Source organism: Streptomyces sp. NBC_01298 (assembly GCF_035978755.1).
In the GTDB taxonomy this organism is placed as follows: Bacteria; Actinomycetota; Actinomycetes; order Streptomycetales; family Streptomycetaceae; genus Streptomyces.
The window spans coordinates 1,648,018-1,760,400 of the sequence record NZ_CP108414.1; the positions used below are offsets into that span (position 1 = coordinate 1,648,018).

Consider the following 112,383-nt stretch of genomic DNA (forward strand, 5'->3'; position numbering starts at 1 on the left):
CCGGACCAAGGAGCAGATCCTGTGGGCCGCGGCCGAGGAGTTCAAGGAGAAGGGCTACCCGGTGGTGACGCTGCAGCACGTCGCCACCCGGGCCGGGCTGACCAAGGGCGCCGTCTACTTCCACTTCGCCAACAAGGAGGCCCTGGCGGTCGCCGTGGTCGAGGAGCACTACGCCCACTGGGCGCCCCTGGTGACCGAGGTGCGGGAGTCCGACCGCTCGCCGCTGGACATCATGATCACCGTGCTGGACCGCACCGCGGAACTCTTCCGCGATGACACGATGGTCCAGGCCGGCGCCCGGCTGCAGATCGAGCGCTCGCTGATCAAGGCGGACCTCCCCCAGCCGTACGTGGGCTGGCAGGAACTGCTGACCTCGCTGGCCGCCGCCGCGGTCGAGACCGGCCAGCTGCGCCCGGACACCTCCCCCGAGGCGCTGGCCCGCGTGCTCGTCGCCGCGTTCTTCGGCACCCAGCACATCTCCGACGTGCTCACCGGCCGGGCCGACCTGATGGATCGCTACACCGAGCTCCGCGACATCATCTTCGCCGGCGTCACCGTCTGAGGGCCGTCCGACCGACGGCCTGACGTCGCCGTTCGGGCCGTCGGCGGCTTCCATCGAGATTCCCGATCTTATTTGAAACCTTCGCGAAGGTTGGATTTAGTGGTGGTCGGCCCGAGAGACTCGGTTGCCATCGCGATCTCTGGAGTGCTTGCCTTATGAAGCTTGAAGCGGTCATCTCGGATGTGCTCGCCATACCCCTCGGGGAAGTCGACGACAGCCTGGGCCCTGTGCGCGACGACCGCTGGGACAGCCTGAAGCAGATGCAGCTGATCGTCACCCTGGAAGAGCAGTACAAGGTCACCTTCTCGCGGCAGGACCTGCGCGCCATGAAGTCCGTCGGCGCGGTGCGCGAGGTACTGCTGAGCAAGGGGGTGGCAGCGTGACGCTCACCGAGCAGGCCCCGTCGGGTACGGCGCCGGCCCCCCTCAGGGACGGCGACCTCACCTCCCTGCTGATGATCCGGCACTTCGAGTGGAAGTTGCTCGACCTGTTCGCGGAAGGGAAGCTCAACGGTACGACGCACACCTGCCTCGGCCAGGAGTACATCCCGGTCTCCCTGAACCCGCTGCTCTCCGCCGGCGACTTCCTCTTCAGCAACCACCGGGGCCACGGCCACTACCTCGCCCGGTTCGCCGACCCCGCCGGGCTGCTCGCCGAGATCACCGGACGCGAAGGAGCCGTCTGCGGGGGCGTGGGCGGCAGCCAGCACATCTTCCGCGACACCTACCTGTCCACCGGCATCCAGGGCGAGAGCCTGCCGGTCGCCGCGGGTGCGGCACTGCACTTCAAGCGGGCCGGCCTGCCGCACGTCGCCGTCGTCTACATCGGCGACGGGACCTGGGGCGAGGGCTCGGTGTACGAGGCCCTGAACATCGCCCGGCTGTGGGAGCTGCCGCTGCTGGTGGTGGTCGAGAACAACGGCATCTCCCAGACCACACCGGGCAGCGTCAACATGGCCGGCACGATCGCGGGCCGGGCCCGTGCCTTCGACGTCGACCACCACCGGGTGACGAGCAACGACGTGCGCCACATCCGCGCCGAACTGGCCCCGCTCATCGACCGGGTGCGCCACCAGCACATGCCGCTCGTCGTGGAGTTCGACACCGTACGGCTCGGCCCGCACAGCAAGGGCGACGACACCCGCCCGGCGCGGGAGATCGAGGCGGCCCGCGCGCGCGACTGGTACGGCGCGCTGCGCGCGGAGGACCCCGAGCGCTTCGACCGGCTCGACCAGGAGCAACGACAACTGATCGCCGGGGTGGCCGCCGATGTCCTGGCACGCCCGCTGGTGGCTGGAGAGACCGCATGAAGCGCAACGAGCGCGTGGGCGAGAACCTGAACCAGGCCCTGCACCGGGTGATGGAGTCCCACGAGGACGTCTATCTGATCGGCGAGGACGTCCTCGACCCCTACGGCGGTGCCTTCAACATCACCAAGGGGCTCTCGGACCGCTTCGCCGACCGGGTGCTGACCACGCCCATCAGCGAGAACGCCATCCTGGGCGTCGCCAACGGCCTCGCCCTCACCGGCAACAAGCCGATCGCCGAGATGATGTTCGGGGACTTCATCACGCTGGCCTTCGACCAGATCGTGAACTTCTCCGCCAAGTCCGTCTCCATGTACGGCGCCACCCACCCGATGCACCTGGTGGTGCGCTGCCCGGTCGGCGGCCGGCGCGGCTACGGCCCGACGCACAGCCAGAGCCCGCAGAAGCACTTCCTCGGCGTACCGGATCTGCACCTGTTCGAGCTGTCGCCCTTCCACGACAACGCGACGGTGCTGGAAGGGATGGTCGAACTGGGCAAGCCCTGCATCTTCTTCGAGGACAAGGTGCTCTACACCGAGCGCCGCCACCAAGGCGGCCCGGTCGGGGACCTGTTCTCGCTGGAGTTCACCGGCGAGGACCCCTTCCCGGTGGCCCGGCTGTTCATCGAGGACACCGCCCCCGAGCTCGTCATCGTCGCGCCCGGCGGCCTCGCCCAGCGCGCCGTCGACGCGGCACGCGAGCTGTTCCTGCAGCACGAGATCGCCTGCGAGATCTACGTGCCGTCCGCCCTCTACCCCTTCGACGCACAGCTGTTGGCGGAGCCCGTCGCACGAGCGGGCCGCGTCTGCGTCGTGGAGGACGCCCCGCCCGGCGGCAGTTGGGGCGCCGAAGTCGCCCACCAGCTGTACTCCACCTGCTGGGACAGCCTCCGCGCCCCCGTCCGTCTCGTCCACTCCGCGGACTCGGTGATCCCGACGGCCCTCCACCTGGAGCGCGACGTCCTGGTGAGCAGCGAGTCCCTGGAACTGGCCCTGAAAGAGCTGGCTCAATGATCGAGATCACCGTTCCCAAGCTGAACAACAACGACGCCCAGTACGACCTGGTCGAGTGGCTCGCCGAGGACGGCGCCACCGTCACGAAGGACGACGACCTTCTGACGCTGGAGACGTCCAAGGCGGCCGAGGACCTGGTCAGCGAGCACGACGGAGTGCTGCACCAGGCGGTCGAGGCCGGCGAGCAGGTGCCGCCCGGCGCCGTGATCGGCCGGATCTTCGCCGATGCGGCCGCCCGCGACGCCTTCCTGGCCGCCGCCGAGGCAGCGGCCGCGACCCGTACGGACACCTCCGGCGAGGGCGCGGACTTCGTACTCACCGCACAGGCACGCACCCAGGCCGCCGAGTTCGGCGTCACCGAGGAGGAGCTGCGCTCCCTCGGCAAGCGGATCATCAAGGGCTCCGACGTCGAAGCGCTCGTGGCGCGTCGCAGAGCTTCCGAGGAAATCCCTTCCAACCGCCTCGAGTTGAGTCAGCATCAGCGGGCCATCGGCGCGGTGGTCACCGAGTCGCACCGTACGGTCCCGGCGTCCTTCACCGTCGTACGGATGAGGGTCGACGCCGCCGAGGCGGCCACCAAGGAGCTCTCGGCACGCTCGGGGACGGCGATCGGCCTGCCCGCCGTACTGATCACCCAGCTCGCCGCGCTGCGCGCCGCATTCCCCGCCTTCTTCGCCACCTACGACGAGGACGGGTACGCACTGCTCGCTGAGCAGTCCCACGTGGGCGTGACGGTCGACCTGGGCAACGGCCTGTACATCCCGGTCGTACGGGACGCGGACCGGCTCTCCGCGGTCGAAGTCGCCGAGCAGCTCGAGGACTTCCGCTTCTCGGCGCTGCGCGGGAACTTCCGCGGCAGCGAACTCATGGGCGCGGCCATCACCCTGTCGCTCAACAACGACGAGGACGTGCTGCTGACCCAGCCCATCATCTTCCCCGGCCAGACCTGCATGGTCTCGCTGGGCGGCGTACAGACCGGGCTCGAACTGGCCGCCGACGGCGGCGTTGTCGCCGCCCGGTACGTACACGTGGGCCTGGCCTTCGACCACAGGGTCGTCAACGGCAGGGAGGCGGTCCAGTTCCTCCAGGCCCTCAAGAGCGCCCTCCAGGCGCCGGAGTTGGAGCGCACGGCGGAGCCGGCGGCGACGGCCGGCTGAGCGCGGGGACCAGGCGCGGGACGGCGGGCGGGAGCGGCGTGCCCTCGGATGCGGCGCTGCGCCTCGGGGGCATCCGGTACTACCTGCGCACCCGCGAGCAAAGCTCCCGCATTCCCTCTTCCCCGAACCCGGCGGACTGGACGAGGAGCGGAAGTTCCTGCGGTGGGGTGAGGTGGAAGGCCGGCTCATCGGCCGGCTCACCATGAAGAGCGACCCCCAGGACTGGCGGATCGCCTAGATCGAACCGGACGGCAGCTCCCTCACACACCTCGAGGAGCAGACCTTCGCCACCTTCCTGCGACGCCGGCTGCACGGCAACAACTCCCTGTTCTGAAGGGGGTTGCGCAGGGAGCGGGTATTGCCGGGAGATCTCCCCGGCAACCCGATCCGCCGGGGCCGACCACATGGTCGGCCCCAGTTCCGCGCTCGCGAGAGTCAGCCGAGCAGCGGGATGATGTCGGCGCCGTACGCGTCGATGGTCGCTTCCCGGGCATCGTGCATGTCGTAAAGCGCGAACTGGTCGACTCCGAGGGCCTCCAGGGCGCGGAGCTTCTCGATGTGGGCCTCCGCGGGGCCCAGCAGGCAGAAGCGATCGACGATCTCGTCGGGGACGAAGTCGGTGGACGGGTTCCCGGCGCGGCCGTGGTGGCTGTAGTCATAGCCCTGGCGGGACTTGACGTACTCGGTCAGCTCGTCCGGGACCATCGAGGAGTGCTCCCCGTAGCGGGAGACCAGGTCGGCGACGTGGTTGCCGACCATCCCGCCGAACCAGCGGCACTGGTCCCGGGCGTGCGCCAGGGCCTGCGCCGAGTCGTCCGCCGTGACGTACGCCGGGGCGGCCACGCAGATGGTGATCGCGGACGGGTCCCGGCCGGCCTCTACGGCAGCCTGCCGCACCGCCTTGATCATCCACTCGGTGAGGTAGAGGTCGGCGAGCTGGAGGATGAACCCGTCCGCCTTCTGCCCGGCCAGCGCGAGGGCCTTCGGCCCGTATGCCGCCACCCAGACGGGCAGCTTCCCGTCCCTGATCCACGGGATCTGGAGCGGCTTCCCGTCGACCTCGGCCTCGCGCCCCTCCGCCAGGTCCCGGATGACGTCGATGGCCTCGCCGAGGCGGGCGAGGGTGTTGGGTGCGCGGCCGGCGACCCGCATCGCCGAGTCCCCGCGGCCGATCCCGCACACCGTGCGGTTGCCGTACATGTCGTTCAGCGTCGCGAAGGTGGAGGCGGTCACCTCCCACGTGCGGGTGCCCGGGTTGGTGACCATCGGCCCGACGTGCATCCGCTGGGTGTTGGCCAGGATCTGGCTGTAGATGACGAACGGCTCCTGCCAGAGCACCGCGGAGTCGAAGGTCCAGCCGTAGCGGAAGCCATTGCGCTCGCCGCGCTTCATGAGGCTGATCACCTGGGAGGCGGGCGGATCGGTTTGCAGGACGAGGCCGAAGTCCATGGCTGGCTGCTCCTTGCTGCGTGCGGGCTTGCGGCTTACAGGTACTGACAGGTGGAGCGGGGAATGAAGGCCCCGTGGCCGGCCCGGCCCGTGAACTCCCGCCGGTCGATGACGAGTTCGCCGCGCGAGAGGACCGTGTCGACGCGTCCGGTGATCCGCTTGCCCTCGTACGCCGAGTAGTCCACGTTCATGTGGTGCGTCTCGGCGGAGATGACCTGCTCGGCGTGCGGATCGTAGAGGACGATGTCGGCGTCGGAACCCGGCGCGATGGTGCCCTTCTGCGGATAGAGGCCGAACATCCGGGCCGGGGTCGCGCAGGCGATCTCGATCCAGCGACGGCGGCTGATGTGCCCGTCCAGGACGGCCTGGTGGAGGAGGTCCATCCGGTTCTCCACGCCGGGGAGACCGTTGGGGATCTTCGAGAAGTCGCCGCGGCCCAGCTCCTTCTGGCCCCGGAAGCAGAACGGGCAGTGATCGGTGGATACCACCTGGAGATCGTTCGTCCGCAGCCCCCGCCACAGGGCCGCCTGATGCTCGCGGGGGCGCAGGGGGGTGGAGCAGACGTACTTGGCGCCCTGGAAGTCCGGCTCCTCCAGGTTGTCCGTGGACAGGAACAGGTACTGCGGGCAGGTCTCGCCGAAGACCGGCAGCCCCTTGTCCCGGGCCAGGGCCAGTTCCGCGACCGCCTCCTCCGCCGAGACGTGTACGACGTACAGCGGGGAGCCCGCGACCCGGGCGAGCTGGATGGCACGGTGGGTCGCCTCGGCTTCGAGGAGCACCTTGCGGACCTCGCCGTGGTGGCGCGGGTCCGTCTCCCCGCGCGCCAGGGCCTGCTCGACCAGCACGTCGATCGCGATGCCGTTCTCGGCGTGCATCATGATCAGCCCGCCGTTGCCCGAGGCCCGCTGCATCGCCCGCAGGATCTGGCCGTCGTCGCTGTAGAAGACCCCCGGGTAGGCCATGAACAGCTTGAAGGAGGTGACGCCCTCCCCCACCAGGTGGTCCATCTCCTTCAGGGTCCGCTCGTTGACGTCCGAGAGGATCATGTGGAAGGCGTAGTCGACGGCGCACTTGCCGTCGGCCTTGTCGTACCAGGTGTCGAGTCCCTCGCGCAGGGCGTGGCCCGGTGTCTGGACGGCGAAGTCCACGATGGTGGTGGTGCCGCCCCAGGCGGCGGCGCGGGTGCCGGTCTCGAAGGTGTCGGAGGCCGCGGTGCCGCCGAAGGGCAGCTCCATGTGGGTGTGCGCGTCGACCCCGCCGGGGATGACGTACTTCCCGCTCGCGTCGATCGTCCGGTCTGCCGTCCACGTCTCGGCGGCCGCCGTGCCGTGTGCCGCGAGGGCGGCGACGCGGCCGTCCTCGATCAGCACGTCGGCGTGCAGCTCGTCGGACGCGGTGATGACGAGGCCGCCGCGGATCAGAGTGCGGATGCTGCTCATGTACGTCTCCCCCGGTGCTAGTTGAGGATGCGGAGGGCCTCGGCGAGGATTTCGGCGCCCTCTTCCGCCTCGGCGACGGTGAGGGAGAGCGGCGGCGCGATGCGCAGCACGCTGGTGTTGTGGCCGCCGCCCTTGCCGAGCAGCAGGCCGCCCTTCCGGGCGGCCTCCAGCACGGCGGCGGCCGCGTCCGGGTCCGCCTGGTCGGTGCCGGGTTTCGTCAGCTCCAGTCCGGCCATCAGGCCCCGGCCGCGCACCTCGCGTACGGCGGGCACGGTCGCGGCGACGGCCCGCAGCCGCTCCAGCAGCAGACCGCCGACGCGGCGGGCGTTGCCCTGGAGGTCGTGTTCGAGGAGGTAGCCGAGATTGGCCACGCCCGCCGCCATGGTGACCGGTGAACCGCCGAAGGTGGAGATGGAGTTGGAGTCGAGGCAGTTCATCACCTCGGCGCGGGCCACGACTCCGCCGATGGACATGCCGTTGCCGATGCCCTTGGCGAAGGTGATGATGTCCGGCGGCCCGTTCTGGGCGTGGGCCTGCCAGCCCCAGAAGTGCTCGCCGGTCCGGCCCCACCCGGTCTGCACCTCGTCGCTGATCCAGAGGATGCCGTGCCGGTCGAGGACCTCGCGGAAGGACCCGTAGAGCCCGTCGGGAGGGGAGGTGAAGCCGCCCACGCCCTGGATCGGCTCGGCGATGAGCGCCGCGACCCCGCCGCGGGCCTGGCCCAGTACGTCTTCCAGGTCGGCGACCGCCGCGGCGGTGAAGGCGGTGTCGTCGAGGTGGGCGAAGGGGCCCCGGGTGCGGACCGCGCCGTGCACGTAGTACGTCTGGAGCGGCGAGAGGCTGGTCGGGGACCAGCCGCGGTTGCCGGTGATCGAGACGGTGGAGAAGGACCGGCCGTGGTAGCTGTTGCGCATCGCCAGGATCTGGTTGGAGCGGCGGTACGTCGTCGCGAGCAGCAGGGCGGTGTCGTTGGCCTCGGTGCCGGAGGTGGTGAAGAAGACCCGGGCGTCGGGGATGCCGGACAACGCCGAGACGCGCTCGGCCAGTTCGACCATCGGGCGGTTGAGGTAGAGGGTGGAGGAGTGGATGATCCGCCCGGCCTGTTCGGCGACGGCCTTGGTGACCTCGGGCAGGGCGTGGGCGGTCATCGTGGTGAGGATGCCGCCGAAGAAGTCGAGGTAGCGGTTGCCGTCCGCGTCCCAGACGTGGCGGCCTTCTCCGTGGGTGAGTTCGATGGGGCGGTCGTAGTAGAGCGTGAGCCAGTCGGGCAGGACGGAGCGGTGCCGGCTGTGCAGGGGGATCGGGTTGGTCACGGCTGTACGAGCCCTCCGTAGGCGTCGGGGCGGCGGTCGCGGTAGAAGGCCCACTGGTCGCGGACCTCCTTGATGAGGTCGAAGTCGAGGTCGCGGACGAGGAGTTCCTCCTCCTTGTCGCTGGCGACCTCCCCCACGAACTGGCCGCGCGGGTCGACGAAGTAGCTGGTGCCGTAGAAGTCGTTGTCGCCGTACTCCTCTTGGCCGACGCGGTTGATGGCGGCGACGAAGTATTCGTTGGCGACGGCGGAGGCGGGCTGCTCCAGCTGCCACAGGTACCCGGACAGGCCGCGGGAGGTGGCGGACGGGTTGTAGACCAACTGTGCGCCGCCCAGGCCTAGTTCGCGCCAGCCTTCCGGGAAGTGGCGGTCGTAGCAGATGTAGACGCCGACGCGGCCGACCGCGGTGTCGAAGACGGGGAAGCCGAGGTTGCCCGGGCGGAAGTAGTACTTCTCCCAGAATCCCCTGACCTGGGGGATGTGGTGCTTGCGGTACTTGCCGAGGTAGCTGCCGTCGGCGTCGATGACGGCGGCGGTGTTGTAGTAGAAGCCCTCGGACTCCAGCTCGAAGACCGGTACGACGATCACCATGCCGGTCTCGCGGGCGAGTGCCTGCATCCGCTGGACGGTGGGGCCGTCGGGGACGGCCTCGGCCCAGCGGTAGTGCTCGGGCTCCTGGACCTGGCAGAAGTAGGGGGCGTTGAAGACTTCCTGGAAGCCGATGATCTTGGCGCCCTGGGCAGCGGCCCGGCGGGCGTGCTCCTCGTGTTTGGCGATCATCGACTCGGTGTCTCCGGTCCAGGTGGCCTGGACGAGTGCGGCGCGGACGACTTGGGCCATGAGCTGCTCCTCGCGACGGGGTACGCCGGCTTCTACGCACGTAGAGGGTGTACGACGGCTGCGCGTAGGGAGTTGAAGGTAGGCCTCGGCCAGGCCCGGGGCAAGACCGCGTTGCGCGGTTGGAGTAGTGGATCACCAAACGCAGGAGTTACGTCGGCACGTGGTCGTTTCCGGTCAGGCGACGGGCAGATTCGCGACTCGAAGGGCGTGCAACAGGTCGCGGTGATGAGCCGCCGAGAGCGCTTCCGCGGCGCGGATCAGCCGGGGCGCGAACCATCGGGGGTCCCGGCGCGCGAGCCGCGCCGCCTCCTCGGCGGTGCGGACCCGGACGAAGGCGGCGAGCAGGGCGTCGGCCTCCGGGGTGTGGCCGGCCTCGGCGAGCACGAGGGCCGCCTCGGCGATCTCGGCGGCCGGGCGGGCGGCGCCCTGGCGCAGCAGGGCCTCGCGGTCGGCCGGCCCGAGGGCGGCGGCGGCCGCGGCGAACCGGGCGGGCGGCAGCGAGGCCGCCTCCCAGAGCAGGGTGGCCCAGTCCGCGGCCAGCCCGGCCCGCCTCAGCTCCTCCCCCAGCCGCACCAGCTGCTCGGTGGGCCCGACCGCGGCCTCGCAGAGCAGGGCGTGCGCCTCCCCGCTCCGCCCCTGCCCCCGCAGGGCCACGAGCCCCTCCACGAAGCCACGGGGCGCTCCGGCCCACTGGGCGGGCGCGGCATGCGGGCTGCCGCCCGGGGCGGAGCCGCCGGACGCGCCTCGCGGGCCGGCGGCGGGGTCCGGGTCGTGCCACTGGGCGGGCGCGCCTTGTGCGTCGGCGGCAGCGGTCGAGGTGTCCCACGCCCCGGCGCCACCGCGCGGGTCGGCGGCAGTGGGCGGCACGGGCCAGTGGGTGGAGCTCTCGGGAGCGCGGTCCGACCACGGGGCGGGCTCGCCCTGCGGATGCGGCCGGGGACCCGGGTCGGAGGCGGAAGCCCAGCCGGGCCCGGGAGCCCTGCCGGACGCAAGGTTGCTGCCGGGCGCGGGGCTGCCGCCGGGCGCGGGGTTGCTGCCGGGCGCGGGGTTGCTGCCGGGTGCGGGGTCGTAGCCCGTGCTCCAAGCCGGGGTGGTGGGCCGGCGGTCGCCTTGGTCCGCGGAGTCAAAGTCGCCGTCCGGCCAGGCGGCAGCCGGGCTCCAGGCCGCCTCCGGCTGCATGGCTGCGGGTCGCCCACCCGTCGGCCCGGATCCGGCGTGGCCGCCCTCGCCCGCGGCGGCGGACGGATGTCCGGAGAGCGGGCCTTCGGAGCCAGCGTGCAGGGCGGCGCCCGCCGGGTCGGCGTGCCCGGACCCCGGCTCCCCCGCCGGGGCCGGCTCCGCCGACGCGCGGGTGGGCCGTCCGAAGCGGGCGCCGCGCAGGGGTGGAGTGGACGACGGGTGCCCCGGGGGCACCGTGACGGCCTCGGCTTCGGGCACCGCCGCCCCCGCGTACCGGGCCCCGCCGCTACGCCGCGCACCGCGCAGCCACCGCCCCTCGGCCCGCCCGACCGGCTCCCCCGCCGCCGCCGACGCCGGGCCCGACGCCGGGCCGGAAGCCGGGCCGGATGCCGTGGTGGACGTCGGGGCAGGCGCCGCGTCCTCCGCCCAGCGCGCTGTCGCGTCCGAAGCCGCGTCCTGCGCGTGCGCCGGACCCCCGGTCCATTCCGCATCCCGCGACCCCGTCCGCGCGCCGGCGCCCCGCACGCCTTCCCGCGGGCCCGGCCACGCACCGGCGGGCCCCGCGCCCGGGGACGGCGCGGTGCGCTGTGCGGGTACGGAGTTCAGGGGCTCCGGCCGCGCCTGTGCCGGGTGTCCGGGCCAGGCGTCCTCCGGGCGGACGGCGGTCCCCGGGGCCACGGCCTCCAGGCGGGCCGTCAGGTCATCGTGGCGGGCCGCCGCGCGGGCGGCGTCGTCGCGGGTCCAGGAGAGTTCCCGGGACAGGGCCCGCGCCTGCGCCGGGTCCGCCGTTTCCGCGAGCAGCGCCGACAGCACGCGCAGGCCCTCCCGGGCCTGGGCCCGCTGTTCCGCGGCCGAGGCCAGCAGCGTGCGCAGTTCCTCCACGCCGCCCGGCAGCCGGTCCCAGACCCCGACCGCGGCGGCCCGCAGACCGGCCGCGTACTGCGTCTCCCGGGCGAGCGCCGTCGCGCCCGTCGATGCGGCCAAGTCGCCGAGCAGCGACTCCAGTACGTCCCAGGGCGGCATCGCGGCCCCGTCCAGACAGGCGCGCATCCCCTGCGGGTCCCGCCGCAGGAACTCCCCGTACCAGCCGGCCCCGGGATCCAGTCGCTGCGTCAACCCCCGCATGTATCCGGAGAGTTGTCCGATCACCTGCGAAGTCGCGGTCTCCATGCCCGCATTGGATCCCACCTGTGTTACGGGCGGGCTACAGGAGTCTCAAAGCTTGGCGGCGGGCGGGGCAAGCCTGACCGCGATCGCGATGTGCGGCCGCCCGCGCCGGACGATCGCGGCCGGCACGTCCAGCATCCAGAACTGCCAGGTGTACTTGCGGCCCATCAGCTTCCGCACCCGCGTGAGCCCGGCCGCGTCCAGCAGCCGCGCCTCGCCCTCGGCGACCGCGGCGCCTTCGGCCACCCGCCCGCGCACGTCGCAGGCCACCACCGTGACCCGCCCGTCGTTGCGGATCCGCTTCACCTTCCACGCGTCGTCGCGCGTCCACACGTACAGCTCGTCGCCGTCCGCCACCGCCCACACCGGCGTGGCCACCGCCGTGCCGTTCTTGCGGAAGGTGGTGAGACTGACGTACCTCGCTCTGCCCAGCTCCTCGATCGTCATGCGCCCGACCCTACGCGGCCCGGTCAGCGGGAGGTGGCGGCCCGTTCCAGCAGGCTCTTCAGCAGGCCCTGCTCCTCCGGGGCGAGCCCGGACACCGGTGAGTCCACGGAGAGGAGGTCGAGGAGCCGGGTGCGCAGGGCGGTTCCCTCGGGCGTGAGGACGAGCTGCTTGGCGCGGCGGTCGGTGGGGTGCGGATGCCGCTCGATCAGGAGCAGCTTCTCCAGTTTGTCCACGACGAAGGTGGCGTTGGAGGGCTCGCAGCTCATGCGCTCGGCGAGCTCGCGCATGGCCATCGGCCCGCTCATCTCCCGCAGCGCGGTGGCCTGGGACGCGGTGAGACCCAGAGTGGCGGCGCGCTCCCGCACGTGCTCGGCGATCCGGTGGGCCAGCCCGTCCACCAGCCCGCACAGCTGCCGCTCGGCGATGGCCCGGTGCTCGGGAGGTGTCGTCATGGCCCCAGTTTAACAAGTCCCTCAAGCCAGAATATTTATAGCTTGAATGATTCAAGCTTGATGCTTATGGTTGGCCTCACCGCTCCGGCAGACCGGCCGACGGGAATCTGGCGATCACTCACAAAGGAGCCTCCATGCCCGACTTGACGACAGCGACAGCGACAGCGACCCGCGGAGAACGCCTGCACCGCCCCTCGGGAATCCGCTCGCTGTGGCTGGGCGACACGAAGGTCTCCTACGTACCCGACGGCGACGTACGGCTCCGGCCGCTGCCGCTGCTCCCGGACACCACCGACGCGGTGTGGAGCGCCCACCCGGAGTACCTGGACCCCGCGGGCCACCTCGTGGCGAGCGTCGGCGCCCTCCTGGTGCAGCACGGCGGGCGGTCGCTGCTGATCGACGCGGGCTTCGGACCGCAGACGCACCGCGCCCCGGACGGCCCCGTCGCCGTGATCCACGGGGGCGCGCTCCCGGCCGGCCTGGCCGAACTCGGCCTCGCCCCGGGGGACATCGAGGCGGTGGCCTTCACGCACCTCCACTCCGACCACATCGGCTGGGCCGTCCATCCCGCCCCCGGCGAGGACGGGCGCCTCTTCTCCCGCGCCGAGTACCTGATCGCCGCGCCCGAGTGGGACCGGCTCGACCTCCTGGCGGCGGAGGGCACGGCCGAGCGGGTCGCCGCCCTCGCACCGCGCGTGCGCACGCTCGACGACGGACAGGAGATCTTCCCCGGGGTCCGCGTGCGGATCACCCCCGGCCACACCGTCGGGCACGCCGAGTACGTCATCACCGGGGGCGGCCGGCGCCTGATCGCCTTCGGCGACGCCGTGCATTCACCGATCCAGATCGACCACCCCGACTGGTCCTCGGCCTTCGACCACGACCTCGCCCGGACCGCCGTCCACCGCCGCCGGCTCGTGGCCGAACTGGCGGAGCCGGACACCATCGGCTTCGGCGTCCACTTCGCCGACGTGGTCTTCGGGCGCGTGCGACAGGACGGCGACAACGGGGACGCGGACGGTCCGGCCTGGCGCCCCGTCGACGCGTAGCCCGGCGGGCTACCCCCGCACCGCCTCCCCGTGGGTGAGGGTCTCCCACGCCACGAACAGGTCGTCCGTCCCGGCCGGCCGGGTCTTCTCGACCAGCTCGCGGGTGTACGGGAGTTTCGCGCCCGTCCGCACCGCGTAGTGCTGGAGGGCGACTTCCAGGTCGGGTCCCATCGTGCGCTCCAGCTTGCCGCCGCACAGCCATCCGGGAGCCTCGGCCCCCAGCTGGTACTTCGCGTGGAACTCCAGTGCCGCCCGGAGCCGCTCGCCCTGCTCCCCGTACAGGTCGACGCCCTGGTGCCAGGCCGTCTCCGCGATGTGCGCGGACGCCGCGAGCGCGTAGCCGACGTGCATGAGGTTGCGGCAGGTCTCCTGGGCGACGCCGTCCACGTACGTCCCCTGGCCGAACCAGTACGCCGTCACCTTCTCCGGCGAGTCGATGGCGGTGCGCGGCGGGGGCAGCGGGTGCGCGCCGTCCCGCTTGAGGTAGAAGTACGCCGGGACCCGCTCCCGGAACCGCTCCAGGGACTCCTGGAAGACGGCCCGGTCCTCCAGGAACACCGAAATGCCCAGGGCTGCGTCCGTCATCGCCAGCTCCCAGTTGCCGTTGTACGCCGGCACCTGCGCGCGGACGGCCGGGAGGTAGGCCGTGCGCAGCATCTCCTTGAAGCGGGCGACCCGCCCCTCCCCCCAGTTCGGGTAGTCGGCGTGGACGATCTCGGCGGCGCGCGCCCAGGTGGAGCCGGACCAGGCGGCCTGGAGGCCGGCGTTGTCCTCGGCGTGACGTTTCATCACGGCGGACCAGCCGTCCATGATCTGCACGGCCTTGCGGGCGTGGGAGGCCTTGCCGTTCACGGACCACAACAGGGCGTGGGTGTACGCGGCGATCGCGTCCTGCCGTTCGTCGAGGCAGGACTGCGGCCCCGAGTTGAAGGGGCAGGGCACCACGTCGGCCGGGTGGGGCTGGTAGTCGAGGGAGGCGTAGCGGCTCTTCAGGAGCGCCCGGTACGCCGAATTCCAGGGCTCCTTGCCGGCCGCGACCATCTGCTTCGCGTGCTGGAGCCGGGTGTGGCTGACGACGACGCCCGGGTGGCGGAAGACCACGTCGCCCGGGTCCCCGGCGTGGGCCCGGCCCTCGGGAACGGCGCATGCCGCGAGCAGCAGGCCGCCCGCGAGGAGGGCGCCCACGAGTCCGAGGCCGAGTCGCTTGGATGTGGATGCGTTCATGTCTGACACGCCTTCACGCTTGCCCCGCGCCCCGGTCCTCCCACCGCCGATTGAGCCGTTCGGCCCGCCGGGCCCGCTCTAACGGCACGCCGGAGGGAGGGTCCGGCGGCCGAACGGCCGCCACCCGCCTGCCCGCTGCGCCCGACCGCTCTCCCGGACCTCTACACGGGCACGAGGGCGCAGCGCCGCATCACTTCGTCCAGCGAGAGCCCCAGGGCCCCCGCCAGGGCGGCGACGGTGAAGAAGGCCGGGGTCGGGGCCCGGCCGGTCTCGATCTTGCGGAGGGTTTCGGCGGAGAGCCCGGCACTGGCCGCGATCTCGACCATGCTGCGGCCACCGCGGGCCGTGCGCAACAGGGCGCCGAGCCGCTCGCCGCGCTCGCGCTCTTCGGGGGTGAGGGGGGTACGGACCATGCCCTCATCCTACCCCGGAACCCAATAAGTATCCCGTTACAGTTATACCGGTATAGTTATTGGCATGGTGGAACTGAAGACAGACCGATCGATCGACCAGATGCGTGCCGCGGGCCGCGTCGTCGCCCACGCCCTCGCCGCCGTCCGGGACCGGGCCGCCGTAGGGGTCTCCCTGCTGGAGCTCGACCTGGCCGCGCGCGAGGTGCTCCGCGAGGCCGGCGCGAGCTCGCCCTTCCTCGGCTACCGGCCGCGCTTCGCCCCGGTGCCCTTCCCCGCCGTGATCTGCGCCTCCGTCAACGACGCGATCGTGCACGGCATCCCCGACGACTACCGGCTCCGCGACGGCGACCTGGTCAGCATCGACTGCGGCGCGAAACTGGACGGCTGGGTCGGCGACGCCGCCGTCAGCTTCACGGTGGGCCGGGCCCGCCCCGCCGACCTGCGGCTCATCTCGACCGCCGCGGCCGCCCTCGCGGCGGGCATCGCCGCCGCCCGGCCCGGCAACCGCGTCGGCGACATCGCCCACGCCATCGGCACCGTCTGCCGCAAGGCCGGGTACGGCATCCCCGACGGCTTCGGCGGCCACGGCATCGGACGCTCCATGCACGAGGAGCCGGGCGTGCCCAACGAGGGCCCGGCGGGACAGGGGACGAAGCTGCGCGCCGGCATGGTCATCGCGATCGAGCCCATGCTCGTCGCGGGCGGTACGGACGACTACGCCTGCGACCCGGACGGCTGGACCCTGCGGACCGTCGACGGCAGCCGTGCCGCGCACGCCGAGCACACGGTCGCGATCACCGCCGCCGGTCCGAGGATCCTCACCGCCCTGTAAGGCCTACGGCCTACGGCCTACGGCCTCCCGTACGAATACACCACCATCGCCGAGCCTCCGCCCCGCCGGCTCGTCTCGGCCGCGGCCAGCCACCGCCCGTCGGGCAGCCGCTGGACCCCGGTGGCCGCACCGATCTCCGGGTTCTGCCGGAAGCCCTGGCCGAGGGCCGCCAGCTCCGCCCGGACCGGACTGTTCCACAGCTCCGGCTCCAGCTCGGTGGTGGTCTGGTTGCGCTGGCTGGCCCGCGGCGCCGCGATGGCCTCGACCAGCGGCAGCCCGCGGTCCAGGTGCCCGGTCAGGGTCTGGAGCACCGTGGTGATGATGGTCGCCCCGCCCGGGGAGCCCAGCGCCAGCACCGCGCGCCCGTCCTCCAGCACGATGGTCGGTGACATCGACGAGCGCGGCCGCTTGCCCGGGCCCGGCAGGTTGGGGTCGGGGACGCCGGGCGCCGCCGGAGCGAAGGAGAAGTCCGTCAGCTCGTTGTTGAGCAGGAAGCCGCGCCCCGGGACGGTGATGGCGCTGCCGCCGGTCGACTCGATGGTCAGCGTGTAGGAGACCACGTTGCCCCAGCGGTCGGCGACCGTCAGGTGCGTGGTGTTCTCCCCCTCGTACGTGGTCGGGGCGACCTGCCCGGAGCCGCCGCAGGCGACCGGGTGGCGGGGGTCGCCCGGAGCCAGCGGGCTGGTCAGCGCCTTGGCCGGGTCGATGAGGCAGCCGCGCGTGTCCGCGTAGGCCTGCGAGAGCAGCTCCTTCGTGGGCACGTCCTCGGCGGCCGGGTCGCCGACCCAGCGGCCCCGGTCGGCGAAGGAGATCCGGGAGGCCTCGATGAAGCGGTGCAGGTACTGGGCTTCGGTGAGCTCGCCGAGGTCGGTGCGCTCCAGGATGTTCAGCGCCTCGCCGACGGTGGTCCCGCCGGAGGAGGACGGGGCCATGCTGTACACGTCCAGGCCCCGGTACCCGACACGCGTCGGGTCCTGCCGCTTGGTCGCGTACGCGCGCAGGTCCCCGGTGGTCAGGTCGCCGGAGCGGACCACCCGGGTGGCGTCCGGGTCCACCGGGGGCGTGCGCACGGCCCGGACGATGTCCTCGGCCAGCCGGCCCCGGTAGAGCGTGCCCGCGCCCTTGCGGCCGAGCTCGGCGTACGTGTCGGCCAGGTCGGGGTTCTTGAAGGTGGAGCCGACCACCGGGAGGGCGCCGCCGGGCAGGAAGAGCTGCCGCGTGTCGGGGAAGTCCCTGAACCGGGCCTCGTTCAGCTCGGTCTGCGCCCGGAAGGTGCTGTCCACGGTGAAGCCCCGGCGGGCCAGCCTCTCGGCGGGCTTGAGGAGTTGGCCCAGTGGAAGGGTGCCCCAGGTCTCCAGCGCGCTGTGCCAGGTCGCCGGGGTACCGGGGACTCCGACGCCGCGGCCGCTGGTCTGGCCCTCGGCGAAGGGGATCGGCTTGCCGTTCTCCTGGAACAGCCCGGCGGTGGCCGTCGCCGGGGCGGTCTCGCGGCCGTCGATGGTGCTGACCCGGCGCGACCGGGCGTCGTAGTACACGAAGTACCCGCCCCCGCCGATGCCGGCGGAGTACGGCTCGGTGACCCCGAGCGCGGCGGCCGTCGCGACGGCGGCGTCCACGGCGTTGCCGCCGTTGCGCAGGACCGCGATGCCGACCGCGCTGGCATCGGCGTCGACGCTGGCCACGGCCCCGCCGTAACCGGCGGCCACCGGGACCTTCTGCGGGGTGGCGCTCTTCGACGACGGGGCATCCGCCCCGGTCGAGACGAGCGCCCCGGCGAGCGCGAGGAGCGCTAAGTTACGTGCGGCGGGACCACGCATTCGGTTCCTCCAGTCGACTGCCTGTCAGACCTTGGAGCGGCAGCCTAACTTCCCCGCACCCACCGCGTCATGACGGCGGCGTGACGGCTACGATCCGCCGCATGAATGAGGACGTCCGCAACATCGTGCTCGGGGTGATCGCGACCGCCTTCAGCGGAGGGTTCGGCTGGTTCACCCGGACCTATCTGTGGCGCCGCGCGCTGCGCCGCAAGCAGGCCTTCTTCGGGCTGCCGACCGGCTCGGACTGCCTGTTCGTGGTCAACCGGCAGATGGGCGGCACCGATTCCTCCCTGCACCGCAACGACGCCTTCGCCCTGCTGGAGATATCCGCCCTGATCAAGGACTGCGGGGCGAACGTGCAGATCGTCACGCACGACGCGGCCCGTCAGGGCTTCGGCGAGCGGGCCGAGTTCTGCGTGGGCGGGCCCTCCTCCAACGCCCGGACCACGGCGCATCTGGCCTCCATGCTCCCCGGGGTGCGGATCATCGTCTCGAGCGAGCCGGTTCCGGACCGGGGGGCCATCACCGTCGGCGGGGAGACCTACCGCTGGGTCAAGGGCCTCACCGAGTACGTGCTGCTGGCGCGGCTGACGACCGGGCAGGGGTCCCGGCCGGTGTTCCTGCTGTGCGGGCAGACCGCGATCAGCAACCAGGCCGCGGCCCGCTACCTGGCGCGGCACCACCGGAAGTTGACCGACTCCTACGGCAACGACTCCTTCTGCCTCCTGCTCAAGGTCGTCAACTCCGACGCCTACGGACCCGATGTGACGGAACTGGTCGCCGACGTCACCGGCCCGGCCCGGACACCCGCAGCGGCAGCCGTGTGATCCCGTTGATGAAGTTCGACACCAACCGGCGCGGTGGCCCGGCCAGTTCGGGCGCCGGCATGGAGCCGATCCACTCCTCGTAGAGCACGCGCAGCTGAAGCCGCGCGAAATGGGCGCCCAGGCACACGTGCGGGCCGTCCCCGAAGGAGACGTGCGGGTTCGGCGCGCGACCGAGGACGAGGCGGCCGGGGTCGGCGAAGACGCGCTCGTCGTGGTTGGCGGAGGCGTGGAAGACCACCACCTTGTCCCCGGCCCGGATCCGCCGTCCGGCGAGCTCGGTGTCGGCGGCGGCGGTGCGGCGGAAGCTCAGCACCGGCGGGTGCACGCGCAGGAGTTCCTCGACGGCCCGGTCCGGCGGGACCCGTCCGTCGGCGAGTGCGGCGTAGGCGTCCGGGTCGCGGGCCAGGGCGAGCAGGCCGCCGGGCGCGGCGCTGCGCACGGTGTCGTTGCCCGCGACGGTGAGCAGGAAGAAGAACATCTCCAGCTCCGCGTCCTGAAGCCCGGCGAGCGCGAGGGCGGTCATCACGTCGTCGCCGGGGTGGGCCCTTTTGTACGCGGCCAGTTCGCGGGCGTACCCGAACATCTCCCCCAGCAGTGCCGGCGAGCGCGGGTTCAGCGGTTTCCCGTCCGGGCCGAGCACCGGCGCCGGCGCGTCCTCGGGATCCTGGTACCCGATGATCCGTACGGTCCACTCCAGCAGCAGCCCCCGGTCGGCGGCCGGGACGCCCAGCAGGTCGGTGAGGTTCAGCAGGGCGTACTCGTCGGTGACGGTGCGCACCAGGTCGGCGGCCCCGTCCTCGGCGCCGTCGCGGGCGGCGCGCAGCAGCGTACGGGCGCGGCCCCGGACCCGGGCGGCGAAGGCGTCGACGCGGGCCGGGGTGAAGGCGCGGGCCACGGTCCGGCGCAGGGTCCCGTGCTCGGGAGGATCCTGGTTGAGCATGGTGCGCCGCAGGAACGGCAGGTCGGCCGGGTCGGGGTCGCGGATCTGGGTGGCGCCCAGGTGCGAGGAGTACGTGCGGTGGTCGCGCAGCACCCGGACCACGTCGGCGTGCCGGGTGACGGCCCAGAAGCCGGGGCCGGCGGGCCAGCCGAGCACCTCCGGCTCCTCCTGCCGGGCCACCGGGTGGTGGTCGCGCAGCAGGCGGTAGCGCTCGTACGGGACGCCTTCGGCGTAGAGGCGCGGGTCGAAGACGTCGGGGGCCGGTCCTTGGTCCATGCGCCACACGGTGGCGGGGAGCGGCCCGGCCCGCAAGGGGGCTCCGCCACCCGTGTCCGCCGTGCGCGACGGGCAGGCGCAAGGGCGCGCGGGCCGTGACGGCGCGCGGCCGGGCCGGACGTCAGCCGTCCTGGTCCGCGGCGATCCCCGGCCGGGTTTCGCACACGGCGCGCCGTTCCTTCGACTCGGTGCCCATGAAGAGGATCTCGGGGGCCGGGGTGGTGTGCGCCGCCGCGAGGGCCGTGCACGCCAGCTGGCGCAGGGCCGCGCCGGACAGCGGCTCGACCGCGATGGGCACCACGACGCGCAGGGTCTTGCCGTCGCCGTCGGACGTGACGGCCGCCCGGACGTAGCCCGCGCCGGCCGGGGACTTGCTCGGCGGCACCGGGATCTCGGTGGTCAGACCGGCCTCCCGCGCGGCCTCGGGCGGCCCCTCCAGCAGGAGCCCGATCGTGAAGCCGAGGTCCGGCCACCGCATCCGGTCGGAAACCGGGACCGGGACGAGCGCGCCGTCGGGCGCGATGAAGTACAGCAGGCCGGGGTCCGTCGCGGTGGCCAGTTTCACGGTCCCGGCGCGGCCGCTGTCGACGACCCCGGTGGTGGCGATGCCGCAGCCGGTGGCGAGCACCAGCGGGACGGTCAGCGCGGCCGCGGCCACGGCCTTGCGCACCCGGGTCATACGCGGGCCTCCAGCGGCATGTCGAGGGTGAAGAGCGCGCCGCCGCCGGGGCCGTTGGCCGCGCCCAGGGTGCCGCCGTGCAGGCGGACGTTCTCCAGGGTGATGGCCAGGCCCAGGCCGCTGCCCGTGGAGCGGGTGCGGGCGGCGTCGGCCTTGAAGAACCGGTCGAAGATGTGCGGCAGCACCTCGGGGGCGATGCCGGGCCCGCTGTCGGCGACCTCGACGAGCAGCCGCTCGCCCTCGGGCCGGCTCTCGGTGCGCACGGCGACGTGGACCGGGCTCCCGCCGTGCTTGAGGGCGTTGCCCACGAGGTTGGCGAGGACCACGTCGAAGCGGCGCGGGTCGAGCCGGGCGCGGACGTCCGGCGGCAGATCGGTGGTGACCCGCCCGTCGGTCCAGTGGCGGCGTTCCAGGGTCTTGGTGACGATCTCGGCGACGTCGACCTCGTCGAGGTTGAGCTCGGCGGCGCGGGCGTCGAAGCGGGAGATCTCCATCAGGTCCTCGACGAGCACGGCCAGCTTCCCGGTCTCGGCGCTGATCAGGCGCAGCGCCTTGGCGGTGTCGGCGTCGAGGTCCTCGGCGCCCTCGTCGAGCACCTCGGTGACGGCGAGCATCCCGGCGAGCGGGGTGCGCAGTTCGTGGGAGACGTCGGCGGCGAAGCGGCGGGCGCGGGCCTCGGCCTCCCGGAGTTCGCTGACCGAGTGTTCGAGGGCGCGGGCCGTCTCGTTGAAGGTGCGGGCGAGCCCGGCGAGTTCGTCGGCTCCGCGCACCTCGATCCGGGTGTCGAGCCGGCCGCGCCCCAGCCGCTGCGCGGCCTTGCGCATGTCCCGTACGGGCCTCAGGACGCTGCGGGCGGCGAGCAGGGCGGGGATCAGGGCGATCGCCAGGCCCGGTACCGCGCCCATGCGGGCGGCGGCGACCAGGGCCTCGACGGTGGTCTGCTCGCTGTCCAGCGGCACGACCGCGTAGAAGACGGCGCCGGTCTTCTCGTAGTCCTCTCCGTACTTGAAGACGGCGGGCATGCCGACGACGAGGGAGAGGTTGCCGCCCCGGTCCTGCGTGCGCTGGAAGGCCCCGTGGGGATGGGCGGTCACCCGGTCGCGGAGCTGATCCGTCACCGTGGGCGAGGTGGTCGCGCCGCCCTGGTTGGAGGTCGCGCGGAGCTTTCCGTACTCCCCGTAGACGACCCAGGGGTGCGGCTGGCCGCGCTTGCCCAGTTCCCCGACGAGGCGCTGGAGTTCCGCCTGCCCCACGGGCAGTTGGGTGGTCTGGGCGTCGACCAGGTCGCGCAGGGTGCTGACGGCGGTGTCCTGGCTCTGCTTGAGGATCGCGTTGCGGGCCTGCTGGTAGGTGAGCGCGGCCGTGCTCACCGCGCAGATGGCGGCGACCAGCAGGAAGGCGGCGATCAGCCGGGTGCGCAGACCCAGCGGTGCGAAACGTCTCATGCGCGCCGCTTACAGCGGGCCGAAGCGGTAGCCGAAGCCGCGCACGGTCTGTATGTAGCGGGGGGCGCCGTCGGGGTCCTCGATCTTGTGGCGCAGGCGGCGCACGCAGGCGTCCACCAGCCGGGCGTCGGCGTGGTAGCTGTGCTCCCAGACGTATTCGAGGAGCTGCTGGCGGGAGAAGACCTGCTCGGGCGAGGCCGACAGGTGCAGCAGGAGTTTGATCTCGCTGGGGGCCAGGGGGAGGCGTTCGCCGTTCCTGGCGACGGTGAGCCCGGCGCGGTCGACGGCCAGCTCCCCGTGGAACTCCACGTCGGGGCGGCCGCCCGCGGGCTCGGTGAGGCGGCGCAGCACGGCCTTGATGCGGGCCTCGATGACCTCGGTGCGGGCGGGTTTGACGATGTAGTCGTCGGCGCCGGCCTCCAGGCCGACGACTATGTCGAAGTCGTCCCCGCGCGCGGTGAGCATGATGATCGGGACCTGGCTGGTCTCGCGGATCCGGCGGCAGACCTGGACGCCGTTGATGCCGGGCAGCATGAGGTCGAGCAGGACGAGCTCGGGGTGGAAGCTCGCCATCAGCTCGAGTCCGGCCTCGCCGGTCTCCGCGGCGCTCACGTCGTGCCCTCGGCGGCGCAGGCCGAGACCCACGCCCTCCCTGATGGAAGGGTCGTCCTCGATCAGCAGTACGCGTGGCATCGGGTCAGTATTCCAGGGTCGCGGATCGGTCCCCTCCCGCTTTCGGCCGATGTGGGCGGCCGGAAGCCGGGCCGGTCAGCGACCGGTTCTGCGCCGCACGGAGGCCAGCAGGTCGGTGATCTCCATGATCCGCAGGGGGCGGGCAAGGAGTACGACGACGAGGACGATCACCACGGTTCCCGCCGCGGCCCCGGTGATGTTCCCGAGCATCCCGGGGAGGTCCGCGAACCGGTCGGCCGAGCGCGCGGCCGCGTACCCGGCGACGGCCGCCGGGGCGCAGGCGGCGACGAGCCGCAGGTGGGTCCGTGCCGCCGTGCTCCGGCGTTCCGTACGGGTCCCCGCGCGCGGCCCGAGCCGCCGGGACAGGACGTACGCGGTGACGGCCGCGCCCACGCCGAAGGCGACCGAGCCGGCCGCGGCCATGCCCGTGACCGCCCAGCGCGGCGGCAGCAACAGGTACGCGGCGGCCGAGAGCCCGGCGTTGAGGGCGGCGATGGTGAGGTTGAGGAAGAAGGGGGTCCGGGTGTCGGAGAGGGCGTAGAAGCCGCGGGAGAGCACGTACTGCGCGGAGTAGGCGATGAGGCCCGGCGCGAAGGCGATGAGCATCCCGGCCATGACGGCCGCGTCGGAGGCGCCGGTGTTGCCGTGCTCGAACACGGCGCCGATCACCCAGGGGGCGAGGGCGGCGTAGAGCGCGGCGGCGGGGACGATCAGGGCCGCGGTGGAGCGCAGCGCGTAGGAGACGTCCTTGCGCACGGCCGCGAGGTCGCCGTCGGTGGCGGCGGCGCTCATCCGGGGCATGAGGGCGGTGACCAGGGAGACGGTGACGATGCCCTGCGGGACCATCCACAGCAGGTAGGCGTTGCTGTAGGCGAGGTAGCCGGCGCCGCCCGCGACGCCCTCGGCGACGGCGTGCCGGCCGGTGGTGGTGGAGAGCCGGGTCACGACCCAGTACGCGATCTGGTTGGTCAGCACGAGCATGACGAGCCAGCCCGCGTTGCGCAGCGGGCGGGCCAGTCCGCTGCCGCGCCAGTCGAAGCGGGGGCGCCAGCGGAAGCGGGCGGCCCGCAGCGAGGGGATCAGGCCGAGGGCCTGGACGACGATGCCCGCGGTGGTGCCGATGCCCAGCAGCCGGGTGTCGGAGGCGCTCAGCGTCCCGCTCGAGCTGTGCGAGACGGTCAGGAAGAGCGCGAAGACGGCGATGACGACGAGGTTGTTGAGGACCGGGGTCCACATCATGGCGCCGAACCGGCCGCGGGCGTTGAGCACTTGCCCGAGCAGCGTGAACAGCCCGTAGAACAGGATCTGCGGCAGGCAGTACCGGGCCAGGGCCACGGTGGTGGACCCCTGGGCGCCGCTGTAGCCGGTGTACGCCGAGACGATCAGCGGGGCGGCCAGGACGGCGGCGGCGGTGAGGACCACCAGCGCGGCCGTGCAGGCGGTGAGCAGCCGGTCGGTGTAGGCGGCGCCGCCGTCGGCGTGCTCCTTGGCGGCGCGGACCAGCTCGGGCACGAAGACGGCGTTGAGGGCGCCGCCGATGAGCAGGATGTACAGGATGTTGGGGACGGTGTTGGCGACCGCGTAGCCGTCGCCGAGCAGCGTGGTGCCGAGGGCGGCGCCGATCACGGCGGAGCGGACGAAGCCGGTGGCCCGCGAGACGATCGAGCCCGCGGCCATGAGCGCGCCGCTGCGCAGCACCGAGGTCTTCTTCGGTGCCGCGCTGTCGGTGCCGTTCTCCGGCGCCGGTCCGGTGCCGGTGTGCTCGGTGCCGGTGTGCTCGGTGCCGCTGCGCTCGGTGCCGGTGTCCTGCGCGGCCGGGACACCGGCCGCTCTGGGGTCTGCGAGGGTCACCGGCGGGCCATGTACGCCTGGAACGCCTTGTAGAGGGCCGTGTTGGCGCATCCGTCCATGGAGGTCTCCCACTCGCCGAGGGTTTCGACGACCTGCCCGCCGGTGCCGAGCTTCCAGCGCAGCAGCCCGAAGGAACGTGTCTCGGGGTCGAGGGTGGAGGGTACCCCGCGCATGTCGTATTCGTCCGCTCCGAGGGCATGTGCGTCACACATCATGCGCCACTGCAGGGCGTTGCTGGGGCGGACCTCGCGGCGGTGGTCCGCGGAGGCGCCGGTCTGGTACCAGACCCGGCTGCCGGCCACGATCATGGTGTGCGCGGCGAGGATCTCCCCCTGGTGAACGCCCAGGTAGAGGCGCATGCGGCCGGGTTCCTCGGCGTTGAGGACCTCGTACTGCTGCTGGTAGTACGCGAGCGAGCGGCCGAGGCGGAAGCCGTCGCGCTCCTCGGTGAGGCGCAACAGCCGGTAGAACTCGGGCAGCTCGGCGGCGCCGCCGATGACCGTCTCGACGCCCGCCTTCGTGGCCTTGCGCACATTGCGCCGCCACTCCTGGTTCAGGCCCGACCACAGGTCGTCGAGGGTGCGCCCGGCGAGCGGGACGCGGAAGACGTGGCGGGGCTGGGCGTCGCCGTCGTCCTCGCCGCCGCAGCGCTTCCAGCCGCGGGTGCGCAGCCGGTCGGCGAGGGCGGCGCCGACCGGGTCGACCTCGGTGGCGAGCACGTCGGAGATCTGCCGGCCCGGGCCGGTGCCGGCCTTGGCGGCGGCCGCGTCCCAGCGGCGGTAGGCGGGGGTCGGGCCGATGCGGACGGCGAAGGCGCCGGAGGCCTTGAGGTGGTTCTTGAGGGGGGTCAGCCAGCGGTCGATGTCGGGGTCGGCCCAGTCCGCGACGGGTCCTTCGGGGAGGTAGGCGAAGTATTTGCGGGTGCCGGGGAATTGACGGTAGAGCACGAGTCCGGCCCCCTCTATTTCACCGCCGGGGTAGTGCCATCCGACCCTTTCCGATCGCCAAAGGTCCTTTACGCTGCCCCAGGAAGGGTATTGGAGAAAGCTGGCCCGACCGTGCCGGGAAAGGAATGACTGGTATTCCGGAACGGACAGCGAGCGCACGGTGAGCTCCCTGTCCCGGCTTCGGGTCTGGTGCTGCTGAGTGGGGGTCACGAGCAGTGCACACACGGCTGACCGGCCTTCCTGTACGTCCTGTACGTCCTGCGCGTCCAAATCGGCTGATGCACAGGACTCTCACAGGCGCCCGTGACCGCGGTGTCCGGCGATTGTGACCGGACGATGACCGTATCGCTGCGGTCCATGTCACATAGGAAATCCTGAAGTTTTCCTGATCTCCCGCAACCTAGAGTTGTTCCGTTCGCATCTTCTTTTGCGGACGATCATTACTTCGGAGGGGTTTTCGTTGAGCCGCACACGCCGGGTCTTCTCTGTACGCAGCCGCACCGCCCTGGCGGCCGGCACCGCCCTGCTGGCCGCCTCGCTGGCGGCCTGCGGTGGCGGCTCCGCCACGGCGGGTGGCGGAGCCAAGGCTGAGATGAAGGAGAAGCCGGCCATGGCGGTCTCGGTGAACCTCGCCGGGGACCAGGTGAAGGCGGGGGCGCCGGTGACCGTGACGATCGCCGAGGGCAAGCTCGCGACGGTGAAGGTGACGGACGCCAAGGGCGGTGAACTGGCCGGGCAGATATCCGCCGACGGGAAGACCTGGGTCTCGAAGGGCAATGCCCTGCCATCCTCCGAGTACAAGGTCGAGGCCCAGAACACGGACAGCCAGAGCGCGACCACGGCCTTCAAGACCTCGGCCCCCGACAAGGTGAACAAGGTCGTGATCAACATCCCCAAGGGCAGCACCGTGGGTGTGGCCATGCCCGTGTCGATCGCCTTCGACAACAAGGTGAAGAACAAGGCCGAGGTGGAGAAGGCGCTCAAGGTCACCACCTCGAACAACACCGAGGGCTCGTGGGGCTGGATCACGGACTACTCGGGCAAGGACCGCATCGACTGGCGGCCCAAGGAGTACTGGAAGTCCGGCACCGACGTGAAGGTCGAGATGAACCTGAACGGGGTCGACTCCGGCCCCGGCGGCGGGACGTTCGTCAAGGACTACTCGACCGAGTTCAAGATCGGCAAGGACCGCGAGGTGAAGGTGAACCTCGACACGAAGAAGGCGACGGTCACCGAGAACGGCGCGGTCGTCAGCACCATCCCGATCTCGGCGGGCACGCCCGGCGGCAAGAAGGCCTCGTGGGACGGGAAGATGGTGATGATGTCGAAGGAGGGCACCATCCGGATGGACTCCCAGACGGTGGGCCTGGGCGACTCCTACGACAAGATGGTCGACTTCTCGATCCGGCTGACCTGGTCGGGCATGTACGTGCACGCGGCGCCGTGGAACACCGCCAACTTCGGTCGCGCCAACACCAGTTCAGGCTGCGTGGGGATGAGCGACGCGAACGCCAAGACGTTCTACGGCGCTGCCCAGGTGGGCGACCCGTTCGAGGTCGTGGGCGAGGGCTCCAAGGGCAACCCGGACCTCGGCAACGGCTACGGCGAGTGGAACCTGAGCTGGGAGCAGTGGCAGGCCAAGAGCGCCGTGACCGGCACCCCGCAGGTCGGCTGACCCCCGCCGACTGACCATAGTTCAATCGTTACCGGCACGTAACTTACCCACGGGTTACTACCGGTAAGCCCCTCCCGTTACCGTCGGGTCACTTTGACACCCGGCACACGCGAGGAGCGATCGATGGTCCGCACGGTCCGCACCACCAGCACCGCGGCCGCCATGGCAGCCGTACTCGCGGCAGCCGCCCTGGGCCTGGCCCCCCATCAGGCCCAGGCGGCTCCCGCACGCACGATCGCCGCCGCATCGGAAGCCGCACCGGCGGTCACCTTCCACGACATCCCCGGCTCCGGCGGCATCACCCTCAAGGGCAACGTCTTCACCCCCGCCGGCGCGGCAGCCGGCGCGAAGTATCCGCTGATCGTGCTGCCGACCAGCTGGGGCCTGCCGCAGATCGAATACATCGCCCAGGCCAAGCAGCTCGCCGACTCCGGCTACGTGGTGGTCAGTTACACCTCCCGCGGCTTCTGGCTCTCCGGCGGCGAGATCGAGACCGCCGGCCCGAAGGACGTCGCCGACGTCTCGGCCGTCATCGACTGGGCGCTCGCGAACACCCCGGCCGACGCCGCCCACATCGGCACGGGCGGGGTCTCGTACGGCGCCGGCATCAGCCTGCTGGCCTCCGCGAGCGATCCGCGCATCAAGGCCGTGGTCGCGCTCAGCGGCTGGGCCGATCTCATCGAGTCCATCTACTCCGGCCGCACCCAGCACCTCCAGGCCGCCGCCCTGCTCGGCGGCGCCGGCTTCCTCACCGGGCGCCCCGGCCCCGAACTCCAGCAGATCCTCGGCGACTTCCTCGGCTCCAGGCTGGACAGGGAACCGCAGATGATCGAGTGGGGCAAGAAGCGCTCCGCCGCCGAGAAGGTGGACGCCATCAACGCCAACGGCGCCGCGATCATGCTCGGCAACGCCTGGGGCGACACCATCTTCCCGCCCAACCAGTACGCGAAGTTCTTCGAGAAGCTGACCGGGCCCAAGCGCCTGGAGTTCCGTCCCGGCGACCACGCCACCGCCGAGCTGACCGGGCTCCTCGGACTGCCCAACGACACCTGGACCAACGCCCACCGCTGGTTCGACCACTACCTCAAGGGCGCGCCCAACGGCGTCGACGCCGAGGCCCCGGTGCAGATCAAGCCCCGCAGCGACGGCGGGTACGAGGGCTATGCCGACTGGAAGTCGGTCGGCTCCGGCGGCGCCCAGAAGCTGACGCTCTCCGACAGCGAGCACCTCTTCACGGGCATCGACTCCGGCGCCAACGGCGGGATCGTCATGCTCTCCAGCCTGCTCGACCAGATCTCCCAGGCGCCACCCACCGCCTCCATCCCGCTGCTCCCCCGCGCCTTCGCCGCCGTCTGGCAGTCCCCGCGCTACGAGGAGGAGCGCCGCGTCCGGGGCACGGTCAAGCTGCACACCACCGTCACGCCCTCGAAGTCGGACGGCACCTTCGTCGCGTACCTCTACGACGTGGGCCCGCTCGGCATCGGGAAGCTGATCAGCAACGCCCCGTACACCTTCCACGGCAAGCCGGCCGGCCAGGCCTTCGGGGTGGACCTGGAGCTCTTCTCCACGGCCTACGACGTCCCGGCCGGGCACCGCCTCGCGGTGGTCGTCGACACCGTCGACCCGCTGTACATCGAGCACAACCCGACCGGCGCGCAGCTGACCTTCTCCTCGCCGCGCACCGATCCCTCGTACGTCTCGGTGCCGCTGCGCGAGCAGTGATCCACGGCTGCAGCCGGGCCGGGTGTGGCTCTGGGGGTTCGCCCTCCGGGTCAGATCCGGCCCGGCAGCGCCGCCGAGGGGTCGGCCGTGTCGATGTCGACGTCGACCGCCCTCGTCTTGGGGTTGCGGCGCTCGCGCCGGGCCACCCAGGTGGCGAACCAGGACAGGAGCATGCACATCCCGATGTAGATCGGCGAGATGATCATGACGACGGGGATGAAGGGCAGGTCGTAGTCGAGGTTGGAGGCGATCAGCTTGCCCGCGTGCAGGAACTCCTCGTAGGTGATCAGGTAGCCGAGCGAAGTGTCCTTCAGGGCGACCACGAGCTGACTGATGATGGTGGGCAGCATCGCCCGGACCCCCTGCGGGGCCAGGACGTAGGTCATCACCTGGGTCTTGCGCATGCCCAGGGCGTACGCGGCCTCACGCTGTCCCTTCTCCACCGAGTTGATGCCGGTGCGGAAGACCTCGGCCAGCACCGAGCCGTTGTACAGGGTCAGTCCGGCGACCAGCGCGGGCAGCGGCTGGACCTTGAGCGCGACGAAGATGAAGAAGATCATCACCAGCACCGGCATGGCCCGGAAGAACTCCACGCACAGCGTGGACACCCAGCGCACCGGCCGGTGGACCGAGAGCCGGCCCGTGGCGAGCACCGCGCCGAGCACGAGCGAGAGCACCGAGGCGTAGGCGAAGGCCTTGAGGGTGTTCCAGAGTCCCTTGAGCAGCAGCTCCTGGATGCCCTTGTAGGTGAAGGGGCTCCACTTGGCGGCGGTGAACTGGTTCGTGTCGAAGAGCAGGTACAGCAGCCAGCCGAGCAGCCCGAGGATGACGAGCGTCGAGGCGATCCCGTAGAAGAAGTGGCGGCGCTGGGCGCGCGGGCCCAGCAGGTCGTAGAGGGCGGTGGACTCCAGGTCACCGTGGAGCGCGTGCGCGGTCATCGGGCGACTCCGAAGCGCTTTTCGAGCACGTTGAACAGCGCGCTGATGGACAGGGTGATGATCAGGTAGCCCACCGCGATCCAGACGAAGGTCCAGATGATGCTGTAGCCCAGCTCGTTGAGGGTCTTGTACGTGCCCAGCAGCTCGGTGACGCTGAACGCCCCCGCGATCGCGGAGTTCTTGGCGAGCGCGATCAGCGTGGAGCCGATGGGCGGGATGACGGACCGGAAGGCCTGGGGCAGGACGACGGTGCCCAGGGTCTGGCCGAAGGACATGCCGAGGCTGCGGGCCGCCTCGCCCTGGCCCTTGGGCACGGTGTTGATGCCGGAACGCAGGGCCTCGCAGATGAAGGCCGAGGTGTAGCAGCCCAGGGCCAGCACGGCGAAGAGCTGGAAGGGCAGGACCAGGCCGAAGCGGGGCAGGCCGAGCAGGACGGCGAAGAAGAGCAGGGTGAGCGGGGTGTTGCGCAGGATGGTCACCCAGACGGTGCCGAAGACCCGGAAGGAGCCGACGGGGGCGACGCGGAAGGAGGCCATCAGGAAACCGAGGACCAGGGCCAGGAGGGAGGCGTAGACCGTGAGTTCCACGGTGCCGAGGAATCCCTTGCCGTAGAGCGAGAAGTTTTCGGTGAGTACGTCCATGGCGGTGCGCTCTCCCCTCAGCTCGCCGGGTAGCGGTCGATGGCGGGCGGCGCTGGCGCGGGCTGGCCGGAGAGGCCGAGCGTGGCCCCGTAGGCCTTCTTCCAGTTGCCGTTCTTCTCGTTCGCGGCGAGGGCGTCGTCGAGGGCGAACCGCAGCGCGTTGTCGGAGCGCGGGACGCCGATGCCGTAGGGCTCCTCGGAGAAGGGCTTGCCGACCACCTTCAGCTCCTCGGGGACCTTGGCCGCGTAGCCCAGGAGGATCGAGTCGTCGGTGGAGACGGCGTCGACCTGGTAGGTCAGCAGGTTGTCCACGCAGACCGAGTACGTGTCGTAGGCGACGAGGACGGCCCGCGGGAACTCCTTCTGGAGCCGCTGGTAGGGGGTGGAGCCGGCGGCCGAGCAGACCTTCTTGCCGTCGAGGTCCTCGGGGCCCTTGATCTCCGTCTCCCCCTTCCGTACGAGCAGGGACTGTCCGGCGAGGAAGTAGGGGCCGGCGAAACCGACCTGCTTCTTGCGGTTCTCGTTGATCGTGTAGGTGCCCACGTAGTAGTCGATCTGGCCGTTCTGCAGGGCCGTCTCGCGGTTGGCGGAGGCGATGGTCTTGAACTCGATCGTCTTGGGGTCGAAGCCGAGCGAGGCCGACATCATCTTGGCGATCTCGATGTCGAAGCCGGAGTAGCGGCCGCTCGCGGGGTCCTTCTCCCCCATGTACGGCTGGTCCTCCTTGGCGCCGACCACGAGGTGGCCGCGCTTCTTGGCCTTGGTCCAGGTCGGGGAGTCCGGCAGCTGGAAGCCGGTCGCCACCTGGTAGACGGGCAGGTCCTCGGGCTGCGGGCCCTTGACCGGCGGACTGCCGGACTTCCCGCAGCCGGCGAGGGCGCCCACGAGGACGAGGGTCAGGGCCAGGGCGGCGGCGCGGGCGCGGACGCGTCGCTTCGGGGGGTTCGTCGGATGGTGTCTCATCGGGCCGCCCCTCAGTGCTTGAGGATCTTGGAGAGGAAGTCCTTGGCCCGCTCGCTCTCGGGGGCGGTGAAGAAGGCCTCCGGGGTCCGGTCCTCGACGATCCTTCCGTCGGCCATGAACACGACGCGGTTGGCGGCGGAGCGGGCGAAGCCCATCTCGTGGGTGACCACGACCATGGTCATGCCCTCGGCGGCGAGCTGCTGCATGACCTCCAGCACCTCGTTGATCATCTCCGGGTCGAGCGCGGAGGTGGGCTCGTCGAAGAGGAGGGCCTGGGGGTTCATGGCGAGAGCGCGGGCGATGGCCACGCGCTGCTGCTGGCCTCCGGAGAGCTGGGCCGGGAACTTCTCGGCCTGGTTCGCGAGACCGACCCGCTCCAGGAGCTCGCGGGAGCGCTTGTCCGCCTCCTCCTTCTTGCGCTTCCTGACCTTGATCTGGGCGAGGGAGACGTTGGCGAGCACCGTCTTGTGCGCGAAGAGGTTGAAGGACTGGAAGACCATCCCCACGTCCGCCCGGAGGGACGCGAGCTCCTTGCCCTCGGCCGGAAGCGGCTTCCCGTCGAGCGTGATCGTGCCCGACTCGATGGTCTCCAGTCGGTTGATCGCCCGGCACAGGGTCGATTTCCCGGAGCCGGAGGGGCCGATGACCACCACCACCTCCCCGCGGCCGACGGTGAGGTTGATGTCCTGGAGGACGTGCAGTTGTCCGAAGTGCTTGTTGACGTCCCGCAGCTCGATCAACGGATCGACGGCCATACGCTGCCCTGCCCACTTTGTCGGTGTGTCGAGGTCAGCGCAAACTATCCAGCCGCGGAAGGGCACTTCACCGCGACACGCCTAAAAGCCGCATAAAGGCCCGCGAGGTCAGCCTTCCGTGGAGATCGGCCCTCCGGAGGCGGCGGCGCGGCTTCCGCGAGCGGCTCGCTCCGGAGGCGGCCCGGCTCCGGAAGCGGCTCAGCCCTCGGATGCCTCGGCGTACGCCTGGCTGAGCTCGGGGGATCCCGTCATCGCCCAGGACACCCCCGACTCGACCACGTTCAGCTCGCGGCCCGAAGCCAGCCGGATCATCGGCTGCCCGTTGGGCCACACCTGCCAGGCGGCGCCCGCGACGGAGCGGATGATGACGGTCCCGAGGTAGAAGCCCGCGTCGTTGCCGAGCCACGGGGTGATCTCCGGGTCCCGGCGCCAACGCGGCATCAGCTGGTCGATCTCCTCCAACGAGCCCGGGGTCTCGTCGAGTTCGAGCCCGGCTTGGCGCGCGTGGGCGCGCAGCATCTCGCATTCGGCGAACAACTCGTTGATGCCCTCGGGATCGTCCGCGAGGGCCGCGGCGAGTCCCGCGCCCCGGTCCGTTTCATGTCGGTTGATCCAGTTGGCCAGAAAAGGGATGTTCATGGGCTCAGCCTGACACCAGGATCCGCCACCGGCCATAGGGCGCGCCTGAGGATCACGGGCCGGGCTGCCGTCCGGCGATCGCACCGCCCCGCCCGGTCCGGTGCTCCCGCCGGGCGGGGCGGGGCGGCCTAGAGCGCCAGGTCGACGACGACCGGGGCGTGGTCCGAGGCGCCCTTGCCCTTGCGTTCCTCGCGGTCCACATAGGAGTCGGTGACGGCCTTGGTGAAGGCCGGGTTGCCGTAGACCAGGTCGATGCGCATGCCCCTGTTCTTGGGGAAGGCCAGCATCCGGTAGTCCCAGAAGGTGTACGGCCGGTCGTACTTGAGCGCGCGCGGGAACACGTCGGAGAGTCCGGCGGCGCGCAGCGCCTCCAGCGCGGCCCGCTCGGCGGGGGTGACGTGGGTCAGGCCCTCGAAGACCGCCGGGTCGTAGACGTCCTCGTCGGTCGGGGCCACGTTGAAGTCGCCGAGCACCGCGAAGGGACGCTCCCCCGCCGCGTCCTCGGCGACGGCGGTGGACAGGGCCCGGAACCAGTCCAGCTTGTAGCCGTAGTGGTCGTGCTCGACCTCGCGCCCGTTGGGCACGTACACCGACCAGACGCGCACGCCGCCGCAGGTCGCGGAGATGGCGCGGGGCTCCTGGACGCCCTCGTAGTCGGGGCCGTCGGGCAGCCCCACGACCACGTCCTCCAGGCCGACCTTGGAGAGCAGGGCCACGCCGTTCCACCGGCCGGTGGCGTTGACGGCCGACTCGTAGCCCAGCGCGCGGAGCTCCTCGTACGGGAACTGCTCGGCGGAGCACTTGGTCTCCTGGATGCACACGACATCCGTACCGGAGCTCTCCAGCCAGGCCAGCAGGCGCGGCAGCCGGGCGGTGATCGAGTTGACGTTGAACGTGGCGATACGCATGCCGTCCAACCTACCGCCCGGCACCGACAGTCACAGTTCGGCCGCGTGCCCTGGGGTGAGCCGGCCGTACTCGGCGCCGCCGAGGTTGCCGATCTGGGTGGCGTAGATCGGCAGGATGAGGTCCGTCAGACCGGCGTCGTGGATGGCGAGGGTCTGGCGCGGCTTGACCTCGCGGACGTAGTCGATCACCTCGGCGATCTTGTTCCAGGGCGCGTGCACCGGGAGCATGAGGGTCTCGACGGGGGTCGCGGGCACGGTCAGCGCGTCCCCCGGATGGAAGACGGAAGCGTCCACCAGGAAGCCGACGTTGGTGATCCGCGGGATGTCCGGGTGGATCACGGCGTGCAGCTCGCCGTGCACCTGGACCTCGAATCCGGCCGCGGTGAAGGTGTCCCCGTGGCCCACCGTGTGGACGCGGCCCGGATAGGCGGGGGCGAGCTTCTCCGCGACGCTGCGCAGGGTCCACAGCCGCGCCGCCGGGTTCGCGTCGAGGGCGGCGCGCAGCCGGCCCTCCTCGAAGTGGTCGGGGTGCTCGTGGGTGACGAGCAGGGCGTCGGCGCCGAGGCCGGCGTCCGCTTCGCTGAAGGCGCCCGGGTCGATGACGAGCACGAGCCCGTCCTTCTCCAGCTGGACGCAGGAGTGCAGCCGCTTGGTGAGCTTCATGATCCAAGGCTAGCCGCGCGGGGGCCCGTACACGCCGGAAAGGCGGAGCCACCCCGGGAAGGCGGAGCCGACCGGATTCGAACCGGCGTCCTCGCGATTTTGGAGACCGCGCGCGACGACCTCTGCGCTACGGCCCCGCCCCCGGGACGCACTGTACTCGCGGGGCGCGGTGCCCGGCGCGGTCTACGGCACCGCCTTGGAGACCACGTAGACCTTGGGGTACCCGGGGTGGCTCAGGTCGACGGTGATGTCGCGGGTGGGGCGGCGGTCCGGGCCCTCCAGGGTGATCCCGGACCAGCTGCCCTCCGTGTCCCAGTTCCAGCCCGCGATCCTGGTGTCGCTCGGGGAGACCGACACTCCGCTGGTCAGCGCCTCCCGGCTGGTGCCGACGTCGGCCAGGAAGGTGTCGAGCTCCTCCGGGGTGACCCCGAACTGCGCGTACAGCCGGCTGGTGTGCCAGTTGTTGGTCTCCAGGTAGCCGACCCGCGAGGCCGTCGCCGGGATCGGGACCTCGTAGATGCTGCGCTGGACCTTGGAGGGCCAGCCGGGGCGGACCTGCGCGGCACCGACCTTGGAGGCCTTGTCGCGGCCGCTCTGGCGGCTCTGCTGGGCGGAGACGGCGAGGTAGCCGGCCGGGACGCCGACCAGCAGCAGGATGATGATCGCCGTGATCCAGCGGCGCCGCACCACGTGCTTGCGGTCCTCGGCGGGGATCGGCCCGCCGGACCGCTCGTCGGGGGACGGGGCCTGGCGGGGCAGGGAGGGCGGTGTCACTGCTTTTCCTGGTCCTCGAGGCCGGTGGAGGTGTCGCGCCGGCCGAACTGCGCGTAGCGCTCGTACCGCTCGACGCGCCGGCGCGTGGCCCGGCGGAAGCGGCGGGCGACGAGCCGGGAGAGGTCGGCGGCGCCGACCATGCCGGCCTCGGGGCCGAGCTGGGCCTTGGCGATACGGGCCTCGGGGCGGTATCCGCGGCCGGTGAGGTGGCGGCGGAAGGCGTCGCGGGCGGGGCCGATCAGCAGGTCGTCGGCGGCGCTGACGCCGCCGCCGATGACGAAGCAGGAGGGGTCGAGGGCGGCCGCGAGGTTGGCGATGCCGACGCCGAGCCACTGCCCGATGTCCTGGAGCAGCTCGACGCACATGGCGTCGCCCTCGCGGGCCAGCTCGGTGATGAGCGGCCCGGTGATCTCCTGGACGTTGCCGCCGACGCGGGCGATGAGGTTGTGGGCGACCGGGGAGTCGGCGGCGGCCAGCTCGCGGGCCTCGCGGACCAGGGCGTTCCCGGAGCTGTACTGCTCCCAGCAGCCGCGGTTGCCGCAGGGGCACCGGTGTCCCCCGGGGACCACCTGCATGTGGCCGAACTCGCCCGCGACCCCGTAGCGGCCGCGCTTGACCTGGCCGCCTTCGAGGATGGCCCCGCCGATCCCGGTGCCCAGGGTGATCATGACCAGGTGGTCCTCGCCCCGGCCGGCGCCGAAGCGCCATTCGGCCCAGGCGGCGGTGTTGGCATCGTTGTCCACCATGACCGGGACCGCGAGCCGGGACTGGAGCGCGTCGCGCAGCGGTTCGTCGCGCCAGGCCAGGTGCGGGGCGAACAGGACGCGGGAGCGGTCGGCGTCGACCCAGCCGGCGGCGCCGATGCCCACGGCGTGCACGTCGTGCCGGTCGGAGAGGTCGAGGACCAGCTCGACGATGGTGTCCTCGACGACCTTGGGGCTCTTGGACTTGTCCGGGGTCTCGGTCCGGATCTTCTCCAGGATGACCCCGTCGGCGTCGACGACCCCGGCCATCACCTTGGTGCCGCCGATGTCGATGCCGACGGTCGGAACGCGCGGTGCGGTCAGGTGCGACCTGCGCTCACGGGTCCCGATGGTCCGCAGGACGGTGCCCCGCGCCGCCCCCCGGTGGGCGAGCGTGAAGTCCCGGTACGTGCTCATCGAGTCGTGTCGTCCCTCAGGGTGCGGTGGTGCCCGGAGTGGGGCCGGATGTGTTTTCGGGTCGGGGCGTGTCGTCAGGACCTGATTCTGCCACCCGCTCCAGTTCGTGGCTCAGCTCGTCGAGCTCGGAGCCCCCCGCCATCTGCCGGGTGAGCTCGTCCAGGGTGATCGACTCGCGGGTGTGGCTGCCCGCCATGGTGCCGCGCTTGAGCAGGACGAAACGGTTCCCGACCAGGTAGGCGTGGTGCGGATTGTGGGTGATCAGGACCACGCCGAGACCCGCGTCACGGGCCGCGGCCACGTACTTGAGGACCACCCCGGACTGCTTGACGCCGAGGGCGGCGGTGGGCTCGTCGAGTACGAGGACCTTGGCGCCGAAGTGGACCGCGCGGGCGATGGCCACGCACTGCCGCTCGCCGCCCGACAGGGTGCCGATGGGCTGGTCCACGTCCCGCAGGTCGATGCCCATGCGCAGCAGCTCGGCGCGGGTGGTCTCGCGCATGAGCTCCACGTCGAGCCGCCGGAAGGGGCCGCGGCCCTTGGTGGGCTCGGAGCCGAGGAAGAAGTTGCGCCAGACGGGCATGAGCGGGACCACGGCGAGGTCCTGGTAGACGGTGGCGATGCCGTGGTCGAGGGCGGCGCGCGGGTTGGCGAGCACGGTCTCCTCGCCCTCGATCTCGAAGGTGCCGGCGTCGTGCCGGTGCAGCCCCGCGATGATCTTGATGAGGGTGGACTTGCCGGCGCCGTTGTCGCCGAGCACGCAGGTGATCTCGCCGGCGGAGACCTCCAGGGAGACGCCCTGGAGGGCGCGGATGTTGCCGTAGTACTTGCTGACGTCGGTCAGCTTCACCAGGGCGGGGGCGGACGGGTCCGGGGACGTCCGGGTTCCGGTGTCGGTCATCGTCACTTCGCCTCCGCCCGCTTGCGGACCCATGCGTTGAGCAGCGTGGCCAGCAGCAGCATCGCGCCGAGGAAGAACTTGAACCAGTCCGGGTTCCACTGCGCGTACACGATGCCGTTGCTGGTCATGCCGAAGATGAAGGCGCCCACGGCGGAGCCGATGGCCGAGCCGTAGCCGCCGGTCATCAGACAGCCGCCGATGACGGCGGCGATGATGTAGAGGAACTCGTTGCCGACCCCCTCGCCCGACTGGACCACGTCGAACGAGAAGAGGATGTGCTGCCCGGAGATCCAGGCGCACAGGGCGACGCCCATGTACAGGCCGATACGGGTCTTCACGACGGGTACCCCGGTCGCGCGGGCCGCGTCCGCGCCGCCGCCGACGGCGAAGATCCAGTTCCCGGCGCGGGTGCGCAGCAGGATCCAGGTGGCCACGGCGACCAGCACCAGCCACCACAGGATGGTGACCTTGAGGGTGACCGAGCCGAAGGTCCACTGCGAGGCGAAGAGCGCGCGGGCGGAGGAGAAGCCCTCCATGTCGGCGATGGTCTTGGTGGAGACCGAGCCGCTGATCAGCTTGGTGAAGCCGAGGTTCAGGCCGGTCAGCATCAGGAAGGTGCCGAGCGTGATGATGAAGCTGGGCAGTTTCGTACGGGTCAGCATGAACCCGTTGAAGAACCCGATCCCCAGGGTGACCAGCAGCGATACGAGGACGCCCACCCAGACGTTGGCGGTCATCTGGTAACTGAACATCGAGCTGAGCAGCGCCGATGAGGTGACCATGACCCCGGCGGACAGGTCGAACTCTCCGCCGATCATGAGCAGGGCCACCGGGACGGCCATGATGCCGATGGTGGAGGCCGAGTACAGGATCGTGCTCAGGCTGGAAGCCCGCAGGAAGCTGTCGGCCGCGAAGGAGAAGAAGACGAAGACGGCCACCGCGCCGACCACCGCGCCGAGCTCGGGCCGGCCCAGCAGGCGGCGCAGCAGCGAGGTGGGCGCGAGCCTCTCGTCGCGCGGGGCGGGGGCGGGAGCCGGGGCCTTGGTGGCGGTGCTCATCGGCTGCCCCGGTTGATGAACTTCTCCAGCGTGGCGGCCTCGGCCCCGGTGACGATCTGCGGCCCGGTGAGCACCGGCAGGCCGCCGCCGAGCACGTCGGCGTTGTAGCGGTAGAGCCAGAGCAGGTCGACGGCCTCGTAGCCCTGGAGGTAGGGCTGCTGGTCGACGGCGAATCCGAGGGCGCCGGACTTCAGGTCGCGGGCCACCGAGGCGTTCAGGTCGAAGGTGTCCACCTCGGCCTTGCTGCCCGCCGCGTCCTTGGCCTTGACGGCCGTGGGAGCGAAGGGCGCGCCGAGGGTGACGATCGCGTCGACGGAGGGGTCGGCCTGGAGCTTGGCCTGCAGGGCCGCCTGGACGGACGGCATGTTGGTGCCCTCGACGTACAGGTTCTCCATGGTCCCGCCGGACTCGCCGAAGGTCTTCTTCGCTCCGGCGCAGCGCTGCTCGTGGCCCACGTTACCCTGCTCGTGCAGGACGCAGACGGCCTTCTTGCGGCCGCGCTTGCCCAGCTCGGTGCCGACCGCCTCGCCGGCGATCACCTCGTCCTGGCCGATGTGGGTGAGCGCGCCGTACTCGGCGGACTGGGCGGATCCGGAGTTGACCGTGATCACCGGGATGCCGGCCTTGACGGCCTTGGCGAGGACGTCCTTGAGTGCCTCGGGCTTGGCCAGGGAGACGATCAGCCCGTCGACCTTCTGGTCGATGGCGTTCTGGACGAACTGGGCCTGCTGCTGTGCCTGGTCGTCGTGGGCGTAGACGAAGTTGATGTTGTCCTTCGCCGCGGCCTCCTTGGCCCCCTTCTGCACGATGTCCCAGAAGGTGTCGCCGTCGCCCGCGTGGGTGACCATCGCGAAGGTCCAGCGCGGGGTGGAGACGGCGGGCCGGCCCGCCGCCTCGGCCTTCGCGCGGTCCTCGGCGCGCTTGCCGCCCGTACTGCTGCAGCCCACGAGGGAGGCACCCAGTACCGCCGCGAGCACCGCGCCCACGAGGCGTACCCCTGTCCGAACCCTAGCCACGTCTGCCCGTGCCTTTCGCTTGTCGGGTCGCTTGTCGGCTCGCTTGCCGGCCCGCTCCGCGAGCGCTGTCCCGCCGCGGTACCCGGTCGTCAAAACGATCATATGTGTCAAGCCGCAGCCGCCCAGTATCCGTCACAGTGCACCATGCGAGCCATCGGGGTCATTGCGGACCGTGCCGGACACAGCGGGACAGATTGACAGCTCCCCCGGACGGGGTCACGTTGAGTGCATGCGCATCGGGCTCATCGGAACGGGCCGGATCGGTTCCTTCCACGCGGCGGCACTGGCCCGGCAGGCGGACGCGAGCTCGCTGCTGCTCGCCGACGCCGACCCCGCGCGGGCGGTGCGCCTCGCCGACCGGCTCGGGGCCACCGCCGCGCCCACCGTCGAGCAGATCTTCACCTGGGGCGTGGACGCGGTGGTGATCGCCTGCGCCACCGAGGGGCACGCGGACCTGGTCGTACGGGCCGTCCGCGGCGGGCTGCCGGTGTTCTGCGAGAAACCGCTCGCCCCGGACCTGAACCGCACCCTGGGGGTGCTGCGCGAGGTGGCGGCCGTCGGCGGGGTGCTCCAGCTCGGCTTCATGCGCCGCTTCGACGCGGGCTACACGACGGCGCGCGAGCTGGTCCGCTCCGGGGCTCTGGGCCGGCTGCACACCGTACGGACCACGACGGCGGATCCCTCGCCGCCGGACGCCGCGTACCTGCGGACCTCGGGCGGGCTGTACCGAGACTGCCTGGTGCACGACTTCGACATGGTCCGCTGGGTGACCGGTCACGAGGTGCGCGAGGTGTACGCGACCGGGTCGGACGCGGGGCCGGCGCGGTTCCGGGAGGCCGGGGACGTCGACACGGTCGCCGCCGTCCTCACCCTGGACGACGGGACGCTGGTCTCCAGTACCGGGACGCGGTGCAACGGCGCCGGGTACGACGTGCGGATGGAGCTGGCCGGGGAGCTGGACCAGGTCTCCACGGGCCTGGACGACCGTACGCCGATCGCCTCGACCGAACCCCAGGGCCCGCCCCCGGCCACCAAGCCGTGGCCGGGATTCCTGGAACGCTTCGCTCCCGCCTACGAGGCCGAGCTGGCGGCCTTCGTCCGGCTGGTGCGGGGCGAGGGGCCCAATCCGTGCGACGGGGTCGAGGCGCTCGCCGCGTTCCGGGTGGCGGAGGCCTGCGAGCTCTCGCGGCGGGAGCGGCGCGGCGTGGCGCTGGAGGAGCTCGCTGATCTCTGAGGTCGGCCCCCGCACGGCCGCTACCAGCGCACCGGGTGGCGGGTGGTCCCCCGGACCAGGGTCCCGGGCGCCCATTCGAGGACGGCCGGCTCCTCCCGGAGGGCCGGGAAGCGCTCCACCAGGGACCGGATCGCGATCCGGCCCTCCAGCCGGCCGAGCGGCGCGGCGACGCAGTGGTGGATGCCGTGGCCGAAGGCGATGTGCCCGCCCCGGCCGGGGCGGCGGATGTCGAAGGTGTCGGGGCTGTCGAACCGGGCGGGGTCCCGGTCCGCCGCGGCGAGGCAGACCAGGATGGCGGAGCCCGCCTCGATGAAGGTGCCGCCGATCTCCAGGTCCGTGCCGGCGAAGCGGAACGTGGCCGTCTCGACCGGGCCGTCGTAGCGCAGGATCTCCTCGACGGCGCCGTCGATCAGGCCGCCGGGGTCGGCGCGCAGGGCGGCGAGCTCGTCGGGGTGGGCCAGGAGCGCCCGCATCCCGTTGGAGACCAGGTGCACGGTGGTCTCGTGCCCGCCGACCATCATCAGGACGGCCATGGCGACCAGTTCCCGCCGCGAGAGCCGGTCGCCCCCGTCGTCCCTGCTGGTCACCCAGTCGCTGAGCAGGTCCTCGCCCGGATCGGCGATCCTGGCGTCGACGAGCCCGGCCGTGTAGGCGGTCATGGCGCGCACGGCCGCGTTCTCCGACTCGACCCCGGTGGGCGAGACCATCTCGGTGATCCAGCCGTGGAACGCGCCGCGGTCCGCCTCGGGAACCCCGAGGAGCTCGCAGATCACGGTCATGGGCAGCGGCTGCGCGAAGGCCTCGATCAGGTCGGCCCGACGCCCGGGAAGGGCCTCCATCGCGTCGAGCAGTCCGTCGACGATCTCCTGGATGCGCGCGCGCAGTCCCTCGATCCGGCCCGGGGCGAAGGAGCGGGAGACCAGCCGGCGCAGCCGGGTGTGGTCGGGCGGGTCGGCGCGCATCATGTTGGCGCTGGCCTCGGTCCGCTCCCGGTCGGTGTAGATCCCGGAGGTCAGCCAGTTCTTGGACACCGCGGGGTGTGTGAGGGCCTGGCGGGCCTCCTGGTGACCGACGATCAGCCAGACCTCCTGGCCGTCCGCCGCCTTCACGCGGTGGAGCGGCCCTTCCGCGCGCAGGCGCGCGTAGTGGGGGTAGGGGTTCTCGTTGAAGTCTTCAGCGATCGAACTGAGGTCCAGAACCGGCATGTCGCCACCCTAGAGCGGGAGTTGACATATCCCGAGCGGCTTTCGGACATTCGTTCAGCCAGCCGCGCGCCGCCCCCAGGCAGTACCCGCGAGTACGAGCGCGACCCCGGCGAACCCGGCCGCGCCGAGCCGCTCGCCGCCCAGTGCGATGCCCGCCGCGGCGGCCCACAGGGGTTCGGTGCCGAGGAGCAGGCTGACGCGGGAGGGGGAGGTGCGGCGGACGGCCCACATCTGCACGAAGAAGGCGAACAGGGTGCAGAAGACGGAGAGGAAGGCGAGTCCGGCCCACTCGGCCGGGCCGAAGTCGGCGGCGGCCGCCCAGGGGCTCGCGCCGGTTCCGGGCAGCAGGGCCAGTACGGCGAACACGGCGACCGCCGTCCCGAGCTGGACGGTGGTCAGGGAGAGCGAGTCGGCTTCCTGCACGGCCTTGATCCGGGCCATGAGCAGGACGTGCGCCGTCCGCGCGAGCGCGGCGCCGAGGATGAGGAGGTCGCCCGTGCTCGGGGTGGTGAAGCCCGCCCCCTGGGTGAGGAGCACGACTCCGCAGACGGAGACGGCCGCGGCGCCGAGGAAGGCGGGCGAAGGGGCTTCGCGCCGGACGGCCGACTCGGCGAGCGGGGTGAAGATCATGGTCAGGCTGATGATGAGCCCGGCGTTGGTGGCCGAGGTGTGGACGACCCCGTAGGTCTCCAGCAGGAAGATCCCGCCGAGTACGAGTCCCAGTACTCCGGCGCCGCGCAGCTGGGCGGGCGTCAGCGCGCGCAGCTTGCGCCGGCCGGCGAGGGCGAGGACGGGCAGGACCAGCGCGAAGCGCAGGACGAGCACCGCGATCACGGTGTGCGTGGTGGTGACGCCCTTGGCGGCGAGGTAGCTGCCGCCCCAGACGACGGCGACCAGCAGGACCGGCAGATCGGCGAGCCAGGCCCGGCGGGGGGCGGCGACGGGAGCGGGGGCGGCGAGAGTGGACACCGGTTCTCCAACGGCAGAAGGCAGGTGGAGACTACGGCGGCTCGCACGGGGGAAGCGCCCAAGCTACCCGAGCGTGATCGGCCGGTCGAGCCTTTTGATCCCCGGTTTGATCCCTGGCCTGAACCCCGGCTTGAACCCCGGTGTCACTCGAAGGTGCCGAACGCGGCGCGCCCCTTCGGCCGGTAGCTGTGGATGGCCGTGCCGGCCGAGGTGGTGCGGGAGCCCGTCAGCTCGAAGGCCGTCGGCAGCCCGCCCGTCGGGAACAGCCGACGCCCGCCGCCCAGGAAGACGGGGAAGACCAGCAGGTTCAGCTCGTCCACCAGGTCCCGCGCCAGCAGCCACCGCGCGAGCGCGCCGCTGCCGTGCACCTGCACCTCCCCCTCGGTCGCGTCCTTGATCCGTACGACCTCGCTCTGCAGCTGCTCCCCGTCGATCGCCGTGGCGGGGCCCCAGGCGGGTTCCTTGAGCGTGGTCGAAGCCACGTACTTGGGCAGCCCGTTCAGCCTGCTCGCGACCGGGTCGGCGGGGTCGTCGTGCTGGGGCCAGTACGCGGCGAAGATCTCGTAGGTCCGGCGCCCGAGGAGGAAGGCCCCGGCCCGGTCGAAGACCTCGGTGATGAACTCCCCCATGCCCTCGTCGGCGAAGGGCACGAGCCACCCGCCGTACGCGAACCCGCCGCTGGGGTCCTCCTCCGGGCCCCCCGGTGCCTGCATCACGCCGTCGAGGGTCAGGAAGGTGGTGAGGGTCAGCTTTCCCATGGCACTGCGCTCCTTGGCTCCGGTACGTCCACTGTCACGGGTTCAGACTCCCGGGCCGCCCGGAACTCATCGCTCCGGCGCGCGCGAACGCGATGTCCGTTTCCCGCCAGCGCCTTTGCTCCCTGGGCGATTTCATTGAACTCACAACCAATCGACGCGGGAGGAACACCATGAACGGCAATGGCGGCGACAACGGCACCGGCACGGGCACGGGCACCGCAGTGGCCCTGGTGACCGGTGGCAGCAGGGGAATCGGCGCGGCGACCGCCCTGCGGCTGGCGCGGGACGGTGCCGACGTCGCGATCACCTACGTCAGCGACAGCGCCGCGGCGGCCCAGGTGGTCGGCAAGATCGAGGCGCTCGGGCGGCGCGGCCTGGCGCTGCGCGCCGACTCGGGGGACGCGGAGCGGGCCGCCGCGGTGGTCGAGGAGACGGTACGGGGCCTGGGCCGGCTCGACGTCCTGGTGAACAACGCCGGGGCGGGCGTGCTCGGACCGCTGGAGGGGCTCACCCTCGCGGACGTGGACCGGGTCCTCTCGGTCAACGTACGGGGCGCCTTCCTGGCCTCCCAGGCGGCGGCCGGGCGCCTGGACCGCGGCGGGCGGATCATCACCATCGGCAGCTGCATGACCCAGCGCGTGCCGGGGCCGGGCGGCACCCTGTACGCGATGAGCAAGGCGGCGCTGACCGGGCTCACCAAGGCCCTCTCGCGGGAGCTCGGCGAGCGCGGGATCACCGCCAACCTGGTCCACCCGGGCCCGGTGGACACCGACATGAACCCGGCGAACGGCCCGTACGCCGCCTCGCAGTCGGCCATGACGGCCCTGGGCCGCTTCGCCACGCCGGAAGAGGTGGCCGCCATGGTGTCCTTCCTGGCGGGCCCGGACTCCGCGTACGTCACGGGCGCCGAGTTCTCGGTGGACGGCGGCCACGCGGCGTAGGCCGTGGCCGGCCCGTAAGCCGTGGCCGGCCCGTAGGCCGTGGGCGGCCCGTAGGCCGTCAGGGCAGCCAGCGGCCGTCCTTCATCAGGTCGCGTCCGGCGATCTCGTCCGCCTCGCGCCAGGCCTGGATCCACACGGGCGTGACCCGGAAGTACGGATAGGGCGTCTTCAGGCTGCTCGGGTCGAAGCCGGAGTGCGCCGCGAAGGCCTCGATCTCGCCGGGCGCCAGCTCCGCCGCCTCCAGCCGGGTCACGGCGCCCTCCACGAGGACCACGTCGCGGGTCGCGCCGAAGGCGAGGCGCACACGGCCGCTCGCCGCGAGGTTGCGGCCGGTGGGCAGGGTGCGCCCGGTCGACATCAGGAAGCTCTCGCCGTCCCACCGGAAGGAGAGGGGCACGAGACAGGCGACGCCCGTGGCGTCGGCGGTGGCGACCCAGACGTCGATGTCGCTCTCGAAGCGGGCCAGCGCGTCCTTGCGCCGCTGCTCCGTCGTGCGTGGCGTGCTCTGGGTCGTGCTCTGCGGCGTGCTCTGCGTCATCGTGGCCCCCGGGTGTCCGCCGTCCGCTGTAGCGGCAGGCTAGCGGGCCGGGCGTTCCGCACGCCCCGCGGGGGCAACAACGCATGCGCACAAGGCCCTTGGGGGCGCGAACCCCGCACGCACACGAACGCCGCAGGGGCGCGCCGTCGAAACGGTGCGCCCCTGCGGGGTGTTCGCGCATGCCCCGGGGGTGTCGGCCCCCGGGGCGGTCACGAGGGTGGCGTCAGCCGCCCAGCTCCTGGTGACGGGCGGTGTGCGCGGCGGTGCCGGCCTCCGTCAGCGCACCGAAGAGGCGCAGGCGGGAGAAGCCGCCGTCCGGGAAGATGTCGATGCGCACGTGCGTGCCGACCGCCGGGGCGTCGAGCACGAAGCGGTGGTTGGTGTCGGGCTGCAGGCGGGTGCGCGGCAGGAACTCGGTCCACTCGCCCTCCTCGCCCGTCTTGATCGACAGCGAGGCCCAGCCGGCCGAGTTGCCCTTGAGGTACGCGGTGTCGATCTCGACGGCGCGGATCTCGGACTCGGCGACGAGCTGGTAGCGGATCCAGTCGTTGCCGTTGTCACGGCGACGGGCGGTCTCCCAGCCGTCGTCCATCTTGCGGGAGCGGCCCGGGTTGATGGTGTTGGTCGGCGGGGAGTAGAAGCGGTTGGAGGCGTCCTGGACGGAGCCGCCGTTCTCCAGGGCCACCACGTCGAAGGAGCCGAGCGCCGCGAGCCACTTGGGGTCGGGGACGACCTCGCCGTAGACGCGCAGGCGGGCGATGCCGCCGTCGGGGTGCTGGTTGACGCGCAGGTGCGTGAAGCGCTGCTCCACGTCGATCTCGAAGCCGTTGGCCGCGTGGCCGCCGACGGGGGTGCGGGCGACGATGGTCGTCCACTTGATGTCGTCGCCCTGGAGCTCCGCCGGGGTCGGCGCGAGGGCGCCCTCCCAGTTGGTGGCCTCTACGGAGACGGCCTGCGGCATGTTGCCGCGGAAGTGGGCGGTGTCCACGACGATGCCGCGGATGACGCCGGGGGCGCCCAGGCGGACGAGCGCCCAGTCGTGGTCCTCGGGGGTCGGCCAGGGCTGGGTGGCGGAGATGCCGCGGCGGCGGCGGGTCTCCCAGCCGTCCATGACCTTGCCCTTGTGGCCGAAGTCCTCGGGGTCGAAGTGCGCGGCCTCGGAGATCAGCAGGTTCTCGCGCTGGGCGAAGAACTCGTCGTTGGCCTCGATGACACCGGCGCCGAGTTCACGGGCGGCGAGGTTCGCGTACTGGGTGAACGGGAAGTCCGCGCTGCGGTAGTCCGCGTACGGGTCGCCGCCTCCGTACGGGTTCGCGTTGCCGGTGAAGGATTCAATCGCCACTGTCAGTTCTGCCTTTCAAGGAGTCGGCCGGTGGGCTCGGACGGGGTGCCGTGGTCGGCGATCTGCGTTCCGCGCAGCCAGGTGGACTTCACGACGCCGTGCAGGGTCTTGCCCGCGTACGCCGTGACCTGGTTGCGGTGGTGCAGGTGGGCCGGGTCCACGGTGAAGGTCTCTTCGGGGGCCAGGACGGCGAAGTCGGCGTCGCGGCCGGCCTCGATCGCGCCCTTGCTCGCCAGACCGGCGAGGGCGGCCGGGGCGGCGGACATCCAGCGGACGACGTCCTCGAGGGTGCGGCCGCGCTTCTTCGCCTCGGTCCAGATGGCCGGAAGGCCCAGTTGGAGGGAGGAGATGCCGCCCCACGCGGTGGCGAAGTCGCCGGTCTTGAGGTCCGCGGTGGAGGGCGAGTGGTCGGAGACGATGCAGTCGATCGTGCCGTCGGCGAGCGCGTCCCACAGGACGTCCTGGTTCGCGGACTCGCGGATGGGCGGGCAGCACTTGAACTCGGTGGCGCCGTCCGGGACTTCCTCGGCCGTCAGGGTGAGGAAGTGCGGGCAGGACTCGACGGTGATCCGCACGCCCTCGGCCTTGGCCGCGGCGATCAGCGGCAGCGCGGAGGCGGAGGACAGGTGCAGGACGTGGACGCGCGCGTTGAGTCGCTTCGCCTGGTCGATCAGGTTCTGGATCGCGGTGTTCTCGGCGTCCTGGGGGCGGGAGGCCAGGAAGTCGGCGTACTTGGGGCCGGCGTTCTGCGGCGCGGACTCCAGGTGGTGCGGGTCCTCGGCGTGCACGATCAGCAGGCCGCCGAAGCCGGTGATCTCGGCGAGCGAGGCGGCCAGCTGCTCCTGGTCGAGGAGCGGGAACTCATCCACGCCGGAGGGCGACAGGAAGCACTTGAAGCCGAAGACTCCGGCGTCGTGCAGCGGGCGCAGGTCCTTGACGTTGTCCGGCAGCGCACCGCCCCAGAAGCCGACGTCCACGTGCGCCTTGGCCCGGGCCACATCCTGCTTGACCACAAGGTTGGCGGTCGTGGTGGTCGGCGGCAGCGAGTTGAGCGGCATGTCGAGGATGGTGGTGATGCCACCGGCCGCGGCGGCGCGGGTGGCCGTCCAGAAGCCTTCCCACTCGGTACGACCGGGGTCGTTCACGTGGACGTGGGTGTCGACCAGGCCGGGGAGGAGCACGTCGTCGCCGAAGTCCTCCAGCCGGGCACCGGCCGGTACGTCGGCCTCGTACGGCAGCACGGCCGCGATCTTCCCGCCGGCGACGGCCACCGAAGCGGCACGCGTCCCCTCGGGGGTGATGACGCGCGTCGAGCGCAGTACCAGTTCCACAGCCAGGTCGGACACCGGAACCTCCCCATCTACTTCCACAGAGCGAAATTCAACGTTCTGTTGACGGAGTCTTCACGTCGATCCGGAACCAGTCAAGAGCGCCCGGACGGACCACTGACGGCGGCGTATCGCAATTGGAGGTTTCCACAGGATGGAATTAAGATTTCGCTATGCAGAATGTAGCTACCACCACCAGGAACCGGACCGGTAACTTCCCGGGGACCTCCGCCACCAGGACAAACCACCTCTGACCGGCGAGGACGGCATCGCCCCGGCTCTAGGGCCGACGCAGACCGACCGGTAGGCTGCTTGCTTGCCTGCCAGCACCGAAAGGACCGCGCCCGTGCCGACGTCCAGCGCCAGCACCACCGACGCCTCCACCAAGCCCACCGCCGCCAGCGGTGGCGTCCAGTCCCTCGAGCGCGCCTTCGATCTCCTCGAACGCATGGCCGATGCCGGTGGCGAGGTCGGCCTCAGCGAGCTCTCCGCCGCCAGCGGTCTGCCGCTGCCCACCATCCATCGCCTCATGCGCACCCTCGTGGCGTGCGGCTACGTCCGGCAGCAGCCCAACCGACGGTACTCCCTCGGACCCCGGCTGATCCGCCTCGGCGAGTCCGCGTCGCGGCTGCTGGGCACCTGGGCCCGCCCCTACCTGGCGCGCCTGGTCGAGGAGACCGGCGAGACCGCGAACATGGCCCTGCTCGACGGGGACGAGATCGTCTACGTCGCCCAGGTGCCGTCCAAGCACTCGATGCGCATGTTCACCGAGGTCGGCCGCCGGGTGCTGCCGCACTCCACCGGCGTGGGCAAGGCGCTGCTCGCCTACACCCCCGCGGACGAGGTACGGGCCCTGCTCGCGCGCACCGGGATGCCGGCCGCGACCGAGAAGACCATCACCACCCCCGAGGGCTTCCTGGACGCCCTGGAGGTCGTCCGGCGGGTGGGCTACGCGGTCGACGACAACGAGCAGGAGATAGGAGTCCGCTGCCTGGCGGTCTCCGTGCCGAACTCGCCGACCGCCGCCGCGATCTCCATCTCCGGCCCGGCCGGCCGGGTGACCGAGGCCGTGGCCGAGTCCTTCGTGCCGATCCTCCAGGGTGTCGCGGCCGAGCTGTCGGTGGCCCTGCAGAGCCAGAACCCGGCGTAGGCGAGCCGCCCGTACGGCAAAGGCCCCGGCCCCCTCGAAGGGGGCCGGGGCCTTTGCCGTACGCCCTACGCGGCCGGGACCACCTCGGTGAGGCGGCCGTCGGTCATCGTCGTGGTGCGGTCCATGCGCTCCAGGTGGGCGTGGTCGTGGGTGACCAGCACGGTGGCGGTGGAGCGCTCCCGGGTGAGCGTGACCAGCAGGTCCAGGATCGCGGCGCCGCGCTCGTGGTCGAGGGCGCTGGTGGGCTCGTCGACCAGGAGCACGGCGGGCTCGTTCATCAGGGCGCGGGCGATGTTGATCCGCTGGCGCTGCCCCCCGGAGAGCTGGTGCGGCCGCTTGTCGGCCTTGTCGGCCAGCCCCACCGCGTCCAGCAGCTCCAGGGCCCGCCCCCGTACGGCCCGCGCGGGGCGGCCCGAGAGGTGGGCCATGACCTGGAGCTGTTCGGCGGCGGTGAGCGAGGCCAGCAGGTTCGGCTGCTGGAAGACGATGCCGATCTTCTCCCGGCGCAGCGTCGCCTTCTCCCCCGGGCCGAGCTCCGAGGCGTCCTGCCCCGCCACGACCACCCGGCCGCTGTCGGGCGTGACCAGGGTGGCGGCGACCGCCAGCAGGCTCGACTTCCCGGAACCGGAGGGACCGACCACCGCCGTCAGGGTGCCGGCGGGCACCTCCAGCCCGACCGCGTCCAGCGCCGTGAGGCGGCCGTCGCCGTCCGGGTAGGTGAGGGTCACGTCGTGCACGAGCAGGGTCATCGGGCGCTCCCGAGAGCGGTCAGGGGGTCTACGGCGGTGATCCGCCGGATGGACAGGGCGGCGCCCAGTGCGCCGAGCGCGATCATGACGGCGGCCGGGACCAGCACGGTGGCGGCGTCGAGCACGAAGGGCACGTCACCGCCGCTGATCAGGGCTCCGAACCCGGCCGCGAGCGCGGTGCCGGCGCCGGTGCCGAGCGCCAGCATCACCACCGCCTGCCCGAGGGCGTCCTTGAGCAGGTACGGGGTGGAGGCGCCCAGCGCCTTCAGCACCGCGATGTCCCCGCTGCGCTGGATGGTCCACACCGTGAAGAAGGCCCCTATGACGAGGGCCGAGATGGCGAAGAGGAACCCGCGCATCAGCTGGAGCGAGCCGTTCTCGGAGGTGTAGGAGCCGATCGCGCTCAGGGCCTCGTCGACGGTCTGCGCCTTGGTGGCGGTGGCCTTGTCGCCGGCCGCCCAGTCGACTCCGCCCTTGCCGTCCAGGGCCACGACGGTGGCCAGGGTGTCGATGGAGGTGCCGGGGTTCCCGACGCGCTGCCAGTCGTTGAGGTCCATCCAGACGACCGGGGTGTGGCTGTAGGCGGCGGTGCCGGAGACGGCGGCCACGGTCATCTCGACCTGGCCGATCCTGAGCTTGGATCCGGCGGTCAGGCCGCCGAGCTCCTTGGCGGCCTTCTCGGTGAGGACCACCTGCCCCTGGGCGAGCCCGCTCCCCCACGGCGCGAGGGAGCCCGCCGGGTCCACGCCGAAGACGGACACGCCCGCCGTGCGCTCACCCGAGACGACGTTGGTGGTGCGGATGCCCAGCGGCTGCGCCGAGGTGACCCCGGGCTGCTCCCGCCAGGCCAGCCAGGCCTTCTCGGGCACCTGGGAGTTGGTGAAGGAGACCTTCTGGTCCCCGGTGGGCGCGGCGAACGCGAGGCGGGTGGTGGCGGGCAGGCCGGTGATGGCCGAGATGTTCTCCCGGGCCAGTCCCGCGGTGAGCCCGGACAACAGGCCGACCAGCAGCGTGATCAGCAGGACCACCGAGCCCATCAGGGCGAAGCGGCCCTTCGCGAACCGTAGATCTCTCCATGCGACGAACATGTTCCCCACCTTGGTCTTCCGCGTGGACACAAGGCATCGCGCCACAGTAGGGATCCTCGTATCGAAGGGCGCACGAAGACATCAATCCTTTGGTTGACCGGGGCGCCCGGACCCGGACTTACGCTGGTCAGGCCATGACTGCTCCCCCCTCGCCCCCCACGCCCGGTGTCCGCACCCTCACCCCGGTCTCCCGCGTCCTGCGGCTGTGCCTGCACGCCCTGCTCTTCGGCCTGCTCGCCCTCGCCGCCGGGCGGGCCGTCGCCGACTCCGCGCCGCGCGCGGGCTGGGTGGTCGCGGCCTGCGCGCTCCTGGCCGCCGTGTACGTCGCGGGCGTACGGACCCCCGTGGTGCACAGCTCGGCGCGCGCCGGGGCGGTGTGGCTGGCGGGATTGTGCGCCGCCTGGGCCGCGCTGCTGGTGGTCTCCCCCGACGGGCTGTGGATCGCCTTCCCGCTGTACTTCCTGGAGCTGCACCTGCTGCGGCTGCGCTGGGGCGTGGCGGCCGTCGCGGCGACGGCGGCCGCGGCGATCGGGGGCTTCCTGGCGCACAGCAGCGCGGTGACCCCGGGGGCTTTCCTCGGGCCGCTGCTGGGCGGCGCCGTGGCGGTGGCGACCGTACTGGGCTACCAGGCGCTGTACCGGGAGAGCGAGCGGCGCCGCGAGCTGATCGAGGAGCTCATCACGACCCGGGCCGAGCTGGCCGCGGCCGAACGGGGCGCCGGGATCCTGGCGGAGCGGGAGCGCCTGGCCCGGGAGATCCACGACACCCTCGCCCAGGGCCTGTCCTCCATCCAGCTGCTCCTGCGGGCCGCGGAGCGCAGCCTGCCCGAGGACTCGGCGGCCCTTCCGCACATCGGCCGGGCCCGGGAGGCCGCGCAGGAGAACCTCGCCGAGGCGCGTCGCTTCGTACGGGCCCTCACGCCTCCGGACCTGGAGCACGGGTCCCTGCCGGCCGCGCTGGAACGACTGTGCTCGGGAGCGCCGGGCCCCCGGGTCCGCTTCTCCCTGAGCGGCACCCCGCGCCCCCTCCCCACGCCCTATGAGGTGGCGCTGCTGCGGATCGCGCAGTCCGCGCTGGCCAATGTGGTGCGGCACGCGGGGGCCGGGCGCGCCGAGATCACCCTGACCTTCATGGACTCCTCGGTGACCCTGGACATCGTCGACGACGGCAAGGGCTTCGACCCCACGTCCGCGCCCTCCGGCGAGGGCGGCTTCGGACTGCCCGCGATGCGCTCGCGCGCCGAGACGCTCAGCGGCCTGTTCACGGTCGAATCCGCCCCCGGCCAGGGCACCGCCGTGGCCGTCACCCTTCCCCTGCCCGCGGAGGCCCTGTCATGACCATCCGGCTGCTCCTCGCCGACGACCACCCGGTGGTCCGGGCCGGGCTGCGCGCGGTGCTGGACACGGAGCCGGACTTCGAAGTGGTGGCGGAGGCGGCGACGGCGGAACGCGCGGTGGAGCTGGCCGCCTCCGCCGGGGTCGACGTGGTCCTGATGGACCTCCAGTTCGGCCCCGGCGGCGGCATGCACGGCTCGGCGGCCACGGCCCTGATCACGGCCGGGTCCCCGTCCCCCCGGGTCCTGGTCCTGACCACGTACGACACCGACGCGGACATCCTGGCGGCGGTGGAGGCGGGTGCTTCGGGCTACCTCCTCAAGGACGCCCCGCCGGAGGAACTGGCGGCGGCGGTCCGCACCGCGGCGGCCGGCCAGTCGGCGCTGGCCCCGGCGGTGGCGCTGCGCCTGATGGACCGCATGCGGACCCCGGCGGAGGCCCTGACCAAGCGGGAGCTGGAGGTCCTCCAACTGGTCGCGGACGGCCTGTCGAACCAGCAGATCTCCAAACAGCTCTTCCTGAGCCAGGCCACGGTCAAATCCCACCTGGTCCACATCTACGCGAAACTGGGCGTCGACTCCCGCACCTCGGCAGTAGCCGCGGCGGCGACCCGCCGCCTGATCCGGACGCCGTAGGCAAGGCCTTTCAGCGCGGCTACGCCACCCAGTACGGCCGCTCCACCGCCGAAGGCAGCGGCACGCCTCCGTGGAAGGCCTCCGCCAGTCTTCGTACGCCCTCGTCCAGCCACTGCGCCGGGAGCGTGTACGGGATGCGCAGCCGGTGTTCGAAGGTTCCGGGGTCCACTCCGAAGCGCGCGCCCCGGCCGATGTTGACGCCGGCCGCCGCGGCCCGGTCCGCCAGCGCGGAGCTGACCGGCTCGCCCAGGTCGACCCAGAGCGAGAGTCCGCCCGGCGGCACCTGCCAGGACCATTCCGGGGTGTGCCGCTCCAGCGAGGCGATCAGTGCCGCCCGCTGCCCGCGCACCTGCTCCAGCCGCGCGGGCAGGGTCCGCTCCAGGCCTTCCAGCAGCGGGAGCGCCACCAGCTGGTCCAGGACCGAGCCGGTCATGTCGACCGCCACCCGTACCGCCGTCAGCTCCGTGATCATCTTGGCGGTGGCCCGGATCCACCCGACCCGCAGCCCGCCCCAGTGGGTCTTGCTCAGCGAGCCGATGGTCACCACGTGATCGGCCCCGCCGCGCGGCGCGAGCGAGGCCGTCGGGGCGGGCGCGGGCACGTCGAGCGCGATGTCGGCGATGGTCTCGTCGACCACCAGCCAGGTCCCGGTCCGCCGGGTCGCCTCCAGCAGGCGCAGCCGCTGCTCCTCCGGCATCAGCGCGCCCGTCGGGTTGTGGAAGTCGGGGATCACGTAGGCGAGCCTCGGCACGGTCTGGCGCAGCGCGGACTCGGCGATCTCCAGGTCCCAGCCCGCGTCGGAGACCGCGATCGACCCGGTGCGCAGCCGCGCGTGGCGCAGGGCGTCCAGGGCGTTGGCGTAGGTCGGGTTCTCGGTCATCACCCGGTCGCCGGGCCGGCACAGCAGGCTCACCACCAGGGCGAAGGCCTGCTGCGCGCCCGCGGTGACGAGGATCTGCTCCGGGCGGGTCGCCAGTCCCCGGCGGGTGAACCGCTCCGCGATGGCGGTCCGCAGGTCGGGCAGCCCGAAGGGGTGGTAGCCGGGGCTGCGGGCGAAGGCCGGGAGCCTGGGCGCGGCCCAGGCCACGGCGTCGGTGAGGGTGTCCTCGGCGGCGCCCATGGCGGCGATGGCGAGGTCGATGCCGGGGTCGCCGTCGGCCTGGTAGCCGCCGGCGCCGACGATGGCGTGCGCGCCGACCGGCCGGTGTCCTTCGGGGAGCTCGGTCCAGGTGCCGGAACCGCGGCGGCTGCGGACGTAGCCGCTCTCGCGCAGGAGGTCGTAGGCGCCGGTGACGGTGGCCCGGCTGGCGCCGACCGCCTCGGCGAGTTCGCGTTCGGCGGGCAGCCGCACGTGCAGGGCGATCCGGCCGTCGAGGATCAGGGTGCGGACGGCGTCGGCCAGGGCCCGGTACCCGGGGCGGGCCCGTACCTCCGCCGGGAGCAGGGCCGCGAGCTGGCGGCTGCCGATCGTTCTGTCCGCCGTCTGGACCACTCGCCCGTTTGCCATGCCAACCTCCCCTGATTGGCTCTGCCTGCCAGGCCAATCCAGGTCCAGAATCGCTGTATTGGCCGCCGATTGGCAAGGAGTACGCAATGTTGACGAGGCTCACCGACCGTGACGAACGGGCCCTGCTCGCCGCCGCCGAGAACCGGATCGCCGATCCCCTGCGCCTGGGGCCCGCGCTGGCCGCCGTGCGGCGCCTCCTGTGGCGCGAGCGAGAATCGGTGACATGTCACCCCACAGCAGCAGCGCACCGGATCAGCACCGACACGAGCACGAGCGCCAGCACGAGCACCAGCTCGGACACCAGCACCAAGCGGCGGCAGCCGGCGGCTCCGCTCCCCCGGTGATCGCCGGTCTCCTGCTCGCGGCCGGCGGCGGCCGGCGCCTCGGCGGCCGCCCGAAGGCCCTGCTGGCCTACCGGGGCCGCCCGCTGGTGGAGAACGCCGTACGGGTCCTGCGCGAGGCCGGCTGCGGCCCGCTGCACGTGGTGCTCGGCGCCTCCGCGGCCGAGGTGCGCGAGCGGGCCGACCTGAGCGGCTGCGTGGTGAGCGACAACCCGGACTGGGCCGAGGGCATGGGCTCCTCCCTGCGCGTCGGCCTCGCCTCGCTGGCCGGTACGGGCGCCCGCGCGGCCCTGGTCTCCCTGGTGGACCAGCCGGGCATCGGCCCGGAGGCGGTGGCCCGGGTCCGGGCCGCCTACCGCTCCCCGGCGAGCCTGGTCGCGGCGGCCTACGACGGCGAGCGCGGGCACCCGGTGCTGTTCGGGGCGGACCGCTGGCCGGACATCGTGGCGACGGCCACGGGCGACAAGGGCGCGCGGACGCACCTGACGAAGTACGCGACGGAGCTCACCCTGGTCGAGTGCGGGGACGTCGCGGAGGCCTTCGACATCGACACCCCGCCCGACCTGGCACGACTCGCCTGAGCGGGCTGTGACCACGATGGCACTGAGGGCCACGGTGGAGCGGAATCTGTCGACTCTGAGAATCTCGACATCAACAAACCATTGAACTTCCACCATGAGGAAATTACTATCCACTGGTCAGAAGCGCCCTGAACCCCCAGACGGCGCCCGCGACCGTATCCCGGAACTCTCCACACCCGACGGCACTGCGTGCCGTCCAGCGCGAGCATTCCCCGCGGCCGCCAGGCACCGCCGCTGAAGGAGTGACAGATATGTCCGCACCAGCGCCGTCATCGCTGGCCATCGTCGACGCCGAGCCCCTGCCCCGGCAGGACGAGGTCCTCACCGACGCGGCTCTCGCCTTCGTCGCGGAGCTCCACCGGCGGTTCGCCCCCCGCCGCGCCGAGCTCCTCGCCCGCCGCGCCGTGCGCCGCGCCGAGATCGCCCGCACTTCCACGCTCGACTTCCTCCCGGACACCGCACAGGTCCGCGAGGGCGACTGGAAGGTGGCGCCGGCCCCGGCCGCGCTGAACGACCGCCGTGTGGAGATCACCGGTCCGACGGACCGCAAGATGACCATCAACGCCCTGAACTCGGGCGCCAAGGTCTGGCTCGCAGACTTCGAGGACGCCTCGGCTCCCACCTGGGAGAACGTGGTCCTCGGCCAGCTCAACCTGATCGACGCCTACGAGCGCCGCATCGACTTCACCGACGCCCGCACCGGCAAGGCCTACGCCCTCAAGCCCGCCGAGGAGCTCGCCACCGTCGTGATGCGCCCCCGCGGCTGGCACCTGGAGGAGCGCCACCTGCAGTTCGAGGGCGGCCCGGCCTCCGGCTCCCTGGTCGACTTCGGCCTGTACTTCTTCCACAACGCCAAGCGCCTGATCGAGCTCGGCAAGGGCCCGTACTTCTACCTGCCGAAGACCGAGTCCCACCTGGAGGCACGCCTCTGGAACGAGATCTTCGTCTTCGCCCAGGACTACGTCGGCATCCCGCAGGGCACCGTCCGCGCGACCGTCCTGATCGAGACGATCACGGCCGCGTACGAGATGGACGAGATCCTCTTCGAGCTGCGGGACCACGCGGCGGGCCTGAACGCCGGCCGCTGGGACTACCTCTTCTCCATCGTCAAGAACTTCCGTGACGGCGGCGAGAAGTTCGTCCTGCCGGACCGCAACGCGGTGACGATGACCGCCCCCTTCATGCGGGCGTACACCGAACTCCTCGTCAAGACCTGCCACAAGCGCGGCGCGCACGCCATCGGCGGCATGGCGGCCTTCATCCCGTCCCGCAAGGACGCCGAGATCAACAAGGTCGCCTTCGAGAAGGTCAAGGCCGACAAGGACCGCGAGGCCGGCGACGGCTTCGACGGCTCCTGGGTCGCCCACCCCGACCTGGTCCCGATCGCGATGGCCTCCTTCGACGCCGTCCTGGGCGAGAAGCCCAACCAGAAGGACCGCCTCCGCGAGGACGTCCACGTCGCCGCCGGCGAGCTCATCGCGATCGACTCCCTGGACGCGAAGCCCACGTACGACGGTCTGCGCAACGCCGTCCAGGTCGGCATCCGCTACATCGAGGCGTGGCTGCGCGGCCTCGGCGCCGTCGGCATCTTCGGTCTGATGGAGGACGCCGCCACCGCCGAGATCTCGCGCTCGCAGATCTGGCAGTGGATCAACGCCGGCGTGGTCTTCGAGAACGGCAAGCTCGCCACCGCCGACCTCGCCCGCGAGGTCGCGGCCGCCGAACTCGCCGCGATCCGCGCCGAGGTCGGCGAGGAGGCCTTCACCTCCGGCAAGTGGCAGCAGGCCCACGACCTCCTGCTCCAGGTCTCCCTCGACGCCGACTACGCGGACTTCCTCACCCTCCCCGCGTACGACCAGCTCGTCGGCTGACACCCCGTCTTCGGCTGAATCGCACAGCAGCCGAAAACCCCAGCGGTATGACAGCGCCCCCGAAGCCCTTCCGGCTCCGGGGGCGCTGTCGTGCGTCCGGGCGGTGGGCGGTCGACATGCGGAGGTCACCTCTCACCGAACGACCGATCGGTTGTTACTTGTTCGTAACTTGCCTGTACCTAGCGGTAACAACGCACGGGGTGACACCTTTCCGATTGCCACCGGCCGGAGGTAACCCCCACTTACCCCGCCATGCGCCGGAGTTGTTCCGGGATTGCGCATGGCCGACCGCAGGAGTTCCGCAGTGATGGGATTGCGCAACGACAGCATGGACCGGGCCCGTCGGGTGCGACGACTGGCCGGGATCGGGATGGCGGCGGCGCTCGGCGCCGGGGCCCTGGTCGCCGGAGGGGCCGGGACGGCCGTGGCCGGGCCGGGGAGCGGGCCCACGGCCGTGGTGTCCCTCGGCGACAGCTACATCTCCGGTGAGGCCGGCCGCTGGAAGGGCAACAGCCTGACCAACAGCGGGAACCGGACCGGCACCGACCGGGCCTGGGTCAGCGGCAGCAGCTACGACCCCGCCAAGGTCTACGGGGCCACCGCGGGCGGCTGCCACCGGTCGGACTCCGCCGAGGTGAAGAGCGCCGGTCCCCTCGCCGATGTCGCGATCAACCTGGCCTGCTCCGGGGCGGTCTCGCAGAACGTGTTCCGCGCCTCCAACGGCGGTGTCGCCTTCAAGGGCGAGGCCCCGCAGGCCGATCAGCTCGCCGCCGTGGCCGCGAGCAACAACGTCAAGGTCATCGCACTGTCCATCGGCGGCAACGACCTCGGCTTCGCCGACATCATCAAGGAGTGCGCGTACGACTTCGTGCTGTGGGGCTCCTACTGCTACGACGACCAGCAGGAGGGGGTGAACGCGAAGATCGACGGGGTGATGGCCGATGTCGCCAAGTCCCTGGACGAGGTGCGGGCGGTCATGCGCGGCGCCGGCTACGCCGACTCCTCGTACCGGATCGTGCTGCAGTCCTACCCCTCGCCGATCCCGCGCGGCGCGGAGAACCGGTACACCCAGAGCGACTGGAGCCGGCTCAACACCGGCGGGTGTCCCTTCTGGAACAGGGACTCCGACTGGGCGCGGGACTCGCTCGTGCCGCAGATCGCCGGTCGGCTGAAGGCGGTCGCCGCGGCGAAGGGCGTCCAGTTCCTGGACCTGAAGGACATGATGCAGGGCCGCGAGGTCTGCGCGAAGGCGAGCAAGCAGGTGACCACCGCGGCGCCGGCCTCGGCGAAGACGAGCGAGTGGGCGCGCTGGATCGACAGCAGCGAGACGCAGGGGCTCGTCCAGGAGTCGATGCACCCGAACTACTTCGGACAGCTCGCGGCCGGTCGCTGCCTGGCGCTGGTCGTGGCGCAGCCGGCGGGCGGCGGGTTCGGCTGCAAGAACACCGCGGGGGCCGACCAGAGCGGGATGTACCTGACCCCGGCCCCGTAGGTCCGCAGGTCCGCAGTGCTGATCCGTCGCGGCCGGGCCCTTGCTGCCTCGCCGCGGCGGGGTGCGGTACCGGGCGGACTCGTCGAGGACCGACGGGAAATCAGGTGATCGTCCCGGTCGTGGAGTGGCATGCTCGCGGCCATGACAGTCCGCGGCGCGCGTCCCAGTCTCTACATCTCGGTCGATATCGAGGCCGACGGACCCATCCCCGGGCCGTACTCGATGATCAGCTTCGGGGCCGCCGTGGCGGGGCGGCAGGACGGGGCTTCGTATACCGCCGCCGATCCGGAACGGGACACCTTCTACCGGGAGTTGCGGCCGATCAGCGAGGCGTTCGTGCCGGAGGCGCTCGCGGTCAGCGGCCTGGACCGGGACCGGCTGCTGCGCGAGGGCGCCGAACCGGCCGCCGCCATGGCGGAGTTCCGCGCGTGGGTGCGGGCGGTCTCGGCGGGGGCCCAGCCGGTGATGTGCGCGTACCCGGCCTCCTTCGACTGGACCTTCCTGTACTGGTACCTGATGAACTTCGGCGGCGACAGCCCCTTCGGCCACTCGGGCTGCCTGGACATGAAGACCCTCTACGCGGCCAAGGCCCGGGTCCCGCTCCGCGCCGCCGTCAAGGGACGCATGCCGAGCGAGCTGCTCTCCCGGCGGCCGCACACCCATCACGCGCTGGACGACGCGGTCGAGCAGGCCGAGCTGATGAGCAACCTGATGGCGTGGGTGGCGCCCGTCCGCTCCCCTCTGGTCACGCATCTCGACTGGGGCCGCATGGAGGTGGAGGGCCTCCCGGCCGGGAAGGACTTCGTGCTGTACCCGGGTGGTGGCCGCTCCTGGGACTGGGGCGAGCACGGCACCCGGCACGAGCCCGGCATCCAGCCCGCCGACGTGGCCGAACTCCTCGACCGGGGCTGCACGGTGGTCGTCCTCAGCCGCGGGATGGAGCTGCGGCTCGGCGCCATGCCGGACGCGCTGCGGATGCTCCGGGACGCCGGGGTGGAGGTGCACGTCGAGGAGACGACCGCCGCGGTCGCGCTCTACAACCGGCTGGCCGCCACCGAGCGCGTGGGCGGGCTCTTCCACTCGACCTGCTGAGGGGGCGACCCCGTGGACCGCGCCCCTCAGCCGGGCAGCTCCGGCAGGAGTTCGCGCAGCGGGGTGCGGGCGCCGGAGGTATAGGCCGCGCGGAAGGCCTGCGGGGTGAGGCGGGTGCGGACCGTGTGCTGGACGCGGGGGGCCGGGGCCGCGCGCGGGCGGGTGCGGGAGACCGCGCCGAGGAGGCGGGCGGCTTCGGCGTAGCGGCCCTGGTCCGCCTCCAGTTCGGCGAGGAGCTCCACCGAGAAGGCCTGCCCGAGCGTGTCGTCCAGTGCGAACTGGGTCCGCAGCGCGCTCAGCAGCTCGCCCCGGGCCCGTGCCGGGCGGCCCGCGTGGCGCTGCACCAGGGCGTGGGCGTAGCTCAGCCAGGAGCGGGCCCACAGATCGCCCGGGGCCGGGGAGTCCCGCGGGCCGCGCTGTGCGGCTTCCGGTGAGCCGCCCTGCGAGTCTTCCGGTGAGCCGCCCTGCGAGCCGTCCGGTGAGCCGCCCTGCGAGCCGCCCGGCCGGCCGTCCCGCGGGTCCTCCTCGACCGGGACCGCGGCCGGGTCCGTACGGGCGACCGCCAGGGTGTGTGCGGCCCGCAGGGCGTGCCGGCCGGGGCCGAACCCGGGATCCACCGGCAGGAGTTCCAGGCCCTCCCGGTATTCCTCCGCGGCGGCCTCGTACCGGCCCTCCCACAGCGCGATCGTCCCGCGCAGGTGCGCGAGGTACGCCAGGCAGGTGTCCTCCCCCTCGTACACGGCCGCGGTCCACGCCTCCACCAGCAGCGGATCCGCCCCGTCCGACTCCCCGAACGCGGCGACCAGCCAGGCCGCGAGCCACAGCGCCCGGGCGGGCCGGGGCGCGGGATGCACGGCCAGGGCCCGTTCCACGTGCCGGCGCCCCTCCGCGGCCATCCCGCAGGCGGTCCACAGGAACCACAGGGACACCGCGATCTCCAGGGCCGCGCCCGGCCCTCCCGCTGCGAGCGGGTTCATCGCCGCGCGCAGCTCGGGAAGTTCCCGCAGCGCGAGGGCGCGCGCCTCCCGCTGCGCGCCGGCGCGCCACAGCCGCGCGGCCCGCTCCGCCACCACCCGGGAGCGTTCGCGGTGGCGCCGGGCCGTCGTCGCGCCGTCCCCGGCGGGTCCGTGCGCGAGCCGCCGGGCCGCGTACGCCCGTACGGACAGCGGTAGCCGGTAGCGGCCCTGACCGGCGTCCGCGAGCAGGCCCGGGGCCAGCCGGAGCAGCGCCTCGACGGCGGTGTCCGGGGTCAGTGCCCCGAAACCGCAGACCTCGGCGACGGCCGCCCGGTCGAAGGATCCGGCGAAGACGGAGAGCCGCTCCCAGAGCAGGCGTTCGGCGGGCGAGGCCAGCCGGAGCGAGCGCTCCGCGTCGCCCCGGGTGCTGCGGCCGGCGCCGCCCGCGAGGAAGCCCAGCGGGTCGGAGCCGAGTCTGCGGAGCGCCTGCGCGGGCGCGTACTGGTGCGAGCGCCCCGCCGCGAGCTCCAGTGCGCCGGGGATCCCGTCGAGCGCCCGGCACAGCGCGGCCACGGCGGCCGCGTTGCGGTCGGTCAGCTCGAAGAAGGGGTCCGCGCCGCGCGCCCGCTCCTCGAAGAGGCGTACGGCCGCGTAGCCGGCGACGTCGGCGACCGGGAACCGCCGCGCGGGCTCGGGCTGACCGTGCCCCGGCGGGACCGGCGGCGCCGGGGCCAGCGGCTGCACGGAGGGCGCGGTCGGCACCGACAGGGGCGGTACGGCGAGCACCGCCTCCCCCGCGATCCGCAGCCGCCGCTGCGAGGTGGCCAGAATCCGTAGCCCCGGCAGCCGCAGCAGTTCGGCCGCGAGCCCCGCTCCGGCCTCCCCCAGCTGTTCGCAGCCGTCGAGCACGAGCAGCGCCGCACGCCCCGCGAGCCGTTCGGCGAGCTCCGCCGCGAGACCTTCCCAGCACCGCTCGGGCAGTGCCGCGAGGTCCGCCCAGACGACGTCCAGGCCCTCGCTGTCGCCCAGGGTGCGGACCGTGCGCACCGCGAGCCGGGTCTTGCCGATGCCGGCCGGTCCGGTGAGTGTGACCAGGCGTTCCGTGGCGAGCAGGGAGGCGAGGGTCGTGAGCTCCCGCTCCCGCCCGATGAAGCTCGACAATTCGGCGGGCACCGCCTGCCGCACGCCCGAGCCGGCCTCCCCCACACGTCCTCCCGCGAATGTCCGAAACGTGCGCACCGTCATGTGGTCAACAGTTGAACGCACAAAGAGAGATGATCGGCTCATCATCCCGTTGTTCCGCCACCGACCGGGAGAACCACCAAGGGGAGGGTATGAACTCGGCCATTTCCGCCATCGACGACACGGACCGGGCACTCGTCCACGCGCTCCAGCTCGCACCCCGCGCGAGCTGGGAGCTGCTGGGTCCGGTGCTCGGCGCCCGCCCGGACACCCTGGCGCGCCGCTGGGAGCGGCTCACCGGGTCCGGCGAGGCGTGGCTGAGCGGACTCGGCCTGCGCACCGGCGTCACGAAGCCCTGCATGGCGTGGGTGGAGGTCACGTGCACCGCGGGCACCTCGCCCTCGGTGGGGGACGCGCTCGTCGCGGATCCGCACGCCCTGGGGGTCGAACACACCACCGGGAGCAGGGACCTGCTCGTCTTCGTGGCCGTACCCGACCTGCCGACGCTGTACTCCTACCTGTCCTCCCGGGTGCAGCGAATCCCGGGCGTGGTCGGCACCCGCACCTCGATGGTGACGGCGGTGCACTACGCCCCCGACCGCTGGCGCCTGGACCAGCTGACCCCGGGTCAGATAGGCCTGCTGACCCGGCGGACCCGGCGGACCCGGCGGCCGGCTTCCGCGGCCCAGGACCGGCCGGCGGTGGCGCCGCTCCAGGCGGAGGACCGGCCGCTGGTCCTGGCCCTGGCCTCGGACGCGCGGCGCACCGTGGCCTCGCTGGCCCGGGAGTTCGCGATGAGCGAGACGACCGTACGGCGCCGCCTCGCGCGGCTGGAGGGCGGGCAGAGCCTGCGCTACAGCTGCGCGCTGGCCTCCGGGCTGTCGGGATGGCCGGTCTCGGCGACGCTGTGGGCGGAGGCCTCCGAATTCGAGCTCGCCGACTGCGCGGCGGTGGCCGCGGGGCTGCGCGAGACCCGTATCTGCATGTCCGTCAGCGGCCCCTGGAACTTCATGATCAGCGCCCGGCTGCGCACGGTGGAGGACCTGTCCCGCTACACGGCGGAGCTCACCCGGCGGCTGCCGGGCCTGCGCGTCACCGACTCGGCGGTGGCCCTCCAGGTCCGCAAGACGGAGGCCCAGGAACTGGACCGCCGCGGCCACCGCGTGCGCACGGTCATCCCGGACATCTGGTCGGCCCCGGTTTCCACCGACACGGCCTGAGCCGCTCGACGGGGATCGGGGGGCGAATCCAGCCTCGCCGGCGTTTGAGGCGCGGGGTCCGGGGCGGAGCCCCGGGATCCTCGGCCGAAGCCAGCCCGCACCCCACCGCACCGAAACGCGTACGGCGGTGCGGACGCCAACCCCGCAGTGGGTGACGTACGCACCGCCGTATCCCGCGCACGGGCCGGGCAGAGCCCGCTCACCGCACGCCGACCGGGGCCGGGACCAGCCCGGTCAGTGCACCAGTACCGGATCCGGGGCGGCCGAGGCCGCGCCCTTCTTGGCACCGAGGTGGTTGAAGGCCAGGTTCAGCACGATGGCCACGACGCAGCCGGTGCTGATGCCGGAGTCCAGGACGACCAACAGGTCCTCCGGGAAGGCGTGGTAGAAGCCGGGGGCCGCGATCGGGATCAGGCCGATGCCGAGGGAGGCGGCGACGATCAGGGCGTTCTCGCCCTTCTCCATGGCCGCGCCGGCCAGGGTCTGGATGCCGCTGGCGGCCACCGAGCCGAAGAGGACGATGCCCGCGCCGCCGAGGACCGGCAGCGGTACGACTCCGATGACGGAGGCGGCGATGGAACACAGGCCCAGCAGGATCAGGATGCCGCCGCCGGCCGCGACGACGAACCGGCTGCGGACCTTGGTCATGGCGACCAGACCGATGTTCTGCGCGAAGGCGCTGCACATGAACCCGTTGAACAGCGGGCTGAGCGCGCTGCCCAGGGTGTCGGCGCGCAGGCCGCCCTCGATGGTCTTCGCGTCCGCCGGGCGGCCGACGATCTTGCCCAGCGCGAGGATGTCGGCGGTGGACTCGGTCATGCACACCAGCATCACGATGCACATGGAGATGATGGCGGCGACCTGGAACTGCGGCGCCCCGAAGTGGAACGGCGTCGGGAAGCCCACGAAGTCGGCGTTCCTGACGGCGTCGAAGTTCGTCATGCCCATCGGCAGCGCTATGAGCGTGCCGGCGACCAGGCCGAGCAGGATGGAGATCTGCTGGAGGAAGCCGCGCAGGAACTTGCGCATCAGCAGGACGATCGCGAGGGTGACGGCGGCCATGGCGATGTTCTTCATCGAGCCGTAGTCGGTGGCGTGACTGTTCCCGCCCTGCGACCAGTTGAAGGCCACGGGCAGCAGCGAGACGCCGATGAGGGTGATGACCGTACCGGTGACGACCGGCGGGAAGAACCGCACCAGTTTTCCGAAGTACGGGGCGGCGAAGAAACCGAGGACTCCGGCGACGATGATCGCGCCGAAGATGATCGGGATGGCGTTGTCGCCCTCGCCCTTGCCGATGGCGATCATCGGGGTCACGCCGGCGAAGGAAACGCCGTTGACGAAGGGGAGTTTGGCGCCGATCTTCCAGAACCCGAGGGTCTGGAGGAGGGTGGCGAGCCCCGCGGTGAAGAGGGAGGCCCCCATCAGGAAGGCGGTCTCGGTGGCGGAGAGGCCCACGGCCGGGCCGACGATCATGGGCGGGGCCACGACACCCGCGTACATGGCGGCCACGTGCTGGAGACCGCTGGTGAACATTTTCAGCGGTGGCAGGGTCTCGTCGACCGGGTGCTTTCCCCCCGGGTCCTGCGAGACCTGCGGTACTGCGACTGCGTCTTTGCGAAACCTGGGCGCCTGGGCCACGGCTTCCTCCGAACTGTTTAACACGCCGGCAGGGACGTGATGTGTCTGGGAGGTGATGCGAAAGCTGTGCGAGTCGAGCCTGTATGGAGTTGTGGTGCTGCGAATGCTTGTCCCAAGGGGTGCGGAAACGATTCGCCCGAGTCGTTCCACGCAAGGGCGGCAGAGGGCCGCCGGTAAGGAAGTCAAAGAGGGCTGGAGGTGCCGTAGCAGTGGCGCGGTACACGAGCCGCGGGGCCGGTGGCACGATTCACCGCTCCCGGGGCGCCCTCGGAAAAACCTCGGGCGCTACCCGGGAACAGCTGCCGCGGACCCCGCTCGGGTCCGCGGCCGCCGGCCGGGGGCCGTCCCCCCCGGCCGGACTCCGTGGGATCAGGCCTGCGCGGAGATCCGCGCCAGGCGCTGGGCCTCTTCGCGCGTGGACACCGCGATGGCGTCCTCGTCGGCGAAGAGCAGACGGTTGTTCTCGACGATCTGCTTGCCGTTGACGAACGACGCGGTGACCGGGGCCGCCGCACCGAAGACCAGCGCCGTGACCGGGTCGGCGATCGAGGAGTGCAGGAGGGTGTTCAGGTTCCAGAGCACCAGGTCGGCGCACTTGCCGACCTCCAGCGAACCGATGTTCGAGGCGCGGCCGAGGACCTGGGCTCCACCGAAGGTACCGAGGCGCAGGGCCTGACGGGCGTTGAGCGCACGCTCGCGGTGGACCGGGTTCAGGCGGTTGATCAGCAGCGCGTTGCGCAGCTCGGTGTGCAGCTCACCGGACTCGTTGGAGGCGGTGCCGTCCACGCCGAGGCCGACCGGGACACCGGCGGCGAGCATGTCCGGGACGCGGGCGATGCCGGCGGCCAGACGGGCGTTGGAGGACGGGCAGTGCGCGACACCGGTCTTGGTACGGGCGAACGCGGCGATGTCGGAGTCGTTCATGTGGACGCTGTGCGCCATCCACACGTCCTCGCCGAGCCAGCCGGTCGACTCGAAGTAGTCGGTCGGGCCCATGCCGAACAGTTCCTTGCAGAACTGCTCTTCCTCGACGGTCTCCGAGCCGTGCGTGTGCATGCGCACACCCAGGCGGCGGGCCATCTCGGCGCCCTGCTTCAGCAGCTCGGTGGAGACCGAGAAGGGGGAGCAGGGGGCGACGGCGACCTGGGTCATCGCGTCGAAGGAGGCGTCGTGGTACTTCTTCACGGTCGCCTCGGTGTCCGCGAGGGCACCTTCGAGGGTCTCGACCGCGTGGTCCGGCGGCAGGCCGCCGTCCTTCTCGCTGCGGTCCATGGAGCCGCGGGCGAGGGTGAAGCGGACGCCCATCTCGGACGCGGCGCGGATGATCGACCCGGAGAGGTCGCCCGAGCCCTTGGGGAAGACGTAGTGGTGGTCCATCGCGGTGGTGACGCCACCCTTGGCCATCGCGGCGAGGGAGCCCTGCGCGGCCGTGAACGTCATCTGCTCGTCGATGCGCGCCCACGTCGGGTACAGCGCGACCAGCCAGTTGAAGAGGTTGTGGTCGGTGGCCAGACCACGCGTGATCCACTGGTAGAAGTGGTGGTGCGTGTTGACCAGACCGGGGGTCACGAGGTGCCCGGTGCCGTCGATGCGGCGGACGACGTTCTCGAGGTTCGCGGGGGCCTTGCCCGCACCGACGAACTCGATCTTGTTACCGGCGAGCACCACGTGACCCGAGGCGTACTCGGTGTCGTTGGCGTCGACGGTCGCAATCGCACAGTTTTCGATGACGATGCGCTCTACGGCGCTGTCATTGGCTGCCGATGCTGCCATGGGACTTCCTCGTGCTTTCAGTGGCGGTGCGGGCACGGCAAAACCCAGGGGATTTGAGTGCCGGAGCCGGGGGCCTTGACAGCTGACAGTACTGCCGCCCCGTGTGGTGCGTCCGGGTGCCGATTCAGGAAGTTCAAAAGTGTTGAAAAGTACCGACAGGTGTCGCGCCGCCCCGGGGCCACTGCGGAGCCCCGGGACGCGCGTGCCACATCAGAGGTTGGTCATGTCCACGGGGATCTGGGCGTCTACGCCGTCGCGGAGGACCGTCGCCTCGATCAGACCGTAGGGACGGTCCGCGGCGAAGTACACCTCGTTGTCGTTCTTGAGACCGAAGGGCTCGAGGTCGACGAGGAAGTGGTGCTTGTTCGGGAGCGAGAAGCGAACCTCGTCGATCTCCGAACGGTGGTTGATGATGCGCGAACCCATCTGGTACAGGGTCTGCTGCAGCGACAGGGAGTAGGTCTCCGCGAAGGCCTGGAGCATGTGCTTCCGGGTCTCGGCGTAGGACTTCTCCCAGTTGGGCATCCGCTGCTCGTCATCCGACCAGTTGAAGCGCCAGCGAGCCGAAACCTGGGTGGCCAGGATGCGGTCGTAGGCCTCCTTCAGCGTCGTGTACTTGTCCTTCACGTAACCCCAGAACTCGGAGTTCGTGGAGTTCATGACGACCAGGTCCTTGAGGCCGGAGATGACCTCCCAGTTCTTGCCGTCGTACGTGATCTGGGTGACGCGGGTCTCCATGCCCTCGCGGACGAAGGAGTGGTTCACCTCGTCGGAGCCGATGAACTTGGAGTTCGCGTCCGAGGTCGCGATCCGGGACCAGGAGTACTCCTCGATCCGGATGCGGGCCTTCTGGATCGGCTCCTGGCTGTTGACGAACCAACGCGCCAGGTGGATGCCGAACTGCTCGGCGGACTCGATGCCGTACTCCTTGGCGAACGCGTACACCGTGTTCTTGGTGGTGTCCGTCGGCAGGACGTTGGCGTTCGAGCCGGAGTAGTGGACGTCGTCCATGTCGCCGGAAAGGGCGACCGAGACGTTCAGGTCCTTGATGTGGTGGGTGTCGCCGTCCCGCGTGATCTTGACTACGCGGTTCTCTGCTTTGCCGTACTGGTTCTGGCCCAGAATGGTGGCCATGCTAGCTCCCTCGGTAAACGGAGTAGCCGAACGGGTTGAGCAGCAGCGGTACGTGATAGTGCTCGCCCGGGTTCACCGCGAAGGTGATGGTTACCTCGGGGAAGAACGCACCGCTGTCCCTTACGCGGGGGGCGTCCTGCTGTGCCTCGGCGGCTTGCTTCTTGGAACTGTGCTTACTCACGAAATACGTCTCGGTCTCGAAGTCGAGGCGCACGTGGGTGGTGCCCTCCGGCAGCGCCGGCAGGTCCTTGCAGCGCCCGTCGACATCGGTGGCGGATCCGCCCAGGGCCGCCCACTCGCCGCCCAGACCCGTACGGGCCGACAGGGAGATCGCGACGCCTTCGGCGGGCTTTCCGATGCTGGTGTCCAGGATGTGCGTGGACACCGACGCGGTGGTCTCAGTGCTCATGCTGGGTCTTACGCTCCTTCTACGGTTTCCACGAGACGGGTCAGGCGAATCCGGTTGATCTTGACGAGCTCGCCACGAGCGATTTCCCGCTCCTGTTCCGGCGAGTTCTCGATCCGGACCTTGACCGCGTCCCGCATGAACTCACCGGTCGCACCGGTGGCGCAGATGAGGAAGACGTGGCCGAACTTCTCCTGGTACGCCAGGTTCAGTTCGAGGAGCTCGGTCTTGAGCTCCTCCGAGGCACCGGCCATGCCGCGCTGCTCGCGGGCGGAGGTCGGGTCTCCCGGCTTCGGCCGGCCGATCGGCGCGTGGCCGCCCATCGCCTCGCCCAGGTCCTCCGCGGTGAGCTCGGCCATGGCGGCCTCGTTCGCGGAGAACAGGGTGTCGACGGTGGTGAAGGGGCGCTGGGCGAGCAGCTTGCTGCCCCATGCCGAGCTGGCACACACCTCGTGCAGCTCGGCCGTGGCCTCGCTGTCGTCCAAGGCGTTGAACCGGGTAAGACCCGGGGTCGGACTCGAAGTCACGGTAGGCCTCCGTGGCCTGTTGTTGCTTTGACGGGCTGCGCATAGCTAACGCCCTCGACAACACGGCGTCAACACTTTGTTGAAACTTCCCGTACACAAAAGCCGCCGCCCGGGTGAATTGGGCGGCGGCTCGTCACGGTGAGTCAATCAGGATTCACTCTTGGTGGGTCCCGGCGGCCCCTTTGGGGGCCTCACCGGAGCCCTTCGGAGTGCTTGAGTCCCTGTTCAGGTAGTTGTAGACCGTGAAGCGGCTTACGCCCAGGGCCCCAGCGACCGTTTCCACGCCGTGCCGGACCGAGAAGGCGCCGCGCGCCTCCAGTATCCGTACGACGTCCTGCTTGGACTTCCGGTCGAGCTGGGACAACGGTACGCCGTGCCGGCGCTCCAGCGCCGCCAGGATGTGGTCCAGCGAGTCGGAGAGCTGCGGAAGCCGTACGGCCAGCAGGTCCTGACCCTCCCAGGCGAGCACGACGTCGTCGGGCTGGGCCAGGGACGGATCCATCAGCTCACCGCCCATCGCGTCCACCAGCGGCTTGATCGCCGCGACGAACGGATGATCCCTGGGCTCGGTCATGGCGTGTCCTCCCCGGTCCCGATCACATTGACCTGGAGCGAGACGCGCGTGGCTCCGGCCTCCAGGGAGTGCCGCAGGAGGGCGGCGACCGCGGTCAGCACCGCCTCGGACTCCCCCTCGGCCGTGTTGCCGAACGGGCCGACATCCACCGCGTCCAGCTGGGCCGTCTGGATGACCTCGCGAGCGGCTACGGCATGGGCGGGGGCCTCTTCTAGATCGAAGGGCTCGGTCGTGAACTCCACTCTCAATCGCACGACGCTCAAGCTACCTGGCAGTCCCGACTTTTCGGGAGGCAGCACTTGACAACCGGGCCGCCCTGCTTGCAGTCTTCCATCAGGCAGAAACTAACTTCCGCAATACGGAAGGAGCGCACACCCCTCATGGGATACACGGACCAGCGCTTCGATGTAAATCTTTCGATCCTCTTCACGGAACTCCCGCTCCTGGAGCGTCCCGCGGCTGCTGCCGCAGCGGGCTTCACGGCGGTCGAGCTGTGGTGGCCCTGGATCGAGACCCCCACCCCCGCTCAAGAGGAGCTCGACGCCCTCAAGACCGCTCTTGAGGACGCCGGCACCCAGCTGGTGGGCCTGAACTTCTACGCCGGCCAGCTGCCGGGTCCCGACCGCGGTGCGGTTTCGGTCCCCGGTGAGGAGTCGGAGCGCTTCAACGCCAACATCAACGTGGCTGCGGACTTCGCCGCCTCGGTCGGCTGCAAGGCGCTGAACGCCCTCTACGGCAACCGCGTCGAAGGCGTGGACCCGGCCGTTCAGGACGAGCTCGCGCTGAAGAACCTGGTCGTGGCGGCTCAGGCCGCGGACCGCGTCGGCGCGATCCTCCTGATCGAGACCCTCAACAAGCCCGAGTCGCCGCTCTACCCCCTGGTGAGCGCCCCGGCCGGCATCGAGGTAGTGGACAAGGTGAACGAGGCCACCGGCCTCGGGAACGCCAAGTTCCTGCTCGACCTGTACCACCTGGCGATGAACGATGAGGACCTCTCCGAGGTCATCGAAAAGTACGCCGCCAAGACCGGACACGTCCAGATCGCGGACAAGCCGGGACGAGGTGCTCCCGGCACCGGCGAGCTGCCCCTCGAAGAGCTGCTCGACCAGCTCCAGAAGGCCGGCTACCAGGGCTTTGTCGGTCTCGAGTACAAGGCCGCCGACGCCGCCGCCGCCTTCGCGTGGCTGCCGGCCGAGGCCCGCGCCGCGAAGTAAGCGGAAAAGTCCGGGCGAACAGCCAGGCACCAGACGAACTTTTCGTACGAAGCATTAAGAGAAGGACCCTCATCATGAGCAACCTCCCCAAGATCGCATGGGTCGGCCTCGGCATCATGGGCTCCCCCATGGCCGAGAACCTCCTGAAGGCCGGCTACTCGGTCACCGGCTTCACGCTGGAGCAGGACAAGCTGGACCGCCTCGCCGCGGCCGGCGGCGGCGCCGCCGGTTCGATCGCCGAGGCCGTCAAGGACGCCGACGTCATCATCACGATGGTGCCCGCCTCCCCGCAGGTCGAGGCCATCTCCTACGGTGAGAACGGCATCCTCGAGAACGCCAAGTCCGGCGCGCTGATCATCGACATGTCGTCGATCACCCCGCAGACCTCGATCGACCTGGCGAAGAACGCCGCCGCCAAGGGCATCCGCGTCATCGACGCCCCGGTCTCCGGTGGCGAGGCCGGTGCCATCGAGGCCGTCCTGTCGATCATGGTGGGTGGCGAGCAGGCCGACTTCGACGAGGCCCTCCCGATCCTCGAGGCCCTCGGCAAGGTCATCGTCCTGTGCGGCCCGCACGGCTCCGGCCAGACGGTGAAGGCCGCCAACCAGCTCATCGTCGCGGTGAACATCCAGGCGTGCGCCGAGGCCGTCGTCTTCCTCGAGAAGTCGGGCGTGAACCTCGAAGCCGCTCTGGACGTGCTCAACGGCGGTCTGGCCGGCTCCACGGTCCTGACCCGCAAGAAGGCCAACTTCCTGAACCGCGACTTCAAGCCCGGTTTCCGGATCGACCTGCACCACAAGGACATGGGCATCGTCACCGACGCCGCCCGCAACGTCGGTGCTGCCCTCCCGGTCGGCGCGGTCGTCGCCCAGCTGGTCGCCTCGCTGCGCGCCCAGGGTGACGGTGGCCTGGACCACTCCGCGCTGCTCCGCGCGGTCGAGCGCCTCTCCGGCGCCCAGATCTGAGCTCCGCTCGGATAGGCGGCCCCCTCAGCGGGCCGCCACCCGCCCCGCTCGCGGGGCCCTGAGTTTCCGGATGGTGCCGGTGCTGACACCTGTCCTGTCGCGCCCAAGTGCCGGCACCGTCCGGATCACCTCTCCCTCTCCTTTTCTTTCTTTCAACAAACTGTTGACGTCGAGTTCATGCCGAAATTAGGCTGTTCCGCATGACGGAAGACGGATTCCGTCAGCAGTTCCCCGTACGGAAGGTCACCATGTCGAAGCGCACGCTGACGACCGAGTCTGGCGCCCCGGTCGCCGACAACCAGAACTCCGCTACCGCCGGCGTCGGTGGCCCCCTGCTGATCCAGGACCAGCAGCTCCTGGAGAAGCTCGCCCGCTTCAACCGCGAGCGCATCCCGGAGCGCGTGGTGCACGCCCGCGGCAGCGCCGCGTACGGCCACTTCGAGGTGACCGACGACGTCACCGCGTACACCAGCGCCGCGTTCCTGAACACGGTCGGCAAGAAGACCGAGACCTTCCTGCGGTTCTCCACCGTCGCCGACTCGCTGGGTGGCGCGGACGCCGTCCGCGACCCGCGCGGCTTCGCGCTGAAGTTCTACACCGAAGAGGGCAACTACGACCTCGTCGGCAACAACACCCCGGTGTTCTTCATCAAGGACCCGATCAAGTTCCCCGACTTCATCCACTCCCAGAAGCGCGACCCCTTCACGGGCAAGCAGGAAGCGGACAACGTCTGGGACTTCTGGGCGCACGCCCCCGAGGCGACGCACCAGATCACCTGGCTGATGGGTGACCGCGGCATCCCGGCGTCGTACCGTCACATGAACGGCTACGGCTCCCACACGTACCAGTGGACCAACGCCCAGGGCGAGGCCTTCTTCGTCAAGTACCACTTCAAGACGAACCAGGGCATCCGCTGCCTGTCGGGCGAGCAGGCCGCCGAGCTCGTCGGCTCCGACGCCAACTCGCACCAGACCGACCTGCTGCAGGCCATCGAGCGCGGTGTGAACCCGAGCTGGACCCTGTACGTCCAGGTCATGCCGGCCTCCGAGGCCGCGGACTACCGCTTCAACCCGTTCGACCTCACCAAGGTGTGGCCGCACAGCGACTACCCGCTGCAGCGCGTGGGCCGTCTGGTCCTCGACCGCAACCCGGACAACGTCTTCGCCGAGGTCGAGCAGGCCGCGTTCTCCCCGAACAACTTCGTCCCGGGCATCACCGCCTCGCCGGACAAGATGCTCCAGGGCCGCCTCTTCGCCTACGCCGACGCCCAGCGCTACCGCCTCGGTGTGAACCACACCCTGATCCCGGTCAACGCTCCGAAGGCCACCAAGGCCGACAACTACGGCCGCGACGGCGTCATGGCGCTGCGCAACGGCTCGCGCCACGACAAGAACTACGAGCCCAACTCGCACCAGGGTCCGGCCGAGACCGGTCTGGCGCTGGGCGCCCCGAAGGCCGTCTCCGGCTACACGGGCACCCACGAGGCTCCTGCCCACACCAAGGACGACGACTTCTTCCAGGCCGGTGAGCTCTACCGCCTGATGTCGGAGGCCGAGAAGCAGCGTCTGGTGGCGACCATCGCCGGCGGCCTGTCTCAGGTCACCCTCGAGGACGTCATCGAGAAGAACCTGGCTCACTTCCACGCCGCGGACGCCGACTACGGCAAGCGCGTCGAGGAGGCCGTCCGCGCCCTGCGCGACGCCTGAGCCCACAAGCTGCGCCGGGATTCTGACGGGAGGTCAGGATCCGGGTGCTGAGCCCACACCGCGGACCCGGATGAGGGGTGGTACGCGGTGAGGGCAGGACGAGGACCGTGGCGAGCGTGCGAGCCAGTGCGGTGGTAATGGGTTCCGAGGCCCGTCTCTTGACCTGAGGGAGACGAAGCCGGAGTTCTCGTCGCCGTTCGCCACGGTCCCAGCCAAATTCACTCCTCTATATACAGGGGCCACGCACAGAGCCCCCTGTATCTGGAGGAGCACCTCCCCCACCCTCTCCGCCCGGCGGTGCGAACGGCCTCTCCTGGACGCCGTCCTCACACCGCCGCGCGGGCATCGGGCCGGCTGCGCCGGCCTCCGGCCGTCGGGTTCCGCCCGACGCCACCACAACTCCGCCCGGCGGTGCGAACGTCCTGTCGCGCCAGCCTCGTACCGTCGGGCGGTAACAAGCAGCACACACCCAAAGAGCCGAGTCACGGACGGTCCCGTGACTCGGCTCTTTGTCGTGCCGGGGGTCCTGGCCCGGTCCTACGGAAGCAGGGCCAGGGCCTCCTCGAGGTTGTGCTCGGCGATGCCCTGCATGAACTCCCGGTCGGGGAAGTCGCCGTCGAGGAGGCGTAGCGGGCCCGCCACCAGGGAGAGGCGCATCGCCAGCTCGTAGAGGGCGAGTCGCCGCGGGTCGAGGCCGGGGCGGGCCAGGGCCTCGTAGCGCTCCTGGAAGCGGAGCCGGAGGAAGACGTGCTCCCACTCGACGTCGAAGTACATGAGGCCCTCGATGTCGATGAGGACCGCTTCCCCGTCCTCGGTCACCAGGACGTGGTCGGGGCCCAGTTCCCCGTGGATCAGTCCGTGTTCGGTGCGCGGCGCCACCAGTGCCCGAAGGGTCCGGAGGCGGTCGTCGAGCCGGCCGCGGGCCGCCGCGATCCTGCTGTCGCGGCCCGCCGCTTCCCCGAGGTCGCGCAGGGCGCGGTCGAGGACCAGCTGCTCGCAGGAGCCGCCGAGAGCGGTGCCTCCCCGCTCCAGCAGGTCCACCCTGCCGTAGCGGGGGGCCCGGCGGCTCTGCATCAGGTCCAGGGTCCGGGCCAGGTCGGTCAAGGCCTTCCGCGCGGCCGCCGGGTCGGTGTCGAGGAGCGCTTCCAGCGTGCCGCCGGGGACGTCCTCCACCACCGCCACGTCCGCCGCGTACCGCTGCCGGCTGCCGTCCGCCAGCAGCAGCCGGGGTACGCGGGCCCCGAGCTCGCGCAGCAGCCGCTGCGCGGCCAGGAAGGGCTCCAGTCCGGAGGCGGGCGCGAAGGGGTCCGTTCCGTCGGTCCCCTCCCCCGCGGTGGCGCCGGGCCAGAAGTTCTCCTCGTCCGCCCAGCTGTAGACGATCACGCTCGGCGTCCCGGCCCCGGCGAGCCGGACCCGGTAGACGCCCTTCTTGCTCCCCCCTCGCAGGCGCTGCACGCCGGCGATCCGCCGCGCCCCTCCCAGTGCGTCCCGCACCACTCCCGACAGGTCCTCGGCCTCCGCGAATCTGCGCATCGGGCGAATCTATACGGGGCTGCGCCGCGCGGGCGTGCCGTCTGGTGGAACGGGGGCGGGACCTGGGGCCCGTAGGGGACGCGGAACGGCCCCCGTTCCTCCTGGAGGAGGGACGGGGGCCGTTCGGTGGTGCTAGACCAGCCTGGTGGGACTAGGCGGGCAGGGTGTTGCGGAGCGCGGTCGGGGCGTGGCTCAGCTCGGTCGCGACCTCTTCGAACTCGGTGACGTCGCTCATGTCGACGGTCTTGCTCATCGAGATGTTGGTGATGCGCTCGAGGATGGCCTCGACGACGACCGGGACCTGGTGCTCCTGGGCCCACTTCTTGGCCGTCTCGAAGGCCTCGCCCAGCTTGTCCGGGTCGGTGACGCGGATCGCCTTGACGCCCAGGCCCTCGGCGACCTTGACGTGGTCGACACCGTAGACACCCAGCTCGGGGGTGTTGATGTTCTCGAATTCGAGGTTGACCTCGAAGTTGATGCCCAGGCCGCCCTGCGCCTGACGGATCAGACCCAGGTAGGCGTTGTTCACGAGGACGTGAACGTAGGGGACCTTGTGCTGGGCGGCGACCGCCAGCTCCTCGATCATGAACTGGAAGTCGTAGTCGCCGGACAGCGCGACGATCGGGGTCTCCGGGTCCGCGGTGGCGGCACCGATCGCGGCCGGGATGGTCCAGCCGAGGGGGCCGGCCTGGCCACAGTTGATCCAGTTGCGCGGCTTGTAGACGTGCAGCATCTGCGCACCGGCGATCTGGGACAGACCGATGGTGGTGACGTAGCGGGTCTCAGGGCCGAACGCCTTGTTCATCTCCTCGTAGACGCGCTGCGGCTTCATGGGGATGTTGTCGAAGTGCGTGCGGCGCAGCAGCGTCGCCTTGCGCTCCTGGGCGGAAGCGGCCCAGGCGCTGAAGTCGGGCAGCTTGCCCTCGGCCTTGAGCTCCTTGGCGATCTCGACGAAGAGCTCCAGGGCCGCCTTGGCGTCCGAGGCGATGCCGAAGTCCGGGGCGAAGATCTTGCCGATCTGGGTCGGCTCGATGTCGACGTGGACGAACTTGCGGCCCTTGGTGTAGGCGTCCAGGTTGTAACCGGTGTGACGGTTGGCCCAGCGGTTGCCGATGCCGAAGACGAAGTCCGACTCGAGGAACGTCGCGTTGCCGTAGCGGTGCGAGGTCTGGACACCGACCATGCCGGCGGCCAGCTCGTGGTCGTCCGGGATGACGCCCCAGCCCATGAGGGTGGAGATGACCGGGACGTTCGTCAGCTCGGCGAACTCGACCAGCAGGTCGGAGGCGTCGGCGTTGATGATGCCGCCACCGGCGACGATCAGCGGGCGCTCGGACTCGAGCAGGAACTGCAGGGCCTTGCGGGCCTGGGCGCGGGTGGCGCTCGGCTTGTAGACCGGCAGCGGCGAGTAGGTCTCGGGGTCGAACTCGATCTCGGTCAGCTGGACGTCGATCGGGAGGTCGATCAGGACCGGGCCCGGACGGCCGGAGCGCATCAGGTGGAAGGCTTCCTGGAACACGCCCGGAACCTGGGCGGCCTCCAGAACGGTCGTCGCCTTCTTGGTGACCGGCTTGGCGATCGAGGCGATGTCGACGGCCTGGAAGTCCTCCTTGTGGAGCTTCGAGACCGGAGCCTGACCGGTGATGCACAGGATCGGGATGGAGTCCGCGATCGCGGAGTACAGGCCGGTGATCATGTCGGTGCCGGCCGGGCCCGAGGTACCGATGCAGACGCCGATGTTGCCGGCCTTGGCGCGGGTGTAACCCTCGGCCATGTGCGAGGCACCCTCGACGTGGCGGGCCAGCGTGTGGGCGATTCCGCCCACGTTCTTGAGCTCGCGGTAGAACGGGTTGATCGCAGCACCGGGAACGCCGAACGCTTGTTCGACACCCTCAAGCTTGAGGATCTCCACTGCAGCGGCGGCGGCTGTCATACGAGGCATCGAGTTCTCCTGCGGGTCTGGCGGGTCAGGCTTTTCCGTAATCCGGAAGTTTTGTTCTGCTATACGGAACAAGCTAAGCGGGGACTCCCCGCAACGTCAAGGCGGTACGGCACCCCGGAACCCACCAAAAGCGACGTCCTGGGCAGTGAGTTGTACGAAAAACCAGGGCTCGACCGAAAATCGAGGGTCCGCCCACCCCTGCGGTGGCAGGTGGTGGACCATGGGCCTACGCACAGCGACGAAGGGGGTCCGGTTCTGATGGCGGATGCGGTACCGGTGCGCTGCCCGGCGTGCCTGCGCGAGAACGGCTACGCCGCCCCGGTGTTCCCCTGCGCCTGCGGTAACCCCGTCGTCCCTCCCCTGGACCTGGCGTCACCGCCCCGGGAGCTGACCCACCGCACGTGGACGGACAGCTGGGTCGCGGTGCGGTGCGGGGCCTGCGGCCGCGAGGGTGAGTGGCCGCATCCGGAGATGGGGTGCTCCTCCTGCGGGACGGTGGTGCTGGTTCCGGTGCATCCGCTGGAGCCGGTGGGCGGGACGGCGAGCGGGATGGTGGGCGGGATTCCCTCCGGCGGGGACGTACGGACTTCCCCCCGCGCGGCGAAGACGCCCGGGCCGGCGGCGGGCCCGCAGCCGGCTTCCCCTGCCCCCTCGGCGCCTCGGGCTTTCCCGGGCGCCCCGGCTTCCCCGGGCGCCCCGGCTTTCCCAGGCGCCCCGGCTTCCCCGGCCGCCCCGGACCCCGCCGTGCCCCGTCCCGCCTTCCGGCCCCTGACCATCCGGACCGCCCGGGACGCGGTGGTCACCGCGGCCCTGTACCTGCGCTGGCTCGGGTTCCAGGACGTGCGCCAGCCCGACGGCCGGCCGCTCCCCTCGACGGCGGTGGACCTGCGGGCCCCCGGCCTGGTCGCCCAGGTGGACCCGACCACGGCGCCGGCCGGGCTGCGGGCGGTGGAGTGCGTCTGGCTGAACGGGCTCACGGCCTGCGCGACCAGCGTCTACTTCTCGCTCGCCGGATATACGCAGGACGCGCGCGCCCGCGCGGACGACCTCGGGATACCCCTCTTCGTCATGGACCTCACGGGCATGCCCCAGCCGGTCAACGACCCGGCGGAGGACCTCCTCGCCATGGGGGCCTAGGCTCTGGGGGTATTACGCGTGTTTGCCTGCCGAGTGCCGAGGAGAGCTTGATGAGCCTGTACGACATCCCGCTGACCACCCTGTCCGACGAGCCCACCAGCCTCGCCGCGCACAAGGGCAAGGCGATCCTGCTCGTGAACACCGCATCGCAGTGCGGTCTCACCCCTCAGTACTCGGGTCTGGCCCGCCTCCAGTTCACGTACGAGGAGAAGGGCTTCACCGTCATCGGCGTGCCCTGCAACCAGTTCGGCGGCCAGGAGCCCGGCAACGCCGACGACATCCAGACGTTCTGCGCGGCCGGCTTCGGAGTCACCTTCCCGATCCTGGAGAAGTCCGACGTCAACGGCGAGAACCGCCACCCGCTCTACGCGGAGCTGGTGAAGTTCCCGGACGCCGAGGGCGAGGCCGGTGACATCACCTGGAACTTCGAGAAGTTCCTGATCTCCCCCGCCGGCGAGGTCGTGGGCCGTTTCCGCCCGCGCACCGAGCCCGAGGCCGCCGAGGTCATCGCCGCGATCGAGGCCCAGCTGCCGGCCTAGCACCGCCTGATCACCGAGGGCCGAGGGCCGGTACGGGGCTGCGCGCGCAGCCCCGTACCGGCCCTCGGCCGTTCGCGGAGGCCGGGGGTCAGTTCACCTGCCGGTCCTGACCCGACCAGTACGGCTCGCGGAGCTTGAACTTCTGGATCTTGCCGGTGGCCGTGCGCGGGATGGCGTCGCGGAACTCGACCGACGTCGGGGCCTTGTAGCCGGCCAGTCGCTGCTTGCAGTGGGCGATGATGTCCGCCTCATGGACGGCCTCTCCATCGGCTCCCCCGGCTCCCCCGGCTCCCTCGACAAGGACCACGAGGGCCTTGATCGTCTCGCCCCACTTCTCGTGCGGCACACCGATGACGGCGACCTCCGCGACCGCCGGGTGGCTGAAGATCGCGTCCTCCACCTCGATCGAGGACACGTTCTCGCCGCCGGTGATGATCACGTCCTTCTTCCGGTCGGAGATCGTCAGATGGCCGTCTTCCTCGTCGACGGTGCCGCCGTCACCCGTGTGGAACCAGCCGTCCCGCAGTGCGGCCGCGGTCTCCTCGGGCTTGTCCCAGTACCCCTCCAGTACGACGTTCGACCTGGCCAGTACCTCGCCGTCCTCGGACACCTTCAGCTTGACCCCGAGCGCGGGCAGCCCCCCGCGCGCGAGCTTGTGCGCCCGCTCCCCGGCCGGCAGCTCCGCGTCGGCCGGTCGGATCCGGTTGAAGGTGAGCAGCGGCGAGGTCTCGGTCAGGCCGTAGATCTGCGTGAACTCCCAGCCCAGCTCCTCGCCCATCCGCTGAATCGTCCGGCTCGGCGGCGGGGCGCCCGCGCAGACGACCCGTACCCGGTCGCGGCCCGGGATCTCGCCCTCCCAGCTCGCCGCCGCGTCCAGCACGGTGTTCCACACGGCGGGCGCTCCGCACATCAGCGTGACCCCGTGCTCCTCGACCCGGCGCAGGATCTCGGCGCCGTCGACCTTGCGCAGCACGACCTGCTTGACGCCGAGCCCGGCCATCACGAAGGGCATGCCCCAGCCGTTGCAGTGGAACATCGGGAGCGTGTGCATGTAGACGTCACGCTCCCAGACCCGGGTGTGCAGGCCGAAGGTGAGGCCGTTCACCCAGATGTTGCGGTGGGTCAGCTGCACCCCCTTGGGGCGGGCGGTGGTCCCCGAGGTGTAGTTGATCGTCGCCGTCGCGTCCTCGTCCGGGTGCGACCAGGGGCGCGGCTCCACCCCGAAGCGCATCAGCGCCGCGTCCGTCTCCGGCCCGAGGACGAAGCGGTGGCGGGCCTTGACGCCCGACAGCGCCTCGTCCAGTTCGGGGTCGACGAGCAGCACGGAGGCCCCGCTCTGCCGGACCACGTACTCGACCTCGTCCGGCTTCAGCCGGAAGTTGACCGGTACGCAGACGCGCCCGCTCATCGGCACCGCGAACAGCAGCTCCAGGAGCCGGGCGGAGTTGTGGCTGACCACCGCCACGCGCTCGCCCTCACCGACCCCCAGCGCGTCGAAGCCCGCCTGCCAGGCCCGTACGCGTTCGCCGAGCCTTCCGTAGGTCGAATCGGGGACCGGTGGAGCGGGCTGATCCGGCTCGTCCACCACGCCCGGACTGGACGAGAACCCCAGCTCGGCCCGGTCGAGGAAGTCCGTGACGGTCATGGGAATCCGCATTGCTCTCTCCTAGGTCCCTGATCCCGAACAGCTGCCTGGCTGACGCGCCGCCGCCTCCGTCCGTCGGTGGTCGAGCGGCCCGCCACGAACGAGAACGATCGCGGGTGATCTCGGTCGTGCCAGGCATCGTGCCGTGTCCGGCGTACGGGCCACCAGAGCGCGGCGGGGCCGGGTGGCCCGGGACCGCCGCGCCGCGGCTCAGCCCCGGATGGACCCGAAGCGGACGGAGCCGCCCGGACGGCCCTCGCCCGCCCCCTCGCCCATCTCCGCGAGAAGCCTCTCCCCCTCGGCCGCGATCTCCGCTTCGTCGGCCTTGGACACGGCGGAGAACAACTCGACGGTGAGCGTCCCAGCGCCCTTCTCTCCGTCCTTCCCGCCGTCCGTCCCCCCTCCCTTCCCGCCGTCCGTCCCCCCTCCCTTCCCGCCGTCCAGCTTCCAGAGCCCGGCGAGGAAGCCGTCGAGGAGCAGGGTGCAGTGGGCCTGGTTCCCGGTCCAGCTGCTCCCCTTCAGCTCGGGCGGGATCACCCGGGACCGGTCGGCGTGGGAGAGGAGCAGGTTGTCGAACTCGGGAAGGAACCGGGGCGGCGCGGGCTGCCCGGCATCGGGGCGGGGCCCGTCGGGGAGATCGAAGAGTTCGACGCCGTTCTCGTCCTGGAACACCTCCAGGACCGGCCTGAGCCGCTCGAAGGCCTCGCGCAGCCGGGTGAGCCCGGCCCACGTCTGCATGTCCTTGACGGACGCGGGCCCGAAAGCCCCGAGGTACCGCAGAACGACGTCATCGATCCCGGAATCCTCCCCGCCAGACCCCCCGCCCTCTCCCACCCACTCGTTCAAGGTGGTGAGACGGACCTGGCCGCTCTTCCCCCAGACCCCGCGCGGGGTGACCTGGACGAGCGGAAGCCGGCAGCGCGCGGCGACGGACAGCGACTGGGGGTCGGCTCCGGGCCACTCCTTGAGCAGTTCCTCCCGTATCTCCGCCATGGTCCGCGGCTCGGCCTCCACGAACACCCGGGCGCGCTCGGCCAGCCGGTCCAGGTCCACTCCGACGAGGCCCTTGCGGAAGTAGTTGATCTCCCGGTCGCGGGCCGGCTGGACGAGGGGACGCAGGGTGAGCGCGTCGTGCACGGTGTGGGTGTGGATGGTGGACCTCATGGTGACCATCCGGACCACCTCCCGGGACTCCATCAACCCGGCGAGCTCGGCCGGCCCGAAACCGGCGAGGCGGGCGTGGAGCTGGAAGTAGGGCGGCTTCGCGTTCTGGGCCTGTAGCCCCAGCAGGTGCCGCGTGGCGTCCTGTGCGGACATCTCTGTCCGGGTGAGGAGCAGCTGACGGGCGAGCGTGGCACGGTTCAGTGCACGGGTGCCGAGTACGGGACGCTTCGTCTTGGAGGCCATGACAGCAACGTAGCGGCCCATGCGGACACCCTCTGTCCGCAACTCCGGACCGGTCGCACCCTCGCACACGGACCCGCGTGAACCCCCGGGCCCATTCACCCGGATATCCTGCACCTTGCCCACAAACCCTCGTAAACACCCGTTCGACCGGGAGCTGACCTGCGATGTCGGAGCGACCAGACCACCGCCCCACGCCCCCGTCCGCCTCCACACCCACACCGGCGCCCGCGAAGCGTGCGGGATGGCGACGCCCGACCGCCTCTCCCCCCACCCCTCCCGCCACACCTCCACGGGCCCCGAAGCCGCCACCGCCGGCCCCCACCCCTCCGGACCACCGCAGCGTGATCGACTCCGCGGTCTACCGCGACGGAGTCCGGATCGCCTCCCCCACCACCCTCGCCGACACCTTCCGCCAACTGCGCGAACAGCCCGACGGCATGGCCTGGATCGGCCTGCACCGCCCCACGGAGCCCGAACTCCACTCCCTGGCAGATGAGTTCAACCTCCACCCACTCTCCATCGAAGACGCCCTGGAAGCCCACCAGCGCCCCAAGTTGGAGCGCTACGGCGACACCCTCTTCGTCGTCCTGCGGGCCGCCCGCTACCTGGACGCGCTGGAGGAGGTCGACTTCGGCGAGCTCCACATCTTCGTCGGCCCCGACTTCCTGATCACGGTCCGCCACGGCGCGGCCCCGGACCTCTCGGCGGTCCGCCGCCGCATGGAGGAGTCCCCCGAACTCCTCTCCCTCGGACCGGAAGCCGCTTTGTACGCCATCCTCGACGCGGTGGTCGACGGCTACGCCCCCGTCGTCGAGGGCGTCCAGATCGACATGGACGAGATCGAGACCGAGGTCTTCAGCGGCGACCCGGAGGTCTCCCGCCGCATCTACGAACTCTCCCGCGAAATGGTCGAGTTCCAACGCGCCACCCGCCCCCTGGTCGGCATGCTCCACAGCCTGATGGCCGGCTTCGCGAAGTACGGCACGGACGAGGAACTCCAGCGCTACCTCCGCGACGTGGCCGACCACGTCACGCACACCAGCGAACGCGTGGACGGCTTCCGCCAGGCCCTGACCGAAATCCTGACGGTCAACGCCACCCTGGTCTCCCAACAACAAAACGCCGAAATGCGAGCCCTGGCCGAGGCCGGCTTCGAACAAAACGAGGAGATCAAGAAGATCTCCTCCTGGGCGGCAATCTTGTTTGCACCCACACTCGTGGGAACCATCTACGGCATGAACTTCGAGACCATGCCGGAACTGAAGTGGGCGGGCGGCTACCCCTTCGCGATCCTGTTGATGGCGGTGGTCTGCGTGAGCCTGTACGTCATCTTCAAGAAGCGCGACTGGCTGTAGATAGCAGCCCCACTGTCGATCAATTTCGCGATCGCAAAGGACCCGAAGGATGCTTCCGAAGGGCTTGGGGGGAATCTGGGGGGAATGCACTCCGCTGGGGGCAGGGGGCGCCTTCACCCTCACCTGCTGTTTCCGCGTCTGACGCAGCCCGGCCCAAAGTACCCCGCCCTCGTGGAACATCACCGAGAGTGAGCCCCACCGCACCGGGTGCCCTCCGGCAACGCTGTCATCAACACGGGTGGCGGTACGGCGGGGCCTCGAGGGGAAGGAGTGGTCGACCAAGCAATCGGAGTCGAGATCCTCACCAGCCCGCCAGCACCCAATCCACGATCGGCGACACCGCCCAGCCCACGCCTACGCACTGCGGCATCACCGCGGCATGAGGAAGCGGGTGGCACAGCGCAGGCTGTGCCACCCGCTTCCTCATGCCGTGAGGTTCTCTGGGACGTACTGGGGAGCTACGCCGAGCAGCGCGTCGACGGCCGCCCGCCCCTTGCCCCCGGCTTCGGGCATGAAGTGGGCGTAGTGATCGAGGGTGATGGTCGGGCTGGAGTGGCCGAGCCACCGAGCGAGGGTGACCACCGATTCGCCGGCTTCGAGGATGATGGAGGCGTAGGTGTGCCGGAGGACGTGGAAGCCGTCCTTGCGAGATGCCTTCCAGCGCTCCCCCTTCTCCCTAAGGGGAATGACACCTGCCTTCGCGAGGGCAGGCTTCCAGTTCTCGTCGTTGAAGATGTTGGCGCGGATCGCGTTGCCGTACGTCGTGGTCAAGACGAGCGGGAACGCCTGCTTCTCCCGCTCGGGCTCAGGACCACCCCACGGCAGCTCGACCTCAACAGCCGGGTGCTGTAGGAAATGGGCGAGCAACTCGGCTGCGACCGAAGGAGGCATATCGACGATGCGCGTTTTCCCACCCTTGGGCAGCGCGAAGTACAAGCGGCCGTTGAGCAGTTGCACCTGACGCCGCACGCGGATGACACCGCGTTCGAAGTCGACGTCCAGCGGTGAGAGGCCGAAGACCTCCCCCTGACGTAGCCCGCATCCGAGGGCAACCACAACCGCGACCCGGTAGCGCGGGTTGATGACGTCCCGTACGCGCTGCGCGGTCTCCAGCGGCCAAATCTCCCGCAGATCCTCCGGCACCTTAGGCCAGCGCACCGACTTGGCGCGCATCGGATTGCGGACGAGGCGCTTGTCGTCGATCGCCGTCTCGAAGATGTTCGAAAGGGACGTGAGGATCTGGCGGGCGTAGCGGGGTGCGCACTCGCCTTCGAGTGTGGCGATGTAGCCGCGCAGGACGGTCGCAGAGATGTCCCTCAGAGCCACTGAGCCGAGGTGCGGAAGGATGTGGAGACGTACGCGCTCGTCGACCCGTTTGATCGTACCCGGCGCACCCCGCACGCCTGCCTTCCAATATCGGGTGACGTAGTCGGTGACGGTGATGGAGCCGTCACGCGGATCGACGAACTCGCCCCGCTCACTGTCGGTACCTGCCCGGCGCAGCCATGCTTTCGCATCCTCCAGGGTGTCGAACGACATGTCACGGACGCCCGGAATTCTGGCGACTCGGTACCGGGTACCTTTCCCGAAGCGGGCGGATCGCTCCCGCTTGCCGGTGACAGGGTCCTTCTTCTTGTTTATCCATCGGTCTTCTATGTAGCCGGCCAAGAACTTCCTTACGATTATGAGGTTGCGGGCCGTAGGCCTGGAGATCTCAGGCGGTTGCCGAGCAGTCGGCACGACGCCGGTACGGCGCAGCGCTCACGGGGTTCAATGCAGGGTTCGAGCGGGAGTCCGCCTGTTCCTGCTCGCGTATCCAGGCGTCGAGGGCGTCGATCCGGTAGGTCACGCGCCCGCGGGCTCCCAGACGGAAACTCGGCGGCCCCTGACGCCGGTGACGCCAGACGTACAGCGTCCGGGGCGAGAGACCGAGGTACGCAGCCGCTTCCGCCACACCAAGAAACGCGCGGTGCATGGTGGTTGCGCTCCGGAGTGCCGAGTCCTGGGTTGGCTCATTGAGGCCCTGCAAGGAGAACTCCTTCAGTAGAGATCAAGGGCGGGGAAGCCGCCGGAGATCCTCTTGAAATCTCCAGCTGCCATCGAGCAGTCGTCCGCACGGCTACACCGCCAAGCACAACCACCACGGACAGATCCAATGATCCGGAGAATCTGGGATTACCGAATTCACGGACCGCCTGATATCCCCTACAACAGCGCGCACCCATGCTCGGCTCACTCGGCGAGTCGATAGGAGCGGAGCCCTGCATCAGAAGCCTCTTCGCTCACGGCGACCAGACCATCATCCGTGAGTCGGGAAAGACACCTGGCCACAACGTTCTCGGAAATCTCCAATGCCCCAGCTGTCTGCTGAGCCGTAGCGCCGGGATGCGTCGCAACGTAGGCAAGGACGAACACGGTCTCGCCTGTAGCCGTCCTGAAGGAGGTCCTCCGCGAAGAGGCCGGCCGAGCACACCGAGAGGCAGAGCGCCGTGGAGACAGCGCCGTAGTCGTTGCGCTGCTGGCCAGCCACGGCGTAGGCAGCGCTCAGGGCGAAGAGGAGCGGGGAAGTTTGGCGGAGCGAGCGGAGAACGGTGTTGGACAGTGGAGCCTCCTGAAGTACGACGCCGTGAGACTGGATCGGTGCCTTGGCCTGTTGGCATCACGTTCGACGATGGAGTCAGCCAGGGGCTATCCCCTCGTTGACCTGCTGTTTTCGCAGGTGTTGTACGTTGACATGGCCCGACAGGACGTTCCAGTCGTCCGCGCCTACTTGTCGTCTGCTGTGGGCGGATTCAACGCCGAACGTCCCTGCGACCGAGGAAGGGCATGCAGATGCGGACGGGCGATGCGCTCTGGGAGCAGTCACTGCATCGGCTGCGGAAGCTAGGGCAGATATCCGCCTTGGCACATGAACGGGCTACCTCGGCACGAGAGGCAGTCGCCTCCGCCGGGGACGGCCGAGAGGCACGCAACCGCTGCCACGCCATGTACTCGGCCCTACAAGCCCGAAGCCAGACATGCGACGTGGCCTACCTCAAAGCGGCCGACATGCTTGTTCGCCGGGCAGCATCGCAACGACGTCCACCGATGCGTCTTCCCCAGCCTTGGCCCGTGGGTGTAGCGGCGCCGGCCTGGTGGGTGGAGGCGATCCGGCATTCCGGCGCCGTGTGGCGGAGCATCCCCAAGGCTGGGCCTGAGCTCACCTTGGGACTCCCAATGAATCACCCGGCTGTCACTGCGGTCGGTTTCTGGGCAGAGATGCTGGGCGCGAGCCGCCAGGCCAAGGACGTCCGGGGCTCCTCAGTCCTTTATGGGTCCGCCGAGCCCGGTCGCGCCACGGACGACCGTAGAGCATCAGCCGGGCTGCGTATCCGCCCCGGCATGGTGAACGAGACCCGACGGCTCCATACCGACCGATACAAAGTGTGGGAGCGGGCCCGCGCCTACGGCGACGCGGCCCAGGTCCTGCTGGCCGAATGGCACCACACCAACACTTAGTGGTCCGTCTTCGGGGCGCCCTGCTCCGCGAGCGCAGCGGCAGTAGACAAGGCTCCAGGTCAATGACCTTGTATTGATCACGAGCGTTGTTGACACTCGGTAGGTCTTGAACATGACGAAGACCTCCGGTGTGGTGGGAGCTGTCTAGGAACCCATTGCACGACGGAGGTCTTCGTGTCCCACCGTAACGCCCGCCTGACCGTCTTCGGTAGGCGCCTCCTGGTCGAACGTGTCCGCTCGGGCCGGGCCGTCGCACACGTCGCGGCCGAGATGGGCATATCGCGGGCCACCGCCCACAAGTGGATGCGCCGGTGGCGGGCCGAAGGCGGCGCCGGGCTGCACGACCGCTCCAGCCGGCCACGCACGACACCCCACCGCACCCCCGCCGACATCGAGGCCAGAGTGTGTGACCTGCGGCGGACCCGCAAGCTCGGGCCCGCCCGGATCGGCCCGGTCCTGGGCCTGCCCGCCTCGACCGTCCACCGCATCCTGACCCGCCACGGCCTGAACCGGCTCGCCTGGCTCGACCGCCCGACCGGCACCGTGATCCGCCGCTACGAACGCGAGCGGCCAGGCGAACTGATCCACGTGGACGTGAAGAAACTCGGCCGGATCCCCGACGGAGGCGGCCACAAGGCCATCGGCCGCCAAGCCGGCCGGGCCACCCGCGGCCAGATGGGCTTCGACTACATCCACTCCGCCGTCGACGACCACACCCGCCTCGCCTACAGCGAGATCCACCCCGATGAGAAAGTCGCGACCTGCGCCGGCTTCCTCACCCGCGCGGCCGCGTTCTTCCACAGCCAGGGCATCACCCGGATCGAACGGGTCCTGACAGACAACGCCTGGTCCTACCGCAAGGGCCTGGCCTGGAAGGCCGTCCTGGCCGAGCTCGGCGCGAGCGGCAAACTCACCCGCGCCTACCGGCCCCAGACCAACGGCAAAGTCGAACGCTTCAACCGCACCCTCGCCGAGGAGTGGGCCTACCTGCGGGCCTACACCTCAAACCAGGAGCGGACCGAAGCCCTGGCAGACTTCCTCCACACCTACAACCACCACCGCTGCCACACAGCACTCGACGGCAAGCCACCCATCAGCCGAGTCAACAACCCTGCGGGCCAATACACCTAGTGACCTGGTTTGGAGATCCTGTCGCAGTAGCGGCAGATGCGGTCGAGGATCTGGTCGGCGGTCTTGGTCCACTTGAACGGCCTGGCCTGGTCGTTCCAGACCTCGATCCAGCCTTCGAGTGCGGCCTTGAGGTCGTCGAGTGAGCAGAACACTCCGCGTTCGAGGCAGCGTCGTTCCAGCTCGGCAAACCACCGCTCGACCTGGTTGATCCACGACGAGTACGTGGGAGTGAAGTGGAGCTGGAACCGGGGATGCGCAAGGAGCCACTTGCGCACGACCGGCGCCTTGTGGGCAGAGAGGTTGTCGCAGATGACGTGGACCGCCAGGCCCGGATCGGTCTGGCGGTCGATGTCGTCGAGGAAGTCCCGGAAGTCCACAGCCCGGTGCTGCGCGGACAGTTTCGTGATCACCCTGCCAGTCGCGGTGTTCAGGGCGGCGAACAGGTCGACGGTGCCATGCCGGACGTAGTCGAAGCTCCGCCGTTCGGGGACTCCGGGCAGCATCGGCAGGACCGGTGCGGTCCGCTCCAGGGCCTGGATCTGCGGTTTCTCGTCCACGGCGAACACGGCCGCGTTCGCCGGCGGGGCGAGGTAGAGGCCGACGACATCGCGGATCTTGTCGATCAGGAACGGGTCCGGGGAGATCTTGAAGGTCTCGGTCCGCCAGGGCTGCAGGCCGAAGGCATGCCAGATCCTCAGCACGCTCGCCGGGGAGATCCCCACCACCTTGGCCAGCTCCCGCTTCGACCAGTGTGTCCCGCCCGCAGGTGTCTGTTCGAGGGTGCGGACCACCACCTCTTCGACCTGGGCGTCGGTAATGGTCCGCGGCACCCCGGGCCGCGGCTCGTCCGACAGGCCGTTCAGGCGGTCCCGCAGGAACCGGGACCGCCATCTGGCTACCGTCTTGCGCTCAGTGTCCAACCGCGCGGCGACCACGGTGTTGTTCCACCCTCGTGCGCACGCGAGCACGATCCGCGCTCGCTGGGCCAGGCCCTGCGCAGTTGAACGCCGCCCGGCCCAGCTCTCCAACGTCAGTCGCTCAGCTTCCGACAGCACCACTGGCGGCAGCCTGTTATCGCCCATCCCGTCAGGACACCGGACCGAAACCCGCCCCGTCAGGCAGAACCCAAGATCTGAAACAGAACACGACTCATGGGGCGAGCCCAGACCTCAAACCCAGATCACTAGGGCCTTGCGTGAGGGCGATGGAATCGATCAGGGCCCGAGGCAACGCGGCGAGGCTGGCAACCGCCACGGGTTGCCGGGCAGCCGTGCGTTCGTCAGTCAACAAGGTAGTGGGCTTCGATGTAGGCAACGGTCGAGTCGTACGGCTCCCCTACCGGCTTCAGCGTGTACCGGCGGAAGACCGCGGCGGTGGCGCGACGGGCGCCTCGGTTACGAGCGTCAGCGTTGTCCCATGACCGGCTGAGGGTGCGGGTGACCACCTGGTCGATCTCCTCGGCCAAGTTTCTCTCCGTGACTGTGAGGCCGGACGGTGCATGGTCGTGGATGATCCGCGATAGGACACCCACGTGGTCGTCGTCCAGCACGACGACGGCTTCGTCGGGGTGCTTCTCGGCGTTCACGATGGCGCGGGCAACCCGGAGTGCTTCGGAGAGGAACTCCAGGGCGTCCTGGGCGTTCTGGATGATCCGGTCCCGCAGCTGCTTGATCCGCTCTGCGAGGGCTGTGTACTTCACGGACCCTGGTTCGACGCCCTTTTCGAGGGCCGCCTTGATGTGGTCCAGGATCGCCGCTGCGGACGGCGGCGTCTTGTCCTCGCCGTCGCCCTTGTCGGGCTTGGGGCGGACGAGGGCCAGCAGCTCCTTGAGTATGGCGATGCCCTGGGCGTCCAGGACGAGGGCTTCCTCCTGAGAGGCGGCCACGGAGAAGGAGTGGACGTGGGTGTTGATGATCTCCAGGACCATCGGCCCCAGTTCGGCCAGCCGTTCCTTCCTCTCCTCGTCGGAGGACTTCTTAAACAGGGTCGTGTACACAGACCCGAACAGCCCGAAGCCGTCACGATACTTGGCGACCCGCTTGTCAGTGTTGATCAGTGGGTACAGACGGGCCAGGAGCCGGTAGTTCTTGGTGAACACCTCAGCCACACCAGGGTTGGTGTCCAGGAAGACGTTGATGGCTCGAACGGACTCATATCCGTGGACTGTGAGGTCCAGGCCGTCCACGTCCACGAGGAGGTCTTCGATGCGGGCGAAGGTGATACGGAACTCGTCGACCAGCTCGGACAAGTCGGTGACGAACCCGCCTCCCTTGCCGGCCGCCGCCGAGGTGGGGTCGACGACGGCCCGCTGGACATCTTCGGCGAGGCCGATGTAGTCCACGACCACGCCAGAGGTCTTCACGAACCCGGTCGGGGACACCCAGGTACGGTTCGGGCGCGTGATCGTCTGGAACAAAGTGTGGGCCTTCAGCGGCTTGTCCAGGTAGAGGACGCCCTCGTTGGGGGCGTCGAACCCAGTCATCAGCTTCGCGGTCACCACCAGGAAGCACAGCGGGTCGTCCGGTGTCAGGAACCGCCGCTTCTGCTCCTCCTCGTCGGCCTCCGAGAGCTGGAACACCCGCATGGCCGGGTCTTCTTCCTTGGAGTCCGAGACGGAGATGTTCACCTCGGCGGTGATCCGGTCATGCTTCCCGACCTCGGCGAGCACCTGTGACGACTCGAAGCCTGCCAGAAGCTCGTTGAGCTTGTCCGTGTACGCCACGGCCAGCTCACGGTTGTAGGCGACGACCTGGGCCTTGAGGCCGTTGCGGTAAGCGCCGGCCAGGTAGTGGTCCACGATGTCCTGGCAGACCGCGTGTATGCGATCGGGGTTGGCGAACACCGAGGTGAGCCGCCCGAACTTACGGGACAGGGCCTCACGGTCGGGGTCGTCGAGGTCGAAGTCGTCGGCGAACTGGTCGAACTCGGCCTGCAACGCAAGGTCGTTTATCTCGAAGGCGACCGGGCGGGGGTCCAGCATGACCGGGACGGTCGCCTCGTCCAGCAGAGACCGGGACACCGAGTACCGGTGCAGCACCCTGCCCGGGTCGGTCTCCTCACCGAAGAGGGCGAAGGTGTCGGTGGCGAGGTTCCTGACGGGGGTGCCGGTCATGCCGAAGAACTTCGCGTGCGGCAACGCAGCACGCATCTGCCCAGCTAGGGACTTCGACCTGGCGGACTGAGTGCGGTGTGCCTCGTCGACCAGCACGACGATGTTGCCCCGAGTCGACAGGTTCTTGCCGGCGTCGGCGAACTTGTGGACGGTCGTGGAGATGATGCCGCGCACGTCGTCGGCCAGCAAGGCGCGCAGTTCGGCACTCGTGGCGGGCTGGTGGAAGTAGGTGTCCCCCATCGCGGAGGTGAACACCCCGGAGGTCTGCCGAACAAGCTGGGTCCGGTCCGAGAGCAGGATGATCGTGGGCGACTCGGTGCGGGTGTCAGCCAGCAGCAGCGAGGCGGCGAACACCATCAGCAGCGTCTTCCCGGACCCCTGGTGGTGCCAGATCAGGCCCTTCGACCCGCCCTCCAGGACCCGTTCGTGGATCAGGTGCGCGGCCTCCATCTGTGGGTAGCGGGGCAGGTATTTCTTGTCCGCCCCACCTCCGGAGGTGTCGAAGAGGGCGAAGTTAGCGAGCATGTCCAGGACGGTTGCCGGATTGAGCAGCAGCTCGACGGAGCGCTTCACGTCGGCCTGCCCGGACAGGTTCTCGTCGTCGGCGGTGGACCGGAACGGCTGCCACAGGTTCGTGGGCGCACCAGCGGTGCCGAAGCGCAGCTTCAGCCCGTCGGAGGCCACCGCGAAGACGTTGGGGGTGAAGAACCACGGGTACTCGGTGGCGTACACATTGTTGATCTCGCGGGCGGCATCGGCCCACCCGGACTTCGCATTCGGCGACTTCACCTCGACTACTACCAGGGGCAGGCCGTTGACCCAGTACACGAGGTCGAACCGCCGGGAAGTCTTGCCTGGGACGGCGATGGTTACCTCGTCCGACACGACCAGCGTGTTGGCGGTCGGGCGCTCGAAGTCGATGACCTTCAGGGCGTGCCACACGCCGTCGGCGTCCCGGAACTCCTTGTGCCCGCGCAGCAGGCGCAGTACCTGCTCGTTGGCCCGCACCAAGCCGCCCTCGACCGCGTTGACCGTGGCGACGATCTCCTCGACCACCGCGTCCACGTCGAACCCGTCGATCACCCGAGGGTTGAGCCGGACAATGGCGTCGCGCAGCTGGCCGACAACCACCGTCTGCGTCGTCTCACGCGCCAGTAACCTGCCCGCTGTGAAGTCCCAGCTCAGCGGGAGAGACCACTGGATCATCAGGTTCTGGAACTGACGTTCCCGAATGCCCTTCGCCACGGCTCAGACCTCCAACTCGGCGGACTCGATGTCGATGGTGCGGTCCAGCAGCCCCGACAGCAGGCCCGCCCGGACTCCACGGAGACGGGCGGACTCCGCGCGGGTTGCCTCCAACGCAGACTCCATCGCGTCAAGTTCCACCGCCATCTCGCGTTGGCGGTCGAGTGACGGTAGGCGCACGGCCATGCCCTTCGACCGCTTGGCGCTGATGTGCTTGATGTTGGTGCCACCCGCGACGTCGAGGAAAGCTCTGGACTCGTAGGCCCACATGCTCCAGTGGAAGACGAACTCAGGGATGCAGACCCCTTCCAGCGCCCGGAGTCGGAGCAGGGTCATCTGAGTGCAGACAGGTGCTGCCAGCTCGTCTCGCCACATGGCAGGCATCCCGACGGCATTCGCGCTTGCGCTGCCCTCTGACACCAAGACGTCGCCGTAGCGGAGACCGAACTTCTCGCGCTCCGCTGGGTCGTAGTTCATCTCGAGTACGTCGGACAGGTCGAGCGTCCCGTAGCCGACGTTCGCGGAACGGAGGTAGGGCGTCATGTACGGGCCGGTCGCCCTGTCAGGTGTCCGGCGAACACCCGTGGAGAAGTCGAAGGCGTGCTCGGCCCTCACGGCTTCAACCGAGTCGTCGGTGATGAGGTCGGCTCGTCTGCGACGCAGAACCGCATGCATCGCCTCTGACTCAGCGTCGAGTGCGGTGATTTGGTCGTCTACAGCACCGATGATCTCTACGATCTGCTCCTGCACTGGCAACGGGGGCACGGTGACTCGAGCTTCGTATGCCCTGCTACGCGACAGCCCGGGAACTCCAGTCTGGGTAGTAAGCTCCGTCAGCTTCGCGTTGGCGAGGAGGCAGTAGGTGAACTCCATGCCCATGTCGGAGGGGTCCTTGATCGACACGTAGAAGGCGGTGTCGATGGGCGAGAAGTCGCCTTCACTGAACGTGACGACCCCCGACGAGCCCTTTCGTCCAACGACAACACCAGGCCCCTTCACCAGTGCCTGAGAGTGAAAGCCGACGATGCCGTTGCTCCCGTAGACGGGGAATCCTTGGCCGTCCCGAGCGTTCTCGGGAAGCGGCTTGCCGTACTCAAGGATCAGCAGTTCACCGATCGACACCCGGCGCCAGTCACGCATCGAAGCCTCCAATCCCGGCGGCAGCGAGGACCTGCAGCATTCGGGCCTCAACCTTCTGGCGCTCCGCTCGGGCGATGTTGTAGGCGTCGATGAGGGTGCCGAGGTCTTCCTGCTCGGCGGTGGCATGCTTGATGTAGCGGCCGATGTTGAGGTCGTACCCGTTCGCCACGATCTCCGTGGTGGGGACGAATCGCGCCGCGAGCCCGCCTTCTCCGTCGGGGTCCAGCGGGTTGCCGTCAGCGTCGAATTTCGAGTGGTAGGCATTCACGACGTCCGCGATGTCAGCGGCGGTGAGGATGTTGCGATTCTTGGCCTTGGTGAACCGCTTGGAGGCGTCGAGGAACAGCACACCGCCCTGCCGCTCCGGGGCCTTGGTGCCGGCTGCACGGAACACCAGGATCGCCGTGGGGATGCTGGTGTTGTAGAAGAGGTTGGCAGGCAGGCCGATGACCGCTTCGAGCAGGTCGTCATCCAGGACGCGCTGGCGGATGGCTGCTTCCTGGCCGCCGCGGAAAAGGACGCCGTGCGGCAGTACGACGCCGGCGCGGCCCTTCTTCGGGCCCATGCTGGCGATCATGTGCTGCACGAACGCCCAGTCCGCCGACGACTGTGGGGCGACCCCGCCGACAGCGCGCGGGTCATTGGTCCAGGGCTTCCACTTCAGGCTGTAGGGCGGGTTAGCGATGATCACATCGAACTGCGCGACGGACCCGTCCGGCTTGTTGAAGCGCGGGTCCTTCAGGGTGTCGCCGACCTCGACCTGGAACTGGGTGAGGTTGTGCATGAAGAGGTTCATGCGTGCCACACCCGCAGTGTCCTGTACGGCCTCCTGCCCGTACAGGCTGAGCGTGTAGCCACGTCCGCCGTGGGCCTTCAGCAGGTTGGCCGACGCGATGAGCATGCCGCCGGACCCACATGTCGGGTCGTACACCGACTCGTAGCCCTTGGGGTCGAGGACCTCGACGATCAGCTCGACGACCTCGCGCGGGGTGAAGAACTGGCCGGCACGGGTTCCGGACCCGTCGGAGAACCGCTTCAACAGGTACTCGTACGCTCCACCGAGGACGTCGTGGGACATGTTGCCCTCGTGCATTTTTGGAGTACGGTCCATCGCCTGCATGACCGCAGCCAACACCTCCCCCGACAGCACCTCTTCGGAGGTCCAGGTCATGGACCCGAACAGACGGGAGAACTTGTCAGGGTTGGCCGTCTCGATGGCCTGCAGGGAGGCTCGGACCCGCTGGCCGAGGCCGGTCTGGGTGATGGTGGCGAGGATGGAGGACCAAGAGGCGCGACGCTGCTGGACGGTGCCAGGGTGGATGAGCGGGATCTCGAACGACTGGTAGTCGCGGTACTCGATCTCGCGGGCTTCCTCCGGGGAGAGGTCGTCTAGGGCCTGTTGCGAAAGTGGATCTTGTTCGTTCATGATCACGTCTTGTGGGACGTGGAGATCTAACGAACGGGCAGTGGGCCCGGCTTGAGCCGTTGCTGCCGCAGGGCATCAAGTCGGGCCGGCCGCAGGTGTGGACGCGCCGGCAGCTGATAGACGGCATACGGTGGCGGACCCGGACCGGTGCTCCGTGGCGGGACGTGCCCGAAAGATACGGGCCCTGGGACCGGGTTTACGACCTGTTCCGACGCTGGCAGCGGGACGGAACCTGGGCCGGGATCCTCACCCGGCTCCAGGCCGAGGCGGACGCGAAAGGCCTGATCACCTGGGACGTGAACGTCGACTCCACCGTCTGCCGGGCCCACCAGCACGCCGCCGGGGCGGCGAAAAGGGGGATCTCCAGAAGGAACCGCCCGGCGGAGTCTTCGTTGAGCCGTCCGACCACGCCATCGGACGTTCCCGCGGCGGGCTGACCACCAAGATTCACCTTGCCGTCGAGCAGGGACAGAAGCCCTTGTCCGTGGTGATCACGGCCGGGCAACGGGGCGACTCCCCGCAGTTCGAGCCGGTCCTGGAAGCGATCCGGGTGCCCCGGCTCGGCCTGGGCAGGCCACGCAAGCGCCCGGACCGAGTGCGGGCCGACAAAGCGTACGACTCCCGCAGCAATCGCTCCTACCTGCGCAGACGCGGGATCAAGGCCACGATCCCGGTCCCGGCGGACCGGGTCCGCAACCGGCTGGGACGCGGCTCGCACGGAGGTCGGCCGCCGAAGTTCGACCGAGACGACTACAAGCAGCGGCACGCGGTCGAGTGCGGGATCAACCGCCTCAAGCGCCACCGAGCCGTCGCCACCAGGTACGACAAACTCGCCGTCCGCTACGAAGCGACTGTGCTGGTCGCAGCCATCAACGAATGGCTGTGACCAGCACTTTCACAACAGGCCCTAGGCCCTCGTTGTCGGCCAGGAACTCCTGGTGGTGGTGCTCCCAGGTGTCCGACAGGTACTTCCAGAACATCAGCGGGAAGACGACCGAGGAGTATTGCGCTTCGGGCATCGCCACGCGCAGCTCGTCGGCGGCGTCCCACAAGCGGTTCTCGATCTCCTGCTGGGTCACTGCCATCAGTCGGGGGGTGTCCTTGCTCTTCAAAGGGTGGCGACCCGAAGGCCGTGGTGATGCTGCGGGTCACCCTATTTCGGGCGTGCCCGCCATGTACACGCCTGGCGTGACCTGCCGGGGGAACACATGCGGGGCGTCGTGCTCCCTGTGCGGCCAGCTCACCAACGATATCCCTCCCCCGGACCACGAAATACGGCAAACGACCCAAACAAACGACGCGGCCATCAGTAGCCAGACGCCCCTCTTGCTGATCTTCTTGCCGATCCTCAGGACGACCCCGGGCAGGCTCCGTCTCCGCTTTCAGGTCGAGGGAGGAGAGCGGCTCCAATGCCGGATCGCCGAACTCGATCGTCAGCTCCATCTCTCGCTTTGGAGCGATGTCCGGTGCGGCCTCGCGCGACGCGTACATGGTCTCGGCAAGCGTCAACAAGGCTGAGCGTACGAGCTCGACGCGCTCGTCATCGGTGTACGGGTGCACGGCGATGTCAGTCTTACCAAGGGGCGGCAGCTCGGCCTCTGCCAGTCGGCTGGCGCTCTTCGCACTCCCCCTCCTGCTTCAGCCGCTGTTCGGAAGCCACTCGGCCCTACCGGACCTCTTGCTTCAGCTGGTCGGCGAGATCCGGCAACCCCTCTGTGAGCTGTGTCACGATGCGCGTGAAATGATCACTGCCGCCGACAGGCACACCGCCCTCCCTTATCTCTGATTCAGAACTGTAGTCACTCGGTCCGACATCCGCGTCCGTGATCGAGGTCTGGCGATCTACCCGAGCGCCTGCCGAGTTCACTGAAGCGGGGCGTCCGCCCTTTAGTAGTTCACCACCAACGGCCTTGAACACGCGATCTGTTGGAGTGTCAGCTGACGCTCGTATCGTGGACGGATGGCCAATGGCGTGTGGCACACCGGATATTACATAGAGATCAATCTGTCCCTGCCCGACCTCGGTCATCCTGGGCGTCCCGATCTGGTGCGGGAGATCACCGCAAGCGTCGCCGACCGCGATCCGCAGCTGCTCGAATGCGTCGCCTACCGTGACGGGCGCGAATGCCTGTCTGAGACCAGCGGGAAGTCTCCGTGGATGTTCATCCGCCGAGGCCGCGTCGGAGGCCGTCGGCCACTCGTCGCCTCGCACCTGCCGATCACGCACAAGGCGACGCCAGCGGAGAGTGAGCAGCACAAGGCCTCGAAGGAGCGGATCGTCGAGACCGCCTCGCGCTACGGCCTGGGCGCCGAAGCGGAGGTGCCCACGGCGAACCGGCGTAGCATCTCCGACGCCCTCGTCACCGGTCCCGGGGGCATACGGATCGGCTGGGAGATCCAGTACCACCACCTCAGCCCCAGCAGCGTGCACCGCCGCTCGGTCAACGCCGTGCAGCACGACATCACGCCCCTGTGGGTGGCCAAGGACCGCACCGCCTCCTTGATCGACCGCGCGCCCTGGGCCCGCGTGGACGACATGCCGTGGAAGGACATCGCCGGAGGCAAGGAGATGGTGATCCGCGGTGGGTACCGCTACCTCCAGGTGTGGAAGTGCGTGCCCAGCAGCGACCGGCACTGCCTGCTGTCCGACGGCGCCGGTCATTGTGGCGGTCTTCACTCCGACTGGTTCGTGCCTGCGCTCTGCGAGCCGGAGAAGAAGGCGGTCCACCTCGAAGACCTCGTACTAGAGAGCGCTACGGGGGAGAGCGTGCCGGTATACGTCCCCAACCGCGGCAGCGGCCGAGCTGGACGGCACATGTGGGTGCCCTCGGCTGACTGCAAGCGGTGGCGGGAGCTGATCGGCGAGAAGGAACCGCTCCCCGGTTCCCCGGCGCAGGAAGAGGACGACGAGATCACCTTCGCAGAACAGGAGATAGACCGGACCTGCCGGGCTGGCCATGAAGGCTGGTTCGTCAGCGACGCCCGGCCCATCCGCGATCTCGGCCAGCCCACCGGCGGCTTCACCCTCCCCCGGATGCCAGCGCAGCGGTCCCGGAACCCGATGCTGATCACTGCCGTCGAGCGGACCGCTGCCTCCGCCGCGCTGGGCTGCCCACCGTGGGAGCTCGGGCCATGCGCCGAGTGTGGCCAGCTAATGCGCAGGTACGGGCGGGACGCTGCCATGTTCTGTGGCGTGTGCCGCGTCGTCCTCAACGACCGCTAGCTCCGAAGCCACAGCGGAGGGCAACCGCAACTACGGAACAGTGAAGGACCCGACCGGCGATGTGGTCGGGTCCTTCGTTTTGCTCTGGCGGGCGCGTGCGGAGGATACGAGATTCAAACTCGTGAGGGTTAGTTGCCCCCCCAACATGCTTTCCAAATATTCGTACGCCCGTCCGTCGAGGTCCGCACCCGTCCTGACCTGCGGCGGAGCTCTTGGGTCAGCCTCGTCCGGACGGCACCGGGCGAGGGTGAACGAGACCAGACCTGAGACCGCCCGAGCGTCCTGTCTGCCTCGGCGCTATGCCGGCAGAGGCTGCCGGATTGGGGATCCCGTCCGGTCAGGCCGCACCGACGTTCAGCTACCGAGCCCCCTGATGCCGATCCCGAATTTTCCTCAGAGCTACTCTTCGCCCCAGTTGGTTCACGGAGTGAACCAACTGGGGAACGTGGGGAGCGAGCGCAGGCGTGACGCGGCTGCTCTTCGACGGGTGTCAGAGCTGTGGGGGATGATCGGGCCATGCTTCAAGTGAGAGACGAGCACGGTCGTCAGGTGAGGAATCCGGGGCCCACGGCCTTGAGCCGGATGGTGGCGAACCTCGGCCGGGGCAACGCCTTCGTGATCGTCGAGCGAGTCGACGAAGAGGCGGCCGGTGATTGGTATGTGCAGGTGTGGCTGAGGGATGACAACACCTATCAGCTGGAGTTCCGTGACGGGACGGCGGCAGAGCACTACCAGACCCGGACGATTTCCCAGGAAAAGGTGATCGTCGCCCTGAGCGGCTGGGCCAAGGGGCGCCCGGATTGGAAGGACGCCTTCATGTGGAACAACATCGGCGCCTCGTTCGGAAACGCCGGCTGACCCTGCCGCCGCCGGGGGCCGACAAGGTCAGTGACGTGCGGTCGCTCAGCTGCGGCGCATGGGGATGACGTCGGGACTTGCTGCGGGGATGGTGGGCCGCGCGGCCTCGGGGGTGGCGAGAAGCGCGACGATGGTGACGGGTTTGTCGCAGTGCGGGCAGTTGCGGATAGCTGTGGGCGTCAGGGGTGTGGGTGCCGGCGACTGCCGCGTGACCACGTCGGTTTCCGCTGTATTGATGGCTTCATCGCGTTCACGGCGTCGCCGCCTGGCTGCTTCGGCCTTGCAGCGGGGGGTGCAGTAGGTATGGCGGGTTGCCTGGGGGTTGACCTGGAACTGGGTCCAGCAGATGGGGCAGGCCCGGCGCTCAACCAGCACGTCCGGTCACCCCTTTGCGGAGGTTGTCGGAGTGGGACTGGTGCGAGCGGAGACGGTAGGACGGGCCATCGATGCCGACTACGGCGGCTCGGTGAAGCAGCCGGTCGAGCATCGCCGCGGCGACGGTCGCGTCGCCGAAGGCGCCTGCCCAATCTGCAATACCGACATTGGTCGTGAGGATCGTGCTCGACTTCAGATACCTCTGATTGATCACCTGGAAGAGGGCTGAAGCGCCGTCGCCCGGCAGCGGGAGGTAGCCCAGTTCGTCGATCACGAGCAGTCGGGGTCCGGCGAAGAACCTCATGATGCTCGACCAGCGGCCTTCGAGTGCGGCCTTGTGACACTTGGCAGCGAGTTCGGCGGCGGTGGTGAAGTAGACGCGGTGGCCGGCATCTACCGCGGAGCGGGCGAGTGCGACGGCCAGCATCGTCTTGCCGACGCCGGGCGGGCCGACCAGCAGGACGTTGGAGGCGTTGTCGAGGAACCGCAAGGTGGCCAGGTCGCGGATGAGTTTCTCGTCGACGCCGGGCTGGGCGGCGAAGTCGAAGTCGTTCAAGGTCCATGGTTCTGGCAGGCAGGCGAACCTCAGTCGAGAGGAGAGTTTGCGGGCCTCGGTCGCCTCCACTTCGATCTCGAGCAGCTTCTCCAGGGCGGTGGTGAGGGTCATCCGCTCGGCTCGGGCCTGGTCCAGGACGCGGGGAAGGGCTTCGGCGGCGTCGTTGAGTTTCAGATAGGACAGGTGTCCTCGCAGTTGCTGGTAGCGGCGGGCCTCGCTCATCGGCATGGTGTCACTCACTCTCGCGCTCCTGGTCTTCGTGGGTGGGGGCCTGCCGCAGCCGGTCGGCGACGGCGGCGTAGCGGGCCAGGTCGATCACGACCCGGTTCGCGACGTCCGATTCAGGTCGGCCGCGAAGCTTTTCGGCTTCCGCCTGGGCCGCGGCGGATGGTGGCCGGCGGACCTTGGTTCGGCAGGGAGCCTTGTCGGAGAACGAGGCGAGTACCGCTCGTTCGAGGGCGATGACGTGCCCGGCGTCCCGGACGGTCTGGCCGGCTCCGTCCGGTGCCCGGCGGTGGTGGGCAATGACCGCGCGACCGGCGGTGACGACATGCAGGTCGTCCTCGCCGAGACGGATCCTGACCGTGACGTGGGCGCCGGTCAGGCCGGGCGGGACGGAGTAGCGGTTGCCGGCGAAGGAGACGAGTCCTTGCGGGCTGACGACGCGGGTCTGCTCCAGTTCGGCGGGGAACGGCCGGGTCGGCAAGTCCAGCAGCGGTTCGCCTTCGGCGAGCGCGGCGACGGTGGTGGAGGCTCCGTCGAGCTTGCGTTTGCGGCTGTCCATCTGCGCGGCCAGCTTGTCGACACCGCTCTGACCTGCCTCGATGCTGATGCCGTCCGGGACGGTTCGCCACCAGCGCTGAGCCGCTGAGTGGTTGGCCTTCTCGACGACACCCTTGCGGTTGCCCGGCCGGGGCGGGCAGAAATCGACGCCGGCTCCGTAGTACTTCGCGACGGCGGCGAAGGTCGGCAGGATCCGTCCGGTCGGTGGGTGGCAGACGGTGGCCATCCGGTCGAACCGCCAACGGCGGGCCGTTCCGCCCAGCCGCCGCAGCACAGCGTCGATGGACTGCACCAGGTGCGGGAAGGTCTCTGCCTCGGCAAGCACGGCTCGCCACCGGCCCGAGTGAGCCAGAGCGCCGACGAGGAGATGTGCGTTGGCGCCGACGCCCCACTCCGCGGGCGGGTCCGGGAGCTCGACCCAGTCGAACTGGATCTCTTCGCCCGGAGGGTGCGCGATGATCGCCACGTCTCGGCCGCTCGTCGCCCGGCAGGGTTCGCAATGGGGACGTGCTTTGTACCGCCGCAGGGCCCGGGTGAAGGTGGAATATCCGCCTGCATAACCGAGTTCCACGACTTCGTCGAAGAGCGTCGATCCCCACAAATGCGGGTCGTCGCTCAGCCGTTGGCGGCAGTACTCCAGGAAGGGCATGAACGCGTCCGGCGACTGGCGGCGATATCCGGAGACTCGCTCGCCGTTAGGCGCGGATCGTCTTGCGGTCGTGCCCCAGGTGCCGGGCGATCGCCGAGATCGACCAGCCTTGGCGACGCAGTGCGTGAGCGTCCACGTCTTCCTCCCAGGTGAGCATCCAGGGGCCCTTCAACAGGCCGGACTCTGTGCTCACGCAGGCTCTCCACGACACGCCGGCACCAGTTCGACACGCCGAGAAGGATCACGCAAAGGGTGGGGAGATCACCTGAGCAGGTTTGGCCACCTCAAGAGCGGCACCTGGGGAGGTTCAAAGAGCGCCATCACCCCTGCTCGATGGCGAGAGGGTGCGGTTACAGGCCGTACAGCTTCAATCCGACGTGGTCGACAACCCACCGGTACCCGTCGCCATCGATGGCGAAGTAGATCCGCCCTACCCGGTCTTTGGTCGTGTGGTCATCGAGCTTGATGTGGGGCTGCCGGTCCCAGACACGCTCCTCGAACTTGAACTCGTGCAGCTTCTTGATCCGCAAGGGTTCGTCTTCAGGTGCATAGGTCAAGGACGTCTGGTTGCCGATCCAGGAGACCAGCGAGTCACCGACCGTGCTTTTCTCTTTTTTCCACGCCTTGGCGAGAGCGGCCAGCGAGTCCAGAGCCTCCCTCATTCGCTCGAAGTCCTTGTACGAGCACTTGCGCCACTGAGCCTTCGCGTTGGGGGTGAAGACGAGAGCTCCGAAAGATTCCTTGGTCCACCGGTCCCAGTCAGAGGAGAAGTCGGGACTGCCTGTGGCTGGGTGGCCTTCCACCTCCGCTGGCTCCGCCGGCAGCGGGGAAGGCTCGGCACTCAGGCGGGCTTCGAGATTCGCAACGTCGATCTCTAGCCGACCGATCTTGCTCTCCATCTCCTCGTTTGCTTCGAGAAGTTCGAGTGTCTGACTTCGCTCCTCCTCCAGCTTGGCCACCAGTAGAGCGACCTGCTTGCTCTCAGCTTCCCCTGCAAGGCTTTCGAGGATGGAGTTTGTCTCGGCTGAGCGGACTGCGTCCCAGAGGCGGTCCCTGCCTCGCGCGACAACGCTAAGCGGAGCGAGAAGCCGCATCATCGTGCGTAGGAGTGCTTCATGGTCGCCGCAGAGTTCGGTGGAACCCCACCATGGATTGCGGGCATCAGGGGTGGGCCAGTACAGACGTGGGGTCTGATGCAGCGTTGGGTGACAGGTTCAGTCACGCGGCCTGAAGAGCCGACGTGGTCATGACGGTCTCGTATTCGACGGGGGTCAGGCGGCCGAGGGCGGCTTGTCTGCGGCGTCGGTGGTAGGTCCGTTCGATCCAGGTCACGATCGCGATCCGCAATTCCTCGCGGGTGGACCAGGTGCGTCGGTCGAGGACGTTCTTCTGCAGCAGGCTGAAGAAGGACTCCATGGCCGCGTTGTCGCCGGCCGCCCCGACTCTTCCTATCGAGCCGACCATCTGGTGGTGGCCGAGGGCCCGGACGAGCTTCCGAGAGCGAAATTGTGATCCTCTGTCGCTGTGCAGGATGCATCCGGCGACGCTCTGTCACCGGGCGACGGCGTTGTCCAGGGCGGTCACTGCCAAGCGGGACTTCATCCGGGCGTCGATGGAGTAGCCCACGATGCGGTTGCTGAAGGCGTCCTTGACCGCGCACAGATACAGCTTGCCCTCACCGGTGGCGTGTTCGGTGATGTCGGTGAGCCACAGGCGGTTCGGGCCGTCGTCGTGGACCGCCGGGCCCGCCTTCTTGGCCCGGCCGCGTTTCTTGCCGAACACGCTCCACCACTGGTTGTCCCGGCAGATCCGCCAGGCGGTGCGGTCAGCCATGCCTGCACCCGCGTCGCGGGCCTCGTCGGCCAGGAAGCGGTAGCCGAACTCCGGGTCGTCGCGGTGCGCGGCGAACAGCGCCTGCGCGCGATGGGCTTCCTCGACCTCGGCTGCGGTCACCGGCTCGTCGAGCCAGCGGTAGTAGGGCTGTCTGGCGAGCTTCAGCACCCGACACGCGACCGTGACGGGCACCCCGTCGCCGGCCAGCTCCTTCACGAGCGGGTAGATCCTTTTCCCGGCAGGTTCGCCTGCGACAGATAGGCCGCCGCCCGCCGCAGGACCTCGTTCTCCTGCTCCAGCAGCTTGATCCGCCGACGCGCTTCCCTCAGTTCCGCGCTCTCCTGGCTCGTCGTCCCGGGCTTCACGCCGTCGTCGATGTCCGCGCGGCGCATCCACTTCCACAACGTCATCGCGTGGACGCCGAAGTCGGCGGCCACCTGCTCGACCGTGACGCCCGGACCGCGGTTCCTCGCGACCCGCACGACGTCTTCGCGGAACTCCTGGGGATAAGGCTTGGGCACAGCGACATCCTTCCCACCTACCCGACAGGGCAAGCCAGTTCAGATGTCACCCGATCGTGCGGCAGACCCGTGCGCCGTCCCTGGGTAGGAGGTTCCGCTCCAGGTTTGCGTTGAAAGAGTCGAAGGCCAGCCAGCCGGAAACAACCACCACATGGGCCAGACCTGCAAGGCGGCGGGCAGCCTTGCGGGCGAAGGCATCCGGTGGCCCCATCATCCGGATCGATGAGACGGCGAGGACTGGCAGGCGCCGCTGTGGGCTGTCCAGATGCTCACGAACCGCGGGAACTTGGGCGGCAAGGACTGGCGTCACAGTGGCGTTGACGGTGTCAGAGCCGTCCGTACGGCGAAGCTCAGGATCGCGCATGATCGCGTTGAGGGCGCGAGGAGGCTTCAGTTCCTCCACTGTCGCGGGAGCGAGCAGGCCACCGCTCTTCCGCCCCATTACAACGCGGAACCCGGTCCTGCCATCACACACTGACGAGGTCAACTGGCAAACGAACCGGCCCCCCTTGGGGAGCTCTTGCTCGATCTCCATCCGCAGGGCATGTGCGCTGTCGCTGCCAGTAAGCGGGACCCAGCTCACGTGCTGAGCGGGCCGCCCCGGACCGTATCCAGGAATCACGACCTCGCCCTTGCCGGCCATGAAACCTGCCGCAGACAAACCAGTCGTACTTGGAGAGAGGTGCTCCTCCATGTGAGACAGGAGCCGGTAGAAGACGGACGTCGTGTCACAGCCGTCCAAACTCTCTACCTCAAAGCCGACGACATACAACTGCTGCATGGAGTCCCCTCATCCCGCTCGTGCATTCAGTGCGATGAGGGTGGCCCTCTCACGCTGAAACCGGGGCAGCATGGTGGCACAGCATCACCCACAAGGCGCAGTCACCTTAAGTAGACCGTGACCGATCTCGACAGCCGGGGCGATCCGCGCCAGCCGAACACGCAGGACGCAGGCGTACTACAGGTGAGCCCCGTCTCGCCGTCGCGGAGCCTCTCCCTAGCAGCCGCGAGTCGCAGAGGAACAACGACGGGCCCGGCCGAGGCGGCTGCCGGGACCCGTCGAAGCTAGTGAGGGTCACTCCTCCTGCTTCTCGTCGTCGTGACGGGTCTGGCGAGCCTCTCGGCGGGCACGGCGGACCTCGAGGGTCATGGTGAGCGAGGCGCCGATCACGGTGAGGATGTCTGCTGCGATGGAGAGGATGTCGTTCATGGCTAGTCCTTCGTCCGGTTGGGACCACGCGAGGTGGCTGCTGGGCAGACGATGGCGGCGAGTTGCTTTGTACGGACCCCGTGGATCGGACATCGCAGGTAAGTTCCGGACAGGAGGGCAGTTGTCCGGGACAGGCCGGACAATGCAGGGAGCAACTGGGCTGGGGACTGGGTGGCAGAGCCGAGGAAACAGGGCCGCAGGTGGGCAGAGATCCAGCAGGGCAACGATCAAGCCCGCCGCCTCGCCATCTTCCTGCGGGCGCAGGTGGACGCCTCCGGGAAGACTCTGGCCGTTCTGGCACCCGAGGTCGGGTACTCCAAGAGCATGGTTGGCACCCACCTGAGTGGGCGGATCCCGCCCGAACGGTTCGTCACCGCCCTGATCAGGGCCACCGTGCCCCCGCATCTGCGGGAACGCCGCGAAGCGGAGGCGCTGAAGCTGCTGTCCGACACTCGGCACCCGCCCCGCACCAGCACCCCCCGGGTGCCGTCACAGGCGCCAGGGGCCGGTATCGCTGCGATGCAGACGCGGCAGATCGAGACCTACGAGCGGCTCACCCGTGCGCTGGAGCAGCAGGCTGAGCTGCGACAAACCGTCGAGAACTCCGCCCGCCTGATCTGGGTGCTGCTGAGCATGATCCAGAAGCTGAACGAGCGGGTCGGCGTCCTATGCGAAGACCGTGACCAGCTCGCCCAGAGTGCGGGGCGTGAGGCGCTGGAAGCCGCCGAGCACAAACTGAATCGAGCCCGTGCCCAGCAAGCGAAGGCATTGTCGCAGGCGGCGCGGGCCGAGGAGAAGAAGCGCCAAGCCGAACATCTCGCCGCCCGCCTCCAAGCGCAGATCGAGGAGCTCACCGACGAACTCGGCCGTCTGAGTGGCGACGACCCTTCAGCGCACGACAAGTTCCCCCGCCCGACCGTCCCGGTCCAAGCCAGCCGTACAGACAGTCGTGATGCAGAGGCGGACGACTTCGACGCCGCTCTTGCACGCGCCGAGGCGATCAATGACACCGACACCGACACCATCGACCGGATCAGCACCGAAGTGATCGGCGGACCCGCTGCCTCGATCCCGGATAACTCTGTCACCAGGATGGACGCACCGGACACGGCCATTGCACCAGCGGCCAGGGACACAACGGACTGGACCGGGGACCTGTCCCTCGACGTGCTCCGAGCCCAACTCGAAGAGGCGCGCCAAGAATCCTTCCTGTACCTGGAAGAGGCACTCAACACCAGGGAGGAGGCCGACCGAGCCCGCGCCGAGGCGGCCTTGCTACGTTCGCAGCTGTACCAGGCTGGCCGCCACGAGGACGCCGTGGTCACGGAGGATCCCGAACGCGAGCCTTCCTCGTACGAAGAGCTTTGGCAACGCCTCGACGCCTTCTCTGGTCTTATGGTCACAGCGGACCCAGCCGTCGCCGCCGGACTGGGTCAGCATCCCCGAGCCCGAGTCTGGGCGGCGAAGACCTGGCATGCTTTGCAGGCGCTGGACTCCTACGCTCACGAAGCCAAGAAAGGCTTCAAGGGCACCTTCTACGACTACTGCAAGGCCGGGCCGGCCGGAGCGTCGGGCTGGCCTGTCAAGCAGGTCGCCGTCTCCAGGGACATGAAGACTCCGCATATCTTCCCCGTGCCGACGTCAGTGGCCCCGTCAGGAGTGGCGGTGATGAAGGCCGGCCTGGTCATCGACCGTGCAACCGCTGTGTCTCCGCGTCTGTACTTCCTTGACGACGCCAAGGGCGCTACAGGCAAGATCATCATTGGCTACATCGGACCGCACCTGAGCGCCGCGATGCGGTAAATCTGGCGTGCCGGTCCCCGTACCAGCACGCCATGCCCTCGTTGACCCCAGCCGCAGGGGCCAGCGCGTAGCGCCTCCCCAGACGCCGACGATCTCCGCCACCCGCTCCGGAGCGGTCGTCCGCTTCCTATCGGCCGTCGTGGTCATGTCGCAGTACACGAGCGGATCCACCGGCCGAGGCTCCAGCAACGGGAACCCGGCCTCAAGCCTCTCCCCGAGCCCACGCTCCTCGGCTTCCAACTGAGCAAAAGAATGGTGCGGCTCCGTCGTCGATCCGCTGCGATGGGCCACTCAGCACGCCCTTCATCGACGAATCCATCGGTGAATCAGCAACGACCGTGAACGCACCCTAGAGAGGTACCGGAGATGACGATCACCAAGCGCAACGCCAGGGCCATCCTTCTGGACAGCGACGAGCTCGTTCTCATCAAGCGGACCAAGCCCGGCCGGGACGCGTACTGGGTGACCGTCGGTGGCGGCGTCGAGGCCGAGGACGCGAGCATTGAGGACGCCCTGCACCGCGAGGTGTTCGAGGAGATCGGAGGCAAGCTGAGCAAGGCTGAGCTCGTGCACCTGATCACCGACTCGCTGGAGGACGGCCTGGGTGTTCAATACATCTTTGCCGCGCGCCTGGAGCAGATGGACATCGCGGCCCGTACGGGCACCGAGTTCGACAAGCCCGAGCGGGGCGGCTACGAGGTCGTGCACGTACCGTTCACCGCAGTGGCAATCCGGCAGCTCGACCTGATGCCGCCGGCGCTGGCCGAGTTCATGGCCAGCAACGTCGAGGCCATCACGGCCGTGCTCGACGCCCAGATCAGCGCCTCCTGACCGTCGTCATGTTCCTCAGCCTCAACGGCCCGGACAACGCCGGCAAGACCACGCAGCTACGTCTGTTCGGCGCTCGCTCCCCCAGCATCCAGCTACTCGGCTCCGCTCACGAGCACGATGCCGCTTCGTGGGAGCGAGTCGCCAGTGAGGACTACGCCGCGTGGTGGTTCGAGCACTCGACCACCGCCGAGCTGACCGCTCTGCTCCTCACCAGTTCCAAGAAGCAGGCCGCTGCGCTCGAGCCCCGCTGCGTCGGTCCCCTCGACCGAGGGATGCCGATGCTGATCGCCGTGAGCGCGGCCACTGCCTCGGTCAAGAAAGACTCGTCCACCGCGGACGGCGTGGGCGAGGCGGGCACCATTCTTGCAACGGCCGACGACAGGGGAGGTTGCGGTGCTCCGTGTTGACGGACGGATCGTGTCGGCGGGGCTCTTCCTGATATGGTCGCCCGTTCGCCGAGGAGGTCGTGATGACTGGTTCCCTGCCTGTCGCTGCCCAAGTGGATCTACGCCGTCAGTCGGTGGACGACGTAGTGGGGCGCGTGGAGGAGGCTCTGCACGTGCGATTGGACCGGCAAGAGCTTGTACGCAAACGGCGTTCCCTGGGCGGTCGTACGGACCGGGGGACGTGGGTGCGCATCGAGCGGCGGGGATTTGAGCGGATCGGCCCGCAGGGTTGGAACGGGACCGAGGCCGCTGCCGTGCTGCAAGGGGTGGCGATGCCTGAGTGGTACCAGGGCGTGGCGTGGCGCGAGCCGGGCGAGCCGGTGATGTGGCGCGCGGATGAGCTGGAGCTGATTCCGTCGCCGTCTGTCGGCAAGGGTGCCCTGGTGCTCGAAGACCCGGGCTTGCCGGACAAGTGGTGGGAGGCGTTGAACGCTTCGCTGGACGCGCTTGCCTCACAGCAGACGCCGCGGATCGCGACGCCGGACACGGTGACGATCACGCAGGAGCAGGTAACCCAGACCCTAGCGACGGTTTTCCCTGGGGTGGCCGATACGCGGATTGAGCGGTGGGCGCCGGCTCATGCGGATCTGACGTGGGCCAACGTGATGGGACCGGAGTTCTCCCTCATCGACTGGGAGGACTGGGGCATGGCGCCCCGGGGTCTGGACGCCGCAACGCTGTGGGGCAACGCGCTTGCCGTCCCGGGGCTCGCGGACCGTGTCCACCGGGAGCGGCGTGTGGACTTGGAGAGCCGGGACGGCAAGCTGATGTCGCTGTTCTTCCTGTCGAAGATCGTCGGACCCTATGCGTACGAGGAGGACCCGCTGCTGGCGCCGGCCCGGAAGGAAGCGGAGCGCCTGGTGGCCGAGCTTCAGCTCTGACGGTGTGAGTGGAGGGCGCGGAGATACTGACTGACGGCGGCGGTGTCCACCTCCGTGCCCAGGGCCTGGAGCAACTGGGCCAGGTGCCTGGGGTCGTCGGTGCCGACCGCCATCGCGGAGGCGGTGGGCAGGTGGAACGCGGTCCGGAACGCCGCCTGTACGCGGGACAGATCTCCGTGACGCGGTCCCAGAAACGGCCGAGGGTCGAACTCTTCCCACACCTTCCCGTGGCCGCCACCGAAGGGGCTCATGCCCCAGGTCGCGCCCGCCTGCCAGGCCGTGCGCAGGACGGTTGTCGCGTCGAGGAGGTCGATGCCCACGAGGAACCCGGCCCTGACCATCAAGACGTCCGGAGACGGCAGGTCGTCCACCTGAACCTTGCCGAGCGGCCTGGTGTCCCAGGAGGCCACACCCCAGGCGCGGCACAGACCGTCGCGGGCGGCGTCGGCCAGAGCGGTGCAGGCGCTGCCGAGGAGGGCGTGGCCATCGGCAGTGGACAGGCCCGCGAGGGTCCGTTCGGGGTTGTGGAGGAGCACGGTGTCAGGTTCCCTGCCGAGTTCCCGGGCCGCTCGCTCGACGGCCAGCCGCAGCCGGACCGGATCAAGGGAGTGCTCCGCACCTCCAGCGCTCGGGAAGAAGCCCACCTTCGTGGAGAGGGTGAACCTCGGCAGCAGATCGGCGGCCGTCTCGGCCAGCACCGTGTGCGAGCGGAAGCCGAAGTAGGGAGCCGCAGTGTCCAGGGCGGTGACGCCGAGGTCGAGTGCGGCCGTCAGGATGTCGCGGTGGTGACGAGACCGGTGTAGGCCGAGGACAAGGCGGGGGTCAGCTCCGTGCACAGTTCCTCCTTCAGCAGGATGTCGGCGAGCTGTTCCACGTCCAGGCCCGTCTTCTCGGCGGCGACGGCGATGTCGACGGGGTGGCCGCTCAGCAGCAGGGCGAGAGCGGGGTACGCCTTGCCGGCGAACGTAAGCTTCTTGCCCGCAGCGAGGACGTCCACGATGTCGCCGTGCTGTTCGATCACGGGCTCGAAGTCGGTGACGCACACGACGGCCACGGGCTTACCGAACAGGCCGGTGGCCGGGACATGCCGGGCGGCCAGGCGTTCCCGCTCGCGGGCATCGAAGAAGTCCTGTGGGGTCAGCTTCGTAGCCATCTCGGCGACGGCGTCGGCCAGGAGCTGCTGCTGTCCCTCCCACTGGCCGGGGGAGTTCCAGCGGTCCAGGTCGTACCGGAACAGGTCCTGCGTGCGGGCCTGGTCGGCGAGCCAGGCCAGCCAGTTCACGCCGACGCGCTTCACGATGCCGAAGGTGGCGTGGAGGCTGTAGCCGTCGCCCTGGTCGTCGCGGGTGGCCTGGTGCCAGAAGCCGCGCGGGATGTGCATCACGTCGCCGGGCTCCATGACGCCCTGCCACACGATTTCCTCACTGGGCTCGGCATTGGGGGCGGAGTCGCGGTACATCGGAACCTCGCGCGAGGTGCCGCGGACTTCCCAGCTCTTGCGGCCGGCGAGCTGGACGATCACGGTGTCGTGGTCGTCCCAGTGGAGCTTGAAGCCGCTGGCGTCCTGGGTGGTCAGGTAGGCGTTCACCTGCACCAGCTCGTGGGCCCACCACTGGAGCGCACGGCAGGTGGCTTCCATGGCCGGGTCGAAGAAGTCGACCTCGTCCAGGACCATGGTGCAGCCCTCGCGCATCAGCCCGCCGACGCGGCGCATGTCGGCCATGGGGATGGCCTGTCCCCGCCGGGTGACGGAGGGCTGGATGTAGCGGCCGGGGTGCAGTTCGGCCCCGTCCTGGAAGATGCGGAACTGGGGCGTGGTGACGCTGCGGCGCATCACCAGGTCCAGCAGCTTCCTGGGATTGAGCAGGCGATCGAGCAGATCAAGGTCCCCGATCGTTCCCCGGGCGAAAGAGGCTCCGAGTGCACCGGGCCCGTCCCAGCCGAGGGCCTTTTCAAGTGCGGTGACGAAGTGGTGGTCCACGTGTTCCTCCGGTCGGCGTCATAGCGGGTGAAGGCCGGGGGCCCGCCGTGGATGACGAGCCCCCGGGTGGTGCTGTGGCGTACTGGCGGGGCTACTCCTGCGGGAGGTTCAGGCCGTCGCGGTTCTCGCCGTCGTCGCCCGCGGAGGTGCCGGTGGAGTCGGACTCCGCCGCCGCGGCGGTGAAGCGGTCCTGGACCTTGATCAGGCTCTCGACGCCGATCAGCAGGTCTTCCTTCTGCGCTGCCATGTGTGTCTCCATTCCTGGAAGTCCAGGGCCGACGGATGCCGGCCCAGCCCCGATGGGGCGTGCCTCACCAGCCCCTTTGTTCCCGGGCCGGTGAGGAGATGGGGGTGGCGCGAGGCCACGGATCGAGCGAAGGCGGGATTCGTGCCGGAAGCCGGTTGCCGGTCAGCGGCCGGGGTCACCAGCGATGGCCAGAGTGACCACCAGGACGGTGACGACGGCGGCGTAGAGGAGCACGGCGAGCTGTTGGCGCCAGCCCCGCGGAGCTCGACCACGTACCCGGGAATCCCGTTCTAAAGGAGCTTTCAACGTCGGAAGGCGGCCACTACGCCGACCCCGGCGCGATGGATGCCGGCTGAAGGGCACGGACCGACGACGAGGTACCGCCACAGCGGGGGCATTCGCACGGTGGGTAGCGGCCGGGGTTGGAGAGGATGTCGAACGGGTCGCCTTCCAGGACCCGCGAGCGCGGCGACCATGTCCGGCCCGAGTCCCGCGATACCCGGATGCTCATCAGGACGCGGGGCTCTATGCCCAGGTCAGGAGTTGCCCCGAGGGCCGTTCGCTCTGTGTCAGGAGTGCCCGCCGAATCGTTCAAGGCGGTCGTCCTCGGTCGCTGCGCCATGTCCAGAAGGATCGCGATCAGGACGACGAGCCAGAAAGGCCCAGCGGATTACCCAACTTGGGTAACATCACGGTTGGTTAAGACTTTGAAGCGATCCGTAGTCTTCCTCCGGAGCGTGCGCGATGCCCGAGACACGTCGTACGAAGGAACTACCAGTAAGTCTGCTCACCGAGCCCGAGATGATCGACGCGTGCCGTGTGCGCGACTTTGCGAGGGTCTTTCGCCTGGTCAAGACTCGGGCAGGCATCTACCCGTCGATGATCGCGCGGCAGTGCGAGCTGACGCCGAGCCGAGTGGGTGAGGTGATCGCGGGTCAGCGACAGCTCCTCCACATGGAAGTGATCGAGCGGATCGCCGATGGATTGCGTATCCCGGGGCACATGCTCGGGCTTGCCCGCCGTACGTGGGAGACGCCGGCTGTCTTGGCCGTGGCCGAGCGGGAACGGCCGGAGTTCGGTCACGTGCCCGTTGAGCCGAAGCTCCTCAGCGTCTTACCGGGCGTGGAGGTGGACAGCATCCTGGCCCTGGCCGCCGGGACCAACCCGAGCCCATCCACATTGCACGCTCTGCGTTCTTCGATCGAGGACTACTGGCGTCGCGACGACGAGCACGGGGGCGAGACTCTTCGACCTGCTGTCGTCGGCCAGCTTCGATATGTCGAAGGGCTACTGAAGGACCAGCGGCCCGCGCCGATCCAGCACGGCCTGTACGGCATCGCGGCGGAGCTGGCGCGGTTGACCGGGTGGACGTACTTCGATGCCCGGCAGTACCACCAGGCTCGCGCGTACTTCTCGGAGGCTCTGCAACTGGCCCGGGAGATTGACGACCACTCGTTCATGGCGAACGTGTTGGCGTGCATGAGCCTGCAAGCGACCTACCAGGACAAGCCGGCGGACGCGCTTGCACTGGTGTCTGCCGCCCAAGACCAGGCCCGAGCGGCCATCGGCACGACGCCGAGAGTCCGGGCCATGCTGGCCATGCGTGAGGCCTTCGCCCACGCGACCTTGGGTGACCGGACAGCGACCCACACCGCGATCTCCGAGGCGCACAGTCAGTACGGCCGAATCAAGGCGGACGACCCGGACCCGGCATGGGTGACGTACTTCGACGAGCCGAAGCTCATCGTGGACACGGGCATTGCACACGGCCGTCTCGGCGAGGCGGCGATTGCCGAACCGTTGATCGCGGGTGCGCTAGAGCGGGAGGACCCCGCGAACCAGCGGGGTCGGGCGTTCCACGCCTTCTGGTTGGCCCGTACGCAGCTCCAGCGGGGCAAGCTCGACCAGGCGTGCCACACGGCGATCGAGGCACTGGTACCCGCCGCAGCCGTGTCGTCCGAGCGGGTGACCGGGCACCTTCGCGAGTTCTACGAGCAGCTTGCGCCGTACCGCGAGGTGCCGGCCGCGGTCGCCTTCGAGGCACGCCTGCGAGCGATGTTTCCGCCGCAGGGTCAGCGAGCCCCTTCGTCCATCAGGACGTAGAGGAGGCCGACGAGTGAGCCGCTGCTGACGATCTCGCGGCGGTCGATCATGCCGCGGATGTTCGCCAGGGGGATCCACTCGATCCGGTCCGACTCGTTCTTCTCGGTCGGCGGTCCGTCGTACGCGGCGCCGTCGGCGCGGAACAGGTGGTGCTGGGAGTCGGTGATGCCGTTCGCCGGTTCGGCGTAGATCAGCGGCTTCATCGGGCCGGGACGCCAGCCAGTCTCTTCGAGGACTTCACGGGCGGCAGCCTCGCCGGGGGTCTCGTCGGCCTCCACCAGGCCCATGGGCAGCTCCCAGGCCCACGCGTCCGTGATGAAGCGGTGGCGCCACATCATCAGGACCTCTTGGCGGTCGTTGATGACAGCAGCCACGGCCAGGTGGCGGAGCTT

The 112,383-nt window shown here is 70.0% G+C and carries 104 protein-coding genes, 1 tRNA gene and 1 pseudogene (2 of these 106 cut by a window edge); 36 read left to right on the forward strand and 70 right to left on the reverse strand.

Features of this window, described 5'->3' with window-relative positions:
* The 5 genes from OG730_RS07560 to OG730_RS07580 all read left to right on the forward strand — a co-directional run.
* Nucleotides 1–562 carry the 3' portion of a ScbR family autoregulator-binding transcription factor gene (locus OG730_RS07560; protein WP_327303473.1) on the forward strand. The gene continues 80 nt to the left of window position 1, outside the view, so the window shows 562 of its 642 coding nt (coding positions 81–642); the start codon falls outside the window, past its left edge; the stop codon is at nt 560–562.
* Nucleotides 563–717: 155 nt separating this feature from the next.
* Complete coding sequence (locus OG730_RS07565; protein WP_327303474.1) at nt 718–945, forward strand: acyl carrier protein; 228 nt, start codon at nt 718–720, stop codon at nt 943–945.
* A complete protein-coding gene (locus OG730_RS07570; protein WP_327303475.1) occupies nt 942–1,871 on the forward strand; it encodes a thiamine pyrophosphate-dependent dehydrogenase E1 component subunit alpha in 930 nt (309 codons plus the stop codon). The genes OG730_RS07565 and OG730_RS07570 overlap by 4 nt, the downstream gene beginning before the upstream one ends.
* Nucleotides 1,868–2,881 (forward strand): alpha-ketoacid dehydrogenase subunit beta, encoded by a 1,014-nt coding sequence (locus tag OG730_RS07575; RefSeq protein WP_327303476.1) that lies wholly within the window; start codon nt 1,868–1,870, stop codon nt 2,879–2,881. The genes OG730_RS07570 and OG730_RS07575 overlap by 4 nt, the downstream gene beginning before the upstream one ends.
* Nucleotides 2,878–4,038 (forward strand): 2-oxo acid dehydrogenase subunit E2, encoded by a 1,161-nt coding sequence (locus tag OG730_RS07580; RefSeq protein ID WP_327303477.1) that lies wholly within the window; start codon nt 2,878–2,880, stop codon nt 4,036–4,038. Before OG730_RS07575 ends, OG730_RS07580 begins: the two co-directional genes overlap by 4 nt.
* Nucleotides 4,039–4,473: 435 nt before the next feature.
* Here the strand turns inward: OG730_RS07580 and OG730_RS07585 are convergent, their stop codons facing one another.
* The 7 genes from OG730_RS07585 to OG730_RS07615 all read right to left on the reverse strand — a co-directional run bounded on the left by OG730_RS07585 (nt 4,474) and on the right by OG730_RS07615 (nt 12,323).
* Entirely contained in the window at nt 4,474–5,487 is a 1,014-nt protein-coding gene (locus OG730_RS07585; protein ID WP_327303478.1) for a TIGR03842 family LLM class F420-dependent oxidoreductase, read from the reverse strand.
* Between the two features lie 35 nt (nt 5,488–5,522).
* Entirely contained in the window at nt 5,523–6,926 is a 1,404-nt protein-coding gene (gene hydA, locus OG730_RS07590; protein WP_327303479.1) for a dihydropyrimidinase, read from the reverse strand.
* 17 nt (nt 6,927–6,943) lie between these two features.
* Nucleotides 6,944–8,239, reverse strand: a complete 1,296-nt coding sequence (locus OG730_RS07595) for an aspartate aminotransferase family protein (RefSeq protein WP_327303480.1) — start codon at nt 8,237–8,239, stop codon at nt 6,944–6,946.
* Nucleotides 8,236–9,078 (reverse strand): nitrilase-related carbon-nitrogen hydrolase, encoded by an 843-nt coding sequence (locus OG730_RS07600; RefSeq protein WP_327303481.1) that lies wholly within the window; start codon nt 9,076–9,078, stop codon nt 8,236–8,238. The genes OG730_RS07595 and OG730_RS07600 overlap by 4 nt, the downstream gene beginning before the upstream one ends.
* Nucleotides 9,079–9,252: 174 nt before the next feature.
* Nucleotides 9,253–11,427, reverse strand: a complete 2,175-nt coding sequence (locus OG730_RS07605) for a hypothetical protein (RefSeq protein WP_327303482.1) — start codon at nt 11,425–11,427, stop codon at nt 9,253–9,255.
* Between the two features lie 45 nt (nt 11,428–11,472).
* Nucleotides 11,473–11,871, reverse strand: coding sequence for a PPOX class F420-dependent oxidoreductase (locus OG730_RS07610; protein ID WP_327303483.1), 399 nt, complete (start codon nt 11,869–11,871; stop codon nt 11,473–11,475).
* 23 nt (nt 11,872–11,894) lie between these two features.
* On the reverse strand, nt 11,895–12,323 hold the full coding sequence (locus tag OG730_RS07615) for a MarR family winged helix-turn-helix transcriptional regulator (protein ID WP_327303484.1): 429 nt from the start codon (nt 12,321–12,323) through the stop codon (nt 11,895–11,897).
* A gap of 134 nt (nt 12,324–12,457) precedes the next feature.
* On the opposite strand from OG730_RS07615, the gene OG730_RS07620 reads away from it, so the two are divergent.
* The gene (locus OG730_RS07620; RefSeq protein ID WP_327303485.1) at nt 12,458–13,372 is read left to right on the forward strand and encodes an MBL fold metallo-hydrolase; all 915 of its coding nucleotides are present in this window, start codon (nt 12,458–12,460) and stop codon (nt 13,370–13,372) included.
* Between the two features lie 9 nt (nt 13,373–13,381).
* Here OG730_RS07620 and OG730_RS07625 read toward each other — a convergent pair whose 3' ends face one another.
* Nucleotides 13,382–14,596: an alginate lyase family protein gene (locus OG730_RS07625; RefSeq protein WP_327303486.1), complete on the reverse strand. Its 1,215-nt coding sequence runs from the start codon at nt 14,594–14,596 to the stop codon at nt 13,382–13,384.
* Between the two features lie 161 nt (nt 14,597–14,757).
* The gene (locus OG730_RS07630; RefSeq protein ID WP_266885146.1) at nt 14,758–15,009 is read right to left on the reverse strand and encodes a helix-turn-helix domain-containing protein; all 252 of its coding nucleotides are present in this window, start codon (nt 15,007–15,009) and stop codon (nt 14,758–14,760) included.
* 64 nt (nt 15,010–15,073) lie between these two features.
* Between OG730_RS07630 and map the strand changes: the two genes are divergently transcribed.
* Complete coding sequence (map, locus tag OG730_RS07635) at nt 15,074–15,841, forward strand: type I methionyl aminopeptidase (protein ID WP_327303487.1); 768 nt, start codon at nt 15,074–15,076, stop codon at nt 15,839–15,841.
* 17 nt (nt 15,842–15,858) lie between these two features.
* Here map and ggt read toward each other — a convergent pair whose 3' ends face one another.
* The gene (gene ggt / locus OG730_RS07640; protein WP_327303488.1) at nt 15,859–17,658 is read right to left on the reverse strand and encodes a gamma-glutamyltransferase; all 1,800 of its coding nucleotides are present in this window, start codon (nt 17,656–17,658) and stop codon (nt 15,859–15,861) included.
* 101 nt (nt 17,659–17,759) lie between these two features.
* On the opposite strand from ggt, the gene OG730_RS07645 reads away from it, so the two are divergent.
* On the forward strand, nt 17,760–18,485 hold the full coding sequence (locus tag OG730_RS07645) for a hypothetical protein (RefSeq protein WP_327303489.1): 726 nt from the start codon (nt 17,760–17,762) through the stop codon (nt 18,483–18,485).
* Here OG730_RS07645 and OG730_RS07650 read toward each other — a convergent pair.
* From OG730_RS07650 to OG730_RS07675, 6 genes are all read right to left on the reverse strand, one after another.
* Entirely contained in the window at nt 18,445–19,701 is a 1,257-nt protein-coding gene (locus OG730_RS07650; protein WP_327303490.1) for a cytochrome P450, read from the reverse strand. The two genes, OG730_RS07645 and OG730_RS07650, sit on opposite strands and share 41 nt — an antisense overlap.
* Nucleotides 19,702–19,822: 121 nt before the next feature.
* The gene (locus tag OG730_RS07655) at nt 19,823–20,380 is read right to left on the reverse strand and encodes a hypothetical protein (RefSeq protein WP_327303491.1); all 558 of its coding nucleotides are present in this window, start codon (nt 20,378–20,380) and stop codon (nt 19,823–19,825) included.
* Nucleotides 20,377–21,825, reverse strand: coding sequence for an ATP-binding protein (locus OG730_RS07660; RefSeq protein ID WP_327303492.1), 1,449 nt, complete (start codon nt 21,823–21,825; stop codon nt 20,377–20,379). The genes OG730_RS07655 and OG730_RS07660 overlap by 4 nt, the downstream gene beginning before the upstream one ends.
* 9 nt (nt 21,826–21,834) lie before the next feature.
* Nucleotides 21,835–22,518: a response regulator gene (locus OG730_RS07665; RefSeq protein ID WP_327303493.1), complete on the reverse strand. Its 684-nt coding sequence runs from the start codon at nt 22,516–22,518 to the stop codon at nt 21,835–21,837.
* A 75-nt stretch (nt 22,519–22,593) separates the two neighbouring features.
* Nucleotides 22,594–24,420 carry a murein biosynthesis integral membrane protein MurJ gene (murJ, locus tag OG730_RS07670; protein WP_327303494.1) on the reverse strand — a complete coding sequence of 609 codons (1,827 nt, stop codon included), beginning with the start codon at nt 24,418–24,420 and terminating at the stop codon, nt 22,594–22,596.
* Nucleotides 24,366–25,541 (reverse strand): lipid II:glycine glycyltransferase FemX, encoded by a 1,176-nt coding sequence (locus tag OG730_RS07675; protein ID WP_442814852.1) that lies wholly within the window; start codon nt 25,539–25,541, stop codon nt 24,366–24,368. Before OG730_RS07675 ends, murJ begins: the two co-directional genes overlap by 55 nt.
* A 235-nt stretch (nt 25,542–25,776) precedes the next feature.
* Here OG730_RS07675 and OG730_RS07680 point away from each other — a divergent pair, with 235 nt between their 5' ends.
* Together OG730_RS07680 and OG730_RS07685 are read left to right on the forward strand one after the other, a co-directional pair.
* Nucleotides 25,777–26,991 carry a L,D-transpeptidase gene (locus OG730_RS07680; RefSeq protein ID WP_327303496.1) on the forward strand — a complete coding sequence of 405 codons (1,215 nt, stop codon included), beginning with the start codon at nt 25,777–25,779 and terminating at the stop codon, nt 26,989–26,991.
* Between the two features lie 123 nt (nt 26,992–27,114).
* A complete protein-coding gene (locus OG730_RS07685; RefSeq protein ID WP_327303497.1) occupies nt 27,115–28,713 on the forward strand; it encodes a CocE/NonD family hydrolase in 1,599 nt (532 codons plus the stop codon).
* A 50-nt stretch (nt 28,714–28,763) separates the two neighbouring features.
* Here the strand turns inward: OG730_RS07685 and OG730_RS07690 are convergent, their stop codons facing one another.
* From OG730_RS07690 to OG730_RS07750, 13 genes are all read right to left on the reverse strand, one after another.
* Nucleotides 28,764–29,651 carry an amino acid ABC transporter permease gene (locus tag OG730_RS07690; RefSeq protein WP_327303498.1) on the reverse strand — a complete coding sequence of 296 codons (888 nt, stop codon included), beginning with the start codon at nt 29,649–29,651 and terminating at the stop codon, nt 28,764–28,766.
* Entirely contained in the window at nt 29,648–30,292 is a 645-nt protein-coding gene (locus tag OG730_RS07695) for an amino acid ABC transporter permease (RefSeq protein ID WP_327303499.1), read from the reverse strand. The genes OG730_RS07690 and OG730_RS07695 overlap by 4 nt, the downstream gene beginning before the upstream one ends.
* A gap of 17 nt (nt 30,293–30,309) precedes the next feature.
* A complete protein-coding gene (locus tag OG730_RS07700; protein WP_327303500.1) occupies nt 30,310–31,254 on the reverse strand; it encodes a glutamate ABC transporter substrate-binding protein in 945 nt (314 codons plus the stop codon).
* An 11-nt stretch (nt 31,255–31,265) separates the two neighbouring features.
* Complete coding sequence (locus tag OG730_RS07705) at nt 31,266–32,009, reverse strand: amino acid ABC transporter ATP-binding protein (RefSeq protein WP_327303501.1); 744 nt, start codon at nt 32,007–32,009, stop codon at nt 31,266–31,268.
* 198 nt (nt 32,010–32,207) lie between these two features.
* Nucleotides 32,208–32,648, reverse strand: a complete 441-nt coding sequence (locus tag OG730_RS07710; RefSeq protein ID WP_327303502.1) for a DUF6278 family protein — start codon at nt 32,646–32,648, stop codon at nt 32,208–32,210.
* A 128-nt stretch (nt 32,649–32,776) separates the two neighbouring features.
* Entirely contained in the window at nt 32,777–33,556 is a 780-nt protein-coding gene (locus OG730_RS07715; RefSeq protein WP_327303503.1) for an exodeoxyribonuclease III, read from the reverse strand.
* Nucleotides 33,557–33,586: 30 nt separating this feature from the next.
* A complete protein-coding gene (locus tag OG730_RS07720; protein ID WP_327303504.1) occupies nt 33,587–34,219 on the reverse strand; it encodes an MBL fold metallo-hydrolase in 633 nt (210 codons plus the stop codon).
* Nucleotides 34,220–34,281: 62 nt separating this feature from the next.
* Nucleotides 34,282–34,356: transfer RNA gene (locus tag OG730_RS07725), tRNA-Trp, on the reverse strand.
* A gap of 46 nt (nt 34,357–34,402) precedes the next feature.
* Entirely contained in the window at nt 34,403–34,993 is a 591-nt protein-coding gene (locus tag OG730_RS07730) for a hypothetical protein (RefSeq protein ID WP_327303505.1), read from the reverse strand.
* Complete coding sequence (locus OG730_RS07735; protein ID WP_327303506.1) at nt 34,990–36,153, reverse strand: ROK family glucokinase; 1,164 nt, start codon at nt 36,151–36,153, stop codon at nt 34,990–34,992. Before OG730_RS07735 ends, OG730_RS07730 begins: the two co-directional genes overlap by 4 nt.
* 16 nt (nt 36,154–36,169) lie before the next feature.
* Nucleotides 36,170–37,054 carry an ATP-binding cassette domain-containing protein gene (locus OG730_RS07740; RefSeq protein ID WP_327303507.1) on the reverse strand — a complete coding sequence of 295 codons (885 nt, stop codon included), beginning with the start codon at nt 37,052–37,054 and terminating at the stop codon, nt 36,170–36,172.
* A gap of 2 nt (nt 37,055–37,056) precedes the next feature.
* The gene (locus OG730_RS07745) at nt 37,057–38,112 is read right to left on the reverse strand and encodes an ABC transporter permease (RefSeq protein ID WP_327303508.1); all 1,056 of its coding nucleotides are present in this window, start codon (nt 38,110–38,112) and stop codon (nt 37,057–37,059) included.
* The gene (locus OG730_RS07750; protein WP_442814853.1) at nt 38,109–39,128 is read right to left on the reverse strand and encodes a sugar ABC transporter substrate-binding protein; all 1,020 of its coding nucleotides are present in this window, start codon (nt 39,126–39,128) and stop codon (nt 38,109–38,111) included. Before OG730_RS07750 ends, OG730_RS07745 begins: the two co-directional genes overlap by 4 nt.
* Nucleotides 39,129–39,357: 229 nt before the next feature.
* Between OG730_RS07750 and OG730_RS07755 the strand changes: the two genes are divergently transcribed.
* A complete protein-coding gene (locus OG730_RS07755; protein WP_327303510.1) occupies nt 39,358–40,362 on the forward strand; it encodes a Gfo/Idh/MocA family protein in 1,005 nt (334 codons plus the stop codon).
* 20 nt (nt 40,363–40,382) lie between these two features.
* Here the strand turns inward: OG730_RS07755 and OG730_RS07760 are convergent, their stop codons facing one another.
* From OG730_RS07760 to OG730_RS07770, 3 genes are all read right to left on the reverse strand, one after another.
* Nucleotides 40,383–41,567 carry a cytochrome P450 family protein gene (locus OG730_RS07760; RefSeq protein WP_327303511.1) on the reverse strand — a complete coding sequence of 395 codons (1,185 nt, stop codon included), beginning with the start codon at nt 41,565–41,567 and terminating at the stop codon, nt 40,383–40,385.
* 54 nt (nt 41,568–41,621) lie between these two features.
* The gene (locus OG730_RS07765; protein WP_327303512.1) at nt 41,622–42,536 is read right to left on the reverse strand and encodes a DMT family transporter; all 915 of its coding nucleotides are present in this window, start codon (nt 42,534–42,536) and stop codon (nt 41,622–41,624) included.
* Between the two features lie 143 nt (nt 42,537–42,679).
* Entirely contained in the window at nt 42,680–43,294 is a 615-nt protein-coding gene (locus OG730_RS07770) for a dihydrofolate reductase family protein (RefSeq protein WP_327303513.1), read from the reverse strand.
* Nucleotides 43,295–43,464: 170 nt separating this feature from the next.
* On the opposite strand from OG730_RS07770, the gene OG730_RS07775 reads away from it, so the two are divergent.
* A complete protein-coding gene (locus tag OG730_RS07775) occupies nt 43,465–44,235 on the forward strand; it encodes an SDR family oxidoreductase (protein WP_327303514.1) in 771 nt (256 codons plus the stop codon).
* A 58-nt stretch (nt 44,236–44,293) separates the two neighbouring features.
* Here OG730_RS07775 and OG730_RS07780 read toward each other — a convergent pair whose 3' ends face one another.
* The 3 genes from OG730_RS07780 to allB form a co-directional block, all read right to left on the reverse strand.
* On the reverse strand, nt 44,294–44,773 hold the full coding sequence (locus OG730_RS07780) for a pyridoxamine 5'-phosphate oxidase family protein (protein ID WP_327303515.1): 480 nt from the start codon (nt 44,771–44,773) through the stop codon (nt 44,294–44,296).
* A 223-nt stretch (nt 44,774–44,996) separates the two neighbouring features.
* Nucleotides 44,997–46,115, reverse strand: a complete 1,119-nt coding sequence (gene alc, locus OG730_RS07785; RefSeq protein WP_327303516.1) for an allantoicase — start codon at nt 46,113–46,115, stop codon at nt 44,997–44,999.
* A gap of 2 nt (nt 46,116–46,117) precedes the next feature.
* Complete coding sequence (gene allB, locus OG730_RS07790) at nt 46,118–47,452, reverse strand: allantoinase AllB (RefSeq protein WP_442815181.1); 1,335 nt, start codon at nt 47,450–47,452, stop codon at nt 46,118–46,120.
* Between the two features lie 337 nt (nt 47,453–47,789).
* On the opposite strand from allB, the gene OG730_RS07795 reads away from it, so the two are divergent.
* Nucleotides 47,790–48,593: an IclR family transcriptional regulator gene (locus OG730_RS07795; protein ID WP_327303518.1), complete on the forward strand. Its 804-nt coding sequence runs from the start codon at nt 47,790–47,792 to the stop codon at nt 48,591–48,593.
* Nucleotides 48,594–48,658: 65 nt separating this feature from the next.
* On the opposite strand, the gene OG730_RS07800 is transcribed toward OG730_RS07795, so the two are convergent.
* On the reverse strand, nt 48,659–49,342 hold the full coding sequence (locus OG730_RS07800; protein ID WP_327303519.1) for an ABC transporter ATP-binding protein: 684 nt from the start codon (nt 49,340–49,342) through the stop codon (nt 48,659–48,661).
* On the reverse strand, nt 49,339–50,430 hold the full coding sequence (locus OG730_RS07805; protein WP_327303520.1) for an ABC transporter permease: 1,092 nt from the start codon (nt 50,428–50,430) through the stop codon (nt 49,339–49,341). The genes OG730_RS07800 and OG730_RS07805 overlap by 4 nt, the downstream gene beginning before the upstream one ends.
* A 134-nt stretch (nt 50,431–50,564) precedes the next feature.
* Between OG730_RS07805 and OG730_RS07810 the strand changes: the two genes are divergently transcribed.
* Both OG730_RS07810 and OG730_RS07815 read left to right on the forward strand, forming a co-directional pair.
* The gene (locus tag OG730_RS07810) at nt 50,565–51,767 is read left to right on the forward strand and encodes a sensor histidine kinase (RefSeq protein WP_327303521.1); all 1,203 of its coding nucleotides are present in this window, start codon (nt 50,565–50,567) and stop codon (nt 51,765–51,767) included.
* Nucleotides 51,764–52,399, forward strand: a complete 636-nt coding sequence (locus OG730_RS07815) for a response regulator (protein WP_327303522.1) — start codon at nt 51,764–51,766, stop codon at nt 52,397–52,399. Before OG730_RS07810 ends, OG730_RS07815 begins: the two co-directional genes overlap by 4 nt.
* Nucleotides 52,400–52,418: 19 nt before the next feature.
* Here OG730_RS07815 and yczR read toward each other — a convergent pair whose 3' ends face one another.
* On the reverse strand, nt 52,419–53,906 hold the full coding sequence (gene yczR / locus OG730_RS07820) for a MocR-like transcription factor YczR (protein WP_327303523.1): 1,488 nt from the start codon (nt 53,904–53,906) through the stop codon (nt 52,419–52,421).
* Nucleotides 53,907–53,992: 86 nt separating this feature from the next.
* On the opposite strand from yczR, the gene OG730_RS07825 reads away from it, so the two are divergent.
* The 5 genes from OG730_RS07825 to OG730_RS07845 all read left to right on the forward strand — a co-directional run bounded on the left by OG730_RS07825 (nt 53,993) and on the right by OG730_RS07845 (nt 59,283).
* The gene (locus OG730_RS07825; RefSeq protein ID WP_327303524.1) at nt 53,993–54,250 is read left to right on the forward strand and encodes a hypothetical protein; all 258 of its coding nucleotides are present in this window, start codon (nt 53,993–53,995) and stop codon (nt 54,248–54,250) included.
* Nucleotides 54,247–54,828, forward strand: a complete 582-nt coding sequence (locus OG730_RS07830) for a nucleotidyltransferase family protein (RefSeq protein WP_327303525.1) — start codon at nt 54,247–54,249, stop codon at nt 54,826–54,828. The genes OG730_RS07825 and OG730_RS07830 overlap by 4 nt, the downstream gene beginning before the upstream one ends.
* A gap of 251 nt (nt 54,829–55,079) precedes the next feature.
* Nucleotides 55,080–56,699, forward strand: coding sequence for a malate synthase A (gene aceB, locus OG730_RS07835; protein ID WP_327303526.1), 1,620 nt, complete (start codon nt 55,080–55,082; stop codon nt 56,697–56,699).
* A gap of 307 nt (nt 56,700–57,006) precedes the next feature.
* Nucleotides 57,007–58,191 carry a GDSL-type esterase/lipase family protein gene (locus tag OG730_RS07840; protein WP_327303527.1) on the forward strand — a complete coding sequence of 395 codons (1,185 nt, stop codon included), beginning with the start codon at nt 57,007–57,009 and terminating at the stop codon, nt 58,189–58,191.
* Nucleotides 58,192–58,332: 141 nt separating this feature from the next.
* Entirely contained in the window at nt 58,333–59,283 is a 951-nt protein-coding gene (locus OG730_RS07845) for an MTH938/NDUFAF3 family protein (protein WP_327303528.1), read from the forward strand.
* A gap of 26 nt (nt 59,284–59,309) precedes the next feature.
* On the opposite strand, the gene OG730_RS07850 is transcribed toward OG730_RS07845, so the two are convergent.
* Nucleotides 59,310–61,445 carry an ATP-binding protein gene (locus OG730_RS07850; protein ID WP_327303529.1) on the reverse strand — a complete coding sequence of 712 codons (2,136 nt, stop codon included), beginning with the start codon at nt 61,443–61,445 and terminating at the stop codon, nt 59,310–59,312.
* A 128-nt stretch (nt 61,446–61,573) separates the two neighbouring features.
* On the opposite strand from OG730_RS07850, the gene OG730_RS07855 reads away from it, so the two are divergent.
* Nucleotides 61,574–62,641, forward strand: a complete 1,068-nt coding sequence (locus OG730_RS07855) for an Lrp/AsnC family transcriptional regulator (protein WP_327303530.1) — start codon at nt 61,574–61,576, stop codon at nt 62,639–62,641.
* Nucleotides 62,642–62,875: 234 nt separating this feature from the next.
* Here OG730_RS07855 and OG730_RS07860 read toward each other — a convergent pair whose 3' ends face one another.
* The 7 genes from OG730_RS07860 to OG730_RS07890 all read right to left on the reverse strand — a co-directional run bounded on the left by OG730_RS07860 (nt 62,876) and on the right by OG730_RS07890 (nt 68,950).
* On the reverse strand, nt 62,876–64,282 hold the full coding sequence (locus OG730_RS07860; protein WP_442815182.1) for a nucleobase:cation symporter-2 family protein: 1,407 nt from the start codon (nt 64,280–64,282) through the stop codon (nt 62,876–62,878).
* A 369-nt stretch (nt 64,283–64,651) separates the two neighbouring features.
* Nucleotides 64,652–66,055, reverse strand: coding sequence for an 8-oxoguanine deaminase (locus OG730_RS07865; RefSeq protein ID WP_327303531.1), 1,404 nt, complete (start codon nt 66,053–66,055; stop codon nt 64,652–64,654).
* Nucleotides 66,056–66,265: 210 nt separating this feature from the next.
* Nucleotides 66,266–67,189 carry a factor-independent urate hydroxylase gene (gene pucL / locus OG730_RS07870; protein ID WP_327303532.1) on the reverse strand — a complete coding sequence of 308 codons (924 nt, stop codon included), beginning with the start codon at nt 67,187–67,189 and terminating at the stop codon, nt 66,266–66,268.
* Nucleotide 67,190: 1 nt separating this feature from the next.
* Complete coding sequence (uraH, locus tag OG730_RS07875) at nt 67,191–67,598, reverse strand: hydroxyisourate hydrolase (RefSeq protein WP_327303533.1); 408 nt, start codon at nt 67,596–67,598, stop codon at nt 67,191–67,193.
* An 8-nt stretch (nt 67,599–67,606) separates the two neighbouring features.
* The gene (gene uraD, locus OG730_RS07880) at nt 67,607–68,122 is read right to left on the reverse strand and encodes a 2-oxo-4-hydroxy-4-carboxy-5-ureidoimidazoline decarboxylase (RefSeq protein WP_327303534.1); all 516 of its coding nucleotides are present in this window, start codon (nt 68,120–68,122) and stop codon (nt 67,607–67,609) included.
* A 154-nt stretch (nt 68,123–68,276) separates the two neighbouring features.
* Entirely contained in the window at nt 68,277–68,696 is a 420-nt protein-coding gene (locus OG730_RS07885; RefSeq protein ID WP_327303535.1) for a helix-turn-helix domain-containing protein, read from the reverse strand.
* Complete coding sequence (locus OG730_RS07890) at nt 68,693–68,950, reverse strand: YkoF family thiamine-binding protein (RefSeq protein WP_327303536.1); 258 nt, start codon at nt 68,948–68,950, stop codon at nt 68,693–68,695. The genes OG730_RS07885 and OG730_RS07890 overlap by 4 nt, the downstream gene beginning before the upstream one ends.
* A 126-nt stretch (nt 68,951–69,076) precedes the next feature.
* Between OG730_RS07890 and OG730_RS07895 the strand changes: the two genes are divergently transcribed.
* The 3 genes from OG730_RS07895 to OG730_RS07905 all read left to right on the forward strand — a co-directional run bounded on the left by OG730_RS07895 (nt 69,077) and on the right by OG730_RS07905 (nt 72,581).
* The gene (locus OG730_RS07895; protein ID WP_327303537.1) at nt 69,077–69,910 is read left to right on the forward strand and encodes a TIM barrel protein; all 834 of its coding nucleotides are present in this window, start codon (nt 69,077–69,079) and stop codon (nt 69,908–69,910) included.
* A 74-nt stretch (nt 69,911–69,984) separates the two neighbouring features.
* A complete protein-coding gene (locus OG730_RS07900; protein WP_327303538.1) occupies nt 69,985–70,875 on the forward strand; it encodes a 2-hydroxy-3-oxopropionate reductase in 891 nt (296 codons plus the stop codon).
* 248 nt (nt 70,876–71,123) lie between these two features.
* Nucleotides 71,124–72,581 carry a catalase gene (locus OG730_RS07905; protein ID WP_327309190.1) on the forward strand — a complete coding sequence of 486 codons (1,458 nt, stop codon included), beginning with the start codon at nt 71,124–71,126 and terminating at the stop codon, nt 72,579–72,581.
* 537 nt (nt 72,582–73,118) lie between these two features.
* Here OG730_RS07905 and OG730_RS07910 read toward each other — a convergent pair.
* On the reverse strand, nt 73,119–74,114 hold the full coding sequence (locus OG730_RS07910) for a phosphotransferase family protein (protein WP_327303539.1): 996 nt from the start codon (nt 74,112–74,114) through the stop codon (nt 73,119–73,121).
* Between the two features lie 151 nt (nt 74,115–74,265).
* Complete coding sequence (gene gcl / locus OG730_RS07915; RefSeq protein ID WP_327309191.1) at nt 74,266–76,047, reverse strand: glyoxylate carboligase; 1,782 nt, start codon at nt 76,045–76,047, stop codon at nt 74,266–74,268.
* Between the two features lie 267 nt (nt 76,048–76,314).
* On the opposite strand from gcl, the gene OG730_RS07920 reads away from it, so the two are divergent.
* Both OG730_RS07920 and OG730_RS07925 read left to right on the forward strand, forming a co-directional pair.
* Nucleotides 76,315–77,193: a hypothetical protein gene (locus OG730_RS07920; protein WP_327303540.1), complete on the forward strand. Its 879-nt coding sequence runs from the start codon at nt 76,315–76,317 to the stop codon at nt 77,191–77,193.
* Nucleotides 77,194–77,243: 50 nt separating this feature from the next.
* Entirely contained in the window at nt 77,244–77,732 is a 489-nt protein-coding gene (locus OG730_RS07925) for a glutathione peroxidase (protein WP_327303541.1), read from the forward strand.
* Nucleotides 77,733–77,820: 88 nt separating this feature from the next.
* Here OG730_RS07925 and OG730_RS07930 read toward each other — a convergent pair whose 3' ends face one another.
* Together OG730_RS07930 and OG730_RS07935 are read right to left on the reverse strand one after the other, a co-directional pair.
* Nucleotides 77,821–79,389: an AMP-binding protein gene (locus OG730_RS07930; RefSeq protein ID WP_327303542.1), complete on the reverse strand. Its 1,569-nt coding sequence runs from the start codon at nt 79,387–79,389 to the stop codon at nt 77,821–77,823.
* Between the two features lie 198 nt (nt 79,390–79,587).
* Nucleotides 79,588–80,784, reverse strand: coding sequence for a winged helix DNA-binding domain-containing protein (locus OG730_RS07935; protein WP_327303543.1), 1,197 nt, complete (start codon nt 80,782–80,784; stop codon nt 79,588–79,590).
* Between the two features lie 164 nt (nt 80,785–80,948).
* Here OG730_RS07935 and OG730_RS07940 point away from each other — a divergent pair, with 164 nt between their 5' ends.
* The gene (locus OG730_RS07940; RefSeq protein ID WP_327303544.1) at nt 80,949–82,139 is read left to right on the forward strand and encodes a magnesium and cobalt transport protein CorA; all 1,191 of its coding nucleotides are present in this window, start codon (nt 80,949–80,951) and stop codon (nt 82,137–82,139) included.
* Between the two features lie 423 nt (nt 82,140–82,562).
* On the opposite strand, the gene OG730_RS07945 is transcribed toward OG730_RS07940, so the two are convergent.
* The 3 genes from OG730_RS07945 to OG730_RS44260 form a co-directional block, all read right to left on the reverse strand.
* A complete protein-coding gene (locus OG730_RS07945; protein ID WP_327303545.1) occupies nt 82,563–83,807 on the reverse strand; it encodes a tyrosine-type recombinase/integrase in 1,245 nt (414 codons plus the stop codon).
* A gap of 46 nt (nt 83,808–83,853) precedes the next feature.
* Nucleotides 83,854–84,114 carry a helix-turn-helix transcriptional regulator gene (locus OG730_RS07950; protein WP_327309192.1) on the reverse strand — a complete coding sequence of 87 codons (261 nt, stop codon included), beginning with the start codon at nt 84,112–84,114 and terminating at the stop codon, nt 83,854–83,856.
* Between the two features lie 257 nt (nt 84,115–84,371).
* The gene (locus OG730_RS44260) at nt 84,372–84,554 is read right to left on the reverse strand and encodes a winged helix-turn-helix transcriptional regulator (RefSeq protein WP_442814854.1); all 183 of its coding nucleotides are present in this window, start codon (nt 84,552–84,554) and stop codon (nt 84,372–84,374) included.
* 1,257 nt (nt 84,555–85,811) lie between these two features.
* Here OG730_RS44260 and OG730_RS07955 point away from each other — a divergent pair.
* The gene (locus tag OG730_RS07955; protein ID WP_327303546.1) at nt 85,812–86,768 is read left to right on the forward strand and encodes an IS481 family transposase; all 957 of its coding nucleotides are present in this window, start codon (nt 85,812–85,814) and stop codon (nt 86,766–86,768) included.
* On the opposite strand, the gene OG730_RS07960 is transcribed toward OG730_RS07955, so the two are convergent.
* The 4 genes from OG730_RS07960 to OG730_RS07975 all read right to left on the reverse strand — a co-directional run bounded on the left by OG730_RS07960 (nt 86,765) and on the right by OG730_RS07975 (nt 93,691).
* The gene (locus tag OG730_RS07960) at nt 86,765–87,850 is read right to left on the reverse strand and encodes an IS630 family transposase (RefSeq protein WP_327303547.1); all 1,086 of its coding nucleotides are present in this window, start codon (nt 87,848–87,850) and stop codon (nt 86,765–86,767) included. The genes OG730_RS07955 and OG730_RS07960 overlap by 4 nt on opposite strands.
* A 197-nt stretch (nt 87,851–88,047) precedes the next feature.
* Nucleotides 88,048–91,125, reverse strand: a complete 3,078-nt coding sequence (locus OG730_RS07965) for a type I restriction endonuclease subunit R (protein WP_327303548.1) — start codon at nt 91,123–91,125, stop codon at nt 88,048–88,050.
* A gap of 3 nt (nt 91,126–91,128) precedes the next feature.
* Nucleotides 91,129–92,265: a restriction endonuclease subunit S gene (locus tag OG730_RS07970; RefSeq protein WP_327303549.1), complete on the reverse strand. Its 1,137-nt coding sequence runs from the start codon at nt 92,263–92,265 to the stop codon at nt 91,129–91,131.
* Nucleotides 92,258–93,691, reverse strand: a complete 1,434-nt coding sequence (locus OG730_RS07975; protein WP_327303550.1) for an N-6 DNA methylase — start codon at nt 93,689–93,691, stop codon at nt 92,258–92,260. The genes OG730_RS07970 and OG730_RS07975 overlap by 8 nt, the downstream gene beginning before the upstream one ends.
* Before the next feature lie 11 nt (nt 93,692–93,702).
* Here OG730_RS07975 and OG730_RS07980 point away from each other — a divergent pair.
* A protein-coding gene (locus OG730_RS07980; RefSeq protein WP_442814855.1) for an IS5 family transposase occupies nt 93,703–94,577 on the forward strand; the annotation gives its coding sequence in 2 pieces (ribosomal slippage) (nt 93,703–94,096 and nt 94,096–94,577; 876 coding nt in all).
* Here the strand turns inward: OG730_RS07980 and OG730_RS07985 are convergent.
* Nucleotides 94,561–94,776 carry a type I restriction-modification system subunit M N-terminal domain-containing protein gene (locus OG730_RS07985; RefSeq protein ID WP_327303552.1) on the reverse strand — a complete coding sequence of 72 codons (216 nt, stop codon included), beginning with the start codon at nt 94,774–94,776 and terminating at the stop codon, nt 94,561–94,563. The genes OG730_RS07980 and OG730_RS07985 overlap by 17 nt on opposite strands.
* 875 nt (nt 94,777–95,651) lie before the next feature.
* Between OG730_RS07985 and OG730_RS07990 the strand changes: the two genes are divergently transcribed.
* Both OG730_RS07990 and OG730_RS07995 read left to right on the forward strand, forming a co-directional pair.
* The gene (locus OG730_RS07990; protein ID WP_327303553.1) at nt 95,652–96,914 is read left to right on the forward strand and encodes a competence protein CoiA family protein; all 1,263 of its coding nucleotides are present in this window, start codon (nt 95,652–95,654) and stop codon (nt 96,912–96,914) included.
* A gap of 582 nt (nt 96,915–97,496) precedes the next feature.
* On the forward strand, nt 97,497–97,772 hold the full coding sequence (locus OG730_RS07995; protein WP_327303554.1) for a hypothetical protein: 276 nt from the start codon (nt 97,497–97,499) through the stop codon (nt 97,770–97,772).
* 45 nt (nt 97,773–97,817) lie between these two features.
* Here OG730_RS07995 and OG730_RS08000 read toward each other — a convergent pair whose 3' ends face one another.
* From OG730_RS08000 to OG730_RS08035, 8 genes and pseudogenes are all read right to left on the reverse strand, one after another.
* Entirely contained in the window at nt 97,818–98,147 is a 330-nt protein-coding gene (locus OG730_RS08000) for a hypothetical protein (RefSeq protein ID WP_327303555.1), read from the reverse strand.
* Nucleotides 98,137–98,943, reverse strand: a complete 807-nt coding sequence (gene istB, locus OG730_RS08005) for an IS21-like element helper ATPase IstB (RefSeq protein ID WP_314250970.1) — start codon at nt 98,941–98,943, stop codon at nt 98,137–98,139. Before istB ends, OG730_RS08000 begins: the two co-directional genes overlap by 11 nt.
* Nucleotides 98,936–99,952 (reverse strand): Mu transposase domain-containing protein, encoded by a 1,017-nt coding sequence (locus OG730_RS08010; RefSeq protein ID WP_327303556.1) that lies wholly within the window; start codon nt 99,950–99,952, stop codon nt 98,936–98,938. The genes istB and OG730_RS08010 overlap by 8 nt, the downstream gene beginning before the upstream one ends.
* Nucleotides 99,953–100,181: 229 nt before the next feature.
* Nucleotides 100,182–100,328, reverse strand: a complete 147-nt coding sequence (locus tag OG730_RS08015) for a hypothetical protein (RefSeq protein ID WP_327303557.1) — start codon at nt 100,326–100,328, stop codon at nt 100,182–100,184.
* 157 nt (nt 100,329–100,485) lie between these two features.
* Entirely contained in the window at nt 100,486–101,232 is a 747-nt protein-coding gene (locus OG730_RS08020; protein ID WP_327303558.1) for a hypothetical protein, read from the reverse strand.
* A 121-nt stretch (nt 101,233–101,353) separates the two neighbouring features.
* Nucleotides 101,354–102,489 (reverse strand): annotated as a pseudogene (locus OG730_RS08025) (IS3 family transposase).
* Nucleotides 102,490–102,535: 46 nt separating this feature from the next.
* Nucleotides 102,536–103,270 (reverse strand): hypothetical protein, encoded by a 735-nt coding sequence (locus OG730_RS08030; protein ID WP_327303559.1) that lies wholly within the window; start codon nt 103,268–103,270, stop codon nt 102,536–102,538.
* 294 nt (nt 103,271–103,564) lie between these two features.
* Complete coding sequence (locus OG730_RS08035) at nt 103,565–103,699, reverse strand: hypothetical protein (RefSeq protein WP_327303560.1); 135 nt, start codon at nt 103,697–103,699, stop codon at nt 103,565–103,567.
* 171 nt (nt 103,700–103,870) lie between these two features.
* Here OG730_RS08035 and OG730_RS08040 point away from each other — a divergent pair, with 171 nt between their 5' ends.
* The 4 genes from OG730_RS08040 to OG730_RS08060 all read left to right on the forward strand — a co-directional run bounded on the left by OG730_RS08040 (nt 103,871) and on the right by OG730_RS08060 (nt 107,660).
* Nucleotides 103,871–105,502: a helix-turn-helix domain-containing protein gene (locus tag OG730_RS08040; RefSeq protein ID WP_327303561.1), complete on the forward strand. Its 1,632-nt coding sequence runs from the start codon at nt 103,871–103,873 to the stop codon at nt 105,500–105,502.
* 366 nt (nt 105,503–105,868) lie between these two features.
* Nucleotides 105,869–106,333 (forward strand): NUDIX hydrolase, encoded by a 465-nt coding sequence (locus OG730_RS08050; RefSeq protein WP_327303562.1) that lies wholly within the window; start codon nt 105,869–105,871, stop codon nt 106,331–106,333.
* Between the two features lie 8 nt (nt 106,334–106,341).
* On the forward strand, nt 106,342–106,740 hold the full coding sequence (locus OG730_RS08055) for a hypothetical protein (RefSeq protein ID WP_327303563.1): 399 nt from the start codon (nt 106,342–106,344) through the stop codon (nt 106,738–106,740).
* Between the two features lie 62 nt (nt 106,741–106,802).
* A complete protein-coding gene (locus OG730_RS08060) occupies nt 106,803–107,660 on the forward strand; it encodes a hypothetical protein (RefSeq protein ID WP_327303564.1) in 858 nt (285 codons plus the stop codon).
* Here OG730_RS08060 and OG730_RS08065 read toward each other — a convergent pair.
* The 3 genes from OG730_RS08065 to OG730_RS08075 form a co-directional block, all read right to left on the reverse strand.
* Nucleotides 107,651–108,496, reverse strand: coding sequence for an aldo/keto reductase (locus OG730_RS08065; RefSeq protein ID WP_327303565.1), 846 nt, complete (start codon nt 108,494–108,496; stop codon nt 107,651–107,653). The genes OG730_RS08060 and OG730_RS08065 overlap by 10 nt on opposite strands.
* Nucleotides 108,430–109,641 (reverse strand): JmjC domain-containing protein, encoded by a 1,212-nt coding sequence (locus OG730_RS08070; protein WP_327303566.1) that lies wholly within the window; start codon nt 109,639–109,641, stop codon nt 108,430–108,432. The genes OG730_RS08065 and OG730_RS08070 overlap by 67 nt, the downstream gene beginning before the upstream one ends.
* Nucleotides 109,642–109,732: 91 nt before the next feature.
* A complete protein-coding gene (locus tag OG730_RS08075) occupies nt 109,733–109,888 on the reverse strand; it encodes a hypothetical protein (protein ID WP_157853303.1) in 156 nt (51 codons plus the stop codon).
* 744 nt (nt 109,889–110,632) lie between these two features.
* Here OG730_RS08075 and OG730_RS08080 point away from each other — a divergent pair.
* Nucleotides 110,633–111,991, forward strand: a complete 1,359-nt coding sequence (locus OG730_RS08080) for an NsdA family TPR-like regulatory protein (protein WP_327303567.1) — start codon at nt 110,633–110,635, stop codon at nt 111,989–111,991.
* Here OG730_RS08080 and OG730_RS08085 read toward each other — a convergent pair.
* Nucleotides 111,961–112,383 carry the 3' portion of an NUDIX hydrolase gene (locus OG730_RS08085; RefSeq protein WP_327303568.1) on the reverse strand. It continues 111 nt past the right edge of the window, so only the last 423 of its 534 coding nucleotides appear in the window; its start codon lies beyond the right edge, outside the window; it ends in the stop codon at nt 111,961–111,963. The two genes, OG730_RS08080 and OG730_RS08085, sit on opposite strands and share 31 nt — an antisense overlap.

Excerpts from the sequence above, each read along its gene's own strand:
- OG730_RS07565 (WP_327303474.1), top strand. The coding sequence starts at position 718 with ATGAAGCTTGAAGCGGTCATCTCGGATGTGCTCGCCATACCCCTCGGG.
- OG730_RS07575 (WP_327303476.1), top strand. The coding sequence starts at position 1,868 with ATGAAGCGCAACGAGCGCGTGGGCGAGAACCTGAACCAGGCCCTGCAC.
- OG730_RS07580 (WP_327303477.1), top strand. The coding sequence starts at position 2,878 with ATGATCGAGATCACCGTTCCCAAGCTGAACAACAACGACGCCCAGTAC.
- OG730_RS07585 (WP_327303478.1), bottom strand. The coding sequence starts at position 5,487 with ATGGACTTCGGCCTCGTCCTGCAAACCGATCCGCCCGCCTCCCAGGTG.
- hydA (WP_327303479.1), bottom strand. The coding sequence starts at position 6,926 with ATGAGCAGCATCCGCACTCTGATCCGCGGCGGCCTCGTCATCACCGCG.
- OG730_RS07600 (WP_327303481.1), bottom strand. The coding sequence starts at position 9,078 with ATGGCCCAAGTCGTCCGCGCCGCACTCGTCCAGGCCACCTGGACCGGA.
- OG730_RS07605 (WP_327303482.1), bottom strand. The coding sequence starts at position 11,427 with ATGGAGACCGCGACTTCGCAGGTGATCGGACAACTCTCCGGATACATG.
- OG730_RS07610 (WP_327303483.1), bottom strand. The coding sequence starts at position 11,871 with ATGACGATCGAGGAGCTGGGCAGAGCGAGGTACGTCAGTCTCACCACC.
- OG730_RS07615 (WP_327303484.1), bottom strand. The coding sequence starts at position 12,323 with ATGACGACACCTCCCGAGCACCGGGCCATCGCCGAGCGGCAGCTGTGC.
- OG730_RS07620 (WP_327303485.1), top strand. The coding sequence starts at position 12,458 with ATGCCCGACTTGACGACAGCGACAGCGACAGCGACCCGCGGAGAACGC.
- OG730_RS07625 (WP_327303486.1), bottom strand. The coding sequence starts at position 14,596 with ATGAACGCATCCACATCCAAGCGACTCGGCCTCGGACTCGTGGGCGCC.
- OG730_RS07630 (WP_266885146.1), bottom strand. The coding sequence starts at position 15,009 with ATGGTCCGTACCCCCCTCACCCCCGAAGAGCGCGAGCGCGGCGAGCGG.
- map (WP_327303487.1), top strand. The coding sequence starts at position 15,074 with ATGGTGGAACTGAAGACAGACCGATCGATCGACCAGATGCGTGCCGCG.
- ggt (WP_327303488.1), bottom strand. The coding sequence starts at position 17,658 with ATGCGTGGTCCCGCCGCACGTAACTTAGCGCTCCTCGCGCTCGCCGGG.
- OG730_RS07645 (WP_327303489.1), top strand. The coding sequence starts at position 17,760 with ATGAATGAGGACGTCCGCAACATCGTGCTCGGGGTGATCGCGACCGCC.
- OG730_RS07650 (WP_327303490.1), bottom strand. The coding sequence starts at position 19,701 with ATGGACCAAGGACCGGCCCCCGACGTCTTCGACCCGCGCCTCTACGCC.
- OG730_RS07655 (WP_327303491.1), bottom strand. The coding sequence starts at position 20,380 with ATGACCCGGGTGCGCAAGGCCGTGGCCGCGGCCGCGCTGACCGTCCCG.
- OG730_RS07660 (WP_327303492.1), bottom strand. The coding sequence starts at position 21,825 with ATGAGACGTTTCGCACCGCTGGGTCTGCGCACCCGGCTGATCGCCGCC.
- OG730_RS07665 (WP_327303493.1), bottom strand. The coding sequence starts at position 22,518 with ATGCCACGCGTACTGCTGATCGAGGACGACCCTTCCATCAGGGAGGGC.
- murJ (WP_327303494.1), bottom strand. The coding sequence starts at position 24,420 with ATGCGCCAACACGGCCCTCTACAAGGCGTTCCAGGCGTACATGGCCCG.
- OG730_RS07685 (WP_327303497.1), top strand. The coding sequence starts at position 27,115 with ATGGTCCGCACGGTCCGCACCACCAGCACCGCGGCCGCCATGGCAGCC.
- OG730_RS07690 (WP_327303498.1), bottom strand. The coding sequence starts at position 29,651 with ATGACCGCGCACGCGCTCCACGGTGACCTGGAGTCCACCGCCCTCTAC.
- OG730_RS07695 (WP_327303499.1), bottom strand. The coding sequence starts at position 30,292 with ATGGACGTACTCACCGAAAACTTCTCGCTCTACGGCAAGGGATTCCTC.
- OG730_RS07700 (WP_327303500.1), bottom strand. The coding sequence starts at position 31,254 with ATGAGACACCATCCGACGAACCCCCCGAAGCGACGCGTCCGCGCCCGC.
- OG730_RS07705 (WP_327303501.1), bottom strand. The coding sequence starts at position 32,009 with ATGGCCGTCGATCCGTTGATCGAGCTGCGGGACGTCAACAAGCACTTC.
- OG730_RS07710 (WP_327303502.1), bottom strand. The coding sequence starts at position 32,648 with ATGAACATCCCTTTTCTGGCCAACTGGATCAACCGACATGAAACGGAC.
- OG730_RS07715 (WP_327303503.1), bottom strand. The coding sequence starts at position 33,556 with ATGCGTATCGCCACGTTCAACGTCAACTCGATCACCGCCCGGCTGCCG.
- OG730_RS07720 (WP_327303504.1), bottom strand. The coding sequence starts at position 34,219 with ATGAAGCTCACCAAGCGGCTGCACTCCTGCGTCCAGCTGGAGAAGGAC.
- OG730_RS07735 (WP_327303506.1), bottom strand. The coding sequence starts at position 36,153 with ATGAGCACGTACCGGGACTTCACGCTCGCCCACCGGGGGGCGGCGCGG.
- OG730_RS07740 (WP_327303507.1), bottom strand. The coding sequence starts at position 37,054 with ATGACCGACACCGGAACCCGGACGTCCCCGGACCCGTCCGCCCCCGCC.
- OG730_RS07745 (WP_327303508.1), bottom strand. The coding sequence starts at position 38,112 with ATGAGCACCGCCACCAAGGCCCCGGCTCCCGCCCCCGCCCCGCGCGAC.
- OG730_RS07755 (WP_327303510.1), top strand. The coding sequence starts at position 39,358 with ATGCGCATCGGGCTCATCGGAACGGGCCGGATCGGTTCCTTCCACGCG.
- OG730_RS07760 (WP_327303511.1), bottom strand. The coding sequence starts at position 41,567 with ATGCCGGTTCTGGACCTCAGTTCGATCGCTGAAGACTTCAACGAGAAC.
- OG730_RS07770 (WP_327303513.1), bottom strand. The coding sequence starts at position 43,294 with ATGGGAAAGCTGACCCTCACCACCTTCCTGACCCTCGACGGCGTGATG.
- OG730_RS07775 (WP_327303514.1), top strand. The coding sequence starts at position 43,465 with ATGAACGGCAATGGCGGCGACAACGGCACCGGCACGGGCACGGGCACC.
- OG730_RS07780 (WP_327303515.1), bottom strand. The coding sequence starts at position 44,773 with ATGACGCAGAGCACGCCGCAGAGCACGACCCAGAGCACGCCACGCACG.
- OG730_RS07800 (WP_327303519.1), bottom strand. The coding sequence starts at position 49,342 with ATGACCCTGCTCGTGCACGACGTGACCCTCACCTACCCGGACGGCGAC.
- OG730_RS07805 (WP_327303520.1), bottom strand. The coding sequence starts at position 50,430 with ATGTTCGTCGCATGGAGAGATCTACGGTTCGCGAAGGGCCGCTTCGCC.
- OG730_RS07810 (WP_327303521.1), top strand. The coding sequence starts at position 50,565 with ATGACTGCTCCCCCCTCGCCCCCCACGCCCGGTGTCCGCACCCTCACC.
- OG730_RS07815 (WP_327303522.1), top strand. The coding sequence starts at position 51,764 with ATGACCATCCGGCTGCTCCTCGCCGACGACCACCCGGTGGTCCGGGCC.
- yczR (WP_327303523.1), bottom strand. The coding sequence starts at position 53,906 with ATGGCAAACGGGCGAGTGGTCCAGACGGCGGACAGAACGATCGGCAGC.
- OG730_RS07825 (WP_327303524.1), top strand. The coding sequence starts at position 53,993 with ATGTTGACGAGGCTCACCGACCGTGACGAACGGGCCCTGCTCGCCGCC.
- aceB (WP_327303526.1), top strand. The coding sequence starts at position 55,080 with ATGTCCGCACCAGCGCCGTCATCGCTGGCCATCGTCGACGCCGAGCCC.
- OG730_RS07840 (WP_327303527.1), top strand. The coding sequence starts at position 57,007 with ATGGGATTGCGCAACGACAGCATGGACCGGGCCCGTCGGGTGCGACGA.
- OG730_RS07845 (WP_327303528.1), top strand. The coding sequence starts at position 58,333 with ATGACAGTCCGCGGCGCGCGTCCCAGTCTCTACATCTCGGTCGATATC.
- OG730_RS07855 (WP_327303530.1), top strand. The coding sequence starts at position 61,574 with ATGAACTCGGCCATTTCCGCCATCGACGACACGGACCGGGCACTCGTC.
- OG730_RS07865 (WP_327303531.1), bottom strand. The coding sequence starts at position 66,055 with ATGGCAGCATCGGCAGCCAATGACAGCGCCGTAGAGCGCATCGTCATC.
- pucL (WP_327303532.1), bottom strand. The coding sequence starts at position 67,189 with ATGGCCACCATTCTGGGCCAGAACCAGTACGGCAAAGCAGAGAACCGC.
- uraH (WP_327303533.1), bottom strand. The coding sequence starts at position 67,598 with ATGAGCACTGAGACCACCGCGTCGGTGTCCACGCACATCCTGGACACC.
- OG730_RS07885 (WP_327303535.1), bottom strand. The coding sequence starts at position 68,696 with ATGACCGAGCCCAGGGATCATCCGTTCGTCGCGGCGATCAAGCCGCTG.
- OG730_RS07895 (WP_327303537.1), top strand. The coding sequence starts at position 69,077 with ATGGGATACACGGACCAGCGCTTCGATGTAAATCTTTCGATCCTCTTC.
- OG730_RS07900 (WP_327303538.1), top strand. The coding sequence starts at position 69,985 with ATGAGCAACCTCCCCAAGATCGCATGGGTCGGCCTCGGCATCATGGGC.
- OG730_RS07905 (WP_327309190.1), top strand. The coding sequence starts at position 71,124 with ATGTCGAAGCGCACGCTGACGACCGAGTCTGGCGCCCCGGTCGCCGAC.
- OG730_RS07910 (WP_327303539.1), bottom strand. The coding sequence starts at position 74,114 with ATGCGCAGATTCGCGGAGGCCGAGGACCTGTCGGGAGTGGTGCGGGAC.
- gcl (WP_327309191.1), bottom strand. The coding sequence starts at position 76,047 with ATGACAGCCGCCGCCGCTGCAGTGGAGATCCTCAAGCTTGAGGGTGTC.
- OG730_RS07920 (WP_327303540.1), top strand. The coding sequence starts at position 76,315 with ATGGCGGATGCGGTACCGGTGCGCTGCCCGGCGTGCCTGCGCGAGAAC.
- OG730_RS07925 (WP_327303541.1), top strand. The coding sequence starts at position 77,244 with ATGAGCCTGTACGACATCCCGCTGACCACCCTGTCCGACGAGCCCACC.
- OG730_RS07930 (WP_327303542.1), bottom strand. The coding sequence starts at position 79,389 with ATGCGGATTCCCATGACCGTCACGGACTTCCTCGACCGGGCCGAGCTG.
- OG730_RS07935 (WP_327303543.1), bottom strand. The coding sequence starts at position 80,784 with ATGGCCTCCAAGACGAAGCGTCCCGTACTCGGCACCCGTGCACTGAAC.
- OG730_RS07940 (WP_327303544.1), top strand. The coding sequence starts at position 80,949 with ATGTCGGAGCGACCAGACCACCGCCCCACGCCCCCGTCCGCCTCCACA.
- OG730_RS07950 (WP_327309192.1), bottom strand. The coding sequence starts at position 84,114 with ATGCACCGCGCGTTTCTTGGTGTGGCGGAAGCGGCTGCGTACCTCGGT.
- OG730_RS07960 (WP_327303547.1), bottom strand. The coding sequence starts at position 87,850 with ATGGGCGATAACAGGCTGCCGCCAGTGGTGCTGTCGGAAGCTGAGCGA.
- OG730_RS07970 (WP_327303549.1), bottom strand. The coding sequence starts at position 92,265 with ATGCGTGACTGGCGCCGGGTGTCGATCGGTGAACTGCTGATCCTTGAG.
- OG730_RS07975 (WP_327303550.1), bottom strand. The coding sequence starts at position 93,691 with ATGAACGAACAAGATCCACTTTCGCAACAGGCCCTAGACGACCTCTCC.
- OG730_RS07985 (WP_327303552.1), bottom strand. The coding sequence starts at position 94,776 with ATGGCAGTGACCCAGCAGGAGATCGAGAACCGCTTGTGGGACGCCGCC.
- OG730_RS07990 (WP_327303553.1), top strand. The coding sequence starts at position 95,652 with ATGGCCAATGGCGTGTGGCACACCGGATATTACATAGAGATCAATCTG.
- OG730_RS07995 (WP_327303554.1), top strand. The coding sequence starts at position 97,497 with ATGGTGGCGAACCTCGGCCGGGGCAACGCCTTCGTGATCGTCGAGCGA.
- OG730_RS08020 (WP_327303558.1), bottom strand. The coding sequence starts at position 101,232 with ATGATGCGGCTTCTCGCTCCGCTTAGCGTTGTCGCGCGAGGCAGGGAC.
- OG730_RS08030 (WP_327303559.1), bottom strand. The coding sequence starts at position 103,270 with ATGCAGCAGTTGTATGTCGTCGGCTTTGAGGTAGAGAGTTTGGACGGC.
- OG730_RS08035 (WP_327303560.1), bottom strand. The coding sequence starts at position 103,699 with ATGAACGACATCCTCTCCATCGCAGCAGACATCCTCACCGTGATCGGC.
- OG730_RS08050 (WP_327303562.1), top strand. The coding sequence starts at position 105,869 with ATGACGATCACCAAGCGCAACGCCAGGGCCATCCTTCTGGACAGCGAC.
- OG730_RS08055 (WP_327303563.1), top strand. The coding sequence starts at position 106,342 with ATGTTCCTCAGCCTCAACGGCCCGGACAACGCCGGCAAGACCACGCAG.
- OG730_RS08060 (WP_327303564.1), top strand. The coding sequence starts at position 106,803 with ATGACTGGTTCCCTGCCTGTCGCTGCCCAAGTGGATCTACGCCGTCAG.
- OG730_RS08075 (WP_157853303.1), bottom strand. The coding sequence starts at position 109,888 with ATGGCAGCGCAGAAGGAAGACCTGCTGATCGGCGTCGAGAGCCTGATC.
- OG730_RS08080 (WP_327303567.1), top strand. The coding sequence starts at position 110,633 with ATGCCCGAGACACGTCGTACGAAGGAACTACCAGTAAGTCTGCTCACC.